This window comes from Sediminicola luteus (genome assembly GCF_002514735.1).
Taxonomy (GTDB): Bacteria; Bacteroidota; Bacteroidia; order Flavobacteriales; family Flavobacteriaceae; genus HQA918.
The window spans coordinates 1-100462 of record NZ_NBWU01000009.1 but is presented as its reverse complement, the minus strand read 5'-3'; the positions used below and the strand labels follow the sequence as shown (position 1 = coordinate 100462).

The 100462-nt window shown below is 43.1% G+C and carries 84 protein-coding genes, 1 pseudogene and 1 riboswitch; of the genes and pseudogenes, 36 read left to right on the top strand and 49 right to left on the bottom strand.

Going from position 1 to position 100462, the window contains the following annotated elements; translation table 11 throughout:
• Positions 1-686 (top strand): T9SS type A sorting domain-containing protein (locus tag B7P33_RS19160; protein ID WP_216359405.1); only part of this gene is annotated, 686 nt, incomplete at its 5' end.
• An 87-nt stretch (positions 687-773) separates the two neighbouring features.
• Here the strand turns inward: B7P33_RS19160 and B7P33_RS19155 are convergent.
• From B7P33_RS19155 to B7P33_RS19140, 4 genes are all read right to left on the bottom strand, one after another.
• Positions 774-1244: a TrmH family RNA methyltransferase gene (locus B7P33_RS19155; protein WP_216359404.1), complete on the bottom strand. Its 471-nt coding sequence runs from the start codon at positions 1242-1244 to the stop codon at positions 774-776.
• 39 nt (positions 1245-1283) lie between these two features.
• Complete coding sequence (locus B7P33_RS19150) at positions 1284-2900, bottom strand: M1 family metallopeptidase (RefSeq protein WP_097443851.1); 1617 nt, start codon at positions 2898-2900, stop codon at positions 1284-1286.
• A gap of 92 nt (positions 2901-2992) precedes the next feature.
• Positions 2993-4324: a M28 family metallopeptidase gene (locus tag B7P33_RS19145; RefSeq protein WP_097443850.1), complete on the bottom strand. Its 1332-nt coding sequence runs from the start codon at positions 4322-4324 to the stop codon at positions 2993-2995.
• A 46-nt stretch (positions 4325-4370) separates the two neighbouring features.
• Positions 4371-6581 (bottom strand): bifunctional alpha,alpha-trehalose-phosphate synthase (UDP-forming)/trehalose-phosphatase, encoded by a 2211-nt coding sequence (locus tag B7P33_RS19140; protein ID WP_097443859.1) that lies wholly within the window; start codon positions 6579-6581, stop codon positions 4371-4373.
• Between the two features lie 93 nt (positions 6582-6674).
• On the opposite strand from B7P33_RS19140, the gene B7P33_RS19135 reads away from it, so the two are divergent.
• The gene (locus B7P33_RS19135) at positions 6675-8486 is read left to right on the top strand and encodes a glycoside hydrolase family 15 protein (RefSeq protein ID WP_097443849.1); all 1812 of its coding nucleotides are present in this window, start codon (positions 6675-6677) and stop codon (positions 8484-8486) included.
• A 55-nt stretch (positions 8487-8541) separates the two neighbouring features.
• Here B7P33_RS19135 and B7P33_RS19130 read toward each other — a convergent pair whose 3' ends face one another.
• From B7P33_RS19130 to B7P33_RS19115, 4 genes are all read right to left on the bottom strand, one after another.
• Entirely contained in the window at positions 8542-9972 is a 1431-nt protein-coding gene (locus B7P33_RS19130; protein ID WP_097443858.1) for a pyridoxal phosphate-dependent decarboxylase family protein, read from the bottom strand.
• A gap of 93 nt (positions 9973-10065) precedes the next feature.
• Complete coding sequence (locus tag B7P33_RS19125) at positions 10066-11514, bottom strand: sulfatase (protein WP_097443848.1); 1449 nt, start codon at positions 11512-11514, stop codon at positions 10066-10068.
• 18 nt (positions 11515-11532) lie between these two features.
• A complete protein-coding gene (locus B7P33_RS19120; protein WP_097443847.1) occupies positions 11533-13200 on the bottom strand; it encodes an RluA family pseudouridine synthase in 1668 nt (555 codons plus the stop codon).
• Positions 13201-13232: 32 nt separating this feature from the next.
• The gene (locus B7P33_RS19115; RefSeq protein ID WP_097443846.1) at positions 13233-14072 is read right to left on the bottom strand and encodes a TolB family protein; all 840 of its coding nucleotides are present in this window, start codon (positions 14070-14072) and stop codon (positions 13233-13235) included.
• A gap of 135 nt (positions 14073-14207) precedes the next feature.
• On the opposite strand from B7P33_RS19115, the gene B7P33_RS19110 reads away from it, so the two are divergent.
• Positions 14208-16229, top strand: a complete 2022-nt coding sequence (locus tag B7P33_RS19110) for a dipeptidyl-peptidase 3 family protein (protein WP_097443845.1) — start codon at positions 14208-14210, stop codon at positions 16227-16229.
• A 184-nt stretch (positions 16230-16413) separates the two neighbouring features.
• The gene (locus B7P33_RS19105) at positions 16414-16899 is read left to right on the top strand and encodes a hypothetical protein (protein ID WP_097443844.1); all 486 of its coding nucleotides are present in this window, start codon (positions 16414-16416) and stop codon (positions 16897-16899) included.
• A 79-nt stretch (positions 16900-16978) separates the two neighbouring features.
• Here B7P33_RS19105 and B7P33_RS19100 read toward each other — a convergent pair whose 3' ends face one another.
• From B7P33_RS19100 to purL, 7 genes are all read right to left on the bottom strand, one after another.
• Positions 16979-18778, bottom strand: a complete 1800-nt coding sequence (locus B7P33_RS19100) for an acyl-CoA dehydrogenase family protein (RefSeq protein WP_172436008.1) — start codon at positions 18776-18778, stop codon at positions 16979-16981.
• Between the two features lie 37 nt (positions 18779-18815).
• Entirely contained in the window at positions 18816-19172 is a 357-nt protein-coding gene (locus B7P33_RS19095) for a four helix bundle protein (protein WP_097443842.1), read from the bottom strand.
• Positions 19173-19217: 45 nt separating this feature from the next.
• The gene (locus B7P33_RS19090) at positions 19218-20408 is read right to left on the bottom strand and encodes an acetyl-CoA C-acyltransferase (protein WP_097443841.1); all 1191 of its coding nucleotides are present in this window, start codon (positions 20406-20408) and stop codon (positions 19218-19220) included.
• 93 nt (positions 20409-20501) lie between these two features.
• Positions 20502-22907 carry a 3-hydroxyacyl-CoA dehydrogenase/enoyl-CoA hydratase family protein gene (locus B7P33_RS19085; protein WP_097443840.1) on the bottom strand — a complete coding sequence of 802 codons (2406 nt, stop codon included), beginning with the start codon at positions 22905-22907 and terminating at the stop codon, positions 20502-20504.
• On the bottom strand, positions 22907-23368 hold the full coding sequence (locus B7P33_RS19080) for a MarR family winged helix-turn-helix transcriptional regulator (RefSeq protein ID WP_097443839.1): 462 nt from the start codon (positions 23366-23368) through the stop codon (positions 22907-22909). The genes B7P33_RS19085 and B7P33_RS19080 overlap by 1 nt, the downstream gene beginning before the upstream one ends.
• A 240-nt stretch (positions 23369-23608) precedes the next feature.
• Positions 23609-25381 carry an AMP-dependent synthetase/ligase gene (locus B7P33_RS19075; protein ID WP_097443838.1) on the bottom strand — a complete coding sequence of 591 codons (1773 nt, stop codon included), beginning with the start codon at positions 25379-25381 and terminating at the stop codon, positions 23609-23611.
• Positions 25382-25565: 184 nt separating this feature from the next.
• On the bottom strand, positions 25566-29231 hold the full coding sequence (purL, locus tag B7P33_RS19070; RefSeq protein ID WP_097443837.1) for a phosphoribosylformylglycinamidine synthase: 3666 nt from the start codon (positions 29229-29231) through the stop codon (positions 25566-25568).
• Positions 29232-29516: 285 nt separating this feature from the next.
• Here purL and B7P33_RS19065 point away from each other — a divergent pair, with 285 nt between their 5' ends.
• Positions 29517-31964, top strand: coding sequence for an arylsulfatase (locus B7P33_RS19065; protein WP_216359403.1), 2448 nt, complete (start codon positions 29517-29519; stop codon positions 31962-31964).
• A 391-nt stretch (positions 31965-32355) separates the two neighbouring features.
• Here B7P33_RS19065 and B7P33_RS19060 read toward each other — a convergent pair whose 3' ends face one another.
• Complete coding sequence (locus B7P33_RS19060; protein ID WP_097443836.1) at positions 32356-33570, bottom strand: RsmB/NOP family class I SAM-dependent RNA methyltransferase; 1215 nt, start codon at positions 33568-33570, stop codon at positions 32356-32358.
• 112 nt (positions 33571-33682) lie between these two features.
• Here B7P33_RS19060 and B7P33_RS19055 point away from each other — a divergent pair, with 112 nt between their 5' ends.
• Positions 33683-34711 carry a WD40/YVTN/BNR-like repeat-containing protein gene (locus B7P33_RS19055; protein ID WP_097443835.1) on the top strand — a complete coding sequence of 343 codons (1029 nt, stop codon included), beginning with the start codon at positions 33683-33685 and terminating at the stop codon, positions 34709-34711.
• On the opposite strand, the gene B7P33_RS19050 is transcribed toward B7P33_RS19055, so the two are convergent.
• The 7 genes from B7P33_RS19050 to B7P33_RS19020 all read right to left on the bottom strand — a co-directional run bounded on the left by B7P33_RS19050 (position 34698) and on the right by B7P33_RS19020 (position 41523).
• Positions 34698-35177, bottom strand: coding sequence for a hypothetical protein (locus B7P33_RS19050; protein ID WP_097443834.1), 480 nt, complete (start codon positions 35175-35177; stop codon positions 34698-34700). The genes B7P33_RS19055 and B7P33_RS19050 overlap by 14 nt on opposite strands.
• Before the next feature lie 4 nt (positions 35178-35181).
• Positions 35182-35727, bottom strand: a complete 546-nt coding sequence (locus B7P33_RS19045) for a hypothetical protein (protein ID WP_097443833.1) — start codon at positions 35725-35727, stop codon at positions 35182-35184.
• The gene (locus tag B7P33_RS19040; protein ID WP_097443832.1) at positions 35724-36275 is read right to left on the bottom strand and encodes an RNA polymerase sigma factor; all 552 of its coding nucleotides are present in this window, start codon (positions 36273-36275) and stop codon (positions 35724-35726) included. Before B7P33_RS19040 ends, B7P33_RS19045 begins: the two co-directional genes overlap by 4 nt.
• Positions 36276-36391: 116 nt before the next feature.
• Positions 36392-38221 (bottom strand): ABC transporter ATP-binding protein, encoded by a 1830-nt coding sequence (locus B7P33_RS19035; RefSeq protein ID WP_097443831.1) that lies wholly within the window; start codon positions 38219-38221, stop codon positions 36392-36394.
• Positions 38221-39933, bottom strand: a complete 1713-nt coding sequence (locus B7P33_RS19030) for a phospho-sugar mutase (protein WP_097443830.1) — start codon at positions 39931-39933, stop codon at positions 38221-38223. Before B7P33_RS19030 ends, B7P33_RS19035 begins: the two co-directional genes overlap by 1 nt.
• A gap of 51 nt (positions 39934-39984) precedes the next feature.
• Positions 39985-40959, bottom strand: coding sequence for a glycosyltransferase family 2 protein (locus B7P33_RS19025; RefSeq protein WP_097443829.1), 975 nt, complete (start codon positions 40957-40959; stop codon positions 39985-39987).
• A 39-nt stretch (positions 40960-40998) separates the two neighbouring features.
• Positions 40999-41523: a DUF4199 domain-containing protein gene (locus B7P33_RS19020; RefSeq protein WP_097443828.1), complete on the bottom strand. Its 525-nt coding sequence runs from the start codon at positions 41521-41523 to the stop codon at positions 40999-41001.
• Between the two features lie 170 nt (positions 41524-41693).
• Between B7P33_RS19020 and B7P33_RS19015 the strand changes: the two genes are divergently transcribed.
• Both B7P33_RS19015 and B7P33_RS19010 read left to right on the top strand, forming a co-directional pair.
• Positions 41694-41948: a type B 50S ribosomal protein L31 gene (locus B7P33_RS19015; RefSeq protein WP_097443827.1), complete on the top strand. Its 255-nt coding sequence runs from the start codon at positions 41694-41696 to the stop codon at positions 41946-41948.
• 71 nt (positions 41949-42019) lie between these two features.
• A complete protein-coding gene (locus B7P33_RS19010) occupies positions 42020-43198 on the top strand; it encodes a GlmU family protein (RefSeq protein WP_097443826.1) in 1179 nt (392 codons plus the stop codon).
• 293 nt (positions 43199-43491) lie between these two features.
• Here B7P33_RS19010 and B7P33_RS19005 read toward each other — a convergent pair whose 3' ends face one another.
• Positions 43492-44370: a LytTR family DNA-binding domain-containing protein gene (locus B7P33_RS19005; protein WP_097443825.1), complete on the bottom strand. Its 879-nt coding sequence runs from the start codon at positions 44368-44370 to the stop codon at positions 43492-43494.
• A gap of 289 nt (positions 44371-44659) precedes the next feature.
• On the opposite strand from B7P33_RS19005, the gene B7P33_RS19000 reads away from it, so the two are divergent.
• Positions 44660-45910 (top strand): TolB family protein, encoded by a 1251-nt coding sequence (locus B7P33_RS19000; RefSeq protein ID WP_097443824.1) that lies wholly within the window; start codon positions 44660-44662, stop codon positions 45908-45910.
• Positions 45911-46334: 424 nt separating this feature from the next.
• Here the strand turns inward: B7P33_RS19000 and B7P33_RS18995 are convergent, their stop codons facing one another.
• Positions 46335-47201, bottom strand: a complete 867-nt coding sequence (locus tag B7P33_RS18995; protein WP_097443823.1) for a LytTR family DNA-binding domain-containing protein — start codon at positions 47199-47201, stop codon at positions 46335-46337.
• 98 nt (positions 47202-47299) lie between these two features.
• Here B7P33_RS18995 and mtaB point away from each other — a divergent pair, with 98 nt between their 5' ends.
• Positions 47300-48610, top strand: a complete 1311-nt coding sequence (gene mtaB, locus B7P33_RS18990) for a tRNA (N(6)-L-threonylcarbamoyladenosine(37)-C(2))-methylthiotransferase MtaB (protein WP_097443822.1) — start codon at positions 47300-47302, stop codon at positions 48608-48610.
• A gap of 65 nt (positions 48611-48675) precedes the next feature.
• Here mtaB and B7P33_RS18985 read toward each other — a convergent pair whose 3' ends face one another.
• The gene (locus B7P33_RS18985) at positions 48676-48969 is read right to left on the bottom strand and encodes a GNAT family N-acetyltransferase (protein WP_097443821.1); all 294 of its coding nucleotides are present in this window, start codon (positions 48967-48969) and stop codon (positions 48676-48678) included.
• Positions 48970-49124: 155 nt separating this feature from the next.
• Between B7P33_RS18985 and B7P33_RS18980 the strand changes: the two genes are divergently transcribed.
• Together B7P33_RS18980 and B7P33_RS18975 are read left to right on the top strand one after the other, a co-directional pair.
• On the top strand, positions 49125-49811 hold the full coding sequence (locus B7P33_RS18980) for an alpha/beta fold hydrolase (RefSeq protein ID WP_097443820.1): 687 nt from the start codon (positions 49125-49127) through the stop codon (positions 49809-49811).
• Positions 49812-50060: 249 nt separating this feature from the next.
• Complete coding sequence (locus tag B7P33_RS18975) at positions 50061-50993, top strand: lytic transglycosylase domain-containing protein (protein ID WP_097443819.1); 933 nt, start codon at positions 50061-50063, stop codon at positions 50991-50993.
• A gap of 78 nt (positions 50994-51071) precedes the next feature.
• Here B7P33_RS18975 and B7P33_RS18970 read toward each other — a convergent pair whose 3' ends face one another.
• Positions 51072-51587 (bottom strand): hypothetical protein, encoded by a 516-nt coding sequence (locus B7P33_RS18970; RefSeq protein WP_097443818.1) that lies wholly within the window; start codon positions 51585-51587, stop codon positions 51072-51074.
• 3 nt (positions 51588-51590) lie between these two features.
• Positions 51591-52421, bottom strand: coding sequence for a DUF6263 family protein (locus B7P33_RS18965; protein WP_097443817.1), 831 nt, complete (start codon positions 52419-52421; stop codon positions 51591-51593).
• Positions 52422-52645: 224 nt separating this feature from the next.
• Between B7P33_RS18965 and rpmH the strand changes: the two genes are divergently transcribed.
• Both rpmH and carB read left to right on the top strand, forming a co-directional pair.
• Positions 52646-52804: a 50S ribosomal protein L34 gene (gene rpmH, locus B7P33_RS18960; RefSeq protein ID WP_097443816.1), complete on the top strand. Its 159-nt coding sequence runs from the start codon at positions 52646-52648 to the stop codon at positions 52802-52804.
• Positions 52805-52895: 91 nt separating this feature from the next.
• Positions 52896-55748, top strand: coding sequence for a carbamoyl-phosphate synthase large subunit (gene carB / locus B7P33_RS18955; protein WP_097443815.1), 2853 nt, complete (start codon positions 52896-52898; stop codon positions 55746-55748).
• 84 nt (positions 55749-55832) lie between these two features.
• Here carB and B7P33_RS18950 read toward each other — a convergent pair whose 3' ends face one another.
• Genes B7P33_RS18950 through B7P33_RS18925 form a run of 6 tightly spaced genes read right to left on the bottom strand, consistent with a single transcriptional unit; the run spans position 55833 to position 61048 of the window.
• Complete coding sequence (locus B7P33_RS18950; protein WP_172436007.1) at positions 55833-56312, bottom strand: HNH endonuclease; 480 nt, start codon at positions 56310-56312, stop codon at positions 55833-55835.
• Positions 56313-56353: 41 nt separating this feature from the next.
• Positions 56354-56701: a 6-phosphogluconate dehydrogenase gene (locus B7P33_RS18945; RefSeq protein ID WP_097443813.1), complete on the bottom strand. Its 348-nt coding sequence runs from the start codon at positions 56699-56701 to the stop codon at positions 56354-56356.
• Positions 56698-58053, bottom strand: coding sequence for a DNA recombination protein RmuC (rmuC, locus tag B7P33_RS18940; protein ID WP_394341537.1), 1356 nt, complete (start codon positions 58051-58053; stop codon positions 56698-56700). Before rmuC ends, B7P33_RS18945 begins: the two co-directional genes overlap by 4 nt.
• 40 nt (positions 58054-58093) lie before the next feature.
• On the bottom strand, positions 58094-58849 hold the full coding sequence (locus B7P33_RS18935) for an ABC transporter ATP-binding protein (RefSeq protein ID WP_245871844.1): 756 nt from the start codon (positions 58847-58849) through the stop codon (positions 58094-58096).
• Positions 58850-58878: 29 nt separating this feature from the next.
• On the bottom strand, positions 58879-59907 hold the full coding sequence (locus B7P33_RS18930; protein WP_245871843.1) for a FecCD family ABC transporter permease: 1029 nt from the start codon (positions 59905-59907) through the stop codon (positions 58879-58881).
• A 1-nt stretch (position 59908) separates the two neighbouring features.
• Positions 59909-61048 carry an ABC transporter substrate-binding protein gene (locus B7P33_RS18925; protein ID WP_097443811.1) on the bottom strand — a complete coding sequence of 380 codons (1140 nt, stop codon included), beginning with the start codon at positions 61046-61048 and terminating at the stop codon, positions 59909-59911.
• A 64-nt stretch (positions 61049-61112) separates the two neighbouring features.
• Positions 61113-61348: riboswitch (cobalamin riboswitch) on the top strand.
• A gap of 67 nt (positions 61349-61415) precedes the next feature.
• Between B7P33_RS18925 and B7P33_RS18920 the strand changes: the two genes are divergently transcribed.
• Positions 61416-63287 (top strand): TonB-dependent receptor plug domain-containing protein, encoded by a 1872-nt coding sequence (locus B7P33_RS18920; protein ID WP_097443810.1) that lies wholly within the window; start codon positions 61416-61418, stop codon positions 63285-63287.
• A gap of 76 nt (positions 63288-63363) precedes the next feature.
• On the opposite strand, the gene B7P33_RS18915 is transcribed toward B7P33_RS18920, so the two are convergent.
• A complete protein-coding gene (locus tag B7P33_RS18915) occupies positions 63364-64839 on the bottom strand; it encodes a S41 family peptidase (RefSeq protein ID WP_097443809.1) in 1476 nt (491 codons plus the stop codon).
• A gap of 352 nt (positions 64840-65191) precedes the next feature.
• Here B7P33_RS18915 and B7P33_RS18910 point away from each other — a divergent pair, with 352 nt between their 5' ends.
• The 5 genes from B7P33_RS18910 to B7P33_RS18890 all read left to right on the top strand — a co-directional run bounded on the left by B7P33_RS18910 (position 65192) and on the right by B7P33_RS18890 (position 68350).
• On the top strand, positions 65192-65701 hold the full coding sequence (locus B7P33_RS18910) for an RNA polymerase sigma factor (protein ID WP_097443808.1): 510 nt from the start codon (positions 65192-65194) through the stop codon (positions 65699-65701).
• Positions 65688-66122, top strand: coding sequence for a hypothetical protein (locus B7P33_RS18905; protein ID WP_097443807.1), 435 nt, complete (start codon positions 65688-65690; stop codon positions 66120-66122). The genes B7P33_RS18910 and B7P33_RS18905 overlap by 14 nt, the downstream gene beginning before the upstream one ends.
• A gap of 24 nt (positions 66123-66146) precedes the next feature.
• Positions 66147-66689 carry a DUF4252 domain-containing protein gene (locus B7P33_RS18900; protein WP_097443806.1) on the top strand — a complete coding sequence of 181 codons (543 nt, stop codon included), beginning with the start codon at positions 66147-66149 and terminating at the stop codon, positions 66687-66689.
• A gap of 97 nt (positions 66690-66786) precedes the next feature.
• Positions 66787-67332 carry a DUF4252 domain-containing protein gene (locus tag B7P33_RS18895; protein WP_097443805.1) on the top strand — a complete coding sequence of 182 codons (546 nt, stop codon included), beginning with the start codon at positions 66787-66789 and terminating at the stop codon, positions 67330-67332.
• Positions 67333-67534: 202 nt separating this feature from the next.
• Positions 67535-68350 (top strand): mechanosensitive ion channel family protein, encoded by an 816-nt coding sequence (locus B7P33_RS18890; protein ID WP_097443804.1) that lies wholly within the window; start codon positions 67535-67537, stop codon positions 68348-68350.
• Positions 68351-68456: 106 nt separating this feature from the next.
• Here the strand turns inward: B7P33_RS18890 and purB are convergent, their stop codons facing one another.
• The gene (purB, locus tag B7P33_RS18885) at positions 68457-69800 is read right to left on the bottom strand and encodes an adenylosuccinate lyase (RefSeq protein WP_097443803.1); all 1344 of its coding nucleotides are present in this window, start codon (positions 69798-69800) and stop codon (positions 68457-68459) included.
• Between the two features lie 75 nt (positions 69801-69875).
• Positions 69876-70442, bottom strand: a complete 567-nt coding sequence (locus B7P33_RS18880) for an adenylosuccinate lyase (protein WP_141402519.1) — start codon at positions 70440-70442, stop codon at positions 69876-69878.
• A gap of 34 nt (positions 70443-70476) precedes the next feature.
• Between B7P33_RS18880 and B7P33_RS18875 the strand changes: the two genes are divergently transcribed.
• On the top strand, positions 70477-70950 hold the full coding sequence (locus B7P33_RS18875) for a heme-binding domain-containing protein (RefSeq protein WP_097443801.1): 474 nt from the start codon (positions 70477-70479) through the stop codon (positions 70948-70950).
• A 65-nt stretch (positions 70951-71015) separates the two neighbouring features.
• Here B7P33_RS18875 and B7P33_RS18870 read toward each other — a convergent pair whose 3' ends face one another.
• The 3 genes from B7P33_RS18870 to B7P33_RS18860 all read right to left on the bottom strand — a co-directional run bounded on the left by B7P33_RS18870 (position 71016) and on the right by B7P33_RS18860 (position 74993).
• The gene (locus B7P33_RS18870; RefSeq protein WP_097443800.1) at positions 71016-72818 is read right to left on the bottom strand and encodes an alpha/beta hydrolase-fold protein; all 1803 of its coding nucleotides are present in this window, start codon (positions 72816-72818) and stop codon (positions 71016-71018) included.
• Positions 72819-73074: 256 nt separating this feature from the next.
• Positions 73075-73776, bottom strand: coding sequence for an SIR2 family NAD-dependent protein deacylase (locus B7P33_RS18865; RefSeq protein WP_097443799.1), 702 nt, complete (start codon positions 73774-73776; stop codon positions 73075-73077).
• Positions 73764-74993 carry a tetratricopeptide repeat protein gene (locus tag B7P33_RS18860; RefSeq protein ID WP_097443798.1) on the bottom strand — a complete coding sequence of 410 codons (1230 nt, stop codon included), beginning with the start codon at positions 74991-74993 and terminating at the stop codon, positions 73764-73766. Before B7P33_RS18860 ends, B7P33_RS18865 begins: the two co-directional genes overlap by 13 nt.
• Before the next feature lie 39 nt (positions 74994-75032).
• Here B7P33_RS18860 and B7P33_RS18855 point away from each other — a divergent pair, with 39 nt between their 5' ends.
• Both B7P33_RS18855 and B7P33_RS18850 read left to right on the top strand, forming a co-directional pair.
• Entirely contained in the window at positions 75033-75686 is a 654-nt protein-coding gene (locus tag B7P33_RS18855; RefSeq protein ID WP_097443797.1) for a TrmH family RNA methyltransferase, read from the top strand.
• A gap of 36 nt (positions 75687-75722) precedes the next feature.
• Complete coding sequence (locus tag B7P33_RS18850; protein ID WP_097443796.1) at positions 75723-76289, top strand: SRPBCC family protein; 567 nt, start codon at positions 75723-75725, stop codon at positions 76287-76289.
• Here the strand turns inward: B7P33_RS18850 and B7P33_RS18845 are convergent.
• The 5 genes from B7P33_RS18845 to rdgB all read right to left on the bottom strand — a co-directional run bounded on the left by B7P33_RS18845 (position 76256) and on the right by rdgB (position 82096).
• Positions 76256-77971 carry an alpha-amylase family glycosyl hydrolase gene (locus B7P33_RS18845; protein ID WP_097443795.1) on the bottom strand — a complete coding sequence of 572 codons (1716 nt, stop codon included), beginning with the start codon at positions 77969-77971 and terminating at the stop codon, positions 76256-76258. The genes B7P33_RS18850 and B7P33_RS18845 overlap by 34 nt on opposite strands.
• An 86-nt stretch (positions 77972-78057) precedes the next feature.
• A complete protein-coding gene (locus B7P33_RS18840) occupies positions 78058-78831 on the bottom strand; it encodes a carboxypeptidase-like regulatory domain-containing protein (protein ID WP_097443854.1) in 774 nt (257 codons plus the stop codon).
• Positions 78832-78935: 104 nt separating this feature from the next.
• Entirely contained in the window at positions 78936-80696 is a 1761-nt protein-coding gene (locus tag B7P33_RS18835; protein WP_097443794.1) for a DEAD/DEAH box helicase, read from the bottom strand.
• Between the two features lie 167 nt (positions 80697-80863).
• Positions 80864-81514 carry a DUF4337 family protein gene (locus tag B7P33_RS18830; protein WP_097443793.1) on the bottom strand — a complete coding sequence of 217 codons (651 nt, stop codon included), beginning with the start codon at positions 81512-81514 and terminating at the stop codon, positions 80864-80866.
• A 3-nt stretch (positions 81515-81517) separates the two neighbouring features.
• Positions 81518-82096, bottom strand: coding sequence for an RdgB/HAM1 family non-canonical purine NTP pyrophosphatase (gene rdgB, locus B7P33_RS18825; RefSeq protein WP_097443792.1), 579 nt, complete (start codon positions 82094-82096; stop codon positions 81518-81520).
• Between the two features lie 530 nt (positions 82097-82626).
• Between rdgB and serA the strand changes: the two genes are divergently transcribed.
• Positions 82627-84510, top strand: coding sequence for a phosphoglycerate dehydrogenase (gene serA / locus B7P33_RS18820; protein WP_097443791.1), 1884 nt, complete (start codon positions 82627-82629; stop codon positions 84508-84510).
• Positions 84511-84616: 106 nt separating this feature from the next.
• Here the strand turns inward: serA and rlmH are convergent, their stop codons facing one another.
• Positions 84617-85090, bottom strand: coding sequence for a 23S rRNA (pseudouridine(1915)-N(3))-methyltransferase RlmH (gene rlmH / locus B7P33_RS18815; RefSeq protein WP_097443790.1), 474 nt, complete (start codon positions 85088-85090; stop codon positions 84617-84619).
• Positions 85091-85165: 75 nt separating this feature from the next.
• Here rlmH and nadC point away from each other — a divergent pair, with 75 nt between their 5' ends.
• Genes nadC through priA form a run of 4 tightly spaced genes read left to right on the top strand, consistent with a single transcriptional unit; the run spans position 85166 to position 89901 of the window.
• Positions 85166-86023: a carboxylating nicotinate-nucleotide diphosphorylase gene (gene nadC, locus B7P33_RS18810; RefSeq protein ID WP_097443789.1), complete on the top strand. Its 858-nt coding sequence runs from the start codon at positions 85166-85168 to the stop codon at positions 86021-86023.
• Position 86024: 1 nt separating this feature from the next.
• Entirely contained in the window at positions 86025-87017 is a 993-nt protein-coding gene (locus B7P33_RS18805; RefSeq protein ID WP_097443788.1) for a YihY/virulence factor BrkB family protein, read from the top strand.
• A complete protein-coding gene (locus B7P33_RS18800) occupies positions 87007-87438 on the top strand; it encodes a DUF2147 domain-containing protein (RefSeq protein WP_097443787.1) in 432 nt (143 codons plus the stop codon). Before B7P33_RS18805 ends, B7P33_RS18800 begins: the two co-directional genes overlap by 11 nt.
• 6 nt (positions 87439-87444) lie before the next feature.
• Positions 87445-89901, top strand: a complete 2457-nt coding sequence (gene priA, locus B7P33_RS18795) for a replication restart helicase PriA (RefSeq protein WP_097443786.1) — start codon at positions 87445-87447, stop codon at positions 89899-89901.
• Positions 89902-89905: 4 nt separating this feature from the next.
• On the opposite strand, the gene B7P33_RS18790 is transcribed toward priA, so the two are convergent.
• Complete coding sequence (locus B7P33_RS18790; RefSeq protein ID WP_097443785.1) at positions 89906-90598, bottom strand: LytR/AlgR family response regulator transcription factor; 693 nt, start codon at positions 90596-90598, stop codon at positions 89906-89908.
• A gap of 248 nt (positions 90599-90846) precedes the next feature.
• Here B7P33_RS18790 and rpsF point away from each other — a divergent pair, with 248 nt between their 5' ends.
• The 7 genes and pseudogenes from rpsF (at position 90847) to hisS (ending at position 97614) form a co-directional block, all read left to right on the top strand.
• Positions 90847-91185, top strand: a complete 339-nt coding sequence (rpsF, locus tag B7P33_RS18785; RefSeq protein ID WP_097443784.1) for a 30S ribosomal protein S6 — start codon at positions 90847-90849, stop codon at positions 91183-91185.
• A gap of 2 nt (positions 91186-91187) precedes the next feature.
• Positions 91188-91487, top strand: coding sequence for a 30S ribosomal protein S18 (gene rpsR, locus B7P33_RS18780; RefSeq protein WP_172436009.1), 300 nt, complete (start codon positions 91188-91190; stop codon positions 91485-91487).
• A 14-nt stretch (positions 91488-91501) separates the two neighbouring features.
• Entirely contained in the window at positions 91502-91954 is a 453-nt protein-coding gene (gene rplI, locus B7P33_RS18775) for a 50S ribosomal protein L9 (protein WP_097443782.1), read from the top strand.
• A 96-nt stretch (positions 91955-92050) separates the two neighbouring features.
• Positions 92051-95227 carry a TonB-dependent receptor gene (locus B7P33_RS18770; RefSeq protein ID WP_097443781.1) on the top strand — a complete coding sequence of 1059 codons (3177 nt, stop codon included), beginning with the start codon at positions 92051-92053 and terminating at the stop codon, positions 95225-95227.
• Between the two features lie 97 nt (positions 95228-95324).
• Positions 95325-95801, top strand: coding sequence for a DUF6495 family protein (locus B7P33_RS18765; protein ID WP_097443780.1), 477 nt, complete (start codon positions 95325-95327; stop codon positions 95799-95801).
• A gap of 22 nt (positions 95802-95823) precedes the next feature.
• Positions 95824-95967, top strand: a pseudogene (locus B7P33_RS19845) (histidine--tRNA ligase); the annotation flags it as partial.
• Between the two features lie 240 nt (positions 95968-96207).
• A complete protein-coding gene (hisS, locus tag B7P33_RS18760) occupies positions 96208-97614 on the top strand; it encodes a histidine--tRNA ligase (protein ID WP_394341538.1) in 1407 nt (468 codons plus the stop codon).
• Here the strand turns inward: hisS and B7P33_RS18755 are convergent.
• Positions 97586-98131 (bottom strand): NUDIX hydrolase, encoded by a 546-nt coding sequence (locus B7P33_RS18755; RefSeq protein ID WP_097443778.1) that lies wholly within the window; start codon positions 98129-98131, stop codon positions 97586-97588. The two genes, hisS and B7P33_RS18755, sit on opposite strands and share 29 nt — an antisense overlap.
• A 72-nt stretch (positions 98132-98203) precedes the next feature.
• The gene (locus tag B7P33_RS18750) at positions 98204-99292 is read right to left on the bottom strand and encodes a M42 family metallopeptidase (protein WP_097443777.1); all 1089 of its coding nucleotides are present in this window, start codon (positions 99290-99292) and stop codon (positions 98204-98206) included.
• A 68-nt stretch (positions 99293-99360) separates the two neighbouring features.
• On the opposite strand from B7P33_RS18750, the gene B7P33_RS18745 reads away from it, so the two are divergent.
• Positions 99361-100041: a DUF4294 domain-containing protein gene (locus B7P33_RS18745; protein ID WP_097443776.1), complete on the top strand. Its 681-nt coding sequence runs from the start codon at positions 99361-99363 to the stop codon at positions 100039-100041.
• Positions 100042-100462: the final 421 nt, after the last annotated feature.

The window sequence follows — 100462 nt, the reverse complement described above, 5'->3', positions numbered from 1 at the left end:
ATGTAGAGCAGGAAGCCTGTCCGATGAACTCCGGTCTAGCGGTATTACCGCGAGATCAAGAGGTAGGTTACCAACCAGGTACGGAAATAGAGGCCTGTATTGGCGACGACTTCCATATTTGGATGTACATGCAGTTGGAGGCCTTGGGCGACCCAAGTGCCGAGGACTACTCACAGTGGATGTTTACCTTCACCTTACCGAACGGACAAGAGGTAGTACAGGCCGACCCGGAGAATGTACAGAACAACCTTTACTGTAAGGAGAATATAGACAAGACCGATTTTGGTACCTATAAGATCAGTTGGAAAACCCCTGAGGGTTGTACCGGGGAGAGTTCGGTTACATTAACCCTTTCTGGCGATTGTGAATCGGATAAAAACACCAACGCAACAGGAGCTACCAGTCTTTATCCGAACCCGGCCAAGTCTAACAGTGTGGTGACCTTAAGCTTGAACACCCCATCGAAGGGTAGTCAAACTGGTAAAGGGCTGACAGCTGGTGGTGAGAAGCTATGGTTGAGTATCTATAGTATCGATGGCCGTATGGTAAGTCCGGCCCGATCTTACCAAGTGTACCAAGGCGAAAGCGAGGTACAGTTCAATACCCTAAACCTAGCCCCGGGCAAATATATTGTTAGGGTTATAGGCAACGGCTGGATCGATAGTAAGCATTTGATCGTCCGATAACGGACCATTAGGTTAACACCTAAATAAAATTAAGCCGCCCGGGAAGCAATTCCCGGGCGGCTTTTTTATTTATAATTGGAGGGGCGATTACTCTAAACTCCTGAAATGATACAAGGCCATGGCCGTGGCATGTACTACATTCATGCTGGAGTTTTGTCCGTACATATTAATATGGTAACACTGGGGCAGTATCTGTAAAATTTCCTTGGGAATGCCATCTACTTCATGGCCAATAACCAAAAGGATATCGGTGTCAATGTCCAAAGCACAATCTTGTAAAGGGAAACTAGTGTCGGTAAGTTCCAAGCCGATTATCTGGCCCCCATTTTTACGGAATGATTCTATTTCAAACTTATGGTCAGGGGAAACACGGGTTTTTAAGGCGGTTATACTTGAACGGGCCGCTTTGCGTAATCGTCGAGAATTAAGGTCTATATCGTGACCAAAAATGACTTCTTCGACTCCCATGGCATCACATAGGCGAAAGAGAGCACCCATATTGTCTTGAAACCCCATAAAGGGAGCAAAAACCCGGATGCTTCTTTTGGGGCGTAGCATCCGGGTTTGCGTATGGGTCAATTGTACCGACAAGGTGTATTACAACTTTTTGGTTTCTAAATAAAAATTACGATCAACCTCGAATTGTTCCATTGAAAATGGTTTGTCGAGTGTTTTCCAGGTGGCTGTGGGGTAGATCCATTCCTTTTTATTGTTGCTTATGATTTGAACTGGCATATCAAAACCAGAAACGATATCGGTATATCTATAGGCAACAGAGTTTCCGTCTTGTTTGTATTCCAGAGTTGGAATCATGGTGGTGCGCAGGTATTGCTCAAAAAACTCGGTTAGATCAATACCACTTTTATTACTGATATAATCCTCAATCTGTTTGGTAGTAACGGTCTGGTGATAAAAGTCTTTGTTCAGTCCACGTAAAATGGAGCGCCATTTTTCATCGTCTTCGATCAGGTGCCTTAGAGTATGAAGCATATTGGCTCCTTTATAATAAATATCGTCACCTCGATTGTTTACGTTGTATTGCCCAATGATAGGGCGTTTATTCCCTACAAGGGCCTTGGTGCCCAAAACATAATCACAGGCGGCATTATAGCCAAAGTGGTAGTCTAGAAAAAGGTTCTCGGAATAGGCCGTAAAACTCTCATGGATCCACATATCGGCCACATCTTTGTCGGTAATATTGTTGGCGAACCATTCATGACCCGATTCATGCACGATCAAAAAGTCGAAAAGTAGTCCCCGACCGGTTTGTGACAGGTCTCGGCCCATATACCCATTCTGGTATTTATTCCCATAGGTTACCGAGCTTTGGTGTTCCATACCTAGATATGGGGCTTCAACCAGTTTAAAGCCATCTTCATAAAAAGGGTAGGGGCCAAACCAATATTCAAAGGCCTTTATGGTCATAAGGGCCTGGTTGAATTGTTTTTTGGCTTTTTCAAGGTTTTCCTTTAAGACATAATAATCCAAGGTTAAATTACCTTTTTCACCAGCATAGTCCTCCGAAAAATGGGCATAATCGGCCACATTGATATTCACACCATAATTATTGATGGGGTTACTAACGAACCAATGGTAGGTTTTGGTGTTTTCGTGCTCCTCAACCTTTCGCAGCCTACCGTTGGAAACATCCATAAGGTTTTTGGGTACTTCAACACTAATGGCCATACTATCGACCTCATCGGCCGGGTGGTCTTTGTTGGGCCACCACACACTAGAACCTATGCCTTGGTTGGAATTGGCAAAAAAGTGGTCGCCCTTGCCATCTTTTTCCCATGTTAGGCCGCCATCCCACGGGGGGCGCTTCGCGATAATGGGTTTACCGGAATAATGCACTACGATTTCATTATAGTCACCAACCCTTTGTTTCTTTCTAAGTTTTACGAAGTGGGCATTGATATTGGAGTTGAATTTCAACTTTTTACCATCTTGGGTAATCTTCTCGATTTTCATCGGTGGTTGTAGGTCAACTTGTAACACTTGATAGGGCTGGGTGACCTTATAACGAATGGTGTTGGTACCCGCAATGGTTTGGGCATCGGGGTCAACCTTGATGTCGAGGTGGTAGTAGTTTAGATCCCACCAAGCGCGCTCTGGGGTAATGCTTCCACGAAGACTATCTTGTTGGGTAAAGGTTTGTTGGGCAAATAAGGATGCACAGGAAAGTAATAATAGGGCAGAGAAGAGTTTTCTCATGGATGTTGAATTTGAATTATATTGAATACCTCCCAAATACGGGAAAGCAGGCTAAAGATAACAGGAATATTTTCCCCGATTTTGGTTTTGGATTAACGGATTATATGGTTTGGGAACTTGACCAAGCTCTCATGACCATCTTTTCCAATGGCCGAAACCCCAAAGAAATAATTATCAATCACAATTCCGTCTAAGGTAAATTCAGTTACATTACCAACATTTCTTGAATAATCCCAAGTAGGGGAGGTCGTATCACGCCAATAAATTTTGTAGCCCACGGCGCCTTCTACGGCTTTCCAACTAAAACGCGCACTCGGTTCTACGATACCACCTATGCCTACCTCCTGAGGCGTTGGGGGTGCCCAAGCGATAGAGGCAAGGTTAATGGCGTTTACCGCAGTCAATTTTTTGGCGTATTCAAAGTTTACATGTTCCAATACATCGCCATAGGCAATGCCGTTTTCCATACGTATGTCTTGGTGTTGTTGTGTATAATTCTCATGCGATTCCATAATCCGTATCCCAGCAAACCCCGCATCGTTAAATGGTCTATGGTGGCCACCCCGGCCAAAGCGATCTAAACGATAGATTAGGGTGGGGTTCATTTCGGGCATATAGGTTTTAGTGGTTTTATGTACATATCGGGCCAATTGTCTGCTAATGCCATCGACCTCACCACCATAAAAGCGTCGGGCCTTGCGTTCCTTTTCGGTTTCCGTGGGCGGAACAGGTTCAGAGAATATCCTGAAATCGCGATTTGAGACCACACCATCTACCCCGGTGATATTACCGATCATATCATTATTCAAAATACCAATAATCTCCCAACCTTCTTCTTTGGCATGTGCCGCCAAACCTTTACCACCAAAAAGGCCTTGTTCCTCTCCAGACAAGCCAACATAAATAATGCTGTTGTCAAATTGGTATTTAGACAGAACCCGTGTAGCTTCCAAAGTACCGGCCATGCCACTGGCGTTATCATTGGCCCCTGGGGCGTCGTCTGTAAAATTATTGGGATCGGAAATACGGGAATCAATATCGCCACTCATAATTATATAGCGATTTGGGTATTTTGTACCTTTTTGAATGGCGACCACATTCACTACCATTACATCTTTTACAATACGGTTATTCGTGCCTTTTTCGACCAAATCTTTTTGATAGAAAACATCGAGGCATTGGTTACAGTCTTGGGAAATGGTTTCGAATTCAGATTTTATCCAACGCCTTGCGGCCCCGATACCACGGGTGTTGGAAATTGTATCACTTAAGGTGTGCCGGGTACCAAAACCGGCAAGAGTGGTAATATCTTTTTCAATACGCTCGGCCGAAACGGCATCTATAATATCGTAAATACGGCTATCGGTCTGCGACCAAGCCCATGTCGTAAGACAACATAGGGCCAAGCAAAGGATGTTTTTCATTTTGATTGGTTTTTTGCGCCTACAAAATAACCGATCTAAAACGGAATCACTCTTCCAGTAACTGTTTTAACAGTTCACGGACTTTTTCAGTGTTCTCCACAAAATATTTGGCATGGGTCTTTTTGGGTCCAACTTTTATGGTCGTGGCCATTTCGGGTAATTCTTCGAACATATATTCGTCGGTCCAATCATCGCCAATGGCCATAACAAAGTCGTACGAATCTTCCATGAACAGTTTAGAGGCAACCCGTCCTTTGTTTACACCACTGTTCTTGATCTCCAATACTTTGTTACCATTCAATACACTGAGGTTGTCGTTGGCGATCAAACTGGTCAATACCGTGGTAAGTTCGGTACAGCGTAGCTGTCCAAAATCGGGGTCGGTATTTCTATAGTGCCAGGCCAAGGAATAGTTTTTCTCTTCGATGAACGAACCTGGGGTGCGGTCTACAAAAGATTCCAGTACCGGACGTATTTTATCCATCCAGTCGTTTTTTACGTTTTCAAGTAATGTAAAGTCACTACCGGCACGAGATATCCAAACCCCATGTTCGGTTACCATATTATAGCCTTTGGGCATAAACCAATTGGTAAAGGTCTGTTTGTCGCGGCCACTAATTAAGTACAAATCGGTCTTGGGGTCGTTATGGAAATGTTCTAGAATTTCATACAAACCGGCGTCCGGACTCGCCTTTTTCGGGTTTTTATGAAAACCTACCAAAGTGCCGTCATAGTCCAAGAATACCAACCGTTTTTGGGCCGTATCGTAGGCTGTTTTGATTTTCTTAGCTACCGATGCCGTGATTTTTCGCGAACTAAAACTGACATTATTATTTTTTTGAGCCTGCAGCGATTCCATAAAATCAGTGGCCCATTTCCCTACGTTATAGCGCCGCAAACGCTCTTGAAGGGTTTTGTTACGGGCCTGTTGTTCGGCCATGGGCATGCTTATGGCATCGTGTATGGTATCGGCAATCTGTTCAAAATTATTCGGATTGATCAGCAAGGATTCCATCATCTCATTGGCCGAGCCTGCCATTTCGCTCAAGATCAACACTCCACTTTGATCGGTACGGGTGGCTATATATTCTTTGGCCACCAAGTTCATACCATCGCGAATGGGGGTAAGCCAGGCAATATCGCAACTGGTGTACAGATCGATGAGATTTTCGAAGGGCAATGAACGGTAGAAATACCAAATGGGGGTCCAGTTTACCGTGGCCAGTTCACCATTGATACGGCCCACCAATTCATCGATTTCCTTTTTAAGGAGTTGGTATTGGGGTACATTGGAGCGAGATGGCACGGCCAAAATAATCAAACGTACCTTTTGTTGGTATTCTGGGTATTTCTGCAGGAAATATTCAAAGGATTTTAAGCGTTTCGCTATGCCTTTAGAGTAATCGAGCCGGTCTATGGAGAGGAGGAACTTGGCATCCGGCGTACTTATCTTATGCTTGTCTAACCGTTGCTGAAGGTCAGAGCGGTTTTGGGGCATCAGGCTATTATGGGCGATAGCGGCTTGCTCAAATTTATCATAATCAATCCCCATAGGGAAAGAATCGACTTTAATGACCCTATTATCCAAATAAATATCATTGAAACTCACCTCCAGACCAAGTAATCTTCTTACGGAGCTTAAAAAATGGCGTTCGTAATCGTAGGTGTGGAATCCGAGTAGATCGGCTCCAAGTAACCCTTGTATCACTTCCTTGCGCCATGGCATCACCCTAAAAATCTCATAGGACGGAAAGGGGATATGCAAAAAGAAACCAATAGTGGCATCGGGCCATTGCTCTCGAACCATTTGCGGTACCAGCATCAATTGGTAATCGTGTACCCAAATGGTGTCTTCTTCAGCACAATTGGCGATTATGGCATCGGCAAATTTTTGGTTCACCCGCTTATAGGCTTCCCAAAATGAAAGCTCGAACTCAGCATACTCCAAAAAATAGTGGAATAGCGGCCATATGGTACGATTGCTAAAACCAAAATAAAACCCTTCGACATCGTCTTGGTTAAGCGCCACATTGGCACAACCATGGGCTGTTAATAGATCATCGATCTCTTTTTGATCAATATTTTGGGTGTCTTCTTCAGAGAGACCGTTCCAACCGATCCAAAGATCCTTGTCTTTGGTGTGTACCGACTTTACCCCCGTGGCCAATCCGCCTACACTTGGTGTGGCACTAAGGGTTTCATTATTGTTTTGTAACTGTAAAGGGAGTCGGTTTGAGATTATAACAGTTTTGCCCATAATTTGGTCGGAATTATTCGGTTGGTGTATTTTTATGTCTAAATTTCGCCAAAAAGAACTGTACCACAAACACTTTACCGTTAAGATTTCGCTATGGAAAACCTCGATTATGGAATTGTTGGGAATTGTAGGAGTGCCGCTTTGATTTCAAAAACCGGTTCGTTGGATTGGTGTTGCTTACCGGAATTTGATTCACCATCGGTTTTTGCCAAACTATTGGATGCCGATAAAGGAGGGCATTTTGGGATGGAACCCTTAGGTGAATATAGTGTTTCGCAAAAGTATAAGGAACAAACCGCAATTTTGATTACACGGTTCAATTGTACCGATGGGGTATTCGAGCTACACGATTTTATGCCGCGTTATTACAAACAAAAAGGCGGGTACCATAGACCACCCCAATTGATTCGGTATATAAAATTGATCTCGGGAAAGCCAAGGTTTAAGGTAGATTACGACCCTAAATTGGAATACGCTAAAGGGCTTACCCAAACCTATGTGAAAAAGGATTATGTGGTGAGTTTGACCGAAGGGGAATCCTTTGACTCCATTTTTCTATATACCTCTTTTGATAAGGAAAAGGTGGTGCATGGCGATGAGATCGTGTTGCGTAAAGACGGTTTCTTTCTTTTGACCTATCATGAATGTATTTTCCAACCCAGCTTGGAGTTCGCCCATTTGGAACTGGAACGTACCAATGTGTATTGGCTCGACTGGAGCCATAGAACCCCCAACTTTCGGGATTTTAATGCCCAGATCAATCGTTCGGCCATTACCCTAAAATTACTCAGTTATGGTAAAACCGGTGCGGTATTGGCCGCAGCAACGACTTCGTTACCCGAGACCATTGGTGAGGTACGCAACTGGGATTACCGTTTCTGTTGGATCCGCGATGCCTCTATGGTTATCAAGGTCATGTCGGAACTCGGTCATAAAAACGTGGCCAAGCGCTATCTTGACTTTATCATTGGATTGGTGCCCGATAAAGGTGAGCGATTTCAGATTATGTACGGCATCAATGGCGAAAAACAATTGACCGAAAAAACGTTGGACCACTTGGAGGGCTATAAAGGGTCTAAACCCGTACGTATCGGAAACGCAGCTTTTGAGCAGGTGCAGAACGATATTTATGGCATTCTTATGGATGTAATCCTCCAACAATTGGAACTCTTTAACCAAGACATAGAAAATGGCGAGGAGTTATGGGATATTACCAAGAATATGGCTTGGGAGGTAGAGCGAAACTGGCAAGATTCCGACAAGGGTATTTGGGAGTTTCGGGGAGGTGATCAGCATTTTACTTTTTCGAAATTACTGTGTTGGGTGGCCATCGATCGCGCCATAAAAGTGGCCCGTATATTAGGAAAAGGAAACAAGATAGAGTATTGGGTAAGCCTAAGGAACCGCATCCATCAAGATATACACCGGCAGGCTTGGAATGAAGAGGTACAGGCCTTTACCCAATCTTATGGTTCGCCCTATATGGATGCTTCAGTATTACTGATGGAGCCTTATGGTTTTATAGAAGCCAAGGATCCAAAATATGTAGCTACCGTAAAAGCGGTAGAACGTGAACTGGAGAACGATGGACTATTGTACCGCTATAAGAATGAAGATGATTTTGGACTCCCCTCCTCATCGTTTACCATTTGTACGTTTTGGTTCGTAAACAGCCTGTTCAAAATAGGTGAAGAGGCACGGGCCTTGGAAATCTTCGAACAACTATTGGGCTATAGTAACTACCTGGGGCTTTTCAGTGAAGATATCGACTTTAAGACTAAGCGCCTGTTGGGTAATTTTCCCCAGGCCTATTCCCATTTAGCCTTGATCGAATGTGCTATGAACTTTTCCAAAAAGGATAGGGAAGAACGCATCCGGGAAAATATGGGCTTGGAGGAGAATTAATTCACCTTACTTGAATATTTGGAATTCCAAATATTGATTTGTCTTGAAAAGTCCATCAAACTAGAGAGCGGCCTATTTCCTCTATACGATCCAATAGTTGTTCCAGTATAGTTTCCGTAGTAAATGGGTTCATCAGCGTAACCCGAAGGTATTGTTTGCCCCTAAGTTTGGTCTGAACGATATAAAAATCACCATCTTCCAAAAGTTGTTGTCGTATGTTTAAGTTGAGGGCATTTTCCTGTTCCAGTTTTCCGGAAGCAAGTTTTAAACGAAAGCAAACGATATTCGACATGGGTGAAACCGCCAATTCGAAACTAGCCCTTTGTTGAACAGTTTTGGCGAATTGTATGCCTTTGTCGTATAGTGTGGTTACGAAATCATCGAACAGTGTTTCGCCTTCGGTTTGCCAAAGCATATACCAATGTAAACTCATCATAAGTTTGGTACACTCAAAAGTACGTTTGGCCTTGTTGTACCAATCTTCTTCTTGCGATTGTAGCAGAAGATAATCGGCTTTTTGACTAAAGGTAGTGTAGGAGGTATTTCCATTTTTATATAACAAAGCCGTCGTAATGGCGGGCATCAGCATCATTTTGTGTCCGTCTATCACCACCGAATCGGCCTGGTCGATGCCTTTAAGGGTGTTTTTATATTTTGGCGAGAAAATGGCTGCGCCTCCATGGGCACCATCGACATGGAACCAGAGTTTATGTTTTTGGGCAAAAGAAGCGATGGTTTCCAAATCGTCGTACATACCCGTGGAAGTAGAGGGGGCGCTACCCACAATGGCAAAAACATAAATGCCTTGGGCTTTGGCTTTTTGCATGTAGGTATCGAGTAAACTGGTATCCATGACAAAATCTACGGTACTCGGAATTTTTATAATCCCCTCGGAGCCCAATCCCATGATTCGGGCGGCCCGATCTACACAATAATGGGCTTCTTCACTCACCATAATGCCCAGTTTTTGCGAATACCCAGCCTCCCAAACGTTTTCGGGTGCTTTTTCCCTCCTGGCGGTCAACAAGGCGGTAAGATTGGCCAAGGTACCTCCGGAGGTTAAAAAGCCTCTAGCATCAGGCGAGTATCCAAGTTTTTCACAGAGTTTATCGGTAATCACTCTTTCTAAGGCCGAAGGAGCCTTGCCCATTTCATAGACGGCCATACCATTGTTCAATAGGGCCGAAAGCATAGCACTAAGGGACGTAATTGGGGCCGGGGCACTCACCTGATGTCCTATATATTTCGGATGATGGGTATGGATGCAGCGCTGCAATACCGTGTTGAAAATTTCAGTAGGTTCCTTGGAATCAAAGGCATGCCAAAAGGCCAATTCATCTTCGGGAAGCTGCCAATCCATTACTTTTTGTCCTTCGGAAGGAGCTAAACAAGCACTTAGATGATCGGCCAAGGAATCGACCAATTCATGACCTAATTTGCGAAAAGCTTCTGGATCGTATACGTTTTCTAAAACTGATGTTGCCATACCCAAATATACGGCTAAACGCACCTATTAATAAGACTGAAAATTCACATTGTTAAACAACAGTATTTTAGCCATGGAAGTTCCGGGGTCAATCTATTTCTTAGTATATATCTTATCCAAATCGTTTTGCCTAACTGCTTTGAGCTTGGCTTTCAATTCGTTTTGAAAGAAGGCCACGGTTTCTGAATAATTAGGGTCCAGGGCCAGATTATGGAATTGTTTCGGATCGTTTTGCATGTCGTACAATTCCACGCCCATTCGAGCGTCTTCCCCGTAATGGATATAAGCCCATTCCTTGCTGCGCAACAATAGAGCCTTACCACCCTGACTTACCGAAAAGGCCTTATCCCGAACTTTGTATTCCGGATTGTTAAAGGTGGGCGACAGATCTTTACCTTGTAAATGGTCCGGTGCCTGTATCCCCGCCAATTGGGTCAGGGTAGGGTATAGGTCCAATAGCTCGGCAAACGATTCACAAACCGCAGGCTTTTTTCCGGGTACTTTGATAATCAAAGGTACTTGTACGGATTCTTCCATAAGGCTGACTTTCATCCAAAACTTATGCTCGCCCAAAAGAAAACCATGGTCCGAGGTAAACACCACAATGGTATCGTCCTCTAGGCCTTCCTCCTTTAGGGTCTGTAGCACTTTGCCCACCTGGGCATCCATATAGGCAACTGAGGCATAGTAGGCCGCTATGGCTTTTTGTTCTTGTTCCGCCGACATTTGGGCTTTGACCGAAGTTACATAGTTGATGCCTTTTTCAGGAATATCGTTCCAGTCGTTGGGCACGCTATCGGGCCTAATGATAGTTTGGTGGGGATAGGGTTTAAAATATTTTTTTGGTGCCACAAAGGGTACATGGGGCCTCACAAAACCTACGGCGATAAAAAAAGGTTCGTTTTTGTGTTTTCGGATAAGTTCCGAAGCTTTTTGGGCCGTTCTTCCGTCGGAATGGGCGAGATCATCACCCGCAGCCTTTACGATGGTCATTACATTTCCGCCTTTGACAGGCAAGGTACCATCTGGATTATTCTGCACTAATTCGCCTTCCCCCTTGGCTTTCCACTCGGGGCCTTGGCTGTTAAAACGCTCTACCCAGCAGCGGGCATCGTCTTTACCATTGGAGCCGGTTTCTATATCAATGGGCACCCCCATATGGAACAACTTGCTTACGCGCGCGGTATAATAACCACTATCCTTGAAGAGTTCGGGCAACATTTTACGGTCACCGATATTTTCCCTGCCACTGGTATATCCAAAAGTAGTGGTGGCATGCGGATAATAACCCGACATAAAGGAGGCACGCGACGGTCCGCAAACCGGGTATTGGCAATAGGCTTTGGTATATAGAGTACCTTCGGTAGCCAAGCGATCGATATTCGGGGTTTGTGATGGGGTATTGCCATAAGCCGAAACCGCAGTTGTGGTCAAATCATCTGAAATGATGAAAAGCACATTGGGCCGTTTTTTTTGTTGTGCCAAACCCAAGTAACAAATTAATAGAAGAGCTGTGGTAATCGGTAATCGTATGGCCGCCATGGTAGAGTGGATTAAGTTTTAAAAATCCGGTTTTTTTTCGAAAACCATTTCTTTTTTATCCAAAGGGTGCGTAAAGGCAATATAAGCGGCATGTAAATGTAGGCGATCGGCCTTGGTACCATACAGATCATCACCGACTATTGGGCAACCCAATCCCGATTGATGGGCGGTATGTACCCGCAGCTGATGGGTGCGTCCGGTTATGGGGATAAACCGTATACGGGTCTGCCCATTGGTAACGGCCATGGTCTCCCAAAGGGTTTTGGCCGGTTTTCCGTGGTCATAACAAATCAACTGCCGGGGTCGGTCATCTAGATCTACCCGAAGCGGGAGTTCGATAACCCCATTGGGTTCGGAAACTTCACCATCCAAAAGGGCTATATATTGCTTTTTAATGGTACGGTCCAAGAATTGTTTTTGTAACCGTTTATGTGCCTTTTCGGTTTTTGCGATCAGCATTAAGCCCGATGTCGACATATCCAGTCGATGTACCACCATAGGCCCGGAAGCTTCTGAATATTTGGCTTTCATCCTACTTTGAACCGAATCGGTAATATGTTTGCCAGGTACCGACAGAAATTCGGCCGGTTTATTAATCACCAGCATGGCTTCGTCTTCGAATAAGATTTCCAAATCCTTGCCCAAGGCCGGGTTTTGTAATAAGGGGTCGGGGTCTACCTGAAGCCCTTGTAGCATATGGCCTAAAATGGGCTCGCATTTACTTTTACAACTCGGATAGAACCTACTATGCTGTCTAATCTCGGTATTCGGGGGCGCTCCCCACCAAAATTCGGCCAATGCCAAGGGTTGTAAACCATGGGTGTAGGCGTACTGCAATAGTTTTGGAGCGGCACATTCGCCACTTCCGGCTGGGGGTACCCCTTCAAAGACATCCAAAACATTTTTGGTGTTTCCGTTTGCGTCTAAAAAATGATATTGGTCGAATAATCTTTGTTGAAGGGCGTTCGAACGAGTTTTTCTTTCCTTTCTAAGGCGCTCCAATCGTTGCTCAAATTGGTCTTTTTGGATTTGTAAGGGCCTAATCCGGTCATACCAATAGGCCTGGAACTCTTTGTATACGAACTGATCTTTCAGGCTTTGATCGTGATGGGCCTGTTGTAAAGCTTCCCTTTGGTCAACATTCCCATCAAAGGAATTCCGATGGGCCCTTCGTTCACGCTTTCTGGTTTTTAGGCGTTCTAGTTCTGCCGATAATTGGCTGTCTCGTAATTGGGTTTCCGCTTGCCATTGGTTTAGGGTTTTGATATAATCGCTGTCCTTTCCCGCCTCCTCGATCTGGGCATTGATTTGGTTCAATACGAATTCTTCCTGTTTAAAGAAACCCTCGGGGTCCAACATATCGAAAATTGGGGGGACAAATCCGGGCCAGTGGTTTTGTTCGGCAAGTTTACCCGAAAATGCCCAGAGATACCCCAACTTTCCTTGTGTATCTTTGATTACCAATACCCCGAACATTTTTCCGATGACCATACCTTTGGCCATGGGGTCGAGTCCAAAATTATGGTCAAAATCGGACTGGGTCGCTAGATGGTCCTGTAGGGCTTTCGCGGCCATCAGACTTAACGGATGGGGGTCATAGTAAAAAGGAAAAGTAAAACGTTCCGGTAAGGGAATATTCGAAATAGCTTTTTGAAATCGATGTACTAAAGGAGGTGCTGTAGCCATTGCCGCAAAAATAGGGTTTTGCCAGCGAATGCTTATTGTAGTTCACCGACCAAGGCCAATCGTTTTCCATTTGGACTAACGGCCAATCTACTGATGTTTTTAATGCCGAACGCACCTACATTGGCCAAGGGTTTCCATTGGCCGTGCTGGGAATAATACAATTGGTCACCCATACCCATTAGTAAAATGCCGTTGGGGTGAATACAAAAATCTTCTTGCTCCGCTAGGGTTTTGGTAACCGTTTCGATTGTTCCTCTTTTTGGGTCCCAACTGTTAATGGTCCAATCTGAATTGGATTTCGAAATGTATAGCATCTTACCCGATTTAGGATGTTTATGTAGCGAACGTCCAATATTCGAGTCCAAGGTTTTATGGCTGCCATCAGTAGTATTAACCTTCACCAAGGTACTTGGTTCACCTAAAACGAATGCTAATAATTCATCGTGATTAATCCAGGCATGGTATCCAATAACCAAAGTGTTATGAAGGGGCTCTGCTTTTTTGTCTTTTCCAAGTTTGTACAATAACTGTTTGCCATCGGGATCTAGACGGATAAATGAAAAAGAACTTTCATCTGGGGTAGGGGTAGGGGAATATTCCCCACCAGGGGTATCCGTTAGCCGAATACTATATCCAGATGTGAGTTCATAAAAAAGAATATCGGGCTGGCCATGTACCGAATAGGCAAATACCAAGGTGGAATCGGTAACAAAGCTGGGTTGGTTGTCGTAACCCGGATTGTTACTAATGTTCTTGGGGTTTGTAATGCTTTTGGCGGCCATGTCCAAATCAAAAACAAAGACTTCCGTCTCCGGTTGGGCCAAAAGAAAAAGAGGGGCAGCCAAAATGGCCATGAGCATACGGAATTTCATCTACGGATTTTTGCTAAAAATAAGGAATAACAATTCAATAGTCCGATTTCGGAAGTCAAATTGAATATTGTGTTCTTTTGTAGGTGTTTCACTGCGGATTTCGTAATTTTAAAGTTTAATCAAATCATTCGATATATGAAATGGAAATTGCTTTGCATGGGCTTGGTTTTAGCCGGTGTAATGGGAGCTTGTAAACAAGAAAAAGCTCCGGAAGTGGTAGAAACCCCGGAAAAAGTAGCCTACGAAACTTTTGTGGAACAATTTGCCGATGTTAAGGTGTTACGCTATCAAATCCCAGGTTTTGAAGACCTCACCCTTAAGGAGAAAAAACTGGTATATTACCTTACCCAGGCCGGATTGTCGGGCCGGGATATGATGTGGGATCAAAACTACCGTCATAACCTCAGTATTCGAGCTGCCTTGGAAAAAGTGTATGCCAATTATAAAGGTGATAAAAATTCTGAAGATTGGAAGGCCTTTGAGACCTACCTAAAACGGGTGTGGTTCAGTAACGGTATACATCACCATTATTCGAATGATAAACTCCCAGCAGGTTTTAGTCCCGACTATCTTAAAGGAATGCTAAGCGAGACCGGTGCTCAGCTGGAGGGTGAGGCTTTTGAGGTGATTTTCAATGATGCCGATGCCAAAAAAGTAAATAAGAAAAAAGGGGTTGACAATGTAGCGGCCTCTGCAGTGAATTTTTATGGCCCTGATATTACCAATGCCGGTGTAGAAGCCTTTTACGCCAAGGCGGACAAAGGGCCTGAGGGTCGACCCATTGAAACCGGTCTGAACAGTACTTTGGTACGAGAGAACGGTGTGCTGGTAGAAAAGGTCTGGAAATCGGGAGGGCTATATGGCGCCGCTATAGATGAAATGGTAAAATGGTTGGAATTGGCCCAAGGAGTGGCCGAAAACGACCAGCAGGCCAAAACCTTGGGTCTATTGATCGACTATTACAAAACAGGTAATCTGCATACCTGGGACGAATATGCCATTGCATGGGTAAACAGTACCCAAGGCAATATCGATTGGATCAGTGGCTTTGTTGAAGTCTATAATGACCCCAAAGGTATTAAAGGTTCTTATGAGACCATTGTACAATTGAAGGACTTTGAGATGTCGAAACAAATGGAGGTATTGTCGGCCAATGCACAGTGGTTCGAAGATAATGCGCCCTTGATGGACGAACACAAAAAGAAAGATGTAGTTGGTATATCGTACAAGACCATAAACGTGGCCGGTGAAGCGGGCGATGCTTCGCCCAGTACGCCTATCGGTGTAAACTTGCCCAACAACAATTGGATCCGTCAAGAACATGGTAGCAAATCGGTTTCTTTAGGGAATATTATCAATTCCTATAATAATGCTGGAGGCTCCGGGCGATTAAAGGAATTTGCCCATGACGAAGAAGAGATTGCTTTGGAAGAGGAGTTCGGACAAAAAGCCGATAAGCTACATACTGCATTACATGAAGTTATTGGTCATGCCTCGGGGCAAATCAACCCAGGTATCGGTCAACCCAAGGAGACCTTACAGAATTACGCCTCTACTATGGAAGAAGGTCGTGCCGATTTGGTAGGTCTGTACTATCTAATGGATCCCAAACTACAAGAATTGGGTCTGGTTACCGATTGGGAGAAAACCGGGAAGGCCGCCTATGATGGATATATCAGAAACGGACTCATGACCCAATTGATCCGTATAGAGTTGGGTGATGATATAGAAGAAGACCATATGGTAAACCGTCAATGGGTTTCGGCTTGGGCCTTTGAAAAGGGACAGCCCGATAATGTAATCGAAAAGGTTAGCCGCGATGGAAAAACCTATTTTAAGGTAAACGACTACCAAAAATTACGCGAATTGTTCGGGCAACTGTTACGCGAGACCCAACGCATTAAATCGGAAGGCGATTTTAAGGCCGCCCAAGATTTGGTGGAAGGCTATGGTGTAAAAGTTGACCAGGCCCTACACGCGGAGGTATTGAAAAGAAACGAACAGTTTACCTCGGCCCCATATAGTGGCTTTGTGAATCCGGTAATGGTGCCACAAACCGATGCCGATGGTACTATAACCGATATCGTTATTGAACAGCCTGAAACCTTCAGTGCGCAAATGTTGGACTATGCCCAACGTTTTGGTTTCTTAAAATAAGGAATCATTTTATTAGTATTTTCAAAAGCCTCCATTTTGGGGGCTTTTTTGTGTCTTATAAACTATAAAGAGGTTGGTGTTGAATGTTATATTCCTAAAAAAAACAATGTAAAATGAACCAATTCGTGATTTTTAACGTATTTGGAGTGTACGAACCATTTTTTACAAACTTTAAATAATTACGATGAAGATTAAAAACGTATTTCAGATTTTGGCCATGGCCACTTTGGTAATCGGTGTTTCTTGTAAAGATGCCAATAAAGCTAAAGAAAACGGAGTGGAAGCCATGGAGGAAGCCGCAGAGCAAATCGAGGAAACTGCGGATGCCGTTGCCAAGGAAGTATCTGAAGCCGGTGAGGCGGCTGCCGATAAAATAGAGGAAGCTGCTGATAACGTAAAAGAAGAAGCCGAAAAATTAGTCGATGGACTTCCTACTTTCGAAAGTGAAGAAGTTACGGCTTATGTAAAGAGTTATGAGTCTTATATGGCCGACTATAAAAAAGTGTTGGAAGATAAGAACATGACCGCTATGGCTTCTTTGACCAAAAAGGGTAACGAACTTTCTAAAAAAGCCAGTGAACTTACCAAAAACCTAAATGCCGAAGATGCCGCTAAGTTGACGGACTATTTGGCTAAAAAGGCAGGTGAGCTTCAAGAGATGATGAAGTAAGTGAAAGCACGCTTCTATAAAGAAAAAGCCACTTCTCACGAAGTGGCTTTTTTTGTGTGCATAACAGTTCGATAAATTTCTATGCATCAAATGTATATCGGTTATCCGCTGCAATCTTGTCGGCAATTTGTTCTCGTAAAGCGACAACATTCGGATGGTTGGTATACTTGGTAAAACGCTTAAGGCCCATAAGCATCATGCGTTGCTCATCGCCCTCGGCAAAGGAAACAATGGCCTCCTTGGCCTTGCTGATCACGATATCCACGGCCTGATACAGGTACAATTGTGCCATGGCTATCTGTGTCTTTTGGGCGTCTTCCCCAAAGCGTTTTACATTCTTTTCTGTACGCAATATGGCCGATTCCGCCATATAGGTCTCTATCAATATATCGGAAGCGCATAGCAACAATTGCTGATGTTCTTCCAAGGCAGGACCAAACTTTTGAACGGCCGATCCGGCTACCATTAAGAACACCTTCTTTAATCGGTGTACCATATCTTTTTCTTCAGACATGCAGGCCGAGAAATCAGGAACTTCAAAAGAAGGAATACCCATTAGCTCTTCCCCTACGGCGGTAGCAGGTCCCAATAGGTCAACATGACCTTTCATGGCTTTTTTGACCAACATACCCACGGTAAGCATACGGTTGATTTCATTGGTACCTTCATAGATCCTGGAGATTCGGGCATCGCGCCAAGCCGATTCCATAGGTGTATCGGCCGAAAAGCCCATACCACCAAAAACCTGGACCCCTTCATCGGCGGTTTGTTGTATATCTTCAGAAACAGCGACTTTAAGAATGGAACATTCAATAGCGAATTCTTCCACACCCTTTAATTCGGCTTCCTGGTGACTGTTACCGGCGGCTTCCCTGATGGCTATTCTGTTTTCAATATCTTTTGCCGCCCTATACGTGGCCGATTCACCAACATAGGCATTGATGGCCATTTGGGCGATTTTGGCCTTAATGGCCCCAAAGTTCATGATCGGGGTTTTGAACTGTATACGTTCGTTGGCGTAGTTTACGGCCTCACCCAATACACGGCGTTGGGCATCTAAACAACCCGCGGCTAATTTAATACGGCCCACGTTTAGGGCATTCATAGCAATTTTAAACCCATTTCCACGCTCCGATAGCATATTTTCTACCGGCACCTTGGTTTCATTAAAGAACACCTGACGGGTAGAGGAGGAGTGGATACCCAATTTCTTTTCCTCATCGCCTAAACTTATTCCGTTAGAAGGATCATTTTCTATGATAAACCCGGTAATGTTTTTGTCGTCTTCGATTCGAGCGAAAACGATGAACAGGTTACAGAAACCGGCATTGGAAATCCACATTTTCTGACCTGAGATCAAATAATGACTTCCATCTTCTGACAATACCGCCTTGGTCTTACCTGAATTGGCATCGGAACCTGCACCGGGCTCGGTTAAACAATAAGCACCGAACCATTCGCCCGAAGCCAGTTTAGGTACATATTTTTGTTTTTGTTCTTCCGTTCCATATAAGGTAATGGGCATAGTACCGATTCCGGTATGGGCACCAAAGGCCGTACTGAACGATCCCGTTGCACCCGAAATATAATCACATACCATTACGGTAGATACAAAGCCCATACCCAGGCCTTCATATTTTTCCGGTACGGCCACGGCTAAAAGGCCCATTTCACCGGCCTTTTTCATACAGGCCTCGGTAAAAGCATAATCTTTGGCTTCAAAGCGCTCCCAGTTGGCCCATAGTTCACGATCCGCGAATTCCTTTACGCTATCGCGCATCATTTTTTGTTCTTCGTTAAGATCTTCTGGGGTGAAAATCGCATCGCATGGCACATCCTTAACCAAGAATTGCCCGCCTCTTATGATATCTTTTTCCATAATATAAGATGATAGAGAATAGAAAATAGAGGAAAGACTAGGAGTCAAGACCATTCTGGAATCCCATGGTCATTTTTTGCCATTCTTCAATTTTCCCTTCTAAGCTGATTAAATTGTTTTGGGTTATATACTTTCTATGATAAGCAATCGACAATTGGGTGATAAGTTCAAAAGAAGAACCCAAAGCCATATTGATAAAATGCTTGAAAGATTTATCCGTTCGTGCCGATCCATCCGCAATATTACTTGGCATGGTAATGGAACAGCGACTTATTTGGGAACTTAAATCATATCTTTCATGCTTAGGGAATTCCACCAAAACATCAGAAACCTGCTGGGCAATTTCCAAACCTTGCTGCCAAATTATAAGTTTCTTGTAGTTATGACGTTTCACCTGTTCTTGTCTTTGCTCTATTTTCTATATTCTATTTTCTCTGCGCTATTTTAAAAATTCAAAAATCCCAGCGGCGCCTTGTCCGGTACCTACGCACATGGTTACCATACCGTATTTTCCGTTCATGTCGCGTTTGCGCATCTCATCGAACAACTGTACCGATAGTTTGGCCCCAGTACAACCCAGTGGGTGGCCCAAGGCTATGGCACCACCGTTGACATTGATAATGTCCGGGTTCAGGTCCAACTCGCGGATTACCGCCAAAGATTGCGAGGCAAAGGCTTCGTTCAGTTCGATCAAATCGATATCGTTTTGCTGTAGGCCAGCCTGCTTTAAGGCTTTCGGAATGGCTTTAACCGGACCAATACCCATAATGCGTGGTTCTACACCGGCAGCGGCATAGTTAACCAAACGGGCAATGGGCTCTAGGTTCAATTCTTTGACCATGTCTTCGCTCATGATCAATACAAAAGCAGCACCGTCGCTCATTTGGGAAGAATTACCCGCAGTTACACTACCACCTTCTGCAAATACGGGTCGTAACTTCCCTAAACGTTCTACCGAGGTATCGGCACGTGGCCCCTCGTCTTTAGCTACTGAATAATTTTTTGTCTCCTTTTTACCGGCGGCATTGATAAAGGTATGTTCCACATCAATGGGCACGATTTGGTCGTCGAAACGATTTTCGGCCTGGGCCTTTAATGCTTTTTGGTGTGAGTTATAGGCAAATTCATCTTGGTCCTCACGCGAAACCTTGAATTGATTGGCCACCGCTTCTGCAGTTAACCCCATGCCCCAATAGTAATCTTCGTTACCGGCTTTGGCCGCTTTATAATCGGGAACGGGTTTGTAACCACCCATGGGTATATAACTCATACTTTCGGCCCCACCCGCGATTATACAATCGGCCATACCTGCTTGTATCTTTGCCGTGGCGATACCGATAGTTTCCAATCCGGAGGCACAATACCGGTTTACGGTTACCCCGGGAACGTCTTCCACCTTTAATCCCATAAGCGAGATCAAACGAGCCATATTAAGACCTTGTTCGGCCTCTGGCATGGCATTACCCACGATAACGTCGTCTATCCTGGTTTTATCCAGTTGGGGCACTTGGGCGATCAAGTGCTCAATGGTCTCGGCCGCCAACTCGTCTGGGCGCTTAAATCGGAACAATCCCCTTGGTGCCTTACCAACGGCTGTTCGGTATCCTTTAACTATATATGCTGTTTTCATAAGCCTCTCCCCAACCCTCTCCAAAGGAGAGGGAGTTTAGGGGTTGTTTTTGATTTATCAATAAATTATTCCCCCATAGGGGGATAGGGGGCCTTAGTTTCTAAGTGGTTTTCCGTTCTTAAGCATGTATTGAATCCGTTCTAAAGTCTTGCGTTCGGTACATAAGCTTAAGAAGGCTTCACGTTCTAGGTCCAAAAGGTAATCTTCACTGACCAAAGAGGGTTCCGATAGATCGCCCCCGGCCATTACATAGGCCAGTTTGTTGGCAATTTTCTTATCGTGCTCAGAGATATAGCCTCCGGCTTCCATAGAATCGGTACCTACCAAGAACATACCCAAAGCTTGTTTACCCAGCACCCGTACATCGGTACGACGGGCTTTTTGGGTGTATCCGGCTTCGGCCATGAGTTTGGCATGGGCCTTGGCAGTAGCGATTTGTCTGTCACGGTTGACGACCACTACATCTTTACCTTTTTCAAGTATTCCCAAATCAAAGGCCTCGTAGGCCGAAGTAGAAACCTTGGCCATACCAATGGTGAGGAAATACTCTTGGAGTATGTTCAACTCCACATCGTTCTTTCTATAACGGTCCGAAGCCCTTAGGGTCATTTCCTTGGTTCCGGCACCACCTGGGATCACCCCAATACCGAATTCAACCAATCCGATATACGATTCGGCCGCAGCGACTACCTTATCGGCATGTAACGAAAGCTCACAACCACCACCAAAGGTCATACCATGTGGTGCCGATATAACAGGGATATCGGAATAACGCATGCGCATCATGGTCTCTTGGAACATTTTAATGGCCATGTTCAGCTCGTCGTACTCTTGTTCTACGGCCATCATAAAGATCATACCGATATTGGCCCCAACTGAGAAGTTGGCCCCTTGGTTACCGATTACCAAACCTTGGAAATCTTTTTCGGCAATATCTATGGCCTTGTTGAGCCCGGCAATAACATCGCCACCTAGGGTATTCATTTTCGACTGGAACTCAGCATTCAAAATACCATCGCCCAGATCTTCTACAACCAAACCGGGGTTTTTGTAAACCGCCTTGCTCTTACGGATGTTGTCCAAAATGATAAAGGCATCTTGCCCCGGCACCTTGGTGGCCTGCTTAGCAGGAATATCATAAAAATAGGTGGCACCTTCTTTTACGGTATAAAAAGAAGTGTGACCAGCATCGAGCATTTCTTGCACCCAAGATGCCGCCTGTTGTCCTTCGGCAGCGATCAAGTCCATACCTTTTTGAACACCAATGGCATCCCATATCTGGAAAGGACCATGCTCCCAGCCAAACCCGGCCTTCATGGCATCGTCTATCTTATAAAGCTCATTGGTAATCTCGGGGATACGGTGTGATACATAGGCGAATAATTGGGCGAAACTTTTGCGGTAAAATTCACCAGCCTTGTCTTTACCACCCACTAGAATAGGGAAGCGGTCAATAACCTTGTCTACCGTTTTAGTGAGTTCTAAGGTGGCGAATTTGGCTTTTTGTTTGGCCCTATACTCCATAGTACTAAGATCCAAACTCAAGATTTCACTCTTGCCCTTCTCGTTCTTTATTTTTTTATAAAAACCTTGTCCGGTCTTACTACCCAACCATTTGTTATCGACCATGGTGGCGATAAAATCGGGCAGTTTGAACAGTTCGTGTCTTTCATCATGCGCACAATGCTCGTACAAACCATTGGCCACATGTACCAAGGTGTCTAGGCCTACAACATCTACCGTACGGAAAGTTGCCGATTTGGGCCGCCCGATAACGGGGCCACTCAATTTATCGACTTCCTCAACCGTCATACCCATTTCCTTGACCATATGGAAAAGGCTTTGGATGCTGAAAATACCAATACGGTTACCGATAAAAGCAGGGGTGTCTTTGGCTACCACAGAGGTTTTGCCCAAGAAGCGTTCGCCATACCCATTTAGGATCTCCAATACGGAAGCATCCGTTTTTGGGCCTGGTATAATCTCAAACAGCTTTAGATATCGGGCCGGATTAAAGAAGTGGGTGCCACAGAAGTTTTTCTGAAAATCTTCGCTGCGGCCTTCACTCATAAATTTGATCGGAATGCCCGAAGTGTTAGAGGTAATCAAGGTACCCGGGGTACGGTGTTGCTCCAATTTTTCGAACACTTGTTGCTTAATGTCCAAACGTTCTACCACCACTTCAATAATCCAATCGGCTTGCGATACCTTGGCGATATCGTCTTCCAAATTTCCGGTTTTGATACGGCTGGCGAATTTTTTGTGGTAAATAGGCGAAGGTTTAGACTTTAAGGCCTTGGCCAAGGCGTCGTTCACCAAACGGTTACGTACGACTTTGTCTTCTAGGCTAAGCCCTTTGGCCTTTTCTTTATCGGTCAGTTCACGTGGAACGATATCCAATAAGAGCACTTCTACCCCGATATTGGCAAAATGGCAGGCAATACCACTTCCCATAATACCGGAGCCAATGACAGCTACTTTTCTGATATGCTTGTTCATCAATCGGCTTGTTTATTTAAAGGTTCTGTTTTGTATATTTTCTTTTCGGAGATCAGATTGTTGATGACTTTAATGACCTCGAAAAAACCCATAAGGTGTTCTTCGGATACATTTTCTTTAACCGCATCATTAAATCGTAAAACCACTTCTTTGGATACTTCCCTTTTTTGAAGTCCGAATGGCGTTAAGTGAATCAATACCCCTCGGCCATCGTTTGGGTTGGGTTTACGAACGATTAAACCAAGATTCTCCATGTTTTTAAGGATACGCGAAAGGCTAGTGGCCTCCATGCCCATTTTAGGGCCAAGGGAAGTTGAAGGGGTACCGGTCTTGGGATCGATACTCAACAGGGTAAACCCCATAGCCATGGTACTATCGAATTTCCGGGCCTCTTCATTATAAACTTTGGTAACCGCTTGCCAAGTGGCCCGTAAAGCATAATCTATAGTAATGTCTTTCATGGAATCTGCAATAGGATTCCAAATATAGGAAATATTTATTATGCATGCATAATAAATATTCGTAAAATCTTTGTTAATTCAAGTGGTCACATTCAATTACATCCTTTAGAAAATAAGAAAAGGACAAAATATTGGAGAAAACCACCCTTTTGATATTATCAAATAATGATATAATCCAAAGAAAAAAGCCACCTAAAAAGGTGGCTTGATTTTGTTCATGTGGTCACTGTTTATTGAATGTCAATGCCCGTAGATATCATTGTAAAGTGCAATAAACTTTTCTTTGATTTTTTTGCGTTTCAGTTTTAGGGTAGGGGTAACCAAACCGCTATCAATGGTCCAAGGTTCTGAGGTTAAACGGAATTGTTTTACCTTTTCCCATTTAGAGAACTTTTCATTGGCCTTGTCTACTTCTTCCTGGAAGCGGGCTATAATCACCGGGTCTTTTACCAAGTCATCATTGTCAGTAAACCTGCGATGGTGTATAGAGGCCCAATCGTGTAGATGTTGAAAATCGGGTTGGATTAAAGCTGCAGGCATTTTTTCACCTTCACCTACTACCATAATCTGTTCGATGAATATAGATTGTTTAAATCGGTTTTCCAATACCTGGGGCGCCACATACTTACCACCCGAGGTTTTGAACATTTCCTTTTTACGATCCGTGATTTTTAAGAAGCCGTCGGCATCGATTTCCCCTATATCACCGGTATGGAAATACCCGTCGATAATTACCTCGGCGGTTTTTTCTGGGTCTTTGTAATAGCCTTGCATTACTTGTGGCCCTTTGATACAGATCTCTCCGTCTTTTTCGATTTTTACTTCAGTATTCCCAATCGGGATACCCACGGTACCGATCCTAAAGCCACCGTTACGCATATCGTTCACAGAGATAACGGGGGAGGTTTCGGTAAGTCCGTAACCTTCCATAACCCCAATTTCGGCCGCATTGAAGATACGGGCCAAACGTGGCTGCAAGGCTGCACTACCGGAAGCGACCAATTTAAGATTCCCTCCCAAACCTTCTTTCCATTTGCTAAAGATCAGTTTGCGTGCCAGGCCTAATTGCTTTTCGTACCACCAGCCGTTTTGGCCATAGGGTTCGTATTTGAGTCCGACCTTAACGGCCCAAAAGAACAGCATCTTCTTAATACCGCTAAGCTCCATACCCTTGGCAATAATCTTATCGTATACCTTTTCCAATAATCGGGGTACGGCGGTCATCACCTCAGGTTTCACCTCCTTTAGGTTATCGGAAATCGTTTCCATAGATTCCGCGAAATATACATTTACCCCCGAAAACTGGTATAAGTATATCAGCATACGTTCGTAAACGTGGCATAAGGGAAGAAAACTTAAGGCCGACGAGTTACCCAAGGCTAAGGGTAAACGATGCGAACTCTCCAAGGCATTGCTTACAATGTTTTGATGCGACAACATTACCCCTTTGGGCTTTCCGGTGGTACCTGAAGTATAGATCAAGGTGGCCAAGTCTTCTGGTTTTACCGCATCCTTTAGTTTTTCAACCTCGGCTTGGTTGCCAGTATCGGCCCCTTTGTTCAATACTTCTTGCCAATTGCGACAATTACCGAGTTGGTCAAAAGAGAAAACATCCTTTAGTTTGGGTGTACGGTCTTGAATCGCCAAAATCTTTCCCAATACCTCGGTACAGGAAACGAAACAATATTTAGCTTCGGAATGGTTTAGCACATATTCGTACTCGTCTTCTGAAATAGTGGGGTAGATAGGTACGTTTTGCGCCCCGATCTGTAGAATCCCTATATCCATGATACACCATTCGGTACGGTTGTTCATCGAAATCACCGCTACCTTGTCGTTGGGTTTTACCCCCATGCGAAGTAAGGCCCTACTAACGGCGTTGGCTTTGTCTATATATTCTTGGGTTGAAGTGGCGACCCACTCCCCATTGTATTTGGTAACTAAGCTTTTTTGAAGATTGTATTTTTCGAGTTGGTAGTAGGGAAAGTCAAAGAGACGGGTGATTTCTTGCATCGTTGTATTTTAAGATTCGCAAAATAAGAAATCGAAACCATTTGAAAAAATGAAAATTTGCCCCTTTTTTTAAGGAAATTGCCGTTTTTTAAGGTTGTTTTGGCCCAAATCGAGACAAAAAAACATCAAAACAAAAAGGCCCTTCATTTAGAAAGGCCTTGTCTAATTTTAACTAAAGAGAATATTACTTCCCATTATTTTCAATCCACTCCCGGGCATTTACAAAAGCCTGAAGCCAGGGGGTAACTTCGTCTTGTCTGTTCCCTGGGTAGTGGGCCCAGTTCCAAGGGAAGGTCGAGCGTTCGATATGGGGCATGGTTACCAAGTGGCGTCCAGAGGCATCGCACAACATAGCCGTATTGTAATCACTACCGTTCGGGTTGGCCGGATACCCTTCGTAACCATAAGTAGCTACAATATTATATTGGTCTTTGGCATTCGGTAACACGAATTTACCTTCGCCATGCGAGATCCAAACCCCAAGGGTGGTACCTTCTAGATTCGAAAGCATTACCGAATGGTTCTTTTTAATTTGGACCGAAGTAAAACTACTTTCGTGTTTGTGGGAGTCGTTATGATCCATACGGCCCTTTTGCTCGTGTTCGGGGTTGATCAGATCCAACTCCATAAACAATTGACAACCGTTACAGATACCTACGGAAAGCGTATCGGGTCGGGCAAAGAAGTTCTTAAGTGCCTTGTTGGCTTTTTCGTTATACAGAAAGGCGCCGGCCCATCCTTTGGCCGATCCCAAAACATCGGAATTTGAGAAGCCACCTACGGCCCCAATAAACTGAATGTCTTCCAAAGTCTCACGACCACTGATCAAATCGGTCATATGCACATCCTTTACATCGAATCCGGCCAAATACATGGCATTGGCCATCTCGCGCTCAGAATTACTCCCTTTTTCCCTTAGAATGGCAGCCTTTGGGCGGTTGGCTTTGTCAAAATTAGGCAACTGGCCTTCGAACCCATTCAGGAAGGTAAATTGTAATGGCTGTGCTTTATAATTCCCATAACGCACTTTAGCCAAACCATTGGCCGTCTGCTTGTTGTCTAGCAAGTAGGAGGTTCTATACCAAGTATCGCGAAGCGAAGCGATATTGAGCCCAATTTCGGCCCCGGCATTTTTAAGGTTTAGGGTAGGTGTGTCGGTCGCTTTACCTATGGCCACGGCCTCAATGCCGGCTTGTGCCAAAGTTTCGCCAACACTATCGTCCTTCGCTTGGATAACCAAACCAATGTTTTCTGAGAACAACAATTTAATCGTGTCTTGTTCTCCAATACCGTTCAAATCGATATCGGCACCTAAACCGGTATCGGCAAAACACAATTCCAGTAGGGTAGTGATCAATCCGCCAGAACCAATATCGTGTCCGGCCAAGATCTGGTCGGCAACGATAAGCTCTTGAAGGCAATTAAAGGCCTGTTTGAAATAGGCGGCATCTGTCACCGTTGGTGCTTCGTCACCTATTCCGTTACGAATTTGGGCAAAAGAAGAACCTCCAAGTTTATGGTTGTCTTTCGAAAGGTTGATATAGTACAAGGGGTAATTGCCTTTTTGCAAAACGGGCTCTACTACTTTGTTGATGTCGTTACAATGCCCGGCTGCCGAAATAACCACGGTTCCCGGCGCAATCACTTCATCGTTCGGATACTTTTGCTTCATGGAAAGCGAATCCTTTCCGGTAGGTACGTTAATACCAAGGGCAATCGCGAACTCCGAAACGGCTTCTACCGCTTTGTATAAACGGGCGTCTTCGCCGGTGTTGTTGCAGGGCCACATCCAGTTGGCGGAAAGCGAAACCGAAGCCAATTGTTTTTCCAAAGGTGCCCATACGATATTGGTCAGAGCCTCGGCAATACTATTACGACTTCCGGCCACGGGATCGATAAGTCCGGAAACCGGGGCATGCCCCATACTGGTGGCAATACCGTGTTTTCCTTTAAAATCGAGGGCCATAACCCCAACATTGTTCAAAGGCAATTGCAGTGGTCCGGCGCATTGCTGTTTGGCTACTCGACCGCCCACACAGCGGTCCACTTTGTTGGTAAGCCAGTCTTTACAAGCCACGGCTTCTAGTTGTAGCAATTGTTCTAAGTAATCGTGAAAGGAACCTAAGTCGTACGATAACGGGGCAAAATCCACCTTTTGGGTGGTATCGGTCATTATGGTTTTGGGAGAACTACCAAACATGTCGTCTAGGGCCAAATCCATAGGTTTGGAACCTCTCGAGGAGGATTCGAACGAAAAACGGTCGTCTCCGGTCACTTGGCCAACCTCATAAATAGGCGAGCGTTCGCGTTCAGCGATTTTGGTCAAGGTGTCCAAATGTTGGTCTCCGATAACCAAGCCCATTCGTTCTTGTGACTCGTTACCGATTATTTCTTTATCCGATAGGGTAGGGTCGCCAATGGGGAGTTTGTCGATCTCGATCTTTCCACCGGTTTCCTCAACCAATTCAGAAAGGCAATTCAAATGACCGCCCGCACCATGATCATGAATCGAAACAATGGGGTTCACTTCAGATTCTACCAAGCCACGTATGGCATTGGCCGCACGTTTTTGCATTTCGGGATTGGAACGTTGTACGGCGTTAAGTTCAATGGCCGAGCCAAAAGCACCGGTATCGGCACTCGATACGGCGGCACCACCCATACCAATCCTATAGTTGTCGCCCCCAAGAATCACGATTTTATCGTCTTTTTGAGGGGTGTCTTTTAAAGCTTGCTCCTGTTTGCCATAACCGATTCCCCCGGCTTGCATAATAACTTTGTCGAAGCCTAGTTTACGGGTGCCTTCGTTATGTTCAAAGGTCAGTAAAGATCCACAGATAAGCGGTTGCCCGAATTTGTTTCCGAAATCAGAGGCTCCGTTAGAGGCTTTGATCAAAATATCCATTGGGGTTTGGTAGAGCCAATCGCGCTCGTCCATAGCCTTTTCCCAAGGGCGTTCGGCCTCTAATCGGGAATAGGAGGTCATATACAACGCGGTACCGGCCAAGGGAAGACTACCTTTACCACCGGCCAATCGGTCACGGATCTCGCCACCCGAACCAGTAGCAGCCCCATTAAAAGGCTCTACCGTAGTAGGAAAATTGTGGGTTTCAGCCTTTAGCGAGAGTACCGAATCGAACTCGGTTTCTTCATAATAGTCAGGTACATCGGCACGTTTCGGGGCAAACTGCACCGCTTTAGGTCCTTTAACAAAGGCTACATTGTCTTTATAGGCCGATACGATATCGTTGGGGTGGGTCTCACTGGTCTTTTTGATCAATTTGAACAAAGAGGACGGCATTTCCTCCCCATCGATAACAAAGGTGCCGTTAAAAATCTTGTGTCGGCAATGTTCCGAATTTACTTGGCTAAAACCAAAGACCTCACAATCGGTAAGGGGTCTACCGATTTTTTGGGATACACCTTCAAGATATTCAATTTCCTCTTCACTAAGGGCCAATCCTTCTTGGGTATTGTAGGCTCTAATATCTTCAATATCCAAAACCGGTTCGGGTTCAATGTCAATATCGAAGAGGTTTTGTCCCAAGCCGTCGAATTTCTGAGAAAGCATAGGGTCAAAATCCGCGTCATCTGCATCACTGGCTACAAATTCTTCGATTCGTACAAGGCCCGAGATGCCCATGTTTTGGGTTATTTCGGTGGCGTTGGTACTCCATGGGGTAACCATGGCGGCCCGTGGCCCAACAAAAAAGGCGTCCAATGACGCCGTATCTAGATAAGGTTGCTGCCCAAAAAGCCAGCTTAGTTTTGCCGAATCTTCCTGGGCCAATTTGCCAGGTGCCTGAACGGCGAATACTTTTTTCTTGATATCACCAAAAAAATGGATCATGGATACGGATTTTACTCAATAACGAGATTAAATGTCCGAGCATGTGTACGGACAAAGAATTAAAAAGGCAAATTTAGATCTTTCCGTTTGAATGGCATAGTTGATTAATCAACAGAATCAGGCGTAAATTGTTGAAAAACCAAGTTTATCATAGAGTTATTAATCAGGAATTATTTGATTTTTTTGTGATAATTACCTTACTTTTCAATAATTTAGATTTATTATAACCAGTAATCGATGTTTTGAAACATCTACAAACTACTAAACAACCTAATTTATTCACCTATGAGGAAAATTAAGATGGCGCCGATCTATTGGATCGGAATGCTAACACTTGCTTTGTTTTCTGTTTCCCTACAAAGCTGTAAGGAAACAGGAGGAAGTCAAGAACCAACAACCACAGCGGAGGATGGGTTTAAAGGAAAGATCAGTTTGGATATCCGGGATTCGGAGTCCGATTGGTCGGCCTATATTCCCAAAAGCGCTCCGGAAGACGCCCCCAACATCTTATTCATTCTTTACGACGACACCGGGCTTGGTGCCTGGTCTCCTTACGGGGGAGCCATCAACATGCCTACCCTAGATCGTTTGGCTGCCAACGGGCTAACCTATACCCAATGGCATACCACGGCCTTATGTTCGCCTACCCGATCTACGATTTTAACAGGTCGTAACCATCATTTAAATGGAATGGCTTCCATTACCGAAACGGCAGATGGGTACCCAGGTTCCAATGGTCGTGTACCTGATCAAGCTGCACCTTTTGCGCAGATTCTTAGGGAGAACGGTTGGAGTACCTTTTGGATTGGTAAAAACCATAACGTTCCTGAGCAGGATGTGGCTTCCGGTGGAAGTAGGACGGAATGGCCGACCCAGATCGGTTTCGATCGTTTCTATGGGTTCTTAGGCGGCGAGACCAACAACTGGTATCCCGATCTAGTGGAAGACAACCACTTTATAGAAGCACCGGCCACCCCGGAAGAAGGTTATCACCTATCTAAGGATTTGGCCGATAAAGCTTTGGAAATGTTGCGTAACCAACAGGCTACCAACCCTTCCAAACCTTGGTATATGTGGTTTAACCCGGGCGCCAACCATGCGCCACACCACTCGCCAAAAGAATATGCCGACAAATACAAAGGTAAATTTGACGATGGTTACGACGCCTACCGCGATTGGGTAGTAGGTCGAATGAAAGAAAAAGGGATTATTCCGCAAGACACCGAAATGGCTGCCTTTAACCCATTGCCAGAAGATATGGCCAATCCAGCCGATTATGTACGTCCGTGGGAAGAGTTGAATGCCGACGAAAAACGTCTATTTGCCCGTATGGCCGAGGTGTATGCCGGTTTCTCTGAATATACCGATGTTCAGATTGGTCGTATCATCGATTATTTAGAGGAAAGCGGACAATTAGAGAATACCATCGTATTGTATGCTGCCGATAATGGGGCCTCTGGAGAAGGAAGCCCGAACGGATCGGTGAATGAGAACAAATTCTTTAATGGTTACCCCGATGATTTAGCCGAAAACCTAAAGTATATCGATGTTTTGGGTGGGCCAGATACTTACAATCACTTCCCAACCGGATGGGCCGCTGCCTTTTCGGCACCTTTTAAAATGTTCAAAAGGTATTCGCAATATGCCGGTGGTACCAATGATCCGTTGGTTATTTCTTGGCCAAAAGGAATCAAGGCTAGGGGAGAGTTACGTCACCAGTACCACCACTCTGTTGATATCGTACCTACTTTATTGGAAGCCTGTGGTGTTGAAATGCCTGAGGTTTACAATGGGGTTAAGCAATACCCGCTTTCCGGGGTTTCTATGAAATATAGCTTTGATGCGGCACCTGATGGACAAACCGAGAAGAAAATACAGTACTTCTCTATGTTGGGTACCCGTGGTATCTGGAAAGACGGTTGGAAAGCTGCAGCCGTTCACTCACCCTTAAGTGGAAAAGGTAATTTCGATAAGGATGTTTGGGAGTTGTATCATGTAGATGAAGATCGCTCTGAGTCTAAAAACCTGGCAGCTGAGAACCCTGAAAAGTTGCAAGAATTGATTGATGCCTGGTTCGAGCAAGCCGAAATCAATAAGGTTTTACCTTTGGATGACAGGAGCGCTGCCGAGATTTTGGGAACTGAAAGACCTTCTCAAGAAGCGGCACGTGACCGATATATTTATTATCCGAAGACCGCTCCGGTTCCGGAAGGTGTAGCTGTTAATGTGCGTGGACGCAACTTTAAAATTTTGGCCAATGTAGAGATTACCGAGGCCAATGCTTCCGGGGTTATTTTTGCCCATGGTTCCCGTTTTGGCGGGCATAGTCTGTTCATCAAGGACAAGAAATTGCACTATGTCTACAATTTCTTGGGTATAAAACCCGAGCAGACCTTCATTTCCAATCAAACCCTAAAACCGGGTAAATATACTTTGGGTATGGAGTTTACCCGTGAAAGCGCCGGGGAATATGGCGAGTCTATGGGAAGTATGAAACTCTACATTAATGACGATGTGGTTGCCGAAGGCCCTATGAAGACCCAGCCGGCCAAGTTTACCCTTTCGGGAGATGGCCTATGTGTAGGTTACGATAGTGGCGATGCGGTTAGTGAATTGTACCAGTCGCCAGGGGAGTTCGAAGGCGGAATCATCCAATTTGTGGGGGTTACCGTAGAAGGTACGCCTTACCACGATTTGGAGCTTGAAGCTAAAAGGGTAATGATGACCCAATAGTTTAATTGAAATAATCCAACTTCAACATAGTTACGAAACCGTCTTGATTTGCTGTCAAGACGGTTTTTTTATATCTGATACCATAAGTGTCCGAAAGTTAAATGATATCCCGATTGTTCCCGTACAGCTATCGGGACGGGACGCTTTGCTGCCCTAGCCCTGACTCGTGGAACGGGTAGAATTTTGAAAATAGGCTTTTTGATATTCAAAGACTTACGCTTTGGTCTTCTATAAATACACGCTATCAAATTAAAAAGATAACTACTACAGTTTCGGTTCGGTTACGGAACAACAAAAATGCAATAATCTGAAATTAGGCGTCTCTTTTCTATATTCTTTGCTCTTTTCGTCTGAAGCCATCAAGTTTCGGATGACTATGATCTAATACCGTTTAGCCTTTCTTCTCTAACAAAGCCATATAAAAGCCGTCGAAACCACTTTTAGAGGCGAACACTTTCTGTTCATTTACGAACTCGAAACCGTCACCGGCCTCTGAGGCTAAAAAGGTATCTACCTGTTGTCTGTTTTCTTGCGGAAGTATAGAACAGGTGGCGTACACCATTTTACCATTAGGCTTGATAATTTTAGAGTATTGTTGCAATATTTTTTGTTGGGTCTGCATTACCCGATCTAAAAAGGCGGCATCGAGTTTCCATTTGGAGTCCGGATTACGCCGGATAACCCCTAGTCCTGAGCAGGGGGCGTCCAACAGTAAGCGATCCGCTTTACCGTAAAGTTTTTTAATGACCTTGTTGCTTTCAATGGGACGGGTTTCCACATTGTGCGCGCCATTACGCTTGGCACGTTGCTTCAACTCTTGTAGTTTGTGTGCATGTATGTCCAAACTGATCAGTTGCCCCTTATTCTGCATTAGCGCGGCCAAGTGCAACGATTTGCCACCGGCCCCGGCACAGGCATCTACCACCCGTTGCCCAGGTTTTACATCTAAAAATGGGGCTACCAATTGCGAGGAGGCATCCTGTACTTCGAACCAGCCCTTCTTAAAAGCTTCGGTTTTAAATACGTCGGCACGTTCTTTTAAGATTAAGGCATCCGGATAGGCCTTGTTGCCATAGGCATGGATTTCTTGCTCGGCAAGTGCCTTTAGTAGTGTTTGCTTTCCTGTTTTCAAGGTGTTTACCCGTAATACCACGGGGGCCGTCTCATTGAGTGCGGCCAGTTCTTTGTCCCAAAACGATTCCCCTAAAGCATTTGCTCCCAATTCATCAATCCAATCGGGTACCGATTCCCGGTACTTTCTGATTTTGGAAAGCTCATCGAAACGCCCTTTGATTTTTCGAGTTGGGGTTTTTTCAAACTGCTTCCAATCGGGTATTTGTATACCCCGTAAAGTGGCCCAAACCGCAAAAACACGGAACAGGTCGGCACGGGTGTAGGGTTCCTTGACCTCGGCAATGGTCGTGTACAATCGCTTCCAACGTACGATTTCGTAGGTAGTCTCAGCAATGAACCCGCGATCACGAACGCCCCAGCGTTTGTCGAATTTCAATACTTTACGGATTACCTTATCGGCATATTCCCCTTCGTTGAAAATCAAGTTTAAAGCGTCTACTACGGCAAAAACCAAGTTTCTATGTAACCTCATGGCCAAAAATTAAGAGGGCAAAGGTACGTGTTTCCTTTGGAGATTGCCCTTTTCATGAATAAATGCTAATCTCAGGTTGTTGAGAAAGGTTACTTTTGGGAAAAACTCCAGCATGCGTTATCTAATTCCACTTGTATTTTTATTTGTTTTTGGTTGTGAGGAATCGCCAAAACCCAAGCCGATTACCCAAGTTAAGGTTGACACGGTTTTTGAAGATGATTCCTTAAGTATCCGAGCCATCCAATCTATGCCCGGGGCCATCGCTTTTGCGGCCAATAATGGGGTGTTCGGTACTTTGTCCGTTCCGGGGCACCAGGTTCGTTCAAATGTTATGGAGCACGAGGGAATACGGCCAAGCTTTAGGGCGGTAGCCGCCACAAGTACCGATTTTTTTATGTTGTCGATCGCTAACCCGGCATTATTGTATAAAACGGGGGATAATGGAAAAATGGAGTTAGTCTACCAAGAAGAAGGCGAAGGGGTGTTTTACGATAGTATGGCCTTTTGGAACGACCTAGAAGGCTTGGCCATTGGCGATACGGTAGATGGCTGTTTGTCGGTTATCATTACCAGGGATGGAGGAAAAACTTGGGTGAAACAGGATTGTAAAGTTTTGCCGGAAGGTATTGCTGAAGAAGGGGCTTTTGCTGCCAGTGATACCAATATTGCCATACAAGGCCAATCGGCATGGGTAGCCACAACAACTTCACGGGTTTTGGTAACCCATGACATAGGACGTAGCTGGAGCAGTGTGCAGACCCCAATCGTAAAAGAAAAAGAAACCCAAGGTATTTACTCTCTTGATTTTTACGATGACAAATTGGGCATGGCTATAGGAGGCGATTATTTGGATCCAGAAAACAAAAGCTCAAATTTGGCCATTACGAAAGATGGAGGGGAAAGTTGGCAACTTTTGGCCAACGGGGCGGAACCCAACTATAAAAGCTGCGTACAGTTTGTACCCAATTCGAATGGGACCCAGTTGGTAGCACTTGGATTTACCGGTATTTCCGTTTCCAATACTGGCGGAGTGGACTGGGAAAAAATATCCGATGAACCTTTTTACACCTTACGTTTTATAAACGACTCCACAGCCTATGCCGCGGGTAAGGGGCGCATCTCGAAACTTATTTTTCGTTAGGCTTTTCTTTTGGTGCCTGTCTCTTGTGCTGCATCCTACCATATTCACGTAGCAATTTTCGTTTGAATTCCTCTTCGGAATGTAAAACGATCAAAGCTCTTTTGGCACCGAGGATAGCGCTGAACTCGGCAAAATACTTTTTTAGCTGATCGATGCGGTTGGTTTCCAATTGCATCAGTTTATCGAATAGTTCTTCAGCTTCGGCATCTGTGGTGTTCTCAGAATTCTTGACTTTCTTGCGATAGCTTTGAAATTGGGTGCGGCGTATTTCGCGAACCTTCTTCTCGAAGGAGTCGTACACGGGCCAAAACGCTTTGGCCTCTTCGGTTGATAACTCCAGTCTATCGTTCAGGTGGGCGATTTTCAGTGCTTTTATTTTTTCTCTATCAGGTCTTTGTTGGGCATAGGTGGAAGTCGTGATAAATGCCATGAATAGACCAAAAAATAAGGTGAGGTATGTTTTCATGTCTTTATTGTTCTAAGTTGTGATCGGAATTAAAAGGTTGCTCGCTAAAGTTCTCCGAAGCCTCCAGTACTTCAAATCCATTGGTGTTTTCTTCCAAATACTCTAAAATTATGCTATGGTCAAGATCATTGGTATACAACGCATCTAATTCGGTATCGTCTAATGTTAAATAGTCGTCGAACTCATCTAATTCGATACCAATTGGGTTTTCGTTCCAATAGGTTTCATAGTCTGAAAAGGCCAAATCGGTATAATCAATCTCGTTTGCCGAATTGAACAATTGGCTAGAGAGCAATAACAATGCCAGGGCAGCGGCAGCGCTTAACGCATAATATAGGGGCCTGAGCTTAGATTCGTTTTTGGTATTGGGTAATACCTGGGCCAACACTTTCTTTTCCAGGCCGTCAAAATAGTCATTAGGAACCCCAAAACCATCAGATTTGCCAAATGTAGGGGCATTGTTTAGCTGCTTTTCTATGCGGGCCTCTAGATTATCGAAATAACCGGACGGCACCTGAAACGGATTTTTATGTGCATCTTTTTTTCTCATAAGACATCGCCATGGGTTAAATATTTTTCCAGTTTTTTTACAGCCAAATGGTATGAAGCCTTCAAAGCCCCGACCGAGGTACCTAAAACCTCTGAAATGTCATGGTATTTCATGTCTTCGAAATACTTCATATTAAAAACCAAACGTTGCTTTTCGGGTAACAGGGCCAAAGCTTTCTGCAATTGCAGCGCTATGTCGTCTCCGTCGAAATATACGTCCGATTCCAATTTTTCGGCCATCATTTCGGTATAACTACCTTCGGTTACGCCCAAGCGTCTCGATTTGCTTTTTAAGAAACTCAGGGCTTCATTGGTAGCGATCCGGTACATCCAAGAATACAATTTGCTTTCCCCTTTAAACCCATGTAGGTTTCTATAGATCTTAACAAAGGTGTTCTGCAGCACATCATCGGCGTCGGCATGGTTCAATACAATCCTACGGATGTGCCAATAGAGGCGCTCCTTATATTCGTTGACCAACTCCCCGAAACCTTGGTGAAGGGTCTCGGGGTCTTGAAGTCTATCCAATAATCGTTCTTCTGCTGTCAAACGTATCGGTTTTGTATCTATGACAACAAGGTAACAAAAAGGTTTAATCGGAAGTTAAATGTCGATTTAAGGTTATTCCCTAGTTTATGATTCCGAAACAGAATTTAAACGTTTAATCAGCTTTCGAAAGATTGCATATCCACCAGTTTTTTATAAACCCCGTTTTTGGCCAATAATTCTTGATGGGTACCTTGTTCCACGATCTTTCCTTTTTCCATAACCACGATATTATCGGCTTTTTGAATGGTAGACAAGCGGTGTGCGATAACCAAGGAAGTGCGGTTTTTCATCATGTTTTCTAAAGCTTGTTGTACCAAACGTTCGCTCTCGGTATCGAGGGCAGAAGTAGCCTCATCTAAAATCATGATAGGCGGATTCTTTAGTACGGCCCTAGCTATGGAGACCCGTTGTTTTTGTCCGCCACTTAATTTACCACCACCATCACCGATATTGGTCTCATAACCATTAGGTAAATCACAGATGAATTCATGGGCATTGGCAACTTTTGCCGCAGCTTCAATAGCCGCTTGATCCGCTTCCGGATTACCCAAGGCAATATTTCGGGCCACGGTATCATTAAAAAGTATGGAGTCTTGCGTAACCAACCCCATTAGGCTGCGAACGGAGTCTTTGGTCAGATCTTTGATATCCTTGCCGTCAATGGTAATGGCGCCCATATTAACATCGTAAAACCTACTGGATAAATTGGCCAAGGTACTCTTACCGCTACCGGACTGGCCTACCAAGGCAACGGATTGACCTTTGGGTACCTTTAGGTTAAAGTCCTCCAGCACATAATCATCGCCATATGCAAAAGAGATATTGTCAAAAACGATCTCTTCGTTAAAATCAGAGATGGTCTCTGCATTCGGTTTATCGGCCAATGGGTTTTCGGTTTCTATAATCTCTAGTACCCTTTCGGCTGCCGCGTTTCCTTTTTTAACCCCATAACTAGCTTTGGAAATGGCTTTGGCCGGGGTAAGTATGTTATAGGCAAGCCCCATATAGGCAATAAAGTCCTCACCATCGAGGCTTTGGTCTACCAACACCAATCTACCTCCGTACCATAAAAGCACTGCGATGACGCCAATACCTAAAAACTCCGAGGTCGGACTGGCCAGATTAGTACGGTTAAGCAAACTGTTCGAATAGTTGTAAAAACGTTTGGTCGATTTTTGGAATTTACTATTGAACCCTTTTTCGCCATTAAAAGCTTTAATCACTTTTAATCCACCCAAAGTTTCTTCTATCAGTGACAAAAAATAGCCCTGTTCTTGTTGTACACTATCCGATTGTCGTTTTAGGCTCTTCCCAATCAAAGAAATGATATAACCCGAAATGGGAATAAAGACGAACACGAAAAGCGTAAGTTTAGGGCTGATTAGCAACATGGCCACGATGGTAAAAATGATGGTCAACGGCTCGCGGACCAACATTTCTAAAATAGACAGGAAAGAATGTTGTATTTCCAGTACATCGGTGCCAATACGGGCCATAATGTCGCCTTTCCTTTTTTCTGAAAAATAGGAAATAGGCAGCTCCAAGGTCTTTTTGTACAAGTCGTCCCGAATATCCTTCAATACCCCATTCCGTAAAAAGGTGATAAAGAACATGGCCAGATAATTGAACAGGTTCTTGAGCAAAAAGGTGGTTATTACCAGGGCTACGACCATCATTAGGGCCTTGCTCTTATCATCGCCGGCCACTTCACCTACATAAAAAGACATATAATCTTTAAAGTAATCTATAAGTTTGGTTATACCTTCGAATTTTGGTGCACTGGTTACCGGTTCGCTATTTGGTTTAAAAATAACCTCCAGCAAAGGCATTAGCACCAAAAACGACAGCGTCGAGAAAAGTGCGTACAAAACATTGAATACAATATTAAGTACCCCATATTTTTTATACGGTAGGGCATACCGGATTATTTTTTTAAAATACTCCATTAAGAAAGGTTCAAACTGGCTATGATTCTGTCAATTTTTTGGTGGAGTTGGTCTTTGGCATTATCGTAATCGGCCGTATGGCTTAAAGTAGCATTCGTACTAAAATAGAATTTTATTTTCGGTTCGGTACCACTGGGTCTGGCTGCCATTCGGGTACCATCTTCGGCGATGAATATCAAAACATTCGACGCTGGGATATCCATTTTTTCAGAACGACCATCAAGCAGATTAGTGGCTATGCCCGTACTATAGTCTTCTACGCGTACCACGGGAACGCCGTCCAAACTATCGATCGGGTTGCTCCTAAAGTTGGCCATCATATCTTTAATGGCCTGGGCGCCATCCATACCTTTTTTGGTGATGGAGATCAGTTTCTCTTGGTAGTGGCCAAATTGGGTGTAACATTCCAGCAAATCTTGGTAGAATGAACTTCCCCGTGCTTTGGCCGCAGCCCCGATCTCACAGGCGAGTAGGGTAGAGGTAACGGCATCTTTATCGCGAACGAAGTCACCGACCATAAAGCCAAAACTCTCTTCGCCACCTCCAACGAAATCCTGCTCTGGGAAATCCTTGATCATTTTCGCTATCCATTTAAAACCGGTCAAAGAAACCTTGCATTCCACACCATAGGCATCGGCCATAGTTTGCATCATTGGGGTAGAAACTATGGTGGAGGCGATAAACTCATTCCCTTTAAAGCCTTTGGCCTTTCTCTGATCGAGCAGGAACTTGGTCATAAGCAGCATGGTTTGGTTGCCGTTCAGCAATACCATTTTTCCATGTTGGTCACGAACGGCTATACCCAATCGGTCAGAGTCGGGATCGGTACCTACTACCATATCGGCACCTACTTCATCGGCTTTTTTAAGGGCCAGGGTCAAGGCTTCGGGTTCTTCGGGGTTGGGCGACTGCACCGTGGGAAAATCACCATTGGGAACAGCTTGTTCCTCGATTATAGTGACCTTGGTGTATCCGGCACGCTTCAGTACTTCCGGAATGGCCGTGATCGAAGTACCATGCAAAGAGGTGAATACGATATGAAAATCTTCTTTGCCTGCCGCTTTAAAATCACCATTGGCGACTGAGGCATTGAAAAACACCTCGTCTATTTCTTTCCCGACGTTGGTAATCAGCTTTGGATTGGCCTCAAATTGAACGTTACTAAAATCCAAGGCATTGATTTCGGCGATGATTTCCCCGTCTTGAGGAGGTACAATTTGACCTCCATCGGTCCAATACACTTTATAACCATTATATTCAGGCGGATTGTGTGAAGCCGTCAAAACAATACCAACATGACAATCGAGATGACGTACCGAGAAGGAAAGTTCTGGTGTGGTACGCAATTCTTCGAAAAGGTACACTTGTATGCCATTGGCCGAAAACACCTCGGCAACCGTTTGGGCCAAGGTATCGCTGTTGTGCCTACAATCGTAAGCGATTACGACCTTAAGGGCTTCGTTGGGGTACACCTTTTTTAGGTAGTTACTCAATCCTTGGGTGTTTTTGCCCAAAGTGTATTTGTTGATCCTGTTGGTGCCCACGCCCATAACCCCTCGCATACCACCGGTACCGAAGGCCAGGTCTTGATAAAAACGATCCTCGAGTTCCTTGGGGTCGTTTTGGATCAGATTTTGTATTTCTTGCTGGGTTTGAGTGTCAAAAGTATCGGAAAGCCAACGTTTGGCATTGTCTAGGATCGTATTGTTCATTTGTGCTGATTTATGGTAGACAAATCGTCTATAAGCAATATTACGTTTGGGTTAGGTATTTATTGTAGAAATCGCTTGCTCAGGGAAAATTTCCTGGGCAATTTCATAACGTTTCTCATGGGTTCTGGAGCGTACCACGATTTCCCCCAAGAATCCGGCCAAGAACAGTTGGGTACCAATCAACATGGCCGTAAGGGCTATAAAAAACTCGGGGCGTTCGGTAATCAATCTGCCCGTAGGGTTCAAAAAGAGCTTGTCTATGCCCAAATAGGCCGAAAATCCAAAACCGATTATAAACATTAAAACCCCCAAGGCCCCGAATAAGTGCATGGGTCTTTTACCGAATTTGGAAACGAACCAAATGGTGATCAGATCGAGAAAACCATTGATAAAACGTTCGGCCCCGAATTTGGTCTTGCCGAATTTACGGGCCTGATGCCTAACTTCCATTTCGCTGATCTTGGCAAAGCCCGCGTTCTTGGCCAAAACGGGAATATAGCGATGCATTTCGCCCCGAACCTCAATATACTTCACTACATCGGCGCGGTAGGCTTTAAGGCCACAATTAAAGTCGTGAAGTTTTACCCCTGAGGTTTTCCGGGCGGCCCAATTAAATAGTTTGGAAGGCAGGTTTTTCCCTAAAATTGGGTCGTATCGTTTCTTTTTCCAGCCCGAGATTAAATCAAAACCTTCTTCCGTGATTAGGCGATAGAGTTCGGGAATCTCTTCCGGATTGTCTTGTAGATCGGCATCCATGGTAATGATCACATCGCCGCTAACCCGAGCGAACCCGGCATGTAAGGCCTGAGATTTACCGTAATTACGTAAAAAACGGACCCCTTTTACATTGGGGTTTTGGGCCGAAAGTGTTTCAATCGTTTCCCAAGACCCATCGGTGCTGCCGTCGTCTATAAAGAGAATTTCATATAAAAAACGATTGGATCGCATCACCGATACGATCCAATCGTGGAGTTCTACTAAAGATTCCCTTTCGTTTAATAATGGGATTACTATCGATAGATCCATAGGATACTTTGGATTGTAATCCAAAAGTACAATATTCTTTTAATAGGTGTCCGGTTCTTTTTTTGTAATCAGTCCGGCGATCAAACCAATGATTAGACCAACAATAACGTTGAAAATAATCATTACCGGATAAGTGGCATAGGCCATAATGCTTTTTTGCATCTCCATACCCTTATCCAATTGGGCAACATCCATACCCGGGTTTTCCTTTAAAATTTTGGCTTTTTGAAAGGCCATTACATTATCGATAAAATCAGGTTCGATTACGTTGGTTAAAAGCAAATGCCAAACAATTCCCAAAAGAGCTGCAACAGCACCAATTCCCGCTCCTAATTTCAGGGCTTGTGCCAACTTAAGAAAGCCGCCATTCGCTTTTTTAAAGCTGAGTATGCCAAGTACAACACCTGCAGTTAAAATAAGTAGCCCTAGCACTGTTACTTCCCAGCGCTGTTCATAGGCCATGTCGGCAAAGTAAAGCATGGCACCTAGTATTACACTGGCCATACCGGTGATTAAACCATAAGTCCACGAGAACTTTCCTGGTTTGATTTGATTTTCTTCCATAATAGTTGATTATTTATATAAGTTGATTTTCGATATGATTAGTAGTGATCGCCATATATTTGTTACACCTCCCATAAGAACTAATTATTTTTTGCCCACTATTAGGAGGTAAAGAAAAAAACATTAAATTTGCACTCTGAAATTTTAGAAGTACAAAACTTTATATACTAATGAAAAAAGGAATTCACCCAGAAAACTATAGATTGGTAGCCTTTAAGGATATGTCCAATGATGATGTGTTTATTACCAAGTCTACCGCCGATACCAAAGAGACCTTGGAAGTGGATGGGGTTGAATACCCATTGGTAAAGATGGAAATCTCAAGAACTTCGCATCCGTTCTATACCGGTAAGTCTAAACTTATCGACACTGCTGGTCGTATTGACAAGTTCAAGAACAAATACAAGAAGTTCAGCAAACAATAAAATAACGATATTTTTGTTTTTAAGTCACGTCCCTAGGGCGTGACTTTTTTATTTTGGCTAAAATTTAAGGTATGAATATCATTTTGTTTGATGGTGTTGAACGTCAGGCACTTTTGCCGTTTACCTATACACGTCCGGTTGCTGAGATACGTATTGGCATTATGACCATTACCGAAAAATGGCAACATACTACAGGCTGTTCGGTATCACATGCCACAGCGGACTATCTTTCTGTAAAGTATCCCATTAACCAAGAAGAATCCAATCATTTTGTAAATGGTTGCCTTATACCTACCGAAGCCCTTTTGTCTACTGTTAAAAGGTTAGAAAATGGCCAGGGGTTATGGATGGGGGATAGGCTGTTGGCCTATGTTGCCCAAGAACTATTAGATGAAACCCAATTAGATTCATTAGAGCGAATAGCGTATACCGAACCCCTTTTGTCGGTAGATCATACCTGGGATATATTCGCCAAAAATGGGGAAGCCCTAGCTTTAGACTTTGAATTGTTGACCCATGGCCGAACCAGTGCCAAAATATCCGATACCAATACCGTAATTGGCGATGGCCCTTTGTTTGTCGAAGAAGGGGCTGATATCGAATGTACCGTATTAAATACTAAGACCGGACCTATTTATATCGGTAAAGACACCTTGATCATGGAAGGCAGTTTTATCCGCGGACCATTTGCCTTGGGCGAAGGTAGCATTATTAAAATGGGGGCTAAAATATATGGTCCTACTACTTTTGGGCCCAATTCTAAGGTCTCTGGTGAAGTAAACAATGCTGTGATATTTGGCAATTCCAGTAAAGGGCATGAAGGTTATTTGGGCAACTCGGTCTTAGGCGAATGGTGCAACATAGGCGCCGATAGCAATACTTCGAATTTGAAAAACAATTATGCCGAAGTTAAACTTTGGGACTACGGCAGCGGTCGTTTTACCAAAACAGGGCTACAGTTTTGTGGCCTAATGATGGGCGATCATTCGAAATGTGGTATCAATACCATGTTCAATACCGGTACCGTTATTGGGGTGAATACCAATATATTCGGAACCGGCTTCCCGCGTAATTTTGTGCCCAGTTTTAGCTGGGGTGGTGCCGCTGGATTCACGACCTATTTACCGAAAAAAGCTTTTGAAGTAGCCGAGGTGGTTCTTAATAGAAGAGGGCTGGCCTTTGATCAAGTGGAAGCCGATATATTGAATGCCGTTTTTGAGCTAACCAAAATCTATAGAAAGGACGGCTGATTTCTGTGTCTTTTGTGAGATTGATGTATTTTCATTTGCGAGGTAACTTACACAAATATAGAGTGGTAAGTTGTTTCTTATGAAATGCTATACAGCTAAATGAAAAGATTTTTATAGACTATTTGGTTACCATGATATTTGGGTTTTAAAACAAATCCGAACATTATGGTGTTTTTATCCATTGCGTATCTATTCTTGGTTATCATCGCGATAAATACTGGATTACACTACTACGAAAAGTCTAAGGAAGAAGTGTTCGACAACGAGGAAAGCTCTCATTCAAAATAGAGACCTTAGCCTACTTTTCGCATTTCAACATATTTGCGTAGCACACCGATTTTGGCAGGAGAAATGGGTATGGGGTCATCTAGATGTCTTAAGTATAGGTATGACTGTTGGGCCTTGCCCCGAATACTGCGAACCATGTTCAAATTGATGATATACGATTTATGGCACTTAAAGGCGCTGGGTAAGGTAACGGTCTGTAGCTCCATTTCTTTAAGTGTATTTCGGAATACCGTAATTTTTAACTCCTGTTTTTCTCCTGCCAAGTGTACGATTTTGATATAATGCCCTTCACTTTTCAAACAAATTAGCCTATGGGAAGGTATGCGTAGTATTTCGTTTTTATTCCGACCACGTAAATACACATCCTGTACATCGTTTTCGATATTCGCATTCAATTTGGCATTTATGTTTTTGTTTAGCTTTTTCTTTAAAAAAGAGAGGTATTTGGCATAATTCAATGAAGTGAAAAGGGCGGCATTCAGCATTAAGGTAACCAAGACACTTCTTGGTCTAATCGTTAGATAGGGGTCAAAATCGTAGCCGTTTGCCACCATAAAACCATTTAGCATAGAATTAGACAGCACCAACAAGGCTGTAGTAATCAGGGTTCCAATGACGATAAGAATGTAGTGATGCCAGCGTTTCCAATTTTTGGCATCCCTCCGATACAGGGTACAAGCCAATATATACCCCAGCATAAAAGGCCATATATTCATGAGGGCCGCCCGTAACTGATGCGAAAAAGGCAACTGGTCAAAACTATGCGGCTCTAAAGTGAACATGAGTAAGAATAGCATACCACCGATCCAAAGACTGCTTCTCCATAGATTTCCCGTATGGAAAAATATTTCATACGATAAGTAAGCCTTTATTTGATGTAACATAAATGCGTTTGATCAATTTTCCGTTCCCGATTAAAATACGAAAAACGAAACGGAAATGATGTAGGATTTCATACTAAGCAGTAAGTAAGATAATTATCACGAAAATTTTGATAATAGCAGCAAATACATGAAAACATCAATGTTTCATAAATGGTGTAAGCTGCTGTAATACTGGTAAAAAGAATGGTTTTTATGATATAGTTATGGTGTAGTTGAAAATAGTTTTGAGGAATGCACCCAACATTTGAATTTTGCTGCCTATTCCGTTTGGAACCCAAATAAACCACCTATGATAAGCGTATTCAAAATAAGAAAGTTGCTGTTTTCCATTTTGGTATTTGTGGTCATGTGGCCATGGCAGCTAAGCTCGCAAAATGCCAGTTTTGGGCAACACCCTAACCAAAACCTTAAAAATGAGATCCAACACCTAAATCAGTTGATTCAATTAGGGTTAAAGAGCTCAACGGCATATATGAGAATGGCCAATATGCATTTTTGGTTGCAAGAATACGAAATGGCCTGTAAGTGGTACACCCAATGGCATGGGCATACCAATAACTACGGTCTAATGCCCTTGGTGCGTATGTTGCGAAGCTTGGAAATTTTGGGGCAGGAACAACAGTCTTGGGAAATAAAACACCAAATCGAAGCTTTATTCCCGAATTTAGACTATGCTACCCTAAACCAATTAGGGGAAATTGAAATTGGTCTTAGTGCCGAAATTAGGGCATTTGATATAGGGACGAACGCATTAGAATCGGTCATATTGACCGATGTTAATCATGATGTGTGTTATTTGAGTATGTTGGAGAAGGGGTCCCCGGATATGGAGTTGGCTGTGCGTGATGAAAATTCGGGGCCCCTTCGTTTACTCAATCCATCCATTAATGATAAAAAAGGGCATGCAGGAAGTTTTACGCTTTCAAAAGACGGTCAAACCGCCTATTTTATGAAGTCATATGAAACCCAAAAGGGTACTTTCGAATACGGGATTTTTGCTACTGCCCCATCAAAACAAGGGAATTGGTCAAGCCCTGTTCCGGTACTAATGCATCCCGAATACTCCAATATGTACCCTAAAATGAGTGTAGACGGGAGACATTTATATTTTGCCTCGGACAGACCGGGTGGCTTTGGCCAGCTAGATTTGTATAAAGCGCCCATTTTGGAAAATGGAAACATAGGGGAACCATTGAATTTAGGTAGCACCATAAACACTGGTGGTAAAGAAATCTATCCGAACGAAGCCTCCGATGGTATTTTGTATTTCGCCTCCGACGGACATGCGGGCTTTGGGGGATATGATCTATATGTGCATCTCAATTTTCCCACTGTTGGGGTAAGCTGTAATTTAGGTGCAGGTATAAACTCACCGAAAGACGATATCGCTTATATAACACATGTATCGAATCAAACCGCATACCTTACTTCCAATCGATCAGGTAAGGAACGTCCGTATCAGATCCAATGGATTCTAGGGCCAGACAATTGGCTACCCCAAAAAGAGAACGATTTTGTAAATCTTGATTTCCCGCGTTAAGGGGGGCTTTTCCCTTATTAACAGATTTTAACTAAAAACAGCTTTCAAAAGTATGCCCAATGGGGGATTTCACGAAACTTATAACACTCATGATATGAAGGTGTTATGTTCGTTTAAATGGATTTCTTTATAAAGGCATGAAAGCTTTTTGAATTTCCCGGCAGGCCATTTCAACTTTGGTTTGGCAAGTCGGGGGATCGGCATGAATTGGCGGTCTTCTTCCCCCACAAGCTTGCCCAATAAAACAAGCTTATGATGTTCTTGATATTGATATACCTGCTTATCCTAATCCTATTGATCAATTTTCTATTGAATCAATTGGAAGACACCGAGGATAGCATTTATGGAGAGCAGGATGATTGCTGATTTAGATTGATTGTACCTTTTCGTCCCGGTGATACCGCGCCACGCCAGGCGCGGTTTTTTATTGGCCTTTATTAATCACCAATCGTTTTAGCGATACGAATTTAGAAGGGGAAACCGGAATGTTTTCAGTAACATGGTTTAAAACCACCACACTTTTATTGCTATTACCCTTTATGGCTTTCGCATGTAATAGATTTATCAAATAGGAATTATGACAGCGATATACCGTTGAGGAAGCCACTGTTTGCAATTGGATGTTTTTCATGCTATTACGAAGTAACTTGCTCTTGGTTTGGCCTTCATCAATAAAATGGATGTTCACGTAATGTCCTTCACTAGAGGCGTATAAAAAACGAGAGGCCTCCAAGGTTAATGCTTCGTTCTTGTTTTTTCCCTTAAAATGTATGTTTACTTGGTGCCTGTTTTTATTCGAATCGATTTCATTTTGCCCAGAAGTAAGCATCTTTCTAAGAAACAAAAGATAAGAGCTGTAATTCATGGCGGTCTGTATGCCCGAATGAATCGCACAAATAGAAAACAACCGCCATGGTTGAAAAGGGGTCCAAGGGCTCCCAGAGATAATTTCCGGAGGTGTTTGGTAATGCATAACAAAAGTTCGAATTGCCACTATACCCATGGCCGTAAAAACAGCCGAAAGCGATAAAACCCCTATGAATTCTAACCGCATCCATTGTTTTTTGTTCCTACCCAACAAGGCATGTGCTATTAAGTAACCTAGGGCATACACCAAGGCAAACCCCAGCATGAGTAAAACCCGGTTGGGTTGCTCCACACTTTTAATCTTATGCGGATTCAAAAACAAGATTATGGCCATTACGGCCAAAAAGACCCACAACGTATTCCGCCATAATGGTCGCGGGTAAAAGAATATTTCCTGTTGGGCTAGGCGCTTGAGGGCTTTCATGCATTAGGGTTGAGATTTCAAAACTAAAAAAATCCACTCAAGAAATTGTAATATCTTTGCAGCCCGTTTTTCGAACAAGGAAATGAACAAGTGTAGCAATGCGTAAAAAAGTGGCTTTCCATACCTTAGGATGTAAACTGAATTTTTCAGAAACCTCTACTATTGCCCGAAGTTTTAAACAAGAGGGTTTTGATCGGGTTGGTTTTGAAGAGGTGGCCGATATTTATGTAATCAATACCTGTTCGGTGACCGACAATGCCGATAAGCGCTTTAAAACGGTGGTAAAACAGGCCCAAAAACGCAACGAGAATGCTTTTGTGGCCGCCATAGGCTGTTATGCCCAGCTTAAGCCCAAAGAATTGGCCGCTGTAGATGGGGTTGATTTGGTTTTGGGGGCCACCGAAAAGTTCAAACTTACCGATTACCTGAACGACCTTTCAAAAAATGAGCAAGGAGAAGTACATAGTTGTGAGATTGAGGACGCCGATTTTTATGTCGGCAGCTATGCCATCGGCGACAGAACCCGCGCTTTCTTAAAGGTTCAAGATGGTTGCGATTATAAATGCACCTACTGTACCATACCTTTGGCAAGGGGAATCTCACGCAGCGATACTTTGGAAAACGTGCTAAAGAATGCCTCTGAAATCGCCTCTAAAGGCATCCAAGAAATCGTACTTACTGGAGTTAATATTGGCGATTATGGCAAAGGGGAGTTCGGTAATAAAAAACACGAACATACTTTCTTGGAATTGGTTAGGGCCCTAGATCAGGTTGAAGGCGTAAACAGATTGCGCATTTCTTCCATAGAGCCCAATCTGCTAAAAAACGAGACTATAGATTTTGTGGCCCAAAGTCGCAATTTTGTACCGCATTTTCATATTCCGCTTCAAAGTGGCAGTGACGAGATTCTAAAAAAAATGCGTAGACGCTATCTCAGCGGATTATATGTAGACCGGGTAAAACGCATCCGCGAGGTAATGCCCCATGCTTGTATTGGGGTAGATGTTATCGTGGGTTTCCCAGGGGAGACCGATGATCATTTTTTAGATACCTATAATTTTTTGGCAGATTTGGATATCTCGTACTTGCATGTTTTCTCCTATTCGGAGCGCGATAATACGGAAGCAGCAGTAATGGGCGGAGTAGTGTCCAAAGCGGTCCGGACCAAACGAAGTAAAATGTTACGGGGGTTATCGGTAAAAAAGCGACGGGCGTTTTACGAGAGTCAATTAGGCAGTGAGCGTATGGTCTTGTTCGAAGGCGAGAACAAAGAAGGTTATATACACGGGTTTACGGAGAACTATGTCAAAGTAAAGGCGCCATGGGACCCGCAATTAGTAAATACGCTACATAAAGTGCGTTTAGAACGTATTGACGAAGACGGCCTTGTACGTTTCGCCTATTGTTAATCCAAATTTTTGGGCATAAAAAAACCTCCCGGCAGAGAGGTGTTTTTTTAATTTTTTCGTGAAGCTTAAATCCGGATTCCTACCGGTAGCATCTCTTTGTATTGCCTGTTCTTTCTTAGAAAACCAGCAATTTGTGGGCTTGTGGGAACGACCCTGAGATTCTTTTCTTGGATCTCGTGTAAAACCTCTTTGATGAAGGCTTCTTTAAAACCTTCTAGTTCGATTTCCTCAGGGATGACCAATTTGGTCAAGAAAACCTTACGTTCTTGCGAGGAGTACTCGATTTTGGCCAAGTGTCCATCGACCCTAGCTTCATACTGCCGTAGAAAGCTATTGTCTTTAATCATAACTTCATTCATATAGCCTTATTAAAATTAGTTAAATTGGTTCTCGACAATTTAAAAGCACCCTATATTTAGGTGCGATTTTAATAGCTTAGTGTTTATTTAACACAAAGGTAACGATTTTAATAGAGAAATAACGAACTTTCCCGACCCGAAAGCCTTGTTTTAACATGACCCACAGTAAAATACAAGTCTATTGTATGCCAGGAATGGCAGCCAACCCTAGCATTTTTGAACATTTAAAATTACCATCGGCCCTATATGAAGTGCATTATCTCGAATGGATTTTGCCCAAAAAAAACGAGACATTAGCGCATTACGCAGGGCGTATGAATAACCATATTAAACATGAAAATCCTATTCTTATAGGAGTTTCATTTGGAGGTATTTTGGTGCAGGAAATGGCGAAACTGATTCCGGTACGCAAACTCATTATTATTTCGAGTGTAAAAAGCCAGTCCGAATTGCCCAAAAAAATGGTGTTTGCCAAATATACCAAGGCCCACAAATTGTTACCGACCGGATTGGTTCAGAATGTAGAGTTGTTGGCAAAATATGCCTTTGGTGATACCGTGGGCAAGCGGATGGATTTGTACAAAAAATATCTTTCGGTCCGAGATAAATATTATTTGGACTGGGCCATAGACCAAATCGTAAATTGGCAGCAAAAAGAGGCCCCGGATGGAATCGTGCACATCCATGGAGATAAAGACACGGTTTTCCCTTTGTCGCATATTTCAAATGCCTATGTCGTACCCAATGCCACACATACTTTGGTGGTTCACCGCTTTAAATGGCTAAATGACAACTTACCTACAATTATTGAAGGGGAAAACAGTTGTAAAGATATAGTCTAACGGCGGCCTTCTGGGAGTGCATTTCATCGAAAATCCTTTAAATCGACCTAATTTTTAAGTTGAAACGCTGAAAAACGACTATTAAAACAAGTTTTTCTGATTAAAAATGGTCAGTTTGTTTAAGTTGAATATATTTAGCTGACCAAAATAATCGAAAATATAAACCCGCTTAGAGCGGTATTGTAATTAACCCCATGTCTGTCGATGCTGTATTAGTTGGGCATCCTAGGATAATGTAATTTTTAAAAGATGAAGTTCTTAAAAAACCTATTGATGTTGTTGGGTGTTTGCTTTGTGATCAGCACCCTGATTTATGCCGTGAATGAAAAAGAGGTTCAAACTACAGATCCGGTAGAAAAAGAAAAACCAGCAAATATGTATCGTATAGCAGCGGTAGATATTCCGGAAGATCTAGATTTCGCCGGTGAGGCCGTCCCCACCGATGACCCGGAAGTAAAAGAACGTGTCGATCGTGAGTTTTTGGTGAATACCTATTGGCAGTCCAATGCGCTTCTACTAATGAAAAGGGCTCATAAGTATTTCCCAGTTATTGAACCTATCTTGGAAAAGCATGGGATTCCAGATGATTTTAAATATTTGGCAGTAGCCGAAAGTGGTTTGCAGAATGTGGTATCCCCAGCCCGGGCTACTGGTTTTTGGCAGATTATGAGCACCACCGGTCGCGAATATGGTTTAGAAATCAATAAAAATGTTGACGAGCGTTACCATTTGGCAAAATCTACCGAAGTTGCCTGTAAATACCTGTTAAAAGCGAAAGAACGTTTTGGGAACTGGACCTTGGCCGCCGCTTCATATAACGCCGGGCCCGGAGGCATAAATAAATATTTGAACCAACAGAAGGTAGACGATTATTACGATTTGTTGTTAGGACAGGAGACTGGCCGCTATGTATTCCGTATTCTGGCCATTAAAGAGATTTTATCGAATCCCGCTACCTTTGGGTTCGAGATAGAGGAGGAAGACCTGTATACGCCCGTACCTACTTTTCAAGTTGAGATAGACAAACCGGTAAGCAATTTTGCCGACTTTGCTCAGGAATACGGTATCAATTATAAAATACTAAAGGTGCACAACCCCTGGTTACGCGAACCGCATTTAAATAACAATTCGCGTAAGAAGTATACCCTAGAGATTCCGATGAAAGGGTATTATGGCGAATAACCCAATAAGAACAAAGAACATAATATAACAAAAACGGAGCCCAAAAGGCTCCGTTTTTTATTTGTACACTGAATAAACTTAGATGCGTTTCATTTGTTGTTGCATCATTTTTATCTGCTCTTTCAGCATTTTTTGTTTGTCGAGTTTTTTGGCCTCGTTCAAAAGCATGGTAGCCTCACGTTTACGTCGTTTTTGCATGGCTATGCCCGCAAGACTTAATTTGGCCATGGCTTTATCGTAGTCCATGGTCAATCCTAGTTTCAAGGCTTTCTTAAAGAATTTTTCAGCCTTGGTCAAATTGGTTTGGGAATGTATGATACCGTGCAGGTAGTTATAGTATCCCTGCTGCTTCGTGGTCAAAGCGGCTTCCGGGTCTTTGATTTTACTCAATATGCGTTCGGTACCTTCCAAATCTTGTTTTCTCATTTTTAGAAAGGCCAACAAAATGATCTCATTCCTAAAGTAAAGGAAAACGAATATGGCAGCCAGTAAAATCAAGAAAATACCATTGCCAACGTAGCCCTCGATAAATTGATAAATGGCAAAGCCCACGATAAGGGCGGCAATGATAAGTTTAAGGTTTTTGTTGAACATTATTTATTGGATTAATTTATAAACTATAGTTTGGTGCATGGCAGTTGGGAATTCTTCTTCCCCTAGTTCAGGTATGCTTGAATGGCCTTCAAAATCGCCTTCTATGGTCATGTTTTTAATAAAGCCAGACTTAGGGCAACATTTAACATGTACCGTTTGGGTGCCGTCCAATTCCACCTTTCCCGTTCCTTCCGTTAAGTCCATATGTGCCACACCTTCACCCTGTATGCTAATATTTTCACCATCCTTGGCGGTATATACCCACTGGTTCTCGATATTGGCTTTACCTGTTATATGTGTTTCCCATTGGTCGCCAATGGCAACGGCACGGTCGGGATATATAAAAGTGAACTGTTCAAAACTTCGGGCCAAGGCCTCCGCTCCGAACTTTTCACCCAAACTTTCACTTAATTTACTTTTTACCTCATTATCGGTAAGACCGGAAACAGCGATCATTTCCGAAATAAAATCATGTTCGTTGCTAACCTTTACAATTTTACCATTCGTGGCCATTTCTACCTGAATGGGTTTATCGAGTACGCAACGGAACATTTCTAGTTGGGGGTCACTCTCACCGAAACTCATCGTATCTATATCAAGAAGAGTTTGTTCACCAATGGCGATTTTTAGGTATAATTGCTTGAAGGTGGTCTGAAAGCTAAGTAAGCTATCTGTGACCATAATCACTTTAAACTCCATTAAACCGCCAGTTTCGGTATCTATATGGTTTTGGGTCTCACCAATTTGTTGGTCAAAACTTTGTACGACACTTTGTTCAATTAAAAAAACTTGTCCGTTTTCTGGGGAATAGCCCAATGAATCTTGCCCGGACATGTATTGAAGGGAGAGTAGCCAAAAGCAGCATAATATAAAGCGCCATCCAAGCATAAGGCCTCGAAAAATTTGTAAGTGCAAAAGTAATAAAAAACCGACTGAAATATTTTTTATCTATACATTTGTCAAAGCAAAAAACCTTCGTATATTTGCGCCCAGCTTTTCCCAGGCAGGGTTAAGCATGTTTACAAGACATTATTTGACCCCTAGAAAATACATTTGTAATGAAAAGGACATTTCAACCATCAAAAAGAAAAAGAAAGAACAAGCACGGTTTTAGAGAGCGTATGGCTTCTGCCAATGGGAGAAAAGTCCTTGCCCGTAGACGTGCCAAGGGAAGAAAGAAACTTAGCGTATCTTCAGAACTACGTCATAAGAAATAATGATATTACCAGAACAGCATAATGGAGGTGTTACTTTTTACAGGTAACACCTTTTTTTTATCCTAACGTCAACTAGATTACTACTCATAATATGCCAAAAAGAAAAGACATTAATTGCGTTTTATTGATTGGGTCGGGCCCCATAGTTATAGGCCAGGCCTGTGAGTTCGATTATTCAGGTTCCCAAGCCCTTCGCTCGTTACGTGAAGATGGAATTGAAACCGTATTGATCAATAGCAACCCAGCTACGATCATGACCGACCCCACTATGGCCGATCATGTGTATTTGTTACCATTGACCACCAAATCGATAATCGAGATATTAGGGAAACACCCTAATATCGATGCGGTATTGCCCACTATGGGAGGCCAAACGGCTCTGAACCTATGTATTGAGGCAGCCGATAAAGGTATTTGGGAAGATTTTAATGTGGAGTTAATCGGGGTGGATATCGACGCCATCAATATTACAGAAGACCGTGAGCAGTTCCGCAACCTCATGGAAAAGATCGGGGTAGGGATGGCCCCCCAGGCAACCGCTACCTCCTTTTTAAAAGGTAAGGAGATTGCCCAGAATTTCGGTTTTCCTTTGGTAATCCGTGCCTCCTATACCTTAGGAGGTGCAGGTGCCTCCATTGTATACGAACCCGAAGATTTCGACGGCCTTTTGAGTAGGGGGCTAGAGGTTTCGCCCATTCATGAGGTAATGATCGATAAGGCCTTAATGGGATGGAAGGAATACGAATTGGAATTGTTGCGCGATCAGAACGATAACGTAGTTATTATCTGTACCATTGAAAATATGGATCCCATGGGTATTCATACCGGAGATTCCATTACTGTGGCACCGGCAATGACCTTATCGGATGTTACCTTCCAAAAGATGCGTAACATGGCCATTAAAATGATGCGTAGTATTGGGGATTTTGCTGGCGGATGTAACGTTCAGTTCGCAGTAAGTCCTGATGAAAAGGAAGAAATCATTGCCATTGAGATCAACCCAAGGGTATCGCGTTCTTCGGCTTTGGCCTCAAAAGCCACCGGATACCCTATTGCCAAAGTGGCCGCCAAGTTGGCCATTGGCTATACCTTGGACGAACTGGATAACCAGATTACCAAATCGACCTCTGCCTTGTTCGAACCTACCATTGATTATGTTATCGTAAAGATCCCGCGTTGGAACTTTGACAAATTCGAGGGCTCCGACCGTACCTTAGGCCTACAAATGAAGGCCGTGGGTGAGGTTATGGGTATAGGCCGTTCGTTTCAAGAGGCCTTGCACAAAGCCACCCAGTCATTGGAGATTAAACGAAATGGGCTTGGGGCCGACGGCAAAGGCTATAAAGATTACGACAAGATCATTTCTAAACTAAAACACGCCAGTTGGGATCGGGTTTTTGCCATATATGATGCCATTCAGTTGGGTATTTCACTTCGTAAGATCCATGAGATAACCAAAATTGATATGTGGTTCTTAAAGCAATACGAAGAGTTGCACCATCTAGAAATGGAAATCTCAAAACACAGCGTTGAGACTTTAACCAAAGACCTATTGTTGGAGGCCAAGCAAAAAGGTTTCGCCGATCGACAGATCGCCCATATGATAAAATGCTATGAAAGTGAGGTTTATGAAAAACGAAACCGCTTAGGTGTTAAACGGGTTTACAAACTGGTAGATACCTGTGCGGCAGAATTTAAAGCAGTTACCCCTTATTATTACTCAACCTTTGAATCGGAAGTCGAGGATAAGGACGGGAATCGTTATGTGGCCAACGACAGTGAGGTAACCGACAGAAAGAAAATTGTGGTATTGGGATCGGGACCTAACCGAATAGGTCAAGGTATCGAATTCGATTATTGTTGTGTACACGGTGTTTTGGCCGCAGCCGAATGCGGATACGAAACGATTATGATCAACTGTAACCCAGAAACGGTTTCCACCGATTTCGATACGGCCGATAAGCTGTATTTCGAACCGGTTTTCTGGGAGCATATCTACGACATCATTCAACACGAAAAGCCGGAAGGGGTGATCGTACAGTTGGGCGGACAAACCGCATTGAAACTGGCTGAAAAATTGAGTAAATACGGTATTAAGATATTGGGAACCAGTTTCGAATCTTTGGATTTGGCCGAAGACCGTGGAAGTTTCTCAACCCTGCTTCAAGAAAACAACATTCCTTATCCGAGGTTCGGTGTGGCCGAAACCACTGACGAAGCCCTTGAGCTGGCAGATGAGTTGAATTTCCCACTTTTGGTACGTCCATCGTATGTATTGGGAGGTCAGGGTATGAAAATCGTGATCAACAAAGAAGAATTGGAAGAACATGTGGTAGATTTATTGCGTAAGATTCCGAACAACAAATTGCTTTTAGACCATTATCTAGACGGTGCCATTGAGGCCGAGGCCGATGCCATTTGCGATGGGGAAGATGTATACATTATCGGAATTATGGAGCATATTGAGCCTTGTGGAATACATTCTGGTGATTCCAACGCCACTTTACCTCCGTTCAATTTGGGTGAATTCGTAATGCAGCAGATCAAGGATCATACCAAGAAAATAGCCAAAGCCTTGAATACGGTAGGTTTGATCAACATACAGTTCGCTATTAAAGACGATACGGTCTATATCATTGAAGCCAATCCGAGGGCCTCACGTACGGTACCGTTTATTGCTAAGGCCTACAAAGAGCCTTATGTGAACTATGCTACCAAGGTAATGTTGGGCGATAAGAAGGTTAAGGACTTTGATTTTAATCCGCAATTGGAGGGTTACGCCATTAAACAACCGGTATTCTCCTTCGATAAATTCCCGAATGTAAACAAAAACCTAGGCCCTGAAATGAAGAGTACAGGTGAGAGCATTTTGTTTATCGATAGTTTAAAAGACGACCAGTTTTACGATTTGTACTCCAAGCGTAAAATGTACTTGAGCAAATAATACAGCTCATATAATCAGAAATAAAGCCTCCGGAAACGGGGGCTTTTTTATGGTCATTTTAATTACAAGTTTAGAGTAAATGGTTTAGGGAAGGGCAGTGGAGGTTTTGATAAACTCTTTTCGAGAAACCAATTGAATATCGGTTACACCAAAGTATTCCTTATCTGCGCCTTCTTTAAAACAAACCACATGGTTATCGGGAATTGGGCCATGGTGTTTTTCCCATAAATACCTATGGTAAGGTTCGTAGCCGTTTTCGGTTTTAATGTACACATATTTTTTTGAAGTGCAGAAATACCGGTGTCCGATCGGGTATTGCTCGGTATTTTCCCAACGATTACTTCCGTTGTTGGTCCAAACCCCGCGTTGTCTGTTACGCATCCGGATTTGGTGTAATTGCTTTTTGTTGCGCTTTAATTTTAACAGCCTCCGTTTCTTTTCAATACCCTTTCTGGTAAAACCACCCCATTTGGCATTAAAATGAACAGTAAGCTCAGTATCTCCGATATACGTATAATTCGCCTCTAAAAAAGCGATTTGTTCAGCTGTCCACTTTCCTTTCATCCCCATAATGTAATCAAAAATCAGTAAAAGAGATAAACGGCTTATTCTTCAAGGCTTACTTTGGTGATAAAGTATTTGGTATCGCCCAGCCAGAAAAACGTCTTATAGCGTTCGGTATAGTTTAGTTTTACCTGCTTACCTTGGTAGTCTTTCAGCTGTTGGATGATTTCTTTCTTACCATCTTCTACAGAGAACATAAACCGCTGTGCCTCCGATACCCCTTGACTAATTTCGCCTTCCCAGGTTTTCACCAACACCCCTTTGTGGCTTATTTTAACCAATTCACCAGAACGTACGCCTTCACTATATGGCACATAATAGATAAAGGAAAAATAGGCGATTCCAATCAATACAATGGCTAAAATTACTACGGAAACTGCTTTTCTCATGGGGTTTGGTTTTGGTCGAATAGTTCGTTGGAATCTTCTTGGGCCCTTTTGATTATCGCTTCGGGGAGCGATTTTTTGGTTTTGGCCCCCATTTTCTTAATACGTTCTATGCTGGTCACTAAATTGCCACGGCCTTCTACCAGCTTGTTCATGGCACCACGATATTCGTTTTTGGCCTCATCCATTTTCTTGCCCACTTTGGTAAGATCGGTTACGAAACCTTCGAATTTATCGTAAAGTGCTCCGGCCTGTCGGGCGATTTCTATGGCGTTGCGTTGGTGCTTTTCATTGTTCCACATCGTGTCTATGGTACGTAGGGTCGCCAATAGGGTAGTGGGGGTAACGATGATGATATTTTTCTCGAACGCCTTGCTATACAAATCGGTTTCTACCTGTAGTGCCAAGGCGAAGGCCGGCTCAACTGGTACAAACATAAGTACGAAATCAGGGCTTTCCATTTCGTACAGGTCTTCGTATTTCTTGTCTGACAACTGGGCTACATGCTTTTTCAAGGAATTTACATGACTTTTAAGATAGGCCTCCTGATCACCCTTGTCGGCATTCACATAACGTTCGTAATCGGTTAAAGAGACTTTGGAGTCGACGATCATTTTCTTACCATCGGGCAGATGTATGATTACATCGGGCATCACCCGGCTACCATCTTCCCTTGTAAAACTCTGCTGAACGCTATACTCCCGGTCTTTTTCGAGTCCTGACTTTTCCAAAACCCGTTCGAGTACCAATTCGCCCCAATTTCCTTGAAGTTTACTGTCACCCTTCAGAGCCTTGGTCAGGTTTTCGGCCTCTTGGGTAATTTTTAGATTTTGGTCTTTTAGGTTGCGTAGTTGCTCTTTTAATGCAGCGTGTATGCTTATGTTTTCCTTTTGGCTCTTATCGACCTTGTCTTCAAATAGTTTGATTTTTTCTTGAAGTGGATTCAGTATGTTTTTCAGGTTTTCTTTATTCTGCTCGGTAAATTTGCTGCTTTTTTCCTCAAGGATCTTGTTCGCTAAAACTTGGAATTCTTTATTGAATTTTTCTTGGAGTTTGGTGGTTTCCGCCTTTTGCTCTTCGTTTTTGAGTTGCAGATTGGCCAGCTCCGTCTGGTAACGAACCAATTCCCTGCCCAGCCCTTCCTTGGCTTCACGAATGACCCTCAAATCGGTTTGGGCAGTTTCAAGTTCATCTTTCAAACTACCGATACGCTCTTCAAATAGATGTTGTTGGTTCTCCTTCTCGCTGTTTAGGGTTTTGGCTTTTAGTTTACCAATGAGCTGGCCAAGGAAAAAGCCAACCCCCAAAGCTAAGAACAGTGAAATAAGTAAAACCGTAATTGAAATGCCTTCCACGAATCCTATTTTTTATAATACTAGGTAAAGATCGGACTTCCTACTCAATTATTTTAAAGGTACCGGTATTTTTGTCGAAACGAATACTGTCTTTTGGAAAAAGTCCATCGAAACGCTCGGCCTCAATTAATTCACAGGGGGTGCCGAAGAAAGATTTTTCTGGGGTCATGACCAACATATGATTGCACAATTGAATGGCGCTACCGATATCATGGGTACTGAATAATATGGTTTTATCTTCCGATTTTGATATCTGTTTCAATAATTTCAATACTTGAATGGCGTGATACATATCCAAATGGGTCGTTGGCTCATCCATTAAGATTATGGGGGTGTCTTGTGCCAACGCCCTGGCGATCATAACTTTCTGTAATTGGCCATCGCTAAGCTGAAAGCATTTTCGGTCTGCCAAATACTCGGTTTGGGTAAGTGTCAAAGCTCTTTTTATATGGGCGTGATCGGTACGGGATAAAGTTCCCAACCATCCCGTATGGGGTTGCCTCCCCATGGCAACGAGATCATACACACTCAGGTTTTTTGATTCGACCGCCGATGTACCAACGATAGAGACCACCTTGGCCAATTGTTTTATTTCGTAATCTTCTAAGGGCTTGCCCAAAATGCTTATCTGGCCCTCCAAGGGCGGGATACGACCGTCCAAGGTTTTTAATAAGGTCGACTTTCCAATACCGTTGGAACCTACTAGAGCGATAAAGGAAGCTGTCTCTACTTCAAAACCAATACCCTTTCCTATAGCTGGCTCGTTAGGGTCATACCCGATGGATACCTGGGACACTTGGATGATATTTTTGGGATGCCCTGTCATTAAAACAACATCTTATTACGTTTCCAAAGCAACCAAATTACGATAGGGGCCCCTATTATGGAAGTAATCGCATTGATTGGTAGTACCTGTTCGTATCCCGGTAATTGTGCCACGATATCGCATAACAACATTAGAATTGCTCCCAAAAGTAGGGTGGCGGGCACCATAACCTTATGTTGGGTAGTATCGAAAAGCTGACGTGCCAAATGGGGTACGGCCAAACCTACAAATGCAATGGGCCCAGCAAAGGCGGTAATGCTTCCGGCCAAAATACCCGCTGCCAAAATAATATAGATACGTGCTTTTTTAATATCGGTACCCATACTTTGAGCGTAAGTTTCCCCTAACAACAGTCCATTTAAAGATTTAATACTAATAACCGTAAATAATAAGCCTAATAACAGTGCGAGGGCCAGTATACCGATCTGCCCCCAAGACAAATGCCCTAAACTGCCCAAGGACCAAATAATAAAACGCTGCAAAGCTTCCGCCTCCGAAAAATAAGACAATACGCTAACTACTGCCGAGGTAATACTACCGAACATGAGCCCAATGATCAATAAGGCCATGCTATCCTTGGTTTTACGGGCCATACCCATAACGGCCATCAAAACCAAAAAACTTCCCAAGGCCGAAGCTACTACAAGGGTTACGGGATTGTCGATGGCGATGGCAAATGGTACAAGACCTGCCCCCATGATCAATATGGCGGCCCCTAAACTTGCCCCGGAACTGACACCCAACACGTAGGGCCCGGCCAGTGGATTCCGGAACAAGGTCTGCATTAACAAACCGCTTAAAGAAAGTCCGCTTCCAATAATTATCGCACTAATGGCCTTAGGTATACGAAATTGCCAAATGATATAACCCCAATTCCCGCTATCGGATGTGCCTGTCAGTAAGGCATCGAAAGTGGTGCGGAGCGGAATGTATACCGAACCCATGGCAATATCGGCTATAAATGCCACTGCCAAGGCCAAGATTAGGCTTAAGAACAAATAGATATGCCTTTTTTGAAATCGGTTCACTTTACTCCAAAGGTTTATAAAAATAAGGTATATAATCGGTCAAAACCCCCGGATGTAAATAATAGATTAAATCTTGTAATACCAAATCGGGCCGTTGTGGGGCCAATTCAAAATAGAGCATACCCCCGGTTTCACCTTGTAGGCTAGCGGCACTAAATATCTTATTTTCTTTAAAGGCCCGAAACCGATCGTAATGCGGATTGGCGGCTTTTAAATCGGCATAAGTGGTATATAGACCGGGAGATAACCAAATATCGGCTTCATGGGAACGTACCAACATGTTTTCCAAGGCTACGGGAATACTTCCGGTGGCCGTATCGGATTCCCAAAGATACTCAGCTTGGGCATCTTTGATAAACTGGGCCGCCCAACTTTTACCACCAGATACATACCAAACATCTTTATAGACGGCCCCGGTCATAATCTTGGGCCTGGTTTTTGGCCGTCCTAGCCTTTGCTTGGCTTGCTGATAATCTTTGGAAATTGAATCGAAAAAGGCGGTGGCTTCGTCTAGTTTATCATAAAAAACCCCCATAAATTTTATCCATTCCGCACGGCCCAACGGACTTTCCTCAGTCCAATCGGCATTATACACAATGGGGATTCCGGCCCGTTCCAAGGGTTCTAAAGTAGTGACCTTATTGTCTATACCAAAGGTTACGATCAATTCCGGTTCCAAGGCCAATGCCAGTTCAAGGTTCAAAGCTTCATTGTTTCCCAGCTCCTTAATGGCACCCGAATTTATCAACGCCCTGGTTTTAGGTGACGATACAAAATCCAATGAAGGAAAACCGATTAACGATTTTTCTTCTTCCAAGATTTCCAATGCCGGTATATGGGTGGTAGAAGTTACGATTACCTTTTTAACCGGAACTCCGATAACCGCATCATAACCCCTTAATGAATCGCGATATGCGGCCAATTGCTCCCGGGGTACCAAGGCATATCTAAAACCATTTTCGGCATTTGGCCAAGGTTTGTTTACTTCTAACTCTATATAGCCATCCCTTTGGTTTATCGCAAAAGATTTGGCATACGAAAGTGTAATTTCCTTCGCTTCGGCAACAGCCTTAATTTCTTTAGATTCCTTGCAAGAAAAGCATATAAAAACCAGAATCAGGTAATAGGGCCAAGTGCGCATTGAATTAAATTTTAGTCAAAAGTAGTATTATTTATTTTTGGTAGGCAAGCTTATCCAAATTGGTTAGTTTTGCATTGAAATAGGTTTCTGAACTAGAATTTCTAGTGAGGAATTAAAAGGGAATCCGGTTAAATTCCGGAGCTGTTCCCGCAACTGTAAGTCTTTCCCGATTTTTTTGGGATCTATTTAGGACAAGTTTCACTTCTAGCCACTGTCGTGCTATGTTTTGTATAAAACCGCGATGGGAAGGCCGAAACTTGTAAGATAAGCCAGGAGACCTGCCATTTCAAAAAACCATTGTTGAACTTTCGGGATAAAAGTTTACGTATGGGTACACCATACCTATTCCCGTTTATCGGATTATTACATGATCAAAAAAAGAATGTATGGCCTATGGGCCATGGCATGTGTTGGGTTTATAGCCCACGCACAGCAGCAAGAGAGCGAAACCCAATTGCAAGAATTGGACGAAGTAGTGGTGACCGACACTAAATTGGCCCTAAATCGGGCCCAATCGGGTAAGACCGTGATTACCATTACCAAAGCGGAAATCGTAGCCGCCCAAGGTTTGAAGGTATCGGAGCTTATCGCGCGCAAAAGTGGTATTGAGATTGCCGGAAGCCGCGGTAGGGAAGGAAGTGTCTATGGTGTTTTTGTCCGCGGGGGTAGAGGACGCCAGGTTTTAGTGTTGATAGATGGTATTCGGGTAAACGACCCATCTTCCGGCGGACAGGAATACGATTTGCGTATGCTGGATCTTTCCCAAATTGAAAGCATGGAAATCATTAAAGGGGCCGCCAGTACCCTATACGGTACCAATGCCGCCACTGCAGTAATCAAGATCAAGACCAAAACAGCTGGGAAAGAAAAGATTTCGGCCACTATTGGTTCTAATTTAGGGACCAACAATACGGCAGAGAACCGAAATTCCAATATAGCCAACTTTTCCAATAACATAAACCTGAACGGTACCTTAGGTGCGTTCAATTATGTGGTAGGTTTTGGGCAAAGATATGCCGATGGTATGTCGGCCATTGAAACTAATACCAATGAAGAAGACCCGTTTTCATCTTTCAATACCGACTTAAAATTGGGGTATGCCATATCGGATAAATGGAATCTATCCGTTTTTGGGAACCATAGTAAAATGCGCACCGAGTTCGATGAGTCCTTCGGTAATATCGATGCGCCCTATGTTTACACTTCGGAACAGAAAAGGGTTGGCCTAAATAGTAATTATAGCTATGGGAAAGGAAGTTTGCATGTAAAAGGTGCTTATAGTGAATATGATTCTGAGTCGGTTAGCGCCTTCCCTGCCACCTATGAGGGTGAAAACTGGGTAATGGACATTTATAACACCCATGCCTTTAATGAGCAATGGCAAACCGTAATTGGGGTAAATTATATAGACGATAGTGCCCAATTTGGTGAGGGGGCCGATTTTAGGATCATTGATCCCTATATAAATGTAGTGTATACAGCGCCATATGGTGTAAACTTGAGCCTTGGTGGTCGTCTGAACAACCATTCTGAATACGGAAGCCATTTTGTGTATAATGTGAACCCTTCTTATCATTTCGATCTAAAGGGTGGTTCCATGAAAGTACTGGCCTCGTATGCCACTTCATATATTACCCCTTCATTGACCCAATTATTCGGGCCATTTGGGGCTAATCCTGAATTGGAGCCCGAAGAAAACAGAACCATAGAAGGGGGGGTGGAGTTTGCCAATGGGAACAAGGTTAGGGCCAGCGCCGTTTACTTTAATAGAAAAGAAGAAAACTATATTACATTCGGACCAAACTTTACCAATATAAATGCCGAAAACACCATAGATGCCCAAGGTATGGAATTGGAACTGGACTGGAGACCCTTGGAAAAATTACGTTTGAGTACAAACTATACCTTTACTGAAAGAAAAGGAGATTTGGCCATTCGATTACCTAAACACGCCCTTAACGCCCATTTAGATTATAGTTTAAGCCAACGTACCCAAATACTATTCGATTATGAATATACCGGGGATAGGGTGGACCAAGACTTTAACCAAATGAATTATCCGGTGGTTGATCTTGAGCCCTTCTCATTGTTCGATATACGGGTAAACCATCAAATTATCCAAAACAAATTGACCGGATATGTACTGGTGGCCAATATTTTCAATGAAGACTATACCGAAGTAATTGGGTTTAGCACCCGAGGAAGGAATGTTTTGGTTGGCTTGCGTTTGCAACTATAGAGACCTAGAAATGTTTGCATACAAAAAAGGCGATGGAGTTGATTCCATCGCCTTTTTTGTATGTAATATGATTCCTTTAAAGGATATTCTTGGTTAAAATAGCCTTATCCTTGGTTCCCCTGTTCAAGTTAGAACTTGTAAAAGCTTCTACGGGCATCAAAGGTGTGTTAACGCCTTTGGTAACCCCACCATTAATTTGTTCAAGGGCTTTTGCCAAGAAGGGCTCATCAGTTTCTCCTAAAACACCCAGGTTCAAGATGTCTTCACGGAATTCGACATCAGGAACCAGTCCTGTGGTATAGTCCGAGAACCCATCGGCATTTTCATTACGACCACAAAGCGGTTGTAAACCCCATTGTACGTCTGCGTTTATACTTCCCACACGATCAGGGTTATAAATAAAAGAGTTAGCCGGATCATCGACAAAAGTTATGGAGAATTCATTTTTCCCCCTAGTTTTTGTGCCGATTTGTGTTACATCTAAATAGGGAGCTAAACCATTGATAACCAATTCGGAGGCAGATGCCGAACCACTAGTTGCCAAAATATATACCTTACTGAGGTTTAGAGTATTTATAGCCGTACCCGAAGTAGTGGTAGCTACGAAATTATCGGTTAACTGGGCTTCAGTAAGCTCGTTTTGGATTTTGTTGTTCCAACGTTGTTTGATAAACAACTTCTCTGTTTCCGTACCGTATATCATACTAGATAGGGCAATGGCACTACTTACCGCGCCTCCGGGGTTATAACGTAGGTCAAGTACCAAATCGGTAACCCCTTCGGCTTTAAAAGTGGCGAATACCTCATTCAATTCATCATCGAAATCCCTAAGGAATCGATTATACATTAAATAACCGATTTTATTTCCTCCACTTTCAATTACTTTATGCAGATACACTGGGTTTTCGGTGAACTCTGTTTTGGTAAGACTTACTTCTTTTTCAATATCAGATACGATACCATCAGTAATAGTGGCAAAACCTAAGGTATAGGTGTCGTTCTCACCGAATAATAATTGAATATAATTATCTATGGTCAAGGTTTGGCCGTTTACCCGGGTAAAGAACTCACCTCGTTGCACATCTTTATTTGAAGCATCGGAATTGGGTAAAATGTATTGCACATAACCCAAAACATTATTTGAATCACCGATTAAGGTAAGGCCAAATTCAACACCATTACTTTTAGATACACCGGCTAAAGAATTTACTAAATCGCGATAGTCTTCAGCGGCAAAACTAAAACGATCAATGGCAGCATCGCTACCCACGACATTCTCATGCTTGTTACAGATGTTATAGAAGAAAGCTTCGGCATTTTCATAAGAATCCAAGAAACTTTCGTAATTATCCTCTTGGTTTTTACCGTCGGCCAAAGCGGCAACATCACCCTGCCAAAAATACCAAAGGTTCATGGCCCTCCACATAAAATTTTGGGCATTTACATCTGCGGCAACAGGTGGCGAAGGGGGAGCTGGTGGTAAGGAATCATCAGAGCTACTGCATCCTATAAGGGCAACTAGCAATATGCCCCATAACATCATTTTTTTCATGCAAACTATTTTTATTAATAACAAATATAGGTATGCTTAACCCTACCTATATTAATAAATTGACGTAATAATACGAATCGTAGGCCAAAATATATTCTATAATATGGTTAAATATGCGATTTCTTAGCCTGTGATATACTGTGCGCTAGAAAATAAAAAGTTCCTCAATATCTCACGATAAACACTTAAATGGCTTAAAAACAGGTAGAAACAGGTGATGAAAAGCTAAATTCTCTTCTTTTTAATTATGAATTAAAAAGAAAAATGGGACCAGATGTAACAAAAGAACAAGCTGTTCGTCATCCTAGTGTAAGACCAAAACAAAAAGACTTACGAACAACGACCGACCGAAATGGAACAGAGTGAATTTTTGAACCAGGTAATGCCGATAAAGGATAAGCTTTTTCGAATGGCCAAAAGATTATTGGTCTCTAGGGAAGAAGCCGAAGACGCTACCCAAGAGGTGTTACTCAAACTTTGGCGAAACAATGCCAAAATGGGAAACTATAAAAGTGTGGAAGCCTTTGCCATGACCATGACCAAAAATTTCTGTCTCGATCGGTTAAAGTCGAAACAAGCGGGCAATCTCTCGTTGGTACATAGCAACTATGGAGACGATAAAACCTCGTTGCAAACACAGGTAGAGGCCATAGACAGTGTAGACTGGGTAAAACGGATTATGGAAGATTTGCCCGAACAACAAAAAATGGTATTGCAACTACGCGATGTAGAGGAATACGATTTTGATGAGATTGGTGAAATGCTCGACATGAAACCAACCGCGGTTAGGGTAACCTTATCACGGGCCAGAAAAACAGTAAGGGAACGTTTAATGCAAAAACATAGTTATGGAATCGCGTAACGTACAAGAACTTTTAGAAAAATATTTTGAAGGAGAGAGCACCGTTTCGGAAGAAAAAGCGCTTAAAAACTATTTCGCAAGCCAAGATGTAGCTCCGGAATTTGCCCAATATGCTCCTATGTTCCAATATTTTTCGGTAGCCAAGGAAGAACGCTACACTAAAACCATACCACTAAAACCTAGGAGACAGTATTACAGGTGGGCATCGGTAGCAGCAGCAGTCGTTATGGCCTTCGGTCTATATTTTGGGAACGAGTACCGCGTTCAAAAGCAACTAGAGCAACAAGAAGCCCAATTTGCTTATGAAGAGACCAAAAAAGCCCTGGGGTTATTGGCCCAGAACTTTGAAAAAGGTACTTCGCAGTTTTCCCACCTAAACCGCTTCGATGAAGCAAAACAGAAAATCTACAAACAAAATTAACGTACAAGTCAAAAATTGAAAATCATGAAAAAAGTTATAGTAATCTTAGCACTTGCCTTTTTGCCCTTGGGGGCCTTGGCGCAATCCGTTTTCGATAAATTCGAAGATATGGACGAGGTAACCACAGTGGTTATCAGTGAAAATATGTTCAAACTTCTTCGTAAGATCGATGTAGATACCGGTGATCCGGAAGCACAAGACTTTATGGATTTGGCCGGAAGCCTAACTGGTTTAAAAGTCTTTACCACCGAAGATGAAAATGTTGGTGGGCAAATTACCGCTGTGGCCAATAAATATCTTAAAAGTGGTTCCATGCAAGAATTGATGCGGGTAAAGGACAAAGATGCCAATGTTAAGTTCTACATCAAGGAAGGTAAAGATGAAGACCATGTAAAAGAACTTTTAATGTTGGTAACCGATATACCAGCTAAAGTTAAAGTGGAGGGTAGAAAAATAGAAACCGTTTTATTGACCCTGACCGGCGATATCGACTTGAACAAGATTTCTTCGATTACCAATAAGATGAATTTGCCCGAAGAATTGAACCATGCCGATAAAAAGAATTAATCGACAATAAATAATAACCAAAACTATTCTTGGATGTAATTCCGGGAGTAGTTTTGGTATTCATCATCAATCAAAAAATCACCTAAAAATCTCTCAGATGAAAACCAATCTTTTAAAAATATTCTTGGCGATAGGGGTATTGTTCTCCTTGCAGTCATGTAAAAATGAGGCTAGTCTACAACAGTATTTTGTAGACAGTATGGAAAAACCCCACTTTATGTCGTTCGATGTTTCGGCTGGCATGCTCAATATTGCCGAAGGGGAATTGGATGCCAAACAAAAAGAAGCCCTACAGAGTTTAAAGAAACTGAATGTATTGATCTTTAAAAAAAACGACTCCAATGCCACCGATTTTGAAACCGAAAGGGCTAGTGTAGATAAAATATTGAAGTCAGGTGATTTTACCGAACTTATGAAAGTAAAGACCCCTTTCGGAAAAGGAAGCCTTAGATACTATGGCGATGAAGATGCCATAGACGAAGTAGTGCTTTACGGAAGCAATTCAGATAAGGGTTTTGTATTGATGCGTATTTTGGGCGACAATATGAATCCGGCCAACTTAATGCAAATGGTACAAGCCCTAGAGAAATCGAACTATAAAGGTGAAGGTCTAGGTAGTATATCGGAAATGTTCGGTTCGTAAGTACATTCCTAATCATAAAATAAGAGCCTATGGATGATTTCCATAGGCTTTTTTCATGTGCTAATACCTATTGTTTCTTTATGGTCACATGAACATCCAATTTATCATTTTCGATGTGTAGAGGAAAATCAATTAAGGATGTTTCATTCGCATTAGTTGGGAATATGTATCTTAGGCCTAAATCAACACATTTTTACACACTATGGAAAACGCTAACATCTGGTTAGAGCAAGGATACGATTTTATCGTCTCCTACGGTCCTAAGGTCATTGGGGCCATTCTTATTTACATTATCGGTTCTTGGATCGTAGGCCGATTGGTCAGGGTCATGAGAAAAATTCTCGTCAAGCGCAATATGGACGAGTCTTTACAGAAGTTCTTGTTAGACCTGGCATCATGGGCGCTTAAGATTCTTTTGGTAATCATGGTTATTTCGGCCTTAGGGGTAGAAACCACAAGCTTTGCCGCTGTAATCGCAGCTGCCGGTTTGGCAATCGGTATGGCTCTTCAGGGTTCGCTCTCCAACTTTGCCGGAGGGGTTTTGATCATGATATTCAAACCTTATAAGATCGGGGACCTTATCGAAGCCCAAGGCGAATTGGGTACCGTTAAGGAGATTGAGATCTTTACCACCAAACTGATTACCCCAGAAAACAAATTGGCCATTATACCCAACGGGGCCATGGGTAACGGGAATATCGTGAACTATACGGCCGAAGGTAAGATTCGGGTAGATACCGTTGCCGGAATCGGTTATGATGAGGACATCAAAAAGGCCAAAGAAGTATTAATGGAGGTACTAACCTCGAATCCTATGGTCTTGAAAGATCCCGCCCCAACGGTTAATGTTCTGGAACTGGCCGATAGTTCGGTAAACTTTGCCGTGCGTCCGTTTTGTAAACCCGAACATTATTGGGATGTTTATTTTGATACTATAGAAGGCACCAAACTGGCCTTGGACAAAGCCGGAATCGAGATTCCTTACCCACATGCTGTGGAGATCAAAAAGGAAGCATAATACAAATTTTAGAATCAAAAAAAGCGCCTTCGGAATCCGGAGGCGCTTTTTGTATATCTGAATTTTAAAACTTAAATCCCAGTTTTGTATATCTGAATTTTAAAACTTAAATCCCAGTATAATTGGCCGGACTGATTTCTTTGAGATAGGCTTTAAGATCGGCCCCGATTTCCAGGGTGTCGATAAACTCAGCAATAGAATCTTGGGTAATACGTGTATTGGTACGTGTTAAACCTTTTAAGGCTTCATAAGGGTTGGGATAGCCTTCTTTGCGCAATACCGTTTGTATGGCTTCGGCCACCACGGCCCAATTGTCCTCAAGGTCTTGTTTTATTTTGGCCTCGTTCAATAAAAGCTTGCCTAAACCTTTTTCCGTAGCTGCCAAGGCAATAAGGATATGCGCAAAAGGCATACCTACATTCCTTAGCACCGTACTATCGGTAAGGTCGCGCTGTAAACGCGATACCGGCAATTTAGCGGCCAAATGTTCTAACAAGGCATTGGCAATGCCCAAATTTCCTTCCGAATTTTCAAAATCTATGGGGTTTACCTTATGTGGCATAGCCGATGACCCTACTTCCCCGGCTTTGATCTTTTGCTTAAAGTAATCCATGGAGATATAAGTCCAAAAATCGCGGTCAAGGTCCAAGAAAATGGTATTGATGCGTTTTAAGCCATCGAAAAGGGCGGCCATATGGTCGTAATGCTCTATTTGGGTGGTCGGGAAAGAATGGTGTAATCCCAAAATATTCTCTACGAAATGGTTTCCAAAACCTTTCCAGTCCACTTCCGGGTAGGCTACCTGATGGGCGTTGTAATTACCCGTGGCACCACCGAATTTGGCAGCGAAAGGGATACGCTCCAATAAACGTTGCTGTTCTTTGATACGGGCCGTAAACACCTCTATTTCCTTGCCCAATCGGGTAGGGGAGGCAGGTTGGCCATGGGTACGGGCCAATAGGGGTATTTCTTTCCATTCGTTACTTAGATCCTGTAACTGGTGTACCAAAGCGTTTAACTTAGGTTCATACACCTCTACCATCGCTTCCTTAATGGACAGTGGAATGGCCGTATTGTTTATATCTTGACTAGTTAGACCAAAATGGATGAACTCTTTATACCCCTCCAAGCCCAATTTGTCAAAAGCTTTTTTAATGAAATATTCTACAGCTTTTACATCGTGGTTGGTCACTTTTTCAATATCCTTGATCTCTTGGGCATCAGAAGCCGTAAAATTCTGGTAAATGTCCCTGAGGTCTTGGAAAAGATTGGCATCGAAATCGGCCAATTGCGGCAAGGGAATTTCGCAAAGTGCGATAAAGTATTCTATTTCTACCCTTACCCTGTATTTTATTAGGGCTTCTTCAGAGAAATAAGGGGAAAGGGAGACTGTTTTTCCGTGGTATCTGCCATCTACGGGAGAAATGGCGTTTAATGGGTTTAAGGACATGCTGTTGCTATTAAGCGCCAAAGATACATAAAGCAACCACTGAGGCAAAAGGGGATTTGTCAAAAAAACAGGCACTTAATTGCCAATTTTGTCGAGAATTTTACGGGCCCGGGATTGGTAGCCGGCACTACCGTTGGGATAACCTTGTAATAAAACTTCACGCAGTTCGGGGTGAACCCATTCAATATCGTGCCCTAACCAAAACAGGCAATCCATAGCTTGGGCCTGGGTGGCCACTTTATATGGGCCGATCAACCATTGGAAACAGGCCTGGGTTATGACTTCTTTTTGTTTGGAAGAAAGTGGATATAACTTGACCAAGGCTTCATTTTTTGAATAGGCCGCCCGCACCACCATTTCAAGTATTTTGGAAAAGGAACGAATACTACCTTCTAAATCGGGGACTTCCAAAACCGTGAAGAATTTATCATAAACGGCATGTATGATTTTTAGGTCGTCCCTACATGCAAACTCCAAGGAAAGTGCCAATTTGCTTGAAAAGGGAGCCTCATTTAGAAGGATGCCTTCTAAAAAAACAGTGGCCAGTTGATGGTCTTCATGTAATAATCTAGCAAAGATAGGCCGGTAGTTGCGAGGGGTACTTTGGTCGTTCAGGATATTTCTTAAGTCGGATTCGGTCAAATCAAGTAACTTTAGTAGGTAAACAATATCAACGATGAAATTACTAAAAAAAATCGCCTGGGCCTTATTGATCGTTTTTGTGGGCATGCAGTTTTTTAGGCCGGAAACCAATACAGCCGAAGCCGGACATTTGGATGCTTTTTTAACCGAAACGAATCCGTCACAAGAAGTAAGACTTATTTTAAAACAGGCCTGTAACGACTGCCACTCCAACCAAACCATTTATCCGTGGTATTCGAACATAGCACCCATTTCATATTGGATGGACGAGCATATCGAACATGGGAAGGAAGAATTGAATTTTTCGGAATGGGCTACTTACAAAAAGAAAAAGAAAGACCACAAACTGGAAGAGTTGGTCGAAGAGGTAGAAGAAGGAAAAATGCCCCTAAATGAATACACTTGGACCCATGTAGACGCCAAACTGACCGATGGTCAGATAAAGGCCTTGACCGATTGGGCTAAACGTACTAGGGCTTTATATCAAATAGGCGAGCGACCACAATAAAACACTTCAACAATACCCTTAATCCCTCTTTCTCGTTTCAAAATCTGCGACACGGATTAATTACCTTATTTCAAGGGTAATGGTTCGTGGTAAAGTATTTCTTTCGGTAATTTTATCGGTTGCTTAGAGGGTAGAATACTTGGCGTGATATAATACAACCCTAAAGGGTCGTTTTTACGTCGGTTAATGTGGGTTATCCGAATGGGGTACCTCCCTTTTTCCAATGGCAATATATAAGACATACTCTTATGTTCTTTTTCCCATTTAATTATTTTTTTCTGGTTGAAAAAGAGACTGGAGCCCGGGGTGGTCTGTATTACGAAAATGTGGTAACCGGGTTCCTGAACTTCAATATACCCTTCGATCTCCAAGGCATATGGCTTGTCTTTGGGTAGATCGTTAAAAGAAAAGTCGCCATCGACCGTACCGCTTTGGGTGGCCTCCATTTTATTTTGTTTGGGCCAATGGTCCCATTCGACATCGTAAATTTTATAGGAAAGTGCACCAGAAACCAATGCCTTGGGATTGGATTTGGCCTGCCAACTTTCGCTTGCTTTGAATGCGCCCTGGTATACCTTGTCATAGGTGCCCCGATTGGAAAAACTTTTAATTCTAAGATCTGTGGGTTTGTCCAGTTTAATTTCAGGAATTGTCATTTCAGCGGTAAGGGTTGGGACACTTCCGTCTAATGTATATCTCGAATTTTTTCCTTCATTGAAAACCCAGACACTATACGGTTCCCCATCTATAACCTCCCCTGCCATCGGATGGAAAACCAAATTATTGGTCATTCCGGAATAAGTGAACATGAAACCATCGTAGGTACCCTTTAACCTTAACGAACTATGGGACTCATCTGGGTATGAAACCGTTTTAAATATCAGGTTTTCGGGTGCAAGCTTTTGCAACAGACTATCCATTACATTTACCCGCATATGTTCTAATGTCCTGCCAGACTGCCCACACATAAAAAGGGTCCGTCTTTCTTTGGTAAAGTTCGGTAGGGTTTTCTTGGCCATATTCAAAACGAGGTCGTTATCCCACCAAAGGGCGGGATCCATAGCCATAAAAGAGGTAAAGGCATTGGTGTTTAACATGGCATATATGGCGAACATGCCACTTAATGAATGCCCCCAAAGCGTATTGGTTCCGTTGGTCGGATACTTGTCGTCAATCAGCGGGATAAGTTCGGTAGTGATATAGGTCAAAAAATCTTTGGCACCACCAGAACCTTTCCAATTCGGTAGTGGGCTAGGAGTAAGTTCAACATTTCGGTCAATGCCCATAACACTTACGATCAAGGTGGGCGGCATATTACCTTCGTTCTGGACAAATCTTTGGATTTGGTTTACCAAGCCCGTATTCCAATTGCCCCCGTCAAGAACATAAAGTACATCGTAGGTTTTGTTGGCTGTAGGGTCGTAACCACGGGGCATAAAGACCTGTACGTACCGTTTCTGTTTCAATGCGGAAGATTCTATGGAATCTAAAAACACCTTATAGTGCTCGGTAAAAACAGTGTCTTGGGCTCGCTTCATACCAATATCGCCCAAGACGATTCCGTCTTCACTTAAATCGATTTTTTTGATATAAGTGGTATAACCGACCCGTCTGACCACCAAGGTGTAGGTTGCCCTGGGTAGTCTGGGTATACAAATCGTTCCATTTTCATCTGAAATACCCTCGGCCAGGATACGGTCGCTATTTTCGGTCTTTATCTCGAATTGGGCAAAACCAATCGGTCCTTTGAGCAACGCGTCTATAACCCGGCCGGTACAACCCGACTTTATTTGATTGTCATCCGCTGCGGTCTGGCCCAATAAAATCGTGAGGCAAAAGAGTGCCAAAAATAAGATTGCTTTTTTCATGATAGTTCGGTTTGGCACCCATATAACAAGGGTTTGATTGGCCCATTAAAGATACGAAACCAACTAGAATTATGGTATTGTTTTTTGTTGTATTTCCGTGTTTTTCAAGTCGAAAAGAAACGATTTCAGAACCCCGGAAAACACTTTTGTTCTGGGGAAATCCAATCCATTCTATTTGGCATACTCTGGTTTACAAATCACGACAGTAAAACGAAGGCTGTTGCTAACTTAATACCGCTGGACTTACCAGAAAAACCTATTTAGCACATAACCTATCGACAACCAAAGGCACTCCTTCGGTAGCGGTTTGGGCCAACACTTCGAGATTGCCATTGACCCCGGCCGGAAGATTTGGGTTAGGATCTATAAAATATATAGGGCAATGTTCGGGAGCATAGTGTATTAAACTTGCTGCCGGATATACTTGCATAGAAGTGCCGATGATTATTAACACATCGGCCTTTTCTATTTTTTCCGCCGCTGTTTCCAATAGGGGAACGGCTTCCCCGAACCATACGATATACGGCCGTAGCTGATGGCCATTTCCGTCGGTGTCGCCAAGCACCAAGTCTTTTTGCCAATGCAATACATGCTTGGGGTTATGGGTACTTCGCACCTTAAAGAGCTCACCGTGCAAGTGCAATACCTGACTGCTTCCTGCCCGTTCGTGCAGATCATCTACATTTTGGGTAATGATATTTACTTTAAAATGATCTTCTAACAAAACCAAGGCCTTATGGGCGGCATTGGGCTCCACCTCTAACAGTTGCCGTCTTCTTTGATTATAGAATTCCAGTACCAAAGCTGGGTTTTTGGCAAATCCTTCAGGGGTGGCCACCTCCATAACATCGTGCCCTTCCCAAAGACCATTGGCATCCCTAAAGGTTCTGAGTCCGCTTTCGGCACTCATTCCGGCCCCTGTCAAGACCACGACACGTTGTTTATCTAATTCAGCCATTGTGCATATTCTTTGGAGTCAAGATAGCCATAAATCCGGTTTTCTTGTTCGTATCCCATTTCAATAAGCATATCGTGCAAGGCTTCCTTTTCCAAACCGTGGCCGATTAATCTGTTCAATAAGCGATTACATTCTTGGTAGTTTCCTTGCATGGCCCTTACCACTATTAAATCTATACTCGCATTATGGAAATCCGGGAATTCCATTTGCATGGCTTCATAAGATTCAACGGCCTTTTCCAAATTCCCTTCCTGTGCAGCCAGATTGCCTTTAAGGTAATTCAAAAAACCATCGGTAGTGGCCTCTTCCAAATCTTCTATGATTTGGTAGGCCGCCTCAAAATTGCCATGGTGTATATAATAGTCCATAAATAGTAAGGCGCAACTTGGGTCGTCCTTGAATTGGTTCAACATTTCCCCTAGGGCAGCAATATATTTATCATCGCCAAGTTGCTGGCTAAGTCGAATATTGAACAAATGATAGTTCTTTTCTTTTTTCATTTCATCACTTACCCCATGCAGATAGTCCAAGGCCAATTCGTGATTTCCCCTACGCGATTCGGTAAAGGTTGCCGTAAGTTGATCGGCATCGCTTTTGGCGGTACTGAAAATTACCTTTTCAATTATGTTCTTGGGCAAAGAAGAAAGAAAGATCCAATTTAAGGTTTGACTGTATTCCTGGCCATTGGCATAAATAAAAATATCACTTACCTGTAGATCCCCCGCCTTTCCGGGGCTAAGTTCATAATCATGGTAGTTTATTCCGGATTCATCACTGAAAAAACGAAATATAAGCCTATAGGTATTCACTTCTTCATCATAATAATAACCGATAAAATCATAATATGCCCCTTGGTTTACCAAGGTGATCAATTCCATAGGTAAGGCCGACATTCCTTGTTTTAGTCCCATTTTAAATTGGGCGATATATCGTTTCAGCAGTGGGTTTTTGTACTCCATATAGGTAACCCGATTACCAAAAGCCTCCAGATTCATGGCGTTTACGAAGCCCACGGAATCACGTTCTAGAATAAACCCTTGAATGGTTTGGCCTAGGGCAAAGGCTAGACTATCGTTACTAGTCGAATTTTCAATAGGGATAGGTAACGGATAATCTTGGGCAGGTTCCGAATTATTGGGTTTGTCCAGACAAGAAAATAGGATGGTGAATACAAGGAAAGATGCATATACACCGGCTTTTTTTAAATTTATGCGCATTTTGGTTAAGATTGGTTTACTATAAAACGTTTGGAAGGTATGGATATTGGTTTATTGGAATATTTATCTGCATTTATCACGGAAGATCGTATGAAAAGGTTCGAAGAAGTATTGGAGCACCGTACGAATTGGCTTACCGTGGCCATTGAAGATGTATACCAACTGCATAATACCAGTGCCGTAATACGCAGCTGCGATATTTTTGGGATACAACAAGCGCATTTGATTGAAAGGCGTTTTGGTGAGCGGTTGGATAAGAATATTGCCATGGGGGCAGAAAAGTGGGTAGACACTTTTCATTATACCGATACCGAGAGCTGCATGAACCACCTAAAAGGCCAAGGCTATGAGATCGTAGCGACCAGTCCGCATGCCAATGCCAGTTTGTTGGACGATTTTAAACTGACCGGTAAGACCGTTTTATTCTTCGGAACCGAAAAAGAAGGTCTAAGCCCTGAGGTTATGGAGCAGGCCGACCGCCATTTAAAAATTCCTATGTACGGATTTACCGAGAGTTTGAATATTTCGGTTTCAGCGGCAATCTTATTGGCCCGTTTGAGCGAACAATTGCGGACCACTTCTTTTGACTGGAAATTATCGGAGGAAGAACGCCTGGAAAAGAGATTGGACTGGACCAAAAAGTCGATCAAAAGTATTGATTCTATCATGGAAAGGTATGATGGTAACCAATAAATTTATACCTTAGGATGGCAACCAACCCCTTCCAGCATGATTTTTGTGCTCTATGTACTTTTAGCCTTGTTATTTATAACACTCAGCTTACATTTTTTATCCCCTAAGGAATTCTTCGTGAAAAGCAAGGTAATCGTAAAAAGGGAACCGGCTGAAATATTCGAGTATTTACGCTTGCTAAAAAACCAATCGAATTGGTCTTTTTGGGAAAAAGACAACCGCTTTTTTGAATCCGGTATCATTGGCGAAGATGGTGAATTGGGGGCGGTTCGTTTTTGGGAAAGCGCCACTAGTGTAGGGCAGGGCGAACAAAAGATAATACATATTAACGCCCCACATAGGATCGACACCGAACTTAGTTTTATGAATTTTTCGTTGTTCAAATGCTTTCTTTACTATAAAGTGGGCCGTAATTCGATGCATAAAACCTTTGTAGAAGTTGGTTTTTCTGCCAAAATGGGTTTTCCTGTGAATATTATGGTCATGCTCAGAGGCTCAAGAAAAAGGGCACAGCTGGGTTTCGACGAGAGTATGCAAAACCTGAAAGCGATTTTAGAAGTCGATTCTGGTCAGTCTTCCAGTTCCAACAATGCCGTATCATAGGGGGAGTTGAGGGCGACATATCCATTTTCAACCACCAGGGAACTGCCTGAATAAGCGTCGCATAATTTAGTGCCGTTGCCAAAAAAACCTTTCACCCGGATCCTTTTTTGTCCTATGGGAAGGTTTAGACCTACGGCCACTTTATCCTTTAGGTTATTACGTACCAGACTTCTACCGAATACATAGGGTTTCTTGGATAGCCTTTTATGCCTGCCCATACCCACGGCCGGATGATCACGCTTAAATTGCCCCAGTTTACGCCAATGCTCTAAAATTGCTTGGGTAGTGGCCGAGCTGTCAATAGCACCCCAATTCATGGGGCCACGTAGGGTAGCATCTCCAATAGTACCTTCTATTAGTAAGGGGCGGGCCGTTTCATCGCCATAGTAAATTTGGGAGATGCCCGGTGCCAACAATAACATTTCAGCGGTCTTTTTCGGTTGCTCCCGTTCCAAATCAAAGGGTTCGCCATCGTCGTGCGATGTTAGGTAGTTTACCACACTTTTTCCCTTGAGTTTGCCATGTAGCAATTTATCGTAAGTTTTAAAAACTGATTCATACCCTTTCTCGGTATCATATTTAAGTCCGAAATTGAGTAGACTTGAAAAACCGTAGTTAAAATAGTCTACCTTTTGGTCTCCAAAATCATATAGTCTTCCGTTGTTTATATTGTACCCATAAACTTCTCCGAGCATAAAGAAAGGGGTATGGTCCAATGCTTTTTCCGGATGTTTTTTCTTCCAGGTTTCAAAGGCATAGGATGCTTCCTGCTTTAATTCTGCCCAACATTGTTCGTCGACATGTTTGGCGGTATCTACCCTAAAACCATCGATTCCAAATTCATGTACATAATCGGTAAGCCATTTGATAATATAGAATCTTGGCGCTCGTGAATAACCCGTCCTTTCAAAAAAACGTTCCAGTTCGTCCAGTTCTTTAGCTAGTCTACCTTCTTCTTTCCACTTGGCCAATATAGCATCCGGTAATTCTACTGCCGTATCCGATTCTGTATACACATCGGGTAAATTTGCCACCAAGGTACAAGCGGTAGTGTTTTTGTAATTGTCATAAGTACATTGCGGACCAGTGCGAACCCAATCTTCGGGCCATACCGGATCTTTCTCGGTAACCGGTCCGGTATGGTTTAGGACCACGTCCATTATTACCCGTATTCCATGGTCATGGGCGGTGTCTACCATGGTCTTGAGGTCTTCATAGGTTCCGAAGTTAGGGTCAATGGCGGTCCAATCCTTGGTCCAATACCCATGATAGCCGTAGGTGGGGCCAGAACCTTCATCGACAATACCATGCACCTGCTCTAGTATAGGTGTAAACCATATGGCCCCAACCCCGAGCTTGTCAAAATATCCTTCTTCTATCTTTTGGGTAATTCCAGCAAGATCACCTCCGTGAAAACCACGCATGGGAGCCGTTTCTTGGGTGCGGCCAAAATTTAAATCATTATTGTACTTACCATTTTTGAAGCGATCGGTAAGTAGAAAATAAATATTCGCGTTTTCCCAATAAAAAGGGGATTGGGCTTCGGGTAATTTTTTTCTAACCGTTTGTGCTACCTCCTTTGAAGTACTGTCCTTTCCTGGAGCGGTATGTTGTTTTTTATCGAACCTACCGCAAAAAATCAATCCTAAAAATACGGGGAGTAGGTATAACAACTTCTTCATAGTGAGGAATTTTCCTTAAAACTATGAAATAGCCTTCTAAACCTAAAACAAAAAGGGAGCTATTAACCTTTTAAACTATGAGGTTACTATTTATCCCGATTCAACACCTTGAATTCTTCATAACATTTACTGATAGCATCCAGTATCTGTAAATCGTTGGCGGTCCTAATAAATGATTTGGAATAGTTACAGTTGTTCAAAATATCTTCGATATCCACTTTTTCGAGTTGCAATAACTCCTCAAGGGTTTCCCTGTCGAATTTAGAGGCCAACAAGTCCCTGATATGGTCATCTTGTTTTACTTTGGTTAGTTTCCGCATTTGGCGTGGCTTTTTGCCAAAGAGGTTGCGCAATAAATCGGCAGGATTCATAATAGCCCCTAAGACCTTGGTTACCGCACTTGGGTTTTTAGAACCCGCTTCATAACCTTTAGATAGACCAGCAATTTGATATTGATAGGCTGTGTTGATCGGAATGTTCTTGACGTCAATTTCCAGGTACCCGGTCAAATTATAGGGTTTAACCACTACTTCTTCTAAAGCATAAGCCAGTTCGGTCATGGCGATTTTAGTGTCACCATATTTGAACATATCATTGGTAACCCGTATTTTTTGTGATTTAAAACCTAGATAGCTAAAAAACAGGGTGTCGTTTACCGCGGCCGGAATATTAAAGTCACCTTTTTTATCTGTGATGGCCCCTATTACCTGGGTTAGGTTTATAATATGGACGTTTTGTAAAGGCCGGTCGGTTTGGGCGTTGACCACTTTGGCCTCGAAATTACGTAAGTTTTGATTTTCTTCTTGGGCCATGGCCAAGGTTGCAAAAAGCAGGCAAAACCAAAAATAATACTTCTTCATAGGTCGATTTATGGTTTTAAAAGTACAAATAGCCTCATAAGAAAAAAATACGAGGCTATTTTTTATGCCCTTTTTAACTTTCTCGTGCAAATGGGACCCATATTCTAAAAGAAGCCCGGTCTACGCTTTCCTTTTCTGTGTCCGGACCCTTTTTTACCTTTTGGCTTACGATCGCGATCCCTACCTTTTTTTCGGTTTCCACCCTCCTTAAAATCACTACTGCGTCTTGGGCTTCGCTTACCCCGACCTTTTTTACCAGAAGATGGTTTGTCGGAAATCTCTACATTGATAAAACGCCCGTCTTGCTTAAAGTCCTGGAATACATTCAGTACTTCTTCAGCCTTGTCGGCATCGGTATTAAAAAAGGAGAAACTCCCTTTTACATCGACCTTGTAAACATCTTCGCGCCCCAAGCCAATCGTTTCTTTTAGGAAGTCTTTAAGTGACATCCAATCGTAGCCATCTTTTTCCCCAATATTGATGAAATAGCGCGTACTGGCTACATCCCTTCTTCCTTTTTCGCTACCGATTTTTCCAGGTTCTACCGTATTCAGGTCTTTGGTTTTACTGTAGTATTCATGGAATCTTGAGAACTCCACCGAGACCATACGCTTTATTAACTCTTCACGATCTAGTTCTTGAAGTACGTCATATATGGCGGGTAGGTAGTTGTTAATATCGTCACTTACCTCCGTGTTTTTGATCTTACTGGCCAAATGATACAATTGGATCTCACAGATTTCTATTCCGGTTGGAATTTTCTTTTGGGCGAATTTCTGTTTAATGATCCTTTCGATGGCATGAATCCTTCGCATTTCACTTTTGGTAACGATTACCATGGAAATACCGGATTTACCAGCCCTACCTGTTCTACCACTACGGTGGTTGTAGGTTTCAATGTCGTCGGGTAATTGATAATTGATTACATGGGTAATATCATCTACATCGATACCGCGGGCCGCTACATCTGTAGCAACCAACATACTGATCTGCTTTTTGCGAAAAGCGTTCATGATCAAATCACGCTGGTTTTGGCTTAGGTCGCCATGTAGGGCGCCGGCATTATAGCCGTCTTCAATCAACTTCTCGGCCACTTTTTGGGTATCGCGTTTGGTACGGCAAAAGACCACGGAGAATATTCCCGGATTGGCATCGGCCAAGCGTTTAAGGGCAGGGTATCGATCACGACCACTTACCATATAATACTCGTGCGCTACAGTACTGGCCCCACTGTTTTTGGCCCCAACGGTAATTTCCTGAGGTTTTGCCATAAATTTTTTGGCAATGGCCGCAACCTCTTTGGGCATGGTGGCTGAAAATAACCAAGTAGATTTCTCTTCAGGGGTATTACTTAATATATCCTTGATGTCTTCATAGAAGCCCATGTTCAACATTTCATCGGCCTCATCGAGTACACAGTAATCGATTTGGGTAATATCGACCATGCCCCGATTGATCATATCTTTCATACGACCTGGGGTTGCAACTACTACCTGCGCCCCTTTTTTTATCTGGCGTGCCTGATCTGTAATACTGGCACCTCCATAGATCGCTACGGTATTGAACCCTTTAACATATTTTGAATACAGTTTAAGCTCATTGGTAATCTGTAAACAAAGCTCACGGGTAGGGGAGATAATCAACCCTTGGGTCCGGCGGCTACCGGCATCTATTTTTTGGATCATAGGAAAACCAAATGCAGCGGTTTTTCCTGTACCGGTCTGGGCCAAGGCCACTAAATCGGTTTCTGAACCCAATAGAATCGGAATGGCTTTTTCTTGAACTTCGGAAGGCGCTGTAAATCCTAAATCGGCAATAGCTTGTAATAGGGTTTCTTCTAAACCCAATGCTTCAAATGTAGACATGTAAATTTTGGTATAATTGAAATTCGATGTACCGTGGAGCGCTCGACAATTCAATTAACCCTACGCCCAATTTGGTACCACCTTGACCTCCAAGGCGGCGCAAAGGTACCTTTATTTATTGATTTAAAAGCGGAAATGGAAAAACTTCCAATTGGAAAGGGTGATATTTACGGAATCAACGAATAGCCGATAATGGCATAAACTACGCCCAATACTCCAAATACGGTAAGGCTCATTAGTAACAAGCGCTGTATTTTAGGGTTCCCGTAAGTAATGATACATACGGCACCAAGTATAATCCCAATTTGAAAAAGTAAAATACTGACATCGATTTTATTAATTGCTTGATCGTATTTTCGGGTAGACTCTTCCCATTCGTTGATACCAATGATTTTACCCATTTCCCCGTTAAGGTCTTGTGCCCAATATTGCCTAGGTACTTTGGAAGAGCCCACCAAGATTTCGGTTTTCTCTGCTTCATATTTCAGCATCTTCGATTTGGCTTGGGAAATCTTACTTTTTATATCGCCTAAACCCTCTTCGCTTACATCGGAAGTTTTCATAAGGGCCTCTAAATAATCGACTTCACTCTCTTTTAGAGTCTGTTTTATACTCTTAGACTGATACCAGCCCGTATAACTTATCATTTTGTTATACGCGATCATCATTTTGTCATTCAGGTTACTGCTGGTAATCTCCATAGCGGACATTAAAAAAGCATACAAAATGATGAACAGACCAACAACCACTTCTGTCTTTTTAACATTAATGCCAAAGGTCTTTTTCGGAGGGGTGGGGGTATTTATGTTGCTTTCCATAGGTTAGGTGGTAGATAGGAATTGAGAGAATTTCACAAAGGCCTTGGCCCTGTGGCTGATTTTGTTTTTTGAAACCAAAGATAACTCGGCAAAAGTTTCGGAATACCCAATAGGTCTAAAAATAGGGTCGTAACCAAAGCCGTTAAGGCCATGCCTGTTACGGGTAATGGTTCCTTCGGCCTTTCCAGAAAAAGAAAAACGCTTGCCTTCCGAATCTCGAAACGCTATTACGGTCTCAAAATAAGCCGATCGGTTATTTTGACCATCTAATTCCTGTAAAAGCTTACGCATATTATCATCGGCAGAAGCTTGCTCACCAGCATATCGCGCCGAAAAGACACCTGGAGCGCCATCTAAAAAGGGAACAATTAACCCAGTGTCATCGGAAAAACAGGCCAAACCGCAATAGTCGTATATGGTGTCGGCTTTGATAAAGGCATTCTCTTCAAGGGTTTCCCCATTTTCTTCGATATCTTGATCAAACCCAATTTCTTCTAAGGATTTTATCTTTATCCCACTGGGGACAAGGTTTTGCACCTCTTTGATTTTATTAGGGTTATGTGTTGCAAAAACAACCTCCATGCATTTCGGTTTTGCTTATCATTTGGTCGTGCAAGCGTATTTAAGATGCTTCAAAAATAATAAATTAAAACCCACAATAGGGTATATTCTTACTAAGAGACTGTTTTGAAATATGTCAATTGTTTTTTTATGCTTCTTCCCGCCTGCCGGACGGGCAGGTTTGCGCCCTATTTCGTTAAAATTTTGAACCGTAGCCCAGCTATGCTTTAAAATTTTGCCTCATAAAGCATCCCTGCCTGCGGCAGGCAGGAAAAACAACCTTTAAAAATTCCAATCACACATTTCAAATCAGTCTCTAAAGTTATCTGTAAAACATATTATGACCAAAATCAGAGGTGACAATACCCCGAAAACCGTAGAAATATAGGTGTCATAAACGTAGTCTTCGAAAATCGACAGATCCGCTTACCGATTTCCGATATATTGCCAATCCAACTTTTATTTTATTAAGGGTTTTGTATTTCTTAGCCATATGCACCATGTGATTGGTGCGATTGGCTAACTTTGTGTCTTAACCTAATAGGAGTAACGTGGGGAGAAAATACGTATTTGACTTTGATAGCACCTTGACCAGGGTGGAAGCCTTGGATGTGCTGGCCGAAATTACCTTGGCGACCAATCCTGAAAAGGGAAAGATAATTGAAGAAATCCAAGAGATAACCAATCTGGGTATAGATGGCGATATTTCATTTACAGAGTCGTTAGAACGCAGGATTCGATTATTGAAGGCGCACAAAAACGATTTGGACGGCTTGGTAGGTCAATTGAAGCATAAGATCTCAAAATCCATCGAAAATAATAAAGAGTTTTTTGAGTCTTATTCAGATGATATTTATGTAATATCTTGTGGTTTCAAAGAGTTTATAGACCCCATTGTGGCCGAATACAATATCCCGGGCGATAGGGTATATGCCAACACCTTCGATTTTGATGGTGACGGCAATATTATTGGTTTTGATGAAGAAAATGTTCTAGCTTCCCACAATGGTAAAATTGCCTGTTTAAAAGCCTTGGACCTTCCCGGAGAGATTCAAGTGATAGGCGATGGCTACAGTGATTATGTAATGCGTGAGGCTGGTTTGGCCCATAAATTTTTTGCTTATACCGAAAACGTTCATCGTGATAAGGCTGCCGATAATGCCGACCATATCACCCCTAATTTAGACGAATTTTTATTTATCAACGATTTGCCACGAAAGATATCCTACCCCAAGAACCGAATTAAGATTTTATTACTGGAAAACATCCACCCGCATGCTTTCGACAATCTTACCGAAGATGGTTTTTCAGTAGAACTATTGACCCATAGTCTGCCAGAGGATGAATTGATCGAAAAATTGAAAGGGGTGCACGTTTTGGGTATCCGATCGAAGACCCAGGTTACCCGTAAGGTACTTGAAGCCGCTGATAAGTTATTGGTAGTTTCCGCTTTTTGTATAGGTACCACCCAAATCGACCTTACGGCTGCCAAAGAAAATGGGGTAGTGGTTTTTAATGCACCCTACAGTAATACCCGTTCTGTGGTTGAATTGGCCATTGGTCAAATAATTATGCTAACTCGAAGCATTTTCCCAAGGAGTACCGAATTCCACCAAGGCCAATGGAACAAGACCGCTGCCAATGCCCGCGAGGTACGAGGTAAAAAGCTAGGAATTGTAGGTTATGGTAATATTGGGAAACAACTTTCGGTACTTGCCGAATCTATGGGGATGCAGGTATATTATTACGACGTAGCCGATAAGCTGGCCTTGGGTAATGCCATTAAATGTAATAGCCTAGAGGATTTGTTATCGGTTTCCGATGCCGTTAGCTTACATATAGATGATAATCCGGCCAATCGGAATTTTATCGGGGAAAGGGAGTTGGAGCGTATGAAAGATGGCGCCATCCTAATTAACCTTTCACGAGGTTTTGTAGTAGATATCGATGCCCTAGTGGTAGCCCTCAATAGCGGAAAATTGAGTGGGGCCGCATTAGATGTGTTCCCTGAGGAGCCTAGGGCCAATGGGGATTTTTACAGTCCTTTACAGGGCATCCCCAACGTGATACTTACCCCGCATATTGGAGGTAGTACCGAGGAGGCTCAGCAAGATATCGCCAATTTCGTACCGAACAAGATCATGGACTATATCAATTCGGGTAATACGGTAGATGCCGTGAACTTCCCGAATATTCGTCTGCCTAGGCAGAATAATGTACACCGCTTTTTACACATCCACGAAAATGTACCCGGGATTATGGCCCATATCAATGAGATTTTGGCCAAGTATAAAATCAATATTACCGGACAGTTCCTTTCTACAGATAGTGAAGTGGGCTATGTAATTACCGATATGGACAAGGATTATAATACAGAGGTAATCCAAGAATTGAAAGCTATTGAACACACCATTAAGTTTAGGGTGTTGTATTAGTAGGTTAAAACCTAGAGATTATAAACAAAGGCAAGGTAAACACCCTTGCCTTTGTTTATTTGATGCCTAATTGGACTAATATTAATTACCAGCGTACCCCATCGATTTACCTATGGTGATAAGGCTCATTTCGTAAGATGGTAAACCCTCTATAAATTTGTTCTACGGCAAATAATCGGACCATTTGGTGTGAAAAAGTCATTTTGGAAAGACTCACCTTACCCTGGCATTCTGCATAGACATCTTTACTAAAACCGTAGGGGCCCCCAATGGCGAAAACCAAGGTTTTTAGTCCGGAATTCATTTTCTTTTGCAGGTAATCAGAAAAGCCAACGGAATCGAATTCCTTTCCTTTCTCGTCTAAAAGCACCAGGGCATCAGAGGGCCCTAGTCGTTTTAATATTTCTTGACCCTCTTTCTCCTTCTGTTGGTTTTCCGACAGGTTTTTTACGTTCTTGATGTCGGGAATGGTAATCAGCTCAAAACCTACATAATGCTTCAATCGCGAAACATATTTTTGGGTCAATGTTTCCATTTCGCAATTATCGGTCTTGCCAATAACGATCAGTTTGATATTCATGCCCCAAATATACGGTCATAATTTGTCCGTAACCACATCCCATATTTTGTATTTTAGCTTTCCTAAACACCTACAATGATTTCTAAGGAAAAATTCGATGCCGAAATAGAAGGCATTATCATAAATGCCATCCGCGAAGATGTTGGTGATGGCGACCATAGTTCCTTGGCCTGTGTACCTGCGGAAGCCCGAGGAAAGGCGAAACTATTGGTAAAGGACGAAGGCGTTATTGCAGGGGTTGATTTTGCCAAAAGGGCTTTTAACCTGGTAGATCCAAACATGTCTGTAGAGGTGTTGATCCCTGACGGAAGCCAGGTGTCTTATGGCGATGTGGTCTTTTATGTCGAAGGCCCTTCGCAGAGCATTCTAAAGGCCGAGCGTTTGGTGTTGAATACTATGCAGCGTATGAGTGCTATAGCCACCAAAACCAAGTCGTATGTCGATTTGTTAGAGGGCACCAAAACCCAAATATTAGATACGCGAAAGACCACACCAGGTTTTAGGGCGGCCGAAAAATGGGCGGTTACCATTGGGGGTGGCGAAAATCACCGTTTTGCCTTATATGATATGGTCATGCTAAAAGATAACCATATCGATTTTGTGGGTGGCATAGCCCAAGCCATTGAAAAGTCAAAATCCTATTTGGCTGAAAACAAAAAAGATCTGAAGATTATCGTCGAAGCCCGGAATTTAGATGAAGTTGGCCAAATTTTAAAGGCTGGCGGTGTGTACCGTATACTTTTGGATAATTTCAATTACGAAGACACCAAAAAGGCCGTAGCCCTGATCGGTGACCAATGTTTGACCGAATCGTCCGGGGGAATCAATGAAAACTCCCTTCGGGCCTATGCCGATTGTGGGGTAGATTATATCTCTTCCGGGGCTTTGATCCATTCGGTACACAACATGGATTTGAGTTTAAAGGCCGTATAAAATGTCCCAAGAAATAGAAGCCAAAATCGAGAAAATCCCGGTGCTGAACCTTATCGTTAGGGGGTTGAAGAAAATCAAACTGAAAACCTTCGAAGGGCTTTCACTTTACGACCTTTTGGAAATGTACGTAAAGGGCATCATTGAAGGGGCGCTCTCTACCCGGGCCAGTGCCATTGCCTTTAGTTTGTTCATGGCCCTTTTCCCATTGCTTATTTTCTTGATTACCTTAATTCCGTTCATTATACCCTATGCCGAAGCCGCCATGGAGCCTGGGGAAAGTTTTGAACATGAGTTTATGGCTTTTATCGAATCTTTTTTGCCTGCGGCATCCAGTGATTTTTTCGAAGATTCGTTCGACCAGATCAAGGGCCAAAGGCAAGGTGGCTTATTGTCCTCGGCCTTTCTTATGTCCATTTTTCTAGTGGCCAATGGGGTCAATGCCATATTCGCAGGGTTCGAAAACTCATATCACGTAGAGCTGACCCGGAATTTTTTCCGACAGTACGCCTATTCCATTATGGTTGGCCTCATCCTTTCTATACTATTGATCTTGGGAATTTTGTTCCTACTGTATTTTGAATTCTATGTGGTCTACTATCTTAGTGAACTGGCCGAACGTACGGGAGCCTATTCGCAAGAACAGGGCGATACCTGGGGGGCTTGGATTACCCGCTTTATCGTTTTCTTTGGTTTGGTGTACATAGCCACGGCCGTGTTATACTATTTTGGCACGGTAGAGGGTAGAAAAATCAGGTTTTTTTCGGCAGGGGCCTTAATGACGACCTTGCTTTTCGGCTTAACCTCGTATCTTTTCGGTATCTATGTAGAAAAATTTGCCCGCTACAACGAACTGTACGGTACCATTGGCACCATGTTGATCTTAATGGTCTTTATTTGGTTAAATGCCAATATATTGTTGCTCGGGTTTGAATTGAATGCGGCGATTACCTCCTTAAAGAAGAAGGTACCCAAAGAAGAATTGGATGAAGCGTAAATACTTTTTTATCTGCCTGATGTGTATGGGCCCCATGTTGCTTTCGGCCCAAGAGGTCTTTGGTACCTGGAAAACCGTCGATGATCAAGATGGTTCTACCAAATCTATTGTATCGGCCATGGATCAAAATGGGACATTGGCCCTGAAAATCATTGAAATCACGGATAAAGAGCGAAGGGACGCCCTATGCGAAAAGTGTAAAGGGGCCGAAAAAGACGCGTCGGTTTTGGGTATGGTTATCGCATCTGGCCTAAAAAAAGCATCGGATAACACCTACGAAGGGGCCAAGATCTTGGATCCTGAAAGTGGTAAATGGTATCGTTGTAAAGTTTGGTTGGACACCAAGGACCCCAATCGATTATTGGTTAGGGGTTACGTTGGGTTTTTCTACAGGACCCAAACTTGGATACGGGTAAAATAATAGGGTATGGGGTACTTTGTTGAAGCCATATTGCCGCTGGCCTTGCCTCAGACGTTTACCTATAAGGTCAATAAACAAGAGTACGATCATCTACTACCAGGGATGCGGATAGCAGTTCCCTTTGGCAAGAATAGGGTGTATACCGCATTGGTGCAAAAAATGCATCAAACGCCACCGCAGGCTTATGAAGCCAAGGAAATCGAATATATTCTTGACGATGCGCCCATAATAACCCAAACCCAATTACAACATTGGGCTTGGATTTCTAAATACTATATGTGCCATATCGGGGAGGTATTTAAGAATGCTATTCCGACCGCCTTTTTATTGGAAAGTGAGACTTGGGTCTGCCTGTCCGAAGATTTTACCACAGGGGACGAGTCCCAATTGGCCGATGATGAATACCTGTTGTTGGAAGCCCTCCAACATCAATCTGCCTTACGTATTACCGATATTACCGAAATCTTAGAAAAGAAAACGGTGTTGCCAGTGGTCAATCGGATGATCAAGAGAGGAATCGTGGCCCTACAGGCCGAGATCAAAGAACGCTACCGCCCTAAAATGTCCCGATATGTTATGCTAAACCATGTGGCTGATGGCGAGCAAGGGCTGGTAGAAACACTAGATGGATTAAAACGCGCACCCAAACAATACAAAACCTTCTTGGTTTATCTTGATTTGGTTGGCGATGAACCCAAACCGATTAAAGTTTCCGAATTAAAAAAAATCACCCAAGATTCCGGTCAGGCCATAAAAGGGTTGGTCAAAAAAAGAATTTTTACAGAGGAAATGATCCAAGAAGATCGGATACAATATACAGGGGAAGCCGTGGTACAACCATCCCAACTTAATCCTGAACAAGAGTTGGCCTTAGGCACGATCCAATCGGCTTTTGGGGAAAACAAGGTCTGTTTGTTGCATGGGGTTACTTCCTCCGGAAAAACCGAGGTCTATGTACAATTGATTAAAGAAGCTTTGGAAAAAGGAGAACAGGTTTTGTACCTATTGCCCGAAATCGCTTTAACCACCCAGTTGATCCAGCGCCTTCAAAAGTATTTTGGCTCATATTTGGCTGTATACCATTCCAAATTCAATATTCAAGAAAGGGCAGAGGTATGGCAACATGTTTTGGAATGCAATGCTAAGGCCCAATTGGTGATAGGAGCGAGGTCATCCCTATTCTTGCCGTTTCAAAACCTCGGGTTGGTCATTGTAGATGAAGAACACGAGCCTTCATTTAAACAACACGACCCTGCACCACGTTACCATGCCCGCGACGCCGCAATTGTGCTGGCCAAAAGTATGAATGCTCAAGTATTGTTGGGCTCGGCCACCCCAAGTCTCGAGACCTACCATAATGTACTACAGGGCAGATATGGTCTCGCCGAGATTAAGAAGCGATACGGTCAAGTACCCATGCCGGATATTAACTTGGTAGACTTAAAAGAACAGCAAAAGAAAAAACGGATAAAGGGGCATTTCTCCGAGCCTTTACGACTGGCCATGGAGGGGACGTTGACCGAGGGCAAGCAGATTATCTTGTTCCAAAACCGTAGGGGGTTTGCCCCGGTCATGGAGTGTACCGATTGTGGCCATTGTCCGCAATGCCCCAATTGCGATGTTAGCCTTACCTATCACGCCTATAAAAGACAACTGCGTTGCCATTACTGTGGCTATTACAGTGCCCAGGTCAGTAAGTGTCATTCTTGTAGTTCAGAAGCCTTGGACACCAAAGGTCTGGGTACCGAACAAATAGAGCAAGAATGCCAAGAACTGTTCCCAGACGCTAGGGTAGGCCGTATGGATTTAGATACCACCCGTGCCAAACATGCCCATGCCAAGATCATTGACCAATTTACCTCGGGCGAGCTCGATATTTTGGTGGGCACCCAAATGCTATCGAAGGGGCTCGATTTTAAAAATGTGGATTTGGTTGGGGTTTTGCATGCCGATGGCATCCTGAATTTTCCCGATTTCCGTTCCCATGAAAGGGGCTATCAGCTTTTGTCGCAAGTGTCGGGTAGGGCAGGGCGCCATGAAAAACGGGGCAAGGTATTGATACAGACCTATAATCCGTACCATCAAATCTTACAGCAGGTAAGCATACACGATTACGAAAGTATGCAACGCGAGCAAATGTATGAAAGACGGCAACATGCCTATCCGCCTTTTGCCCGCTTGATTCGTGTTACCTTTAAGCATAAGGATTATAGTAAACTTGAACAGGCCAGTGAATGGTTCGTACAAGGCATGCGCAACCTATGGCAAGATCGGGTGTTAGGGCCTGTACCCCCGGCCGTATCGCGTGTACGCAATCAATACATTCAAGTAGCGGTTTTAAAAGTCCCGAAAGGACATGACCTAGCTACCATAAAAAATAGCATCAAAAGAATCGAGAATTCCTTTAATGCTATTCCGTATTATCGGTCGGTCCGCATCATTTTCGATGTAGACCCTATATAAAATCTTATACGTTATTGAGAGCTTCGGCCAATTCGGTCTTTTTGTTCCTACTTAAAGGAATCTGACGTCCGGCAACCTCTACGTTTTTGCTGTTGAACTTTTCGATTTTCTCTAAGTTAACGATATAGGACTTGTGAATCCTCAAGAATTTTTCGGCCGGTAATTGCTTTTCGAAATTCTTCATGGTAGAAAGAATAACGATATTGGCCTCGTCGGTAACCAATTTGATGTAATCCCCTAAAGCTTCCACCCACTTGATATCGTTTAAGATAACCTTGCGTTTTTTCAGGTTGCTCTTAACGAAGATATGTTCTTCGTCTTCGTGGATTTTGTTCGCTTGTTCGTACTTCGATACCGCCCTGCGTACAGAGGCATCGAAACGGGCCATAGTAATTGGTTTGTGTAGGTAATCGGTAACGTCGTAATCAAAGGCTTTGAGCGCGTAATCGGGTTTTCCGGTAATCAAGATAACCTGTGGAGGGTTATCCAATGATTCCAAAAGGTCAAAACCATTGATAATAGGCATCTCAACATCAAGGAAGATTATATCTACCTCGTGGTTCTTCAATCCGTTCTTGGCCTCGATAGCATTACTGTACTCGGCAACTAAAGCTAGGCTCGGATGGTTGTTTACCAATTTGGCCACGGCCATCCGTTGCATAGTAGAGTCGTCTACGATAATACTCTTTAGTTTCATAGATGGGGTGATTTGTGGGGTTTAAATCAATGGCAAAGTACTAAAAAAACGCCCTTACATACAATTAAAGATGTAAACATGGTCATTTCTGTTGTATAACTTGTAAAATCAGTCATTGCCGATGATTTTTCTTTAGGTTAAGCTTGATTTGTTAATAATTATTTAAATGGATAACGAAGATTTTTGGCTTTTCTTGTGGGGAGAAAGAATAATTCATACTTTTGCCCCGCTAAAATTTATACATAATTATGAATCATTACGAAACTGTTTTCATTTTGAATCCCGTTCTATCTGACACCCAGATAGAGGAAACAGTTAAGAAGTTCGAAAATTTCTTAATTGAAAGGGGCGCCAAAATGGTGTCTAAAGAAAATTGGGGGCTTAAGAAGTTGGCTTACCCGATCCAACACAAAAAAAGTGGTTTTTACCATTTGTTCGAGTTCACCGCACCAGGTGAGGCCATCAACCCTTACGAGGTAGAATTCCGTAGGGATGAAAGGATTATGCGTTACTTGACCGTTAAATTGGATAAACATGCCATTTCATGGGCCGAGCGCAGAAGAGCTAAATTAAAAACCAAAGCCTAATCATTATGTCTTCAATAGAACAACAAGCAAAAGGTAAGAAAGATGGGGAAATCAGGTATTTGACCCCACTTAATATAGAGACAAGCAAGCAAAAGAAATACTGTAGGTTCAAAAAATCGGGTATTAAGTATATCGATTATAAAGACCCGGATTTCTTGATGAAGTTCGTAAACGAGCAAGGTAAATTGTTGCCCCGTCGTTTAACCGGTACTTCTTTGAAATACCAGAGAAAAGTGGCTACGGCCGTAAAGAGGGCCCGTCATTTGGCCTTGATGCCTTACGTAGGTGATTTGTTGAAATAATAAAGAAGCTGATCATGGAACTTATATTGAAGTCAGACGTTCAGGACCTAGGGTTCAAGGACGACATTGTGACCGTTAAGAATGGGTATGGTAGAAACTACTTGATCCCACAAGGATTGGCTGTTTTGGCTACGGTTAGTGCCAAGAAAGTTTTGGCCGAAAACCTAAAGCAAAAAGCACACAAAGAGAAAGCTATTGTAGAAGAGGCCCAGAAAACTGCTGAAGCCTTGAAACAATTAGAAATCAAAATCGCCGCTAAAGCCGGTGCCGGAGATAAATTGTTCGGTAGTATCACTACCATCGATTTGGCTGCTTCTTTAGAGAAGGCCGGTCATGCCATTGACAAAAAATTCATGGCTATCCAAGGTGGATCTGTTAAGCGTTTAGGTAATTACAATGCCCAAATCAGACTACACAGAGAGGTAATCGTAGATTTCCCATTCGATGTAGTGGCAGAGAAATATTAATTAACCATAAACGGTTAATAACATTAAAAGAGCTATGCGTGCATAGCTCTTTTTTTTATTACATTTGGTTCACTCAACTACTAACTTAAATGTAATATGAAAAGAACACTATTCTTCTTAGTATTAGTGTGTTGTACCGCTATGGGTTTTGCCCAGGTAACAACCTCCAACATTCGCGGTACGGTTCTCGATGACCAATCGCAACCCCTATTAGGCGCCAATGTGGTAGCCGTTCACACCCCAACAGGTACCCGATACGGGGCCGTAACCAACGAAGAAGGTCGTTTCAACTTATTGAACCTTCGTGTTGGCGGACCCTACGAGGTAACCGTTTCTTATGTAGGTTTTAAGGAGTACAAGGAAAATGATGTTTTCTTGGCTTTGGGTAAGACCCACAATGTAAACCCTTCCTTGGCCCTCGAAAGCCAGGCTTTGGATGAAGTGGTGGTAGTCTCTGATCGTTCCGGGGGTACTTTCGGTAGCGACCGAACCGGGGCCGAAACCAGTGTAGGCCGTAGGGAATTGACCCGTTTGCCAACCATTTCACGTTCCGCTAAAGATTTTACCCGTTTAGAGCCATCGGCCAGTGGGGATTCCTTTGGAGGTCGCAACGATCAGTACAACAACTTTTCATTAGATGGGGCTTTTTTTAGCAATCCATTCGGTTTAGATGCACCGACACCAGGTGGCCAGACCGATTCCCAGCCTATCTCTTTAGATGCTATCGATCAAATTTCGGTTTCTACAGCGCCTTACGATGTAACCCAATCGGGTTTTACCGGTGCGACCATTAATGCCGTAACCAAAAGCGGTACCAACGAATTCAAGGGTACCGTATATGGTTTTTATAGAGATGAGAGTCTTACCGGAGGCAAGATCAAAGGTGAAGACGTAACCAAACCCGATTTAAAGCAGACCCAGTACGGGGTAAGTATCGGCGGACCGATTATCAAAGATAAATTGTTCTTCTTTGCCAACTTCGAAAAAGACCAAAGGGACGATTTGGGCACCAATGGCTGGATTCCGAATACCGGTTCAGGTGCCATCAACGAATCTAGGGTATTGGAGTCTGACTTGATCCGTGTTCGTGATGCTATGTCCGGCTTAGGCTATGATACCGGCAGATACCAAGATTTTATATTCGGTGCCGAATCTACCAAGGGTATTTTTAAAATCGATTGGAACATCAACGAAAAGAACCGTTTGGCGGTAATCTATAACTTCCTAAGGGCATCAAAAGAGAAGCCGGCACACCCTACGGCCATCGGAACCAGAGGGCCTAGTTTTGCTACCCTTCAATTCGAGAACTCCGGCTATGAGATCAACAATAATATCAATTCCTTCCAAATAGAATTGAACTCTACCTTGTCTGATCAAGTGGTGAACAAGCTTCAGGCCGGTTATACCCATTTCGACGATTTCAGGGACCCGCTATCTACACCGGCCCCTTCCTTTATCATTGGTAACAACAATCCCTTTGATAGCTATATCGTTGTGGGCCACGAACCTTTCTCCATCCACAACCGTTTGGATCAAAAAGTATTCCAGTTGACCGACAATATGAACATTTTCAGTGGAGACCATACCTTTACCGTAGGTTTCTCTTTTGAAAAATTCGAGTTCGACAACTCGTTCAATCTCGGTACTTATGGCGGAACCTTCGGAGTTCCGGTAGGTGGGGAGTTCAGAAACTTTGCCAGTGTAGATGAATTTGTGGCCAACGCCCAACCCGGTGGTGTGGTAGATGGTTTGATTCGTGGAGCCATCAACACCTTTAACAACAACAACCAATTCCCCGATGGCACCCCAGGTGGCTGGTCTTTGGCTGAAACCAATGTAGGTCAATTGGCTTTCTATCTTCAAGATGAATGGAACGCTACAGACGATTTTAAATTAACCTACGGTATCCGTTTCGATAAGCCTTTGTATTTCGATACCCGTGAGAAAATCCGTGAAAACATAGACCGTAAAGGCACTTATCAGCCCGACAACCTTTATTTTGACCCACAAACCGGCGAGCAGGTAAAAATCGATTCGGAACAATTACCTTCCAACGATTGGTTGATTTCCCCACGTTTAGGATTTAACTGGAACGTAAAAGGTGAAGGCAAAACCCAATTGCGTGGTGGTACCGGAATCTTTACGGGTCGTTTCCCCTTTGTATGGTTGGGTAACCAAGTACAAGGTGTCGATTTCTTCTTTTACCAAGTGGTTGACCCCGATTTCAAATGGCCTCAAGTTTGGCGTACCAATGTTGGGGTAGACCATAGATTGGAAAACGGCGTGGTCTTAACTGCCGATGTTTCTTATACCAAAGATCTGAATGCAGCGCATGTACAGAACTGGGCCCTTAAATCGCCTCCGTCATTGAACTTGAACGCCCCTGGTGACAACCGTCCGTATTACGGGCCGGGCGATAGGGCCACTAATGCTTTTGGCGGGCCTACCAATGCTTACGTATTCACCAACTCTGACAAAGGCCGTATCTGGAATGCCAGTCTTAAAGCGCAAAAGACCTTCGATAACGGTATTTATACCAGTATTGCCTATAACTATTTGAATGCAAAAGATGTAAACTCCATTGAAGCGGAGATTACCGGGGATGCCTTCGATTTTAATCCAACAACCGGAGATGCCAACCAAGATGTTTTGGCTTTTTCCAAGTATGGCGACACCCATAGGGTAGTAGGTGTAGCCTCTAAGAAGTTTGATTACGGTAATGGTAAATATGCCACCACCATCTCTACGTTCTTTGAGTACGCCCAAGGCGGAAGGTTCAATTATACCTATGCCGGTAATGCCAATGGCGATAGTTCTTTCCAAAGGAACGATTTAATGTATATCCCTACCCAAGCCGAGGTTCAACAAATGAACTTCTCTGGTCCAGGACAGGCCCAAGCCTTTGAAAACTACATTCAACAAGACGATTATATGAGCGATCATCGTGGTGAGTATATGGAGCGCTACGGGGCTCTTTCGCCATGGAGAAGCCGTTGGGATGTGAAGATCCTTCAAGATTTCAATATCAATGTAGGTAACGGCAAGACCCATACCATACAGTTGAGTGCCGATATCTTGAACTTCGGAAATCTATTAAGCTCTGAATGGGGTGTGGTAGAAGTACCAAACAACCCGTCGCCTTTGGCGATTAGTGTAGACGAAAACCGCGTGCCTACCTATACGTTTGACCCGAACCTGACCGAGACCTTTGGTTTCGACTCTAGTTTGCAGTCGAGATGGCAGGCCCAATTCGGGGTACGTTATATCTTCTAACGATTCCTGTCTGAAGAAAATATGTAAGAAGGCCGTACAATTACGTACGGTCTTTTTATTTTTGCATGCTTAAATAGGCTTTTAAAATACCTAGGTTGTGAAGTACAGAAGGCTTACCAGACAACAGCTGGAAGAAATGCATGTGGAATTCGCCAATTTCTTGGCTACCCAAAAAATCGATGCCCAAGAATGGGAAACCCTAAAAAGGGAAAAACCACAAGTGGCCGAGGAAGAGATCGATATCTTTAGTGATTTGGTATGGGAAGGTGTTTTGGCCAAGGTGGAATTCTTAGAGAATGTATCTGCCAACCATATGCACCTTTTTCATTTAACCTCCAAGGAAATGAAACTGATTTCGGTAAAGGTGAATAATCCGGAAGTGGACTTGCGAACCCAAGAAGGTTTTTCATGGTTTAAAAGGAACTTTCAGGGTGACTTTGTCGATTATCTGACTGCCTCCAAAGCCTATTCCGACGACCCGAACCAAGATAAATTCGAGCTTATAGAACAAGGTGGGCAAATTACCAAAGGTGCCCTATACCGCTGGTTCGACGATTTGATCGGAGAACAATAACAACCACCCACAATTAAAGAAAATGGCCCAAAAACCGAACATACCCAAAGGAACTAGAGATTTTTCACCGGCAGAGATTGCCAAGCGCAATTATATCTTCGATACGGTACGCAAGCATTTTAAACGATTTGGGTATCAGCCTATAGAAACCCCGTCTTTTGAGAACTCATCTACCTTAATGGGTAAGTATGGAGAAGAGGGTGATCGTTTGATTTTTAAGATTCTTGAATCTGGGGATTATATTTCTAAAATAGATGAGAATCTCATTGAAAGCACTATACCAATATACATTGCTTTAAATTCAATATTTAAGGATGTTTTCTATTTCGTAGTGGATAAAATTAAGAATGAAGATCAACGCTTCCTTACTCTCGATGAAATAGGGGCAATTGTTGGAAGTGACGAATTGCATCTTGAAATTAACCTAATACTTGACAAATGGAGTTTCTTTTTAAGTCCAGATGAAAACTTATCAAAGTTGTTTAAAGATGAGTTCAACTCTCAAAAACATAAGTTTCTGGAAAGTTTGGCTTTCTTTATTTTTGGTGAAGGAGTGGATTTTGAGAGGAATATTTCTGATAATTCTTTTATCCGATACGTTATAACAAATGGTGAAAGAGGTTTAATAAGTTCGTGGGCAAAAAAGCTTTCTAAAGAAATTAATAAAAAAGTAAAAATAAAGCCCGAAAAATCGAAAGAAATATCAATTAGTATTTCAGAAAAAGCGCTTCGCTATGATCTTACCGTGCCTTTTGCTAGGTATGTGGTCATGCATCAAAACGAATTGACCTTCCCTTTCAAACGCTACCAGATACAACCCGTTTGGCGTGCCGACAGGCCTCAAAAAGGGCGTTTTAGGGAGTTTTATCAATGTGATGCCGATGTGGTGGGTAACGATTCCTTATTACAGGAAGTGGAGTTGGTACAACTCTATGATGCCGTTTTCACCGACTTGGGACTAGAAGGAGCTACTATTAAACTTAACAACCGAAAAATACTATCGGGCATTGCGGAATTGATCGGGGCCAAAGATCAACTGATCCAATTTACGGTAGCCCTGGATAAACTCGATAAAATAGGAGAGGAAGGCGTTATCAAAGAGATGCTGGGTCATGGTATACCAGAAGCCGCCATTGAAAAACTAAAACCCTTGTTCGCTTTAGATGGTGATAGTATGGTACAGTTAGAAACGCTGGCCACTATGCTTCAAGATTCAGAAGAAGGTACTAAAGGGGTGGAGGAACTCCGTTTTATATTAGAACACAGCCTGGCCTTAGGGCTTCAAAATAGTACCCTGGCCTTAGATGTCACCTTGGCCCGTGGTCTCAATTACTATACCGGTGCCATTTTTGAGGTGTCTGCCCCAGAGGGCGTAAAGATGGGCTCCATTGGTGGTGGGGGTCGCTACGACGACCTTACTGGTATATTCGGACTTAAAAATGTATCAGGTGTTGGAATTTCATTCGGGCTAGATCGCATTTATTTGGTTTTGGAAGAATTGGGCTTGTTCCCCGAAAGTGTTTCAGAATCTTTACAAGTGCTGTGTATCAATTTTGGCGATGCCGAGGCTTTGGCTTCCATGAAGCTTATCAAACAACTTCGTGAAGCCGGTGTGGCCTGTGAACTATACCCGTCCCATGCTAAGATGAACAAACAGATGAAGTATGCCAATGCACGACAAGTACCTTTTGTGGTAATGATTGGCGATCAAGAATTGGCTGCCCAACAATTTGTGGTCAAGGAGATGGGTACAGGAACCCAATCTACCTACGATTTAAACGACATCAAACCTTTTTTGGAAGCGATTCGCTAATAAGTTTGTAAACGCGTTTGTAGTAGGCTGAATCGTTCGGCACCATGTTGATTTTGTTGGGATCGAGTAATACTTCCAATGGGAACAACTTAATGTCGGCCACTTCGCTTTCTTGTTTTTGTAAATCCGAAAGAGGTCGTTTCAGTTTAGCCAAAAACACATCGTGGAATTCCCGGTCCATTAATTCCGGGCCATGCTTGAATTCCGAATAGGTCCGAAACTGAAACTTTAGATTCGTAGGTGACAGGTCGAGACCAATTTCCTCAAAAACCTCACGTTGGGCTGAAGAAAGGGCAGTTTCGCCAGCCCCAATATGTCCGGCTACCGAAACATCCCAATACCCCGGAAAAGTGTCCTTGTCAAAAGCCCGTTGTTGTAATACAACCTCACCTTCGTCGGTATAGACCCAGACATGTACAGAGGCATGGTACCATCCTTTTAGGTGTGCTTCCGATTTCATGGCCGTTTTCCCGGTAAAAGCACCTTCGGCATTTAAAATATCAATACGTTCATCCATGCTTTCAAAACTAAAAAAGGGTGCCGATATATAAAAGGCACCCCGTACTGGTTCTATTGTGTTTTTATCAAGCTATTCAAAATAACTAAAGGTTTCCCCCGATTCAATATTCAAAAGGGTCTCATAAATCAATTTGATAACGCTTTCTACATCTTCGCGATGCACCATTTCGACCGTGGTATGCATATAACGTAAGGGCAAGGATATCAAAGCCGAGGCCACACCACCGTTACTATAGGCGAATGCATCGGTATCGGTACCCGTCATACGGGAAGCGGCCATGCGCTGGAAAGGTATTTTTTTAGCTTCGGCAGTTTCTATGATGCGCTCCCTTAATTTGTTCTGTACAGCGGGCGCGTACGAAATCACGGGGCCACTTCCAATTTCGGTATGCCCCTGTTTTTTCTTGTCAATCATCGGGGTAGTGGTGTCGTGGCACACATCGGTTACGATGGCTACATTCGGTTTAATGGTGTGGGTAATCATTTCGGCCCCACGCAAACCGATTTCTTCTTGCACCGCATTGGTTATGTACAGGCCAAAAGGCAATTTCTTTCCATTTTCATGTAATAATCGGGCCACTTCGGCAATCATGAATCCGCCAGCTCGGTTATCTATGGCCCTACACACGAATTTATCACCGTTCAACACCTGAAAGGTATCCGGATAGGTAATAACACATCCAACATGTACCCCCATCTTTTCAACTTCCTCTTTATCCTTGGCGCCTATATCGATAAAAATATTATCCAATTTCGGCGGTTCTTCCTTGGCACGGTTACGGGTATGTATGGCCGGCCATCCGAACACCCCTTTTACGATACCTTTTTTGGTATGGATGTTCACCCATTTCGAAGGAGCTATCTGGTGGTCGCTTCCACCATTACGTATAACATATAAAAGACCATTGTCAGAGATATAGTTCACATACCAAGAAATCTCATCGGAATGCCCTTCTATGACCACCTTGTATTCCGCTTCCGGATTAATGACCCCAACGGCAGTGCCATAAGTATCGGTTATAAAGGTATCTACATAAGGTCTAAGGTAATCCATCCAAATTTTCTGCCCTTCCCATTCGTATCCCGTAGGGGCGGCATTATTCAAATATTTTTCAAAAAATTCGAGCGATTTTTCGTTAAGTATTGTTTCTTGGCTCATATTCTGATGTAATTTTGTCTCAAACTTACTAATTATAGTCCAGTGATCAAACCCTGGGTATAGGTTTTATGCGGATCGTTAAATATATATGCTTTGTAGCTTTTCTTTTCCATGGCTTGAGAGTTATGGGTCAAGAAGAGGTTGCCCAAGATTCTGTGGAGCAATATATAATTATGAAAGGCGATACCGTACCCCAATTGGCATTGCCACTGGAGGAAGTCTATGTATTCGGTCGCCTTAAGTTTAGCTCCAAAGAGGAGAAGGTGCGCTATTATATATTAAGAAGAAAGACCAAAAAGGTGTATCCGTATGCGAAAATGGCCGCCGAACGACTGGTAGAGTTGAATGATAGCCTCTCAAAGATCGTAAAAAGGCGCCACCGGAAGAAGTATACCAAAAAAGTGCAGAAATATATAGAGGGGGAGTTTTCGGCCGAGCTAAAGAAACTCACCCGTACCGAAGGACAGATATTGGTTAAACTTATTTATAGGCAAACAGGAACCACGGCCTTTGAATTGGTGAAGGAGCTGCGAAGCGGTTGGCGTGCCTTTTGGTATAATACTACGGCCAAGGCATTTAAGATCAGCTTGAAGAAAGAATACCATCCTGATTCGGTCCATGAAGATTATTTGATAGAGGATATTCTGCAACGCGCATTTGCCGATGGCGAGCTTACACGCCAAGAAACGGTATTGGATTACGACTATAGCGAGCTTACTAATAAATGGAAAGCGAGAAACGGGCAATAACAATATATAAGAGTTCTACATTTTCATAGCTTGAAGCTTTTGTAATCTATTTTGATGCCCAATACCAGCCCTAAAAAATTAAACTTGCCCACTTCGTTTATTTTTTATAAATTCAAATCCTTTTTCTGAAAAATTTTCCAACCGTAAAACCTTTATGGGTAAGGGGTTGCGAGGGAGGCAAAAAAAACCTTCAAAAAAAATGGTTTTTAGTTTTGGTGTAATCAAAAAAAGGGTTCTATATTTGCAGCCGCTAAGGCAATAAGGCGTTACACAAATGAGCGCTGCCAAGGCGAGGAACAAGACAAGTTCATTGAAATTTTGAAGAGACAGCAGCGAGTTTTTATAACTCGCACTTGGAAGGTTTAAAACGTAAGTTTTGAACGAACCGAAGATTTAGATAGACGGAACATCCGATATCGGG

What these genes read in the sequence shown, in the direction of transcription:
- B7P33_RS19155 (WP_216359404.1), bottom strand. Translation starts at nt 1,244, where the DNA reads ATGCTACGCCCCAAAAGAAGCATCCGGGTTTTTGCTCCCTTTATGGGG.
- B7P33_RS19150 (WP_097443851.1), bottom strand. Translation starts at nt 2,900, where the DNA reads ATGAGAAAACTCTTCTCTGCCCTATTATTACTTTCCTGTGCATCCTTA.
- B7P33_RS19145 (WP_097443850.1), bottom strand. Translation starts at nt 4,324, where the DNA reads ATGAAAAACATCCTTTGCTTGGCCCTATGTTGTCTTACGACATGGGCT.
- B7P33_RS19140 (WP_097443859.1), bottom strand. Translation starts at nt 6,581, where the DNA reads ATGGGCAAAACTGTTATAATCTCAAACCGACTCCCTTTACAGTTACAA.
- B7P33_RS19135 (WP_097443849.1), top strand. Translation starts at nt 6,675, where the DNA reads ATGGAAAACCTCGATTATGGAATTGTTGGGAATTGTAGGAGTGCCGCT.
- B7P33_RS19130 (WP_097443858.1), bottom strand. Translation starts at nt 9,972, where the DNA reads ATGGCAACATCAGTTTTAGAAAACGTATACGATCCAGAAGCTTTTCGC.
- B7P33_RS19125 (WP_097443848.1), bottom strand. Translation starts at nt 11,514, where the DNA reads ATGGCGGCCATACGATTACCGATTACCACAGCTCTTCTATTAATTTGT.
- B7P33_RS19120 (WP_097443847.1), bottom strand. Translation starts at nt 13,200, where the DNA reads ATGGCTACAGCACCTCCTTTAGTACATCGATTTCAAAAAGCTATTTCG.
- B7P33_RS19115 (WP_097443846.1), bottom strand. Translation starts at nt 14,072, where the DNA reads ATGAAATTCCGTATGCTCATGGCCATTTTGGCTGCCCCTCTTTTTCTT.
- B7P33_RS19110 (WP_097443845.1), top strand. Translation starts at nt 14,208, where the DNA reads ATGAAATGGAAATTGCTTTGCATGGGCTTGGTTTTAGCCGGTGTAATG.
- B7P33_RS19105 (WP_097443844.1), top strand. Translation starts at nt 16,414, where the DNA reads ATGAAGATTAAAAACGTATTTCAGATTTTGGCCATGGCCACTTTGGTA.
- B7P33_RS19100 (WP_172436008.1), bottom strand. Translation starts at nt 18,778, where the DNA reads ATGGAAAAAGATATCATAAGAGGCGGGCAATTCTTGGTTAAGGATGTG.
- B7P33_RS19090 (WP_097443841.1), bottom strand. Translation starts at nt 20,408, where the DNA reads ATGAAAACAGCATATATAGTTAAAGGATACCGAACAGCCGTTGGTAAG.
- B7P33_RS19085 (WP_097443840.1), bottom strand. Translation starts at nt 22,907, where the DNA reads ATGAACAAGCATATCAGAAAAGTAGCTGTCATTGGCTCCGGTATTATG.
- B7P33_RS19080 (WP_097443839.1), bottom strand. Translation starts at nt 23,368, where the DNA reads ATGAAAGACATTACTATAGATTATGCTTTACGGGCCACTTGGCAAGCG.
- B7P33_RS19075 (WP_097443838.1), bottom strand. Translation starts at nt 25,381, where the DNA reads ATGCAAGAAATCACCCGTCTCTTTGACTTTCCCTACTACCAACTCGAA.
- purL (WP_097443837.1), bottom strand. Translation starts at nt 29,231, where the DNA reads ATGATCCATTTTTTTGGTGATATCAAGAAAAAAGTATTCGCCGTTCAG.
- B7P33_RS19065 (WP_216359403.1), top strand. Translation starts at nt 29,517, where the DNA reads ATGAGGAAAATTAAGATGGCGCCGATCTATTGGATCGGAATGCTAACA.
- B7P33_RS19060 (WP_097443836.1), bottom strand. Translation starts at nt 33,570, where the DNA reads ATGAGGTTACATAGAAACTTGGTTTTTGCCGTAGTAGACGCTTTAAAC.
- B7P33_RS19055 (WP_097443835.1), top strand. Translation starts at nt 33,683, where the DNA reads ATGCGTTATCTAATTCCACTTGTATTTTTATTTGTTTTTGGTTGTGAG.
- B7P33_RS19050 (WP_097443834.1), bottom strand. Translation starts at nt 35,177, where the DNA reads ATGAAAACATACCTCACCTTATTTTTTGGTCTATTCATGGCATTTATC.
- B7P33_RS19045 (WP_097443833.1), bottom strand. Translation starts at nt 35,727, where the DNA reads ATGAGAAAAAAAGATGCACATAAAAATCCGTTTCAGGTGCCGTCCGGT.
- B7P33_RS19035 (WP_097443831.1), bottom strand. Translation starts at nt 38,221, where the DNA reads ATGGAGTATTTTAAAAAAATAATCCGGTATGCCCTACCGTATAAAAAA.
- B7P33_RS19030 (WP_097443830.1), bottom strand. Translation starts at nt 39,933, where the DNA reads ATGAACAATACGATCCTAGACAATGCCAAACGTTGGCTTTCCGATACT.
- B7P33_RS19025 (WP_097443829.1), bottom strand. Translation starts at nt 40,959, where the DNA reads ATGGATCTATCGATAGTAATCCCATTATTAAACGAAAGGGAATCTTTA.
- B7P33_RS19020 (WP_097443828.1), bottom strand. Translation starts at nt 41,523, where the DNA reads ATGGAAGAAAATCAAATCAAACCAGGAAAGTTCTCGTGGACTTATGGT.
- B7P33_RS19015 (WP_097443827.1), top strand. Translation starts at nt 41,694, where the DNA reads ATGAAAAAAGGAATTCACCCAGAAAACTATAGATTGGTAGCCTTTAAG.
- B7P33_RS19010 (WP_097443826.1), top strand. Translation starts at nt 42,020, where the DNA reads ATGAATATCATTTTGTTTGATGGTGTTGAACGTCAGGCACTTTTGCCG.
- B7P33_RS19005 (WP_097443825.1), bottom strand. Translation starts at nt 44,370, where the DNA reads ATGTTACATCAAATAAAGGCTTACTTATCGTATGAAATATTTTTCCAT.
- B7P33_RS19000 (WP_097443824.1), top strand. Translation starts at nt 44,660, where the DNA reads ATGATAAGCGTATTCAAAATAAGAAAGTTGCTGTTTTCCATTTTGGTA.
- B7P33_RS18995 (WP_097443823.1), bottom strand. Translation starts at nt 47,201, where the DNA reads ATGAAAGCCCTCAAGCGCCTAGCCCAACAGGAAATATTCTTTTACCCG.
- mtaB (WP_097443822.1), top strand. Translation starts at nt 47,300, where the DNA reads ATGCGTAAAAAAGTGGCTTTCCATACCTTAGGATGTAAACTGAATTTT.
- B7P33_RS18985 (WP_097443821.1), bottom strand. Translation starts at nt 48,969, where the DNA reads ATGAATGAAGTTATGATTAAAGACAATAGCTTTCTACGGCAGTATGAA.
- B7P33_RS18980 (WP_097443820.1), top strand. Translation starts at nt 49,125, where the DNA reads ATGACCCACAGTAAAATACAAGTCTATTGTATGCCAGGAATGGCAGCC.
- B7P33_RS18975 (WP_097443819.1), top strand. Translation starts at nt 50,061, where the DNA reads ATGAAGTTCTTAAAAAACCTATTGATGTTGTTGGGTGTTTGCTTTGTG.
- B7P33_RS18970 (WP_097443818.1), bottom strand. Translation starts at nt 51,587, where the DNA reads ATGTTCAACAAAAACCTTAAACTTATCATTGCCGCCCTTATCGTGGGC.
- B7P33_RS18965 (WP_097443817.1), bottom strand. Translation starts at nt 52,421, where the DNA reads ATGTCCGGGCAAGATTCATTGGGCTATTCCCCAGAAAACGGACAAGTT.
- rpmH (WP_097443816.1), top strand. Translation starts at nt 52,646, where the DNA reads ATGAAAAGGACATTTCAACCATCAAAAAGAAAAAGAAAGAACAAGCAC.
- carB (WP_097443815.1), top strand. Translation starts at nt 52,896, where the DNA reads ATGCCAAAAAGAAAAGACATTAATTGCGTTTTATTGATTGGGTCGGGC.
- B7P33_RS18950 (WP_172436007.1), bottom strand. Translation starts at nt 56,312, where the DNA reads ATGAAAGGAAAGTGGACAGCTGAACAAATCGCTTTTTTAGAGGCGAAT.
- B7P33_RS18945 (WP_097443813.1), bottom strand. Translation starts at nt 56,701, where the DNA reads ATGAGAAAAGCAGTTTCCGTAGTAATTTTAGCCATTGTATTGATTGGA.
- B7P33_RS18925 (WP_097443811.1), bottom strand. Translation starts at nt 61,048, where the DNA reads ATGCGCACTTGGCCCTATTACCTGATTCTGGTTTTTATATGCTTTTCT.
- B7P33_RS18920 (WP_097443810.1), top strand. Translation starts at nt 61,416, where the DNA reads ATGATCAAAAAAAGAATGTATGGCCTATGGGCCATGGCATGTGTTGGG.
- B7P33_RS18915 (WP_097443809.1), bottom strand. Translation starts at nt 64,839, where the DNA reads ATGAAAAAAATGATGTTATGGGGCATATTGCTAGTTGCCCTTATAGGA.
- B7P33_RS18910 (WP_097443808.1), top strand. Translation starts at nt 65,192, where the DNA reads ATGGAACAGAGTGAATTTTTGAACCAGGTAATGCCGATAAAGGATAAG.
- B7P33_RS18905 (WP_097443807.1), top strand. Translation starts at nt 65,688, where the DNA reads ATGGAATCGCGTAACGTACAAGAACTTTTAGAAAAATATTTTGAAGGA.
- B7P33_RS18900 (WP_097443806.1), top strand. Translation starts at nt 66,147, where the DNA reads ATGAAAAAAGTTATAGTAATCTTAGCACTTGCCTTTTTGCCCTTGGGG.
- B7P33_RS18895 (WP_097443805.1), top strand. Translation starts at nt 66,787, where the DNA reads ATGAAAACCAATCTTTTAAAAATATTCTTGGCGATAGGGGTATTGTTC.
- B7P33_RS18890 (WP_097443804.1), top strand. Translation starts at nt 67,535, where the DNA reads ATGGAAAACGCTAACATCTGGTTAGAGCAAGGATACGATTTTATCGTC.
- purB (WP_097443803.1), bottom strand. Translation starts at nt 69,800, where the DNA reads ATGTCCTTAAACCCATTAAACGCCATTTCTCCCGTAGATGGCAGATAC.
- B7P33_RS18875 (WP_097443801.1), top strand. Translation starts at nt 70,477, where the DNA reads ATGAAATTACTAAAAAAAATCGCCTGGGCCTTATTGATCGTTTTTGTG.
- B7P33_RS18870 (WP_097443800.1), bottom strand. Translation starts at nt 72,818, where the DNA reads ATGAAAAAAGCAATCTTATTTTTGGCACTCTTTTGCCTCACGATTTTA.
- B7P33_RS18865 (WP_097443799.1), bottom strand. Translation starts at nt 73,776, where the DNA reads ATGGCTGAATTAGATAAACAACGTGTCGTGGTCTTGACAGGGGCCGGA.
- B7P33_RS18860 (WP_097443798.1), bottom strand. Translation starts at nt 74,993, where the DNA reads ATGCGCATAAATTTAAAAAAAGCCGGTGTATATGCATCTTTCCTTGTA.
- B7P33_RS18855 (WP_097443797.1), top strand. Translation starts at nt 75,033, where the DNA reads ATGGATATTGGTTTATTGGAATATTTATCTGCATTTATCACGGAAGAT.
- B7P33_RS18850 (WP_097443796.1), top strand. Translation starts at nt 75,723, where the DNA reads ATGATTTTTGTGCTCTATGTACTTTTAGCCTTGTTATTTATAACACTC.
- B7P33_RS18845 (WP_097443795.1), bottom strand. Translation starts at nt 77,971, where the DNA reads ATGAAGAAGTTGTTATACCTACTCCCCGTATTTTTAGGATTGATTTTT.
- B7P33_RS18840 (WP_097443854.1), bottom strand. Translation starts at nt 78,831, where the DNA reads ATGAAGAAGTATTATTTTTGGTTTTGCCTGCTTTTTGCAACCTTGGCC.
- B7P33_RS18835 (WP_097443794.1), bottom strand. Translation starts at nt 80,696, where the DNA reads ATGTCTACATTTGAAGCATTGGGTTTAGAAGAAACCCTATTACAAGCT.
- B7P33_RS18830 (WP_097443793.1), bottom strand. Translation starts at nt 81,514, where the DNA reads ATGGAAAGCAACATAAATACCCCCACCCCTCCGAAAAAGACCTTTGGC.
- rdgB (WP_097443792.1), bottom strand. Translation starts at nt 82,096, where the DNA reads ATGGAGGTTGTTTTTGCAACACATAACCCTAATAAAATCAAAGAGGTG.
- rlmH (WP_097443790.1), bottom strand. Translation starts at nt 85,090, where the DNA reads ATGAATATCAAACTGATCGTTATTGGCAAGACCGATAATTGCGAAATG.
- nadC (WP_097443789.1), top strand. Translation starts at nt 85,166, where the DNA reads ATGATTTCTAAGGAAAAATTCGATGCCGAAATAGAAGGCATTATCATA.
- B7P33_RS18805 (WP_097443788.1), top strand. Translation starts at nt 86,025, where the DNA reads ATGTCCCAAGAAATAGAAGCCAAAATCGAGAAAATCCCGGTGCTGAAC.
- B7P33_RS18800 (WP_097443787.1), top strand. Translation starts at nt 87,007, where the DNA reads ATGAAGCGTAAATACTTTTTTATCTGCCTGATGTGTATGGGCCCCATG.
- priA (WP_097443786.1), top strand. Translation starts at nt 87,445, where the DNA reads ATGGGGTACTTTGTTGAAGCCATATTGCCGCTGGCCTTGCCTCAGACG.
- B7P33_RS18790 (WP_097443785.1), bottom strand. Translation starts at nt 90,598, where the DNA reads ATGAAACTAAAGAGTATTATCGTAGACGACTCTACTATGCAACGGATG.
- rpsF (WP_097443784.1), top strand. Translation starts at nt 90,847, where the DNA reads ATGAATCATTACGAAACTGTTTTCATTTTGAATCCCGTTCTATCTGAC.
- rplI (WP_097443782.1), top strand. Translation starts at nt 91,502, where the DNA reads ATGGAACTTATATTGAAGTCAGACGTTCAGGACCTAGGGTTCAAGGAC.
- B7P33_RS18770 (WP_097443781.1), top strand. Translation starts at nt 92,051, where the DNA reads ATGAAAAGAACACTATTCTTCTTAGTATTAGTGTGTTGTACCGCTATG.
- B7P33_RS18755 (WP_097443778.1), bottom strand. Translation starts at nt 98,131, where the DNA reads ATGGATGAACGTATTGATATTTTAAATGCCGAAGGTGCTTTTACCGGG.
- B7P33_RS18750 (WP_097443777.1), bottom strand. Translation starts at nt 99,292, where the DNA reads ATGAGCCAAGAAACAATACTTAACGAAAAATCGCTCGAATTTTTTGAA.
- B7P33_RS18745 (WP_097443776.1), top strand. Translation starts at nt 99,361, where the DNA reads ATGCGGATCGTTAAATATATATGCTTTGTAGCTTTTCTTTTCCATGGC.